This window comes from Pseudomonas sp. H2_A10 (genome assembly GCF_054680085.1).
In genome coordinates, this window is record NZ_CP162821.1 from 2409735 (window position 1) to 2524645 (window position 114911).

98 protein-coding genes, 1 tRNA gene, 1 other RNA gene and 1 pseudogene (1 of these 101 only partly in view) are annotated in these 114911 nt (G+C 60.9%); 50 read left to right on the top strand and 51 right to left on the bottom strand.

All coding sequences use genetic code 11. The annotated features are described in order from the left end of the window. The first annotated feature begins 218 nt into the window (after positions 1 to 218). Both AB4O23_RS11285 and AB4O23_RS11290 read left to right on the top strand, forming a co-directional pair. A tRNA-Ser gene (locus AB4O23_RS11285) sits at positions 219 to 308 on the top strand. 161 nt (positions 309 to 469) lie between these two features. Next, positions 470 to 2029: a sensor domain-containing diguanylate cyclase gene (locus AB4O23_RS11290; RefSeq protein ID WP_460069801.1), complete on the top strand. Its 1560-nt coding sequence runs from the start codon at positions 470 to 472 to the stop codon at positions 2027 to 2029. 77 nt (positions 2030 to 2106) lie between these two features. Here the strand turns inward: AB4O23_RS11290 and AB4O23_RS11295 are convergent, their stop codons facing one another. Both AB4O23_RS11295 and AB4O23_RS11300 read right to left on the bottom strand, forming a co-directional pair. After that, complete coding sequence (locus AB4O23_RS11295; RefSeq protein ID WP_017527429.1) at positions 2107 to 2685, bottom strand: DUF4337 domain-containing protein; 579 nt, start codon at positions 2683 to 2685, stop codon at positions 2107 to 2109. 57 nt (positions 2686 to 2742) lie between these two features. Beyond that, positions 2743 to 2874: pseudogene (locus AB4O23_RS11300) on the bottom strand (DUF2784 domain-containing protein); the annotation flags it as partial. Between the two features lie 144 nt (positions 2875 to 3018). Between AB4O23_RS11300 and AB4O23_RS11305 the strand changes: the two are divergent. Beyond that, positions 3019 to 3705 (top strand): HAD-IA family hydrolase, encoded by a 687-nt coding sequence (locus AB4O23_RS11305; RefSeq protein WP_116079297.1) that lies wholly within the window; start codon positions 3019 to 3021, stop codon positions 3703 to 3705. Positions 3706 to 3827: 122 nt separating this feature from the next. Here the strand turns inward: AB4O23_RS11305 and AB4O23_RS11310 are convergent, their stop codons facing one another. Next, complete coding sequence (locus AB4O23_RS11310; protein WP_460063205.1) at positions 3828 to 4574, bottom strand: 3-oxoacyl-ACP reductase family protein; 747 nt, start codon at positions 4572 to 4574, stop codon at positions 3828 to 3830. A 126-nt stretch (positions 4575 to 4700) separates the two neighbouring features. Here AB4O23_RS11310 and AB4O23_RS11315 point away from each other — a divergent pair, with 126 nt between their 5' ends. Continuing rightward, on the top strand, positions 4701 to 5624 hold the full coding sequence (locus tag AB4O23_RS11315) for a LysR family transcriptional regulator (RefSeq protein WP_065878227.1): 924 nt from the start codon (positions 4701 to 4703) through the stop codon (positions 5622 to 5624). Between the two features lie 110 nt (positions 5625 to 5734). Here the strand turns inward: AB4O23_RS11315 and AB4O23_RS11320 are convergent, their stop codons facing one another. The 3 genes from AB4O23_RS11320 to AB4O23_RS11330 all read right to left on the bottom strand — a co-directional run bounded on the left by AB4O23_RS11320 (position 5735) and on the right by AB4O23_RS11330 (position 9203). Then, complete coding sequence (locus tag AB4O23_RS11320; protein WP_017527434.1) at positions 5735 to 6463, bottom strand: aspartate/glutamate racemase family protein; 729 nt, start codon at positions 6461 to 6463, stop codon at positions 5735 to 5737. Between the two features lie 13 nt (positions 6464 to 6476). Beyond that, complete coding sequence (locus AB4O23_RS11325; protein WP_460063208.1) at positions 6477 to 8000, bottom strand: NCS1 family nucleobase:cation symporter-1; 1524 nt, start codon at positions 7998 to 8000, stop codon at positions 6477 to 6479. Between the two features lie 468 nt (positions 8001 to 8468). After that, positions 8469 to 9203 carry a phosphoadenylyl-sulfate reductase gene (locus AB4O23_RS11330; protein WP_065878221.1) on the bottom strand — a complete coding sequence of 245 codons (735 nt, stop codon included), beginning with the start codon at positions 9201 to 9203 and terminating at the stop codon, positions 8469 to 8471. Positions 9204 to 9352: 149 nt separating this feature from the next. Between AB4O23_RS11330 and thrH the strand changes: the two genes are divergently transcribed. Next, a complete protein-coding gene (thrH, locus tag AB4O23_RS11335; RefSeq protein ID WP_017527437.1) occupies positions 9353 to 9970 on the top strand; it encodes a bifunctional phosphoserine phosphatase/homoserine phosphotransferase ThrH in 618 nt (205 codons plus the stop codon). Positions 9971 to 10008: 38 nt separating this feature from the next. Here the strand turns inward: thrH and pabB are convergent, their stop codons facing one another. The 4 genes from pabB to rloA form a co-directional block, all read right to left on the bottom strand. Next, positions 10009 to 11352 (bottom strand): aminodeoxychorismate synthase component I, encoded by a 1344-nt coding sequence (gene pabB / locus AB4O23_RS11340; protein ID WP_017527438.1) that lies wholly within the window; start codon positions 11350 to 11352, stop codon positions 10009 to 10011. A gap of 98 nt (positions 11353 to 11450) precedes the next feature. Further along, positions 11451 to 12437, bottom strand: a complete 987-nt coding sequence (locus AB4O23_RS11345; RefSeq protein ID WP_017527439.1) for an alpha-L-glutamate ligase-like protein — start codon at positions 12435 to 12437, stop codon at positions 11451 to 11453. Then, entirely contained in the window at positions 12437 to 13969 is a 1533-nt protein-coding gene (gene rloB, locus AB4O23_RS11350) for an osmotic stress tolerance membrane protein RloB (protein WP_017527440.1), read from the bottom strand. The genes AB4O23_RS11345 and rloB overlap by 1 nt, the downstream gene beginning before the upstream one ends. A 5-nt stretch (positions 13970 to 13974) precedes the next feature. Beyond that, positions 13975 to 14508 (bottom strand): retropepsin-like aspartic peptidase RloA, encoded by a 534-nt coding sequence (rloA, locus tag AB4O23_RS11355; protein ID WP_017527441.1) that lies wholly within the window; start codon positions 14506 to 14508, stop codon positions 13975 to 13977. A 272-nt stretch (positions 14509 to 14780) separates the two neighbouring features. Here rloA and AB4O23_RS11360 point away from each other — a divergent pair, with 272 nt between their 5' ends. From AB4O23_RS11360 to prpD, 6 genes are all read left to right on the top strand, one after another. After that, a complete protein-coding gene (locus AB4O23_RS11360; RefSeq protein WP_017527442.1) occupies positions 14781 to 15491 on the top strand; it encodes a GntR family transcriptional regulator in 711 nt (236 codons plus the stop codon). Beyond that, complete coding sequence (prpB, locus tag AB4O23_RS11365) at positions 15488 to 16381, top strand: methylisocitrate lyase (RefSeq protein WP_065878219.1); 894 nt, start codon at positions 15488 to 15490, stop codon at positions 16379 to 16381. The genes AB4O23_RS11360 and prpB overlap by 4 nt, the downstream gene beginning before the upstream one ends. A 39-nt stretch (positions 16382 to 16420) precedes the next feature. Further along, a complete protein-coding gene (gene prpC / locus AB4O23_RS11370; RefSeq protein WP_460150483.1) occupies positions 16421 to 17548 on the top strand; it encodes a bifunctional 2-methylcitrate synthase/citrate synthase in 1128 nt (375 codons plus the stop codon). A 141-nt stretch (positions 17549 to 17689) separates the two neighbouring features. Next, entirely contained in the window at positions 17690 to 20284 is a 2595-nt protein-coding gene (gene acnD, locus AB4O23_RS11375) for a Fe/S-dependent 2-methylisocitrate dehydratase AcnD (protein ID WP_460063213.1), read from the top strand. A 13-nt stretch (positions 20285 to 20297) separates the two neighbouring features. Next, positions 20298 to 21488, top strand: coding sequence for a 2-methylaconitate cis-trans isomerase PrpF (gene prpF / locus AB4O23_RS11380; RefSeq protein ID WP_017527446.1), 1191 nt, complete (start codon positions 20298 to 20300; stop codon positions 21486 to 21488). 130 nt (positions 21489 to 21618) lie between these two features. Further along, entirely contained in the window at positions 21619 to 23103 is a 1485-nt protein-coding gene (prpD, locus tag AB4O23_RS11385) for a 2-methylcitrate dehydratase (protein ID WP_460063217.1), read from the top strand. 60 nt (positions 23104 to 23163) lie between these two features. On the opposite strand, the gene AB4O23_RS11390 is transcribed toward prpD, so the two are convergent. Genes AB4O23_RS11390 through AB4O23_RS11410 form a run of 5 tightly spaced genes read right to left on the bottom strand, consistent with a single transcriptional unit; the run spans position 23164 to position 28636 of the window. Continuing rightward, entirely contained in the window at positions 23164 to 23892 is a 729-nt protein-coding gene (locus AB4O23_RS11390) for an alanyl-tRNA editing protein (RefSeq protein WP_460089299.1), read from the bottom strand. A gap of 2 nt (positions 23893 to 23894) precedes the next feature. Beyond that, a complete protein-coding gene (locus AB4O23_RS11395; protein WP_017527449.1) occupies positions 23895 to 24887 on the bottom strand; it encodes a serine O-acetyltransferase in 993 nt (330 codons plus the stop codon). A 37-nt stretch (positions 24888 to 24924) separates the two neighbouring features. Further along, entirely contained in the window at positions 24925 to 25839 is a 915-nt protein-coding gene (locus AB4O23_RS11400) for a PLP-dependent cysteine synthase family protein (RefSeq protein ID WP_065878211.1), read from the bottom strand. Positions 25840 to 25853: 14 nt separating this feature from the next. After that, on the bottom strand, positions 25854 to 27716 hold the full coding sequence (gene moeB / locus AB4O23_RS11405; protein WP_017527451.1) for a molybdopterin-synthase adenylyltransferase MoeB: 1863 nt from the start codon (positions 27714 to 27716) through the stop codon (positions 25854 to 25856). A 26-nt stretch (positions 27717 to 27742) separates the two neighbouring features. After that, positions 27743 to 28636: a DMT family transporter gene (locus AB4O23_RS11410; protein ID WP_161979888.1), complete on the bottom strand. Its 894-nt coding sequence runs from the start codon at positions 28634 to 28636 to the stop codon at positions 27743 to 27745. A gap of 160 nt (positions 28637 to 28796) precedes the next feature. Between AB4O23_RS11410 and AB4O23_RS11415 the strand changes: the two genes are divergently transcribed. After that, entirely contained in the window at positions 28797 to 30221 is a 1425-nt protein-coding gene (locus AB4O23_RS11415; RefSeq protein WP_460063223.1) for an aminotransferase-like domain-containing protein, read from the top strand. A gap of 53 nt (positions 30222 to 30274) precedes the next feature. Here the strand turns inward: AB4O23_RS11415 and ppsR are convergent, their stop codons facing one another. After that, positions 30275 to 31093 (bottom strand): posphoenolpyruvate synthetase regulatory kinase/phosphorylase PpsR, encoded by an 819-nt coding sequence (ppsR, locus tag AB4O23_RS11420; RefSeq protein ID WP_003193298.1) that lies wholly within the window; start codon positions 31091 to 31093, stop codon positions 30275 to 30277. Between the two features lie 178 nt (positions 31094 to 31271). Between ppsR and ppsA the strand changes: the two genes are divergently transcribed. The 8 genes from ppsA to AB4O23_RS11460 all read left to right on the top strand — a co-directional run bounded on the left by ppsA (position 31272) and on the right by AB4O23_RS11460 (position 39369). After that, the gene (ppsA, locus tag AB4O23_RS11425) at positions 31272 to 33647 is read left to right on the top strand and encodes a phosphoenolpyruvate synthase (RefSeq protein WP_017527454.1); all 2376 of its coding nucleotides are present in this window, start codon (positions 31272 to 31274) and stop codon (positions 33645 to 33647) included. A 106-nt stretch (positions 33648 to 33753) separates the two neighbouring features. Then, positions 33754 to 34743 (top strand): alpha/beta fold hydrolase, encoded by a 990-nt coding sequence (locus tag AB4O23_RS11430; protein ID WP_065878210.1) that lies wholly within the window; start codon positions 33754 to 33756, stop codon positions 34741 to 34743. A gap of 187 nt (positions 34744 to 34930) precedes the next feature. Beyond that, on the top strand, positions 34931 to 35422 hold the full coding sequence (gene rraA / locus AB4O23_RS11435; protein WP_068932263.1) for a ribonuclease E activity regulator RraA: 492 nt from the start codon (positions 34931 to 34933) through the stop codon (positions 35420 to 35422). 25 nt (positions 35423 to 35447) lie between these two features. Further along, complete coding sequence (locus tag AB4O23_RS11440; protein ID WP_460150485.1) at positions 35448 to 36443, top strand: zinc transporter ZntB; 996 nt, start codon at positions 35448 to 35450, stop codon at positions 36441 to 36443. A gap of 87 nt (positions 36444 to 36530) precedes the next feature. Next, positions 36531 to 36776 (top strand): hypothetical protein, encoded by a 246-nt coding sequence (locus AB4O23_RS11445; RefSeq protein WP_017527458.1) that lies wholly within the window; start codon positions 36531 to 36533, stop codon positions 36774 to 36776. A gap of 2 nt (positions 36777 to 36778) precedes the next feature. After that, positions 36779 to 37603: a mechanosensitive ion channel family protein gene (locus AB4O23_RS11450; RefSeq protein ID WP_460063230.1), complete on the top strand. Its 825-nt coding sequence runs from the start codon at positions 36779 to 36781 to the stop codon at positions 37601 to 37603. Between the two features lie 87 nt (positions 37604 to 37690). After that, on the top strand, positions 37691 to 38281 hold the full coding sequence (gene sigX / locus AB4O23_RS11455) for an RNA polymerase sigma factor SigX (protein WP_003175518.1): 591 nt from the start codon (positions 37691 to 37693) through the stop codon (positions 38279 to 38281). Positions 38282 to 38388: 107 nt separating this feature from the next. Further along, the gene (locus AB4O23_RS11460) at positions 38389 to 39369 is read left to right on the top strand and encodes an OmpA family protein (RefSeq protein WP_017527460.1); all 981 of its coding nucleotides are present in this window, start codon (positions 38389 to 38391) and stop codon (positions 39367 to 39369) included. Between the two features lie 59 nt (positions 39370 to 39428). Here AB4O23_RS11460 and cobA read toward each other — a convergent pair whose 3' ends face one another. From cobA to AB4O23_RS11485, 5 genes are all read right to left on the bottom strand, one after another. Continuing rightward, positions 39429 to 40172, bottom strand: a complete 744-nt coding sequence (cobA, locus tag AB4O23_RS11465) for a uroporphyrinogen-III C-methyltransferase (protein ID WP_065878206.1) — start codon at positions 40170 to 40172, stop codon at positions 39429 to 39431. 24 nt (positions 40173 to 40196) lie between these two features. Continuing rightward, on the bottom strand, positions 40197 to 41867 hold the full coding sequence (locus tag AB4O23_RS11470) for a protein kinase domain-containing protein (protein ID WP_460063233.1): 1671 nt from the start codon (positions 41865 to 41867) through the stop codon (positions 40197 to 40199). Continuing rightward, positions 41867 to 43078, bottom strand: coding sequence for a nitrate/nitrite transporter (locus AB4O23_RS11475; RefSeq protein WP_017527463.1), 1212 nt, complete (start codon positions 43076 to 43078; stop codon positions 41867 to 41869). Before AB4O23_RS11475 ends, AB4O23_RS11470 begins: the two co-directional genes overlap by 1 nt. Before the next feature lie 211 nt (positions 43079 to 43289). After that, the gene (locus AB4O23_RS11480) at positions 43290 to 43865 is read right to left on the bottom strand and encodes an ANTAR domain-containing response regulator (RefSeq protein WP_017527464.1); all 576 of its coding nucleotides are present in this window, start codon (positions 43863 to 43865) and stop codon (positions 43290 to 43292) included. 13 nt (positions 43866 to 43878) lie between these two features. Then, positions 43879 to 45105, bottom strand: coding sequence for a CmpA/NrtA family ABC transporter substrate-binding protein (locus AB4O23_RS11485; protein ID WP_017527465.1), 1227 nt, complete (start codon positions 45103 to 45105; stop codon positions 43879 to 43881). 249 nt (positions 45106 to 45354) lie between these two features. On the opposite strand from AB4O23_RS11485, the gene sctC reads away from it, so the two are divergent. From sctC to AB4O23_RS11510, 5 genes are all read left to right on the top strand, one after another. Beyond that, on the top strand, positions 45355 to 46818 hold the full coding sequence (gene sctC / locus AB4O23_RS11490) for a type III secretion system outer membrane ring subunit SctC (protein ID WP_083221658.1): 1464 nt from the start codon (positions 45355 to 45357) through the stop codon (positions 46816 to 46818). Between the two features lie 15 nt (positions 46819 to 46833). After that, positions 46834 to 47052, top strand: coding sequence for a FliM/FliN family flagellar motor switch protein (locus AB4O23_RS11495; protein WP_017527467.1), 219 nt, complete (start codon positions 46834 to 46836; stop codon positions 47050 to 47052). 155 nt (positions 47053 to 47207) lie between these two features. Continuing rightward, complete coding sequence (locus AB4O23_RS11500; protein WP_065878199.1) at positions 47208 to 47594, top strand: winged helix-turn-helix domain-containing protein; 387 nt, start codon at positions 47208 to 47210, stop codon at positions 47592 to 47594. Next, positions 47587 to 48039: a transglycosylase SLT domain-containing protein gene (locus AB4O23_RS11505; protein ID WP_116079307.1), complete on the top strand. Its 453-nt coding sequence runs from the start codon at positions 47587 to 47589 to the stop codon at positions 48037 to 48039. The genes AB4O23_RS11500 and AB4O23_RS11505 overlap by 8 nt, the downstream gene beginning before the upstream one ends. An 89-nt stretch (positions 48040 to 48128) precedes the next feature. Further along, on the top strand, positions 48129 to 49157 hold the full coding sequence (locus tag AB4O23_RS11510) for a quinone-dependent dihydroorotate dehydrogenase (protein ID WP_017527470.1): 1029 nt from the start codon (positions 48129 to 48131) through the stop codon (positions 49155 to 49157). 124 nt (positions 49158 to 49281) lie between these two features. Here the strand turns inward: AB4O23_RS11510 and rmf are convergent, their stop codons facing one another. Continuing rightward, positions 49282 to 49497: a ribosome modulation factor gene (gene rmf / locus AB4O23_RS11515; protein WP_002553055.1), complete on the bottom strand. Its 216-nt coding sequence runs from the start codon at positions 49495 to 49497 to the stop codon at positions 49282 to 49284. 531 nt (positions 49498 to 50028) lie between these two features. Between rmf and rlmKL the strand changes: the two genes are divergently transcribed. Both rlmKL and AB4O23_RS11525 read left to right on the top strand, forming a co-directional pair. After that, positions 50029 to 52293 (top strand): bifunctional 23S rRNA (guanine(2069)-N(7))-methyltransferase RlmK/23S rRNA (guanine(2445)-N(2))-methyltransferase RlmL, encoded by a 2265-nt coding sequence (gene rlmKL, locus AB4O23_RS11520; RefSeq protein ID WP_017527471.1) that lies wholly within the window; start codon positions 50029 to 50031, stop codon positions 52291 to 52293. Positions 52294 to 52431: 138 nt separating this feature from the next. Beyond that, on the top strand, positions 52432 to 54819 hold the full coding sequence (locus AB4O23_RS11525) for a sensor domain-containing diguanylate cyclase (protein WP_065878197.1): 2388 nt from the start codon (positions 52432 to 52434) through the stop codon (positions 54817 to 54819). 34 nt (positions 54820 to 54853) lie between these two features. Here the strand turns inward: AB4O23_RS11525 and dacB are convergent, their stop codons facing one another. Then, on the bottom strand, positions 54854 to 56329 hold the full coding sequence (dacB, locus tag AB4O23_RS11530; RefSeq protein ID WP_017527473.1) for a D-alanyl-D-alanine carboxypeptidase/D-alanyl-D-alanine endopeptidase: 1476 nt from the start codon (positions 56327 to 56329) through the stop codon (positions 54854 to 54856). Positions 56330 to 56566: 237 nt separating this feature from the next. Between dacB and AB4O23_RS11535 the strand changes: the two genes are divergently transcribed. Next, positions 56567 to 56911 carry a YggL family protein gene (locus tag AB4O23_RS11535; RefSeq protein WP_003193255.1) on the top strand — a complete coding sequence of 115 codons (345 nt, stop codon included), beginning with the start codon at positions 56567 to 56569 and terminating at the stop codon, positions 56909 to 56911. A 37-nt stretch (positions 56912 to 56948) separates the two neighbouring features. On the opposite strand, the gene AB4O23_RS11540 is transcribed toward AB4O23_RS11535, so the two are convergent. After that, on the bottom strand, positions 56949 to 58139 hold the full coding sequence (locus tag AB4O23_RS11540; protein ID WP_017527474.1) for a benzoate/H(+) symporter BenE family transporter: 1191 nt from the start codon (positions 58137 to 58139) through the stop codon (positions 56949 to 56951). A 233-nt stretch (positions 58140 to 58372) separates the two neighbouring features. On the opposite strand from AB4O23_RS11540, the gene AB4O23_RS11545 reads away from it, so the two are divergent. Further along, positions 58373 to 59137, top strand: coding sequence for a GntR family transcriptional regulator (locus AB4O23_RS11545; RefSeq protein ID WP_015885332.1), 765 nt, complete (start codon positions 58373 to 58375; stop codon positions 59135 to 59137). Between the two features lie 126 nt (positions 59138 to 59263). Here AB4O23_RS11545 and guaD read toward each other — a convergent pair whose 3' ends face one another. The 4 genes from guaD to xdhA are packed head-to-tail and all read right to left on the bottom strand — an operon-like array spanning position 59264 to position 65311. After that, complete coding sequence (gene guaD, locus AB4O23_RS11550) at positions 59264 to 60568, bottom strand: guanine deaminase (RefSeq protein ID WP_068933572.1); 1305 nt, start codon at positions 60566 to 60568, stop codon at positions 59264 to 59266. 7 nt (positions 60569 to 60575) lie between these two features. Next, positions 60576 to 61418 carry a xanthine dehydrogenase accessory protein XdhC gene (gene xdhC / locus AB4O23_RS11555; protein ID WP_017527476.1) on the bottom strand — a complete coding sequence of 281 codons (843 nt, stop codon included), beginning with the start codon at positions 61416 to 61418 and terminating at the stop codon, positions 60576 to 60578. 52 nt (positions 61419 to 61470) lie between these two features. Beyond that, positions 61471 to 63870, bottom strand: a complete 2400-nt coding sequence (gene xdhB / locus AB4O23_RS11560; RefSeq protein ID WP_068933570.1) for a xanthine dehydrogenase molybdopterin binding subunit — start codon at positions 63868 to 63870, stop codon at positions 61471 to 61473. Continuing rightward, positions 63863 to 65311, bottom strand: a complete 1449-nt coding sequence (xdhA, locus tag AB4O23_RS11565; RefSeq protein WP_460063248.1) for a xanthine dehydrogenase small subunit — start codon at positions 65309 to 65311, stop codon at positions 63863 to 63865. Before xdhA ends, xdhB begins: the two co-directional genes overlap by 8 nt. Positions 65312 to 65591: 280 nt before the next feature. Here xdhA and AB4O23_RS11570 point away from each other — a divergent pair, with 280 nt between their 5' ends. From AB4O23_RS11570 to AB4O23_RS11610, 9 genes are all read left to right on the top strand, one after another. Then, a complete protein-coding gene (locus AB4O23_RS11570) occupies positions 65592 to 66251 on the top strand; it encodes a GntR family transcriptional regulator (protein ID WP_017527479.1) in 660 nt (219 codons plus the stop codon). Between the two features lie 2 nt (positions 66252 to 66253). Further along, positions 66254 to 69742 carry a chromosome segregation protein SMC gene (gene smc / locus AB4O23_RS11575; RefSeq protein ID WP_065878189.1) on the top strand — a complete coding sequence of 1163 codons (3489 nt, stop codon included), beginning with the start codon at positions 66254 to 66256 and terminating at the stop codon, positions 69740 to 69742. Between the two features lie 259 nt (positions 69743 to 70001). Then, positions 70002 to 70871: a cell division protein ZipA gene (gene zipA / locus AB4O23_RS11580; RefSeq protein WP_017527481.1), complete on the top strand. Its 870-nt coding sequence runs from the start codon at positions 70002 to 70004 to the stop codon at positions 70869 to 70871. An 87-nt stretch (positions 70872 to 70958) separates the two neighbouring features. Then, positions 70959 to 73325 carry an NAD-dependent DNA ligase LigA gene (ligA, locus tag AB4O23_RS11585; protein ID WP_460063251.1) on the top strand — a complete coding sequence of 789 codons (2367 nt, stop codon included), beginning with the start codon at positions 70959 to 70961 and terminating at the stop codon, positions 73323 to 73325. A gap of 116 nt (positions 73326 to 73441) precedes the next feature. Beyond that, positions 73442 to 74605 (top strand): zinc-binding metallopeptidase family protein, encoded by a 1164-nt coding sequence (locus tag AB4O23_RS11590; protein WP_017527483.1) that lies wholly within the window; start codon positions 73442 to 73444, stop codon positions 74603 to 74605. A gap of 115 nt (positions 74606 to 74720) precedes the next feature. Next, positions 74721 to 74817: signal recognition particle sRNA small type (ffs, locus tag AB4O23_RS11595), an RNA gene on the top strand. Positions 74818 to 75025: 208 nt separating this feature from the next. After that, a complete protein-coding gene (locus AB4O23_RS11600; protein WP_460150487.1) occupies positions 75026 to 75967 on the top strand; it encodes an N-acetylmuramidase family protein in 942 nt (313 codons plus the stop codon). A gap of 156 nt (positions 75968 to 76123) precedes the next feature. Then, the gene (locus AB4O23_RS11605; RefSeq protein WP_017527485.1) at positions 76124 to 77170 is read left to right on the top strand and encodes an N-acetylmuramidase family protein; all 1047 of its coding nucleotides are present in this window, start codon (positions 76124 to 76126) and stop codon (positions 77168 to 77170) included. A gap of 1 nt (position 77171) precedes the next feature. Beyond that, positions 77172 to 77768 carry a hypothetical protein gene (locus AB4O23_RS11610; protein ID WP_065878182.1) on the top strand — a complete coding sequence of 199 codons (597 nt, stop codon included), beginning with the start codon at positions 77172 to 77174 and terminating at the stop codon, positions 77766 to 77768. A 57-nt stretch (positions 77769 to 77825) separates the two neighbouring features. Here the strand turns inward: AB4O23_RS11610 and AB4O23_RS11615 are convergent, their stop codons facing one another. Further along, positions 77826 to 78731 carry a DUF2167 domain-containing protein gene (locus AB4O23_RS11615; protein ID WP_116079341.1) on the bottom strand — a complete coding sequence of 302 codons (906 nt, stop codon included), beginning with the start codon at positions 78729 to 78731 and terminating at the stop codon, positions 77826 to 77828. A 61-nt stretch (positions 78732 to 78792) separates the two neighbouring features. Next, the gene (locus AB4O23_RS11620; RefSeq protein WP_065878174.1) at positions 78793 to 79656 is read right to left on the bottom strand and encodes a LysR family transcriptional regulator; all 864 of its coding nucleotides are present in this window, start codon (positions 79654 to 79656) and stop codon (positions 78793 to 78795) included. Between the two features lie 102 nt (positions 79657 to 79758). Here AB4O23_RS11620 and AB4O23_RS11625 point away from each other — a divergent pair, with 102 nt between their 5' ends. Then, complete coding sequence (locus AB4O23_RS11625) at positions 79759 to 80718, top strand: DMT family transporter (protein WP_460063255.1); 960 nt, start codon at positions 79759 to 79761, stop codon at positions 80716 to 80718. Here the strand turns inward: AB4O23_RS11625 and AB4O23_RS11630 are convergent. Then, positions 80632 to 81003, bottom strand: a complete 372-nt coding sequence (locus AB4O23_RS11630; RefSeq protein ID WP_017527490.1) for a VOC family protein — start codon at positions 81001 to 81003, stop codon at positions 80632 to 80634. The two genes, AB4O23_RS11625 and AB4O23_RS11630, sit on opposite strands and share 87 nt — an antisense overlap. Positions 81004 to 81058: 55 nt before the next feature. Beyond that, a complete protein-coding gene (locus AB4O23_RS11635) occupies positions 81059 to 81820 on the bottom strand; it encodes a substrate-binding periplasmic protein (protein WP_017527491.1) in 762 nt (253 codons plus the stop codon). A gap of 132 nt (positions 81821 to 81952) precedes the next feature. On the opposite strand from AB4O23_RS11635, the gene dnaX reads away from it, so the two are divergent. From dnaX to recR, 4 genes are all read left to right on the top strand, one after another. After that, positions 81953 to 84007 carry a DNA polymerase III subunit gamma/tau gene (gene dnaX, locus AB4O23_RS11640; protein WP_460063258.1) on the top strand — a complete coding sequence of 685 codons (2055 nt, stop codon included), beginning with the start codon at positions 81953 to 81955 and terminating at the stop codon, positions 84005 to 84007. 43 nt (positions 84008 to 84050) lie between these two features. Beyond that, positions 84051 to 84389, top strand: coding sequence for a YbaB/EbfC family nucleoid-associated protein (locus AB4O23_RS11645; RefSeq protein WP_017527493.1), 339 nt, complete (start codon positions 84051 to 84053; stop codon positions 84387 to 84389). Positions 84390 to 84543: 154 nt separating this feature from the next. Continuing rightward, a complete protein-coding gene (locus AB4O23_RS11650; protein ID WP_116079346.1) occupies positions 84544 to 85578 on the top strand; it encodes an NADP-dependent oxidoreductase in 1035 nt (344 codons plus the stop codon). 66 nt (positions 85579 to 85644) lie between these two features. Next, the gene (gene recR, locus AB4O23_RS11655; protein WP_017527495.1) at positions 85645 to 86247 is read left to right on the top strand and encodes a recombination mediator RecR; all 603 of its coding nucleotides are present in this window, start codon (positions 85645 to 85647) and stop codon (positions 86245 to 86247) included. A gap of 171 nt (positions 86248 to 86418) precedes the next feature. Here recR and AB4O23_RS11660 read toward each other — a convergent pair whose 3' ends face one another. Both AB4O23_RS11660 and fnr read right to left on the bottom strand, forming a co-directional pair. Next, on the bottom strand, positions 86419 to 86967 hold the full coding sequence (locus AB4O23_RS11660) for an adenine phosphoribosyltransferase (RefSeq protein ID WP_017527496.1): 549 nt from the start codon (positions 86965 to 86967) through the stop codon (positions 86419 to 86421). Between the two features lie 79 nt (positions 86968 to 87046). After that, positions 87047 to 87781 (bottom strand): fumarate/nitrate reduction transcriptional regulator Fnr, encoded by a 735-nt coding sequence (fnr, locus tag AB4O23_RS11665; protein WP_017527497.1) that lies wholly within the window; start codon positions 87779 to 87781, stop codon positions 87047 to 87049. Positions 87782 to 87935: 154 nt separating this feature from the next. Here fnr and AB4O23_RS11670 point away from each other — a divergent pair, with 154 nt between their 5' ends. Further along, entirely contained in the window at positions 87936 to 88400 is a 465-nt protein-coding gene (locus AB4O23_RS11670; RefSeq protein WP_026067235.1) for a hypothetical protein, read from the top strand. A gap of 6 nt (positions 88401 to 88406) precedes the next feature. Here AB4O23_RS11670 and hemN read toward each other — a convergent pair whose 3' ends face one another. The 14 genes from hemN to ccoN (AB4O23_RS11740) all read right to left on the bottom strand — a co-directional run bounded on the left by hemN (position 88407) and on the right by ccoN (AB4O23_RS11740) (position 102465). Continuing rightward, complete coding sequence (gene hemN / locus AB4O23_RS11675; protein ID WP_460150489.1) at positions 88407 to 89789, bottom strand: oxygen-independent coproporphyrinogen III oxidase; 1383 nt, start codon at positions 89787 to 89789, stop codon at positions 88407 to 88409. Positions 89790 to 89891: 102 nt separating this feature from the next. Beyond that, on the bottom strand, positions 89892 to 90575 hold the full coding sequence (locus AB4O23_RS11680; protein WP_017527500.1) for a sulfite exporter TauE/SafE family protein: 684 nt from the start codon (positions 90573 to 90575) through the stop codon (positions 89892 to 89894). Beyond that, complete coding sequence (gene ccoS, locus AB4O23_RS11685; protein WP_017527501.1) at positions 90568 to 90786, bottom strand: cbb3-type cytochrome oxidase assembly protein CcoS; 219 nt, start codon at positions 90784 to 90786, stop codon at positions 90568 to 90570. The genes AB4O23_RS11680 and ccoS overlap by 8 nt, the downstream gene beginning before the upstream one ends. A gap of 22 nt (positions 90787 to 90808) precedes the next feature. After that, the gene (locus AB4O23_RS11690) at positions 90809 to 93259 is read right to left on the bottom strand and encodes a heavy metal translocating P-type ATPase (RefSeq protein ID WP_017527502.1); all 2451 of its coding nucleotides are present in this window, start codon (positions 93257 to 93259) and stop codon (positions 90809 to 90811) included. 113 nt (positions 93260 to 93372) lie between these two features. After that, complete coding sequence (locus tag AB4O23_RS11695) at positions 93373 to 93912, bottom strand: FixH family protein (protein ID WP_017527503.1); 540 nt, start codon at positions 93910 to 93912, stop codon at positions 93373 to 93375. 15 nt (positions 93913 to 93927) lie between these two features. Further along, positions 93928 to 95343 carry a cytochrome c oxidase accessory protein CcoG gene (gene ccoG / locus AB4O23_RS11700; protein ID WP_135196186.1) on the bottom strand — a complete coding sequence of 472 codons (1416 nt, stop codon included), beginning with the start codon at positions 95341 to 95343 and terminating at the stop codon, positions 93928 to 93930. Between the two features lie 290 nt (positions 95344 to 95633). Further along, complete coding sequence (gene ccoP / locus AB4O23_RS11705; RefSeq protein ID WP_460084947.1) at positions 95634 to 96611, bottom strand: cytochrome-c oxidase, cbb3-type subunit III; 978 nt, start codon at positions 96609 to 96611, stop codon at positions 95634 to 95636. Continuing rightward, positions 96608 to 96793: a CcoQ/FixQ family Cbb3-type cytochrome c oxidase assembly chaperone gene (locus AB4O23_RS11710; RefSeq protein WP_003175465.1), complete on the bottom strand. Its 186-nt coding sequence runs from the start codon at positions 96791 to 96793 to the stop codon at positions 96608 to 96610. Before AB4O23_RS11710 ends, ccoP (AB4O23_RS11705) begins: the two co-directional genes overlap by 4 nt. A gap of 6 nt (positions 96794 to 96799) precedes the next feature. Next, complete coding sequence (gene ccoO, locus AB4O23_RS11715) at positions 96800 to 97408, bottom strand: cytochrome-c oxidase, cbb3-type subunit II (RefSeq protein ID WP_003193167.1); 609 nt, start codon at positions 97406 to 97408, stop codon at positions 96800 to 96802. Beyond that, positions 97408 to 98850: a cytochrome-c oxidase, cbb3-type subunit I gene (gene ccoN, locus AB4O23_RS11720; RefSeq protein WP_065878162.1), complete on the bottom strand. Its 1443-nt coding sequence runs from the start codon at positions 98848 to 98850 to the stop codon at positions 97408 to 97410. Before ccoN (AB4O23_RS11720) ends, ccoO (AB4O23_RS11715) begins: the two co-directional genes overlap by 1 nt. A gap of 423 nt (positions 98851 to 99273) precedes the next feature. Next, positions 99274 to 100221 carry a cytochrome-c oxidase, cbb3-type subunit III gene (gene ccoP / locus AB4O23_RS11725; RefSeq protein WP_017527507.1) on the bottom strand — a complete coding sequence of 316 codons (948 nt, stop codon included), beginning with the start codon at positions 100219 to 100221 and terminating at the stop codon, positions 99274 to 99276. After that, a complete protein-coding gene (locus AB4O23_RS11730; protein WP_010208563.1) occupies positions 100218 to 100418 on the bottom strand; it encodes a cbb3-type cytochrome oxidase subunit 3 in 201 nt (66 codons plus the stop codon). The genes ccoP (AB4O23_RS11725) and AB4O23_RS11730 overlap by 4 nt, the downstream gene beginning before the upstream one ends. Positions 100419 to 100421: 3 nt before the next feature. Beyond that, complete coding sequence (gene ccoO / locus AB4O23_RS11735) at positions 100422 to 101030, bottom strand: cytochrome-c oxidase, cbb3-type subunit II (RefSeq protein ID WP_017527509.1); 609 nt, start codon at positions 101028 to 101030, stop codon at positions 100422 to 100424. A 10-nt stretch (positions 101031 to 101040) separates the two neighbouring features. Beyond that, positions 101041 to 102465 (bottom strand): cytochrome-c oxidase, cbb3-type subunit I, encoded by a 1425-nt coding sequence (gene ccoN / locus AB4O23_RS11740; RefSeq protein ID WP_116079354.1) that lies wholly within the window; start codon positions 102463 to 102465, stop codon positions 101041 to 101043. A gap of 79 nt (positions 102466 to 102544) precedes the next feature. On the opposite strand from ccoN (AB4O23_RS11740), the gene AB4O23_RS11745 reads away from it, so the two are divergent. After that, entirely contained in the window at positions 102545 to 103237 is a 693-nt protein-coding gene (locus tag AB4O23_RS11745; protein ID WP_116079355.1) for an alpha/beta family hydrolase, read from the top strand. Between the two features lie 32 nt (positions 103238 to 103269). Here the strand turns inward: AB4O23_RS11745 and AB4O23_RS11750 are convergent, their stop codons facing one another. After that, complete coding sequence (locus tag AB4O23_RS11750; RefSeq protein WP_017527512.1) at positions 103270 to 104835, bottom strand: methyl-accepting chemotaxis protein; 1566 nt, start codon at positions 104833 to 104835, stop codon at positions 103270 to 103272. A 451-nt stretch (positions 104836 to 105286) separates the two neighbouring features. On the opposite strand from AB4O23_RS11750, the gene AB4O23_RS11755 reads away from it, so the two are divergent. The 3 genes from AB4O23_RS11755 (at position 105287) to AB4O23_RS11765 (ending at position 109253) form a co-directional block, all read left to right on the top strand. Next, positions 105287 to 106729 (top strand): mannose-1-phosphate guanylyltransferase/mannose-6-phosphate isomerase, encoded by a 1443-nt coding sequence (locus AB4O23_RS11755; RefSeq protein ID WP_460063274.1) that lies wholly within the window; start codon positions 105287 to 105289, stop codon positions 106727 to 106729. 443 nt (positions 106730 to 107172) lie between these two features. Beyond that, positions 107173 to 108207, top strand: coding sequence for a GDP-mannose 4,6-dehydratase (gene gmd, locus AB4O23_RS11760; RefSeq protein WP_017527514.1), 1035 nt, complete (start codon positions 107173 to 107175; stop codon positions 108205 to 108207). A 95-nt stretch (positions 108208 to 108302) separates the two neighbouring features. Continuing rightward, positions 108303 to 109253, top strand: a complete 951-nt coding sequence (locus tag AB4O23_RS11765) for a GDP-mannose 4,6-dehydratase (protein ID WP_083221657.1) — start codon at positions 108303 to 108305, stop codon at positions 109251 to 109253. A 27-nt stretch (positions 109254 to 109280) separates the two neighbouring features. Here AB4O23_RS11765 and AB4O23_RS11770 read toward each other — a convergent pair whose 3' ends face one another. Together AB4O23_RS11770 and AB4O23_RS11775 are read right to left on the bottom strand one after the other, a co-directional pair. Beyond that, positions 109281 to 110165, bottom strand: coding sequence for a DMT family transporter (locus tag AB4O23_RS11770; protein ID WP_065878159.1), 885 nt, complete (start codon positions 110163 to 110165; stop codon positions 109281 to 109283). 52 nt (positions 110166 to 110217) lie between these two features. Then, the gene (locus tag AB4O23_RS11775; protein WP_116079362.1) at positions 110218 to 111843 is read right to left on the bottom strand and encodes a HAMP domain-containing methyl-accepting chemotaxis protein; all 1626 of its coding nucleotides are present in this window, start codon (positions 111841 to 111843) and stop codon (positions 110218 to 110220) included. 389 nt (positions 111844 to 112232) lie between these two features. Here AB4O23_RS11775 and aceK point away from each other — a divergent pair, with 389 nt between their 5' ends. Next, the gene (gene aceK, locus AB4O23_RS11780) at positions 112233 to 113942 is read left to right on the top strand and encodes a bifunctional isocitrate dehydrogenase kinase/phosphatase (RefSeq protein WP_065878156.1); all 1710 of its coding nucleotides are present in this window, start codon (positions 112233 to 112235) and stop codon (positions 113940 to 113942) included. A 118-nt stretch (positions 113943 to 114060) separates the two neighbouring features. Then, positions 114061 to 114911, top strand: the 5' end (the start) of a protein-coding gene (gene hrpA / locus AB4O23_RS11785) for an ATP-dependent RNA helicase HrpA (protein ID WP_068938073.1). Its footprint extends 3061 nt past the window's final position; the window shows 851 of its 3912 coding nt (coding positions 1-851); its start codon is at positions 114061 to 114063; the stop codon falls past the right edge of the window.

Below are 114911 nucleotides of genomic sequence, written 5' to 3' on the forward strand. Positions count from 1 at the left end.
TCACTCAACCCCGCCCGCAAAAGGCCTGCCGCAGGGCGTAGTACCCAGCCTAGACCCTCTTTAACCTGCCCGAGATTGGCACAATCACCACCCCGTACCGGGGCGAATCCGGCATACCCGCCTAAGCGCATGAAAATTCTGAAAAAAACCTTTGCCATCAGCAAGGCTTTCGACTACATTAGCGCGCCTCGACAGACTGAACTGGTTTGACGAGATACGGTGAAGTGTCCGAGTGGCTTAAGGAGCACGCCTGGAAAGTGTGTATACAAGAAATTGTATCGAGAGTTCGAATCTCTCCTTCACCGCCACATTAAGTAAACACAAACCCCCGGTTTTCTAGCGAAAGCCGGGGGTTTGTGGTTTCTGGCGTTTGTAAAAAACAGGCACGACCCCTGCGGGCTGGCTCTCAGGACAGTGCATACTTGTTCGAAATCTTTGGTAACTCTCCCGCCCCAGCCGGACTGCGTAAATGACCACCCGACCGGAGCCCAAGCTCAACCTTCGCACTCTGATCCTTATTTTTGTCCTGCTCTCTGCGGTCGCAACCCTGGCCAACAGTTTCTGGGTGATGTTCAAGATTCGTAAGCAGGAATTGATTGAGAACGCGCTGGAGGTCAACAAAGCCTATGCCTATAGAATCGCCACGAGTGTCGAGCAGGTATTGCGCTCCGACCTCGATAAGTTGAAGTACGCTTCAGCCGCCATTGGCAAAACGTTTGACGACAAGCGCTATCTGACAGAAGAAACTCAGCGCCTGCTTGGGCAGGATGCCAGTTTCAACTCCGTACTTATCGCCGATGCCACCGGAACCATTATCGCGTCAGCCCCCGAGAGCCTCGCGCTCAATGGCCGTACCCTGCAACACAAGGAACCGCTCAGCCTTCGCGCGCCGATCATCAGCAATGCCTTTGAGTCCATCGCGGGTAATCTGGTGGTGTTTATCTCCCAGCCCGTGTTCGATGGGAAAGGTCAGTATCTGGGCGTTATAGGGGGCAGTGTCCGACTTGAGCAGAGGAATACACTCCAGGCATTGATGGACACCAATGTGCGCCGGGATGGCGCGCATGTTTACTTGATCGATAGCTCACGCCGGGTGCTTTATCACAACGATCCCGAGCAAATCGGCAACATTGTCGCAAAGGGTTCGATCGCCGACGCCGCGCTCAGTCAAGACGCGGGTACGTTGCAGGCAGCGGATGAAAATGGCGTGGAAATGCTCGCGGGGTTCGCCAAGGTAGCCAGCAGCGGTTGGGGAGTGATTTCGCAGCAGCCACTCGACAACATACACGCGCTCCTGCGCCAGACCATGGTCAAGGTTGCACAAGGGATAGCGCCCCTTGCGCTGTTCGGAATCCTCCTGATCTGGTGGTTGGGGGCAAGGATCTCAGCGCCGCTGTCCAAGCTCGCCGACTGCGCCAAACGGTTGGATACGCCTGACAGCTACGAGCGGATCAGTGCAGTCCCGGCGCACTATTTCGAAAGCTGGCAGATTCGCAGGGCGCTGCTATTGGGTGCCAGCCTGCTACAGGAAAAAATCGGCAAGCTGAACCAGCAAGCCCAAACCGATGCATTGACAGGCTTGGCCAATCGTCGAGCGATGCAGGACATTCTGTCGCGTTGGCAGGACGCCGATAAAATGTTCGCCGTCGTTTCCGTGGACATCGATCACTTCAAGCGCGTCAACGACACGTTTGGCCATGCTGTGGGGGATCACACATTGCGGGCCATCGCGGCGCTCATGCAGCAGAATTCACGCTCCAACGACTTGGCCTGCCGGGTCGGGGGAGAGGAGTTCGTACTGCTATTGCCCAACAGTTCGCTTCAGGCCGCAGCCGACGTCGCCGAGCGACTACGATGCTCGATTGCGGCAGCGGATATCGACACAGTCGGGCACATCACCGTCTCGCTTGGCGTGGCGCTTTGGCACCCCGCAAGTGAACCGATCTCTGCCGTGCTTGAGAGGGCTGACCGGTTGTTGTACCAAGCCAAGCAAGAAGGGCGTAATCGGGTCGTGGTGGAGCAGGCCTGAAGGGGCCTCGCAGCCGAGGTCAAAACCCGGGAAGGGTTGGCCTCGTCATGCTGGGTACGCAGCTGTCCAGCCTCATGCTAAAGATGCAACCACGCCAAACTTCCTAACACCACGGCTACCCCTGCCGCCGTATACGCCAAGCGTTTCAACCACTCCTTTCTTGTCAGCAACGTAATCGCCGCCAGCGAAATTGCGATCTGAATCGCGGTCATTGCCTGGGCCCAGCGGTGATGCTGGTGCAGGGCCTGTTCGGATTTTTCATCCCATTGCCGAGACGTGGCCTCAAGTTTCTCCGCTTGTTTGCGCACGTCTTCCTTCTGGTTTTTGTAGCGTTCGCTCTCGTCCTTGTAATGCGCGGCGTCCACGCCGGGAATATGCATGGCCAGTTCCGCCAGGTTCTGTCGGCTGGATTTGGCCTGGTAGTAATTCCACTGGTTGGCGGCTTCGGTCTTGAAGATGGCGGCGTTGTTCTTATCCATCGCCGCTTCGCTTTCGGTGGAGCCGGCCTGGTAGCTGAGCATGGCGCCGAGGGTGGCCATCAGTGCTGTCATGACGGCAATGCGGCTGGCGAAATTGTCCCCGCGGGCGTGGGCATGTTCGGTGGTGTGTTCGAGATGTTTTTCGTGGGGGCTGGGGACTTCGAAGGCTTCGGACATGGCGGCGGCTATGAAGGGGCTGAGGGACTGTGATTCTTCACCACCGCAGCTGTCTACAGCCTGTCGATAACGTCGGATCAGCCGCGTGTACACCGCGATATTGATCGCCAGCACCACCGCGCCCAGCACCCACTGGATTTGCGGCGTCAGCCCGGCCGGGTAGATCAAGGTGAGGATGTAGTGTTCGACAGCATGAGGCTGTCGGCGGCGAGACGGTAGAGCATGGCGGGCACTTCAGAAAGGCGAGGCGCACAGTCTAAAGGGTTGCTCGCAGGTAAGCGCGGCCGCTATTGTGCTGAATCCATTTAGTCCTTCCTCCCAGGATCTGTTGTGATGAATGCACCGCGTACCGCTGCTCCGATCAAGGCTGTGATTTTCGATATGGACGGGTTGTTGCTGGATACTGAAGGCATCTACACCGAAGTCACGCAGATCATTGCCGAGCGTTATGGTCGTACCTATGACTGGGGGATCAAGCAGCACATCATTGGGCGCGGGGCACAGGACCTGGCGGATTATGTGGTCAAGGCGTTGAATCTACCGATCACCCCGGCGCAGTTTCTGGAAATCCGTGAGCCGCTGATGAGCGAGCGCTTCCCCAAGGCCCTGGGCATGCCCGGTGCCGAGGCGCTGGTGCGGCACTTGAAGGCGCACAATATTCCGATTGCCGTGGGCACCAGTTCGTCGCGCAATTCGTTTGGCCACAAGACCACGCTGCACCGCGAGTGGTTTGGCTTGTTCGACACGATCGTGACCGCTGACGACCCGGAAGTCGGTGCTGCCAAACCTGCGCCGGATATCTTCCTCACCGCTGCCCGCCGCCTGGGCGTGGCGCCCGAAGATTGCCTGGTGTTCGAAGACTCGCCGTTTGGCGTCACCGCTGCCAAGGCGGCCCATATGACCGCCATCGCCGTGCCCGATGAAGCCATGGCCGACAGCAAGTACCAGCATGCCGACCAGATCATCCGCAAACTCGCGGACTTTGACCTGGCTGCGTACGGCCTGCCGCCCCTCTCCTGAACCTGTCGGTCAAAATGTGGGGGCAGGCTCCCGATGGCGGTGTGACAGTTGGTATCGTTATTGACTGAACCACCACCATCGGCAGTACGCCCCACATTGGGTTTTGCATTTCTGCAGAAAACCTATGCGCTGAACCCGCCATCGATGGTCAGGCTGGCGCCAGTGATGTAGCCGGCTTCCGGGCCTGCGAGGTAAGCCACAAAGCTGGCGATTTCCTCTACGTGGCCATAACGCCCCACCGCCATCAAATTCATCAAGCTTGCCGCGAACTCAGTGTTCGCCGGGTTCATATCGGTGTCCACCGGCCCAGGCTGCACGTTATTGATGGTAATACCCCGTGGCCCCAGATCCCGCGCCAAGCCCTTGGTCAATCCCATCAGCGCGGCCTTGCTCATGGCATACGGCCCGCCACCGCCAAACGGCATGCGCTCGGCATTGGTGCTGCCGATATTGATCACCCGGCCACCTTCGCCCATATGCCGGGCCGCTTCCTGGGTGGCGATAAACACGCTGCGTACGTTGATCGCCAGGGTCTGGTCGAAGTCTTCCAGTTTGAAATCTTCCAGCGGGGCGATGGCCAGCACGCCGGCGTTGTTCACCAGGATATCCAGGCGCCCAAAAGCGGCGACGGTGGCGTTGACGGCGTTGCGAATCGCGCTGGCATCGGCGCTGTCGGCCTGAATCGCCAGGGCTTTGCCGCCTTCGTTGATCACGCTGTTCTGCAATTCTTCAGCCTTGGCGGCTGAGCTCACGTAAGTAAAGGCGACGGCTGCGCCTTGTGCTGCAAGACGTTTGACGATGGCGGCGCCGATGCCGCGAGAACCGCCTTGAATCAAGGCGACTTTGCCGCTGAGGTTAGGGGTGGTCATGTCGATCTCCTGGCTGTGCAAGGCCCAATGCCTTGTTGTTGGATCCGAGTATCGACCCCGCCCACCCCAACCGGTAGACCGTGATTGCTATAGTCTGTGTAAACCAAAAGTTTAGAGTATGGTCTTATGGAGAGCTTTGGCAGTATCGAATGCTTCGTACGCAGCGCCGAAGGTGGCAGCTTTGCCGAAGCCGCGCGCCACCTGAGCCTGACGCCGGCGGCGGTGGGCAAAAGCGTGGCCAAGCTGGAAGTGCGCCTGGGTGTGCGGTTGTTCCAGCGCAGCACGCGCCGTCTCGCGCTGACCGAGGCCGGCAAGCTGTTCCTCGAAGAGGTCAGCGCCAGCCTCATCACCATCCAGAATGCCGTGGCCAACCTGGCCAGCGCCGAGGGGCGGCCGGTGGGCACGCTCAAGGTCAGCATGGGCACGGTGTTCGGCAATCGCTATGTGGTGCCTTTGCTTGGCGCGTTCATGCAACGTTTTCCGGATATCCGCCCGGACTGGCATTTCGATAATCGCCAAGTCGACCTGATCGGCCAGGGCTTTGATGCCGCCATCGGCGGTGGTTTCGAACTGCCCCAGGGTGTGGTGGCGCGCAAGTTGACCCCGGCGCACCGGGTGCTGGTGGCCTCGCCGGATTACCTGGCGAAGCGCCCGCCGGTGTCGGTGCCTGAGGATTTGGCACGTTGCACCGGCATCCTCATCCGTTCACCGCAAACCGGCCGTGTGCGTTCCTGGCAATTGACCAGCATCGAGCGCGACCACAGCCCGTTGGTGCTCAAGCCCGGCATGACCATGAGCGACTCCGAAGCCGCCTGCTGCGCCAGCGCCCAGGGCCTGGGCATCGCCCTGGTCAGCATGCCGATGGCCGTGCCGTTCCTCGACAGCGGCGCGGTGGTTCGGGTGTTGCCCGATTGGTATGTGGATGACGGCAATATCTCCATCTACTACGCCGAGCATAAATTGCTGCCCGGCAAGACCCGGGCGTTTGTGGATTTCATCATCGAGCAGTTCGCCGAGCAGAACTTGGGCCAGAGGTTCAGCGCACTCTAAGGCCAGGCTCAGTTCAAAGCGTGTGTGGGGGCGTGCCCCGATAGCAGTGGGTCAGTCATCCATCAGCCAGCTGACACCCTCGCATCGGGAGCAAGCCCCCACATTCGATCTCAACGGCCGAACGTGCCCGGCCAGCCCATGATCTTTTTAGGCCTTGGCGTCGCATAAGTCCGAATTTTGGACGTCGACAGCCCCAACCGCACCAACGATTCGGCAATCGTCACCGCCGCCGTCACCCCATCCACCACCGGCACGCCGGTGCGCTGGCGAATTTTTTCGTCCAACCCGGCCATGCCGCCGCAGCCCAGGCAGATCACTTCGGCCTTGTCTTCCCCAATGGCCAGCTCCGCCTGGCGCACAATGGCTTCCATGGCGGCCAGCGGGTTTTCTTCCAATTCCAGCACAGCCATGCCGCTGGCCCGCACCGAGGCGCAGCGTTGGTACAGGCCGGCGAGCTTCAGGCGGTCTTCAATCAGCGGCACCGTGCGGTCCAGGGTGGTCACCACCGAATAAGCGTGGCCCAGGAACATGGCGGTGCTGGCGGCGGCTTCGGTGATATCCACCACCGGCACGTTCAACAATTCCTGCAAGCCTTCGCGGCCATGTTCGCCGTAGCCGGCCTGGATCACTGCGTCGAATGGCTGGTCGTAAGCCATGACCCGGTCCATCACAGCGATGGCCGCCAGGTAGCTTTCGAAATTGCCCTCCACCGACTCGGCGCCAAAGTACGGGGTGAGCCCGACGATTTCGGTGCCCGGCGCCGCCACGGCCCGCGCTTGCTGGGCGATGGTGTCGGTGATGGAGGCGGTGGTGTTGACGTTGACCACGAGGATACGCATGGAATGTCCTTGATTAATGACTGACGTTATCGACTGCAATGCTTTCGCCGCTGACATCGGCGTAAAACGGTTCGCGCTTGGCGATCAGCAGGTACAGCACCCCTGCAATACCGGCGCCAAACAGCCAGGAAAACGGCGAGACGCTGGCAAAACCCGGCAACAGCGCCAGCAGGATGGCGATCACCGCCGCAGGAATAAACGCCGCGACGGCACGTAAATTGACCCCACGGCTGTAGTGATAAACGCCTTTCGGATCTTCGCTGTACAACTGCGGTACATCCACCTGGCTTTTACGGATCAGCCAGTAATCAACCATGATCACCCCGTACAGCGGCCCCAGCAGCGCGCCCAGGCCGGAGAGGAAATACACAATCACCAAGGGGCTGTTGTAGAGGTTCCACGGCAGGATCAACACCGCCACGGTGGCGCTGATCAACCCGGCACGCCGAAAGTTCAGGTACTTGGGCGCCAGGTTGCTCAGCACAAAGGCCGGGGCGACGAAATTGGCCATGATGTTCACCGCCACGGTGACAATCAGGAACGCCAGGCAACCCAGCACGAGAAAGAAGGTGTTGGGGATGGCCGCGATGATTTCGGTGGGGCTTTCGATCACTCGGCCATTGAGCTGAAATTGCCCGCCGCACAGCAGCACGGTGATGGCGGCGAACACCAGGATGTTCACCGGCAGGCCCCAGAAATTACCGACCTGTATGGTTCTGCGGCACGGTGAAGAGCGGGCGAAATCACAGAAGTTGAGGATCAGCGTGCCGTAGATCGCCAACCACAGCGCGCCGCCGGCAAAGATATTGCGCCACATCTCGCCGCCGCTCAGGGGTTCGCGGATCGACCAGGCAATATTGCCGCCCGCCTGGAAGTACATCCAGCCGGTCAAGGCAGCCATCGTTGCCAGGATCACCGGCCCGGCGAAGCCTTCGTAGCGCCGCACCATCTCCATGCCGTAGGCCAGGATCACCAGTTGCACGAACCAGATCGCCACAAAACACACCCAACCCAGGGTGGATAAGCCCAGGATCGCGTTGTGGTCATACTCGGCAAAGCCTGGATGAATTGCCGTCAGCAGCACGCGGAAAACCACCGATGCCAGGTAGGTCTGGATACCAAACCAGGCAATCGCAATCACCGCACGGATCAGCGCCGGAAGCTGCGCGCCATGAATACCGAAACTGATACGGCTGATCACCGGGAACGGCACCCCGGTCTTCTGGCCCATATACCCCGACAGGTTCATGAAGAAGTACACCAGCGCCGCGCCGATCCCCAGGGACAGCAGGATTTGCCAACCGCCCAGGCCCAGCGCATACAGGCCGATGGCGAACGAATAATTGGCGATGTTGTGCACGTCATTGGTCCACAGCGCAAAAATGCTATAGCGCCCCCAACGCCGGCCTTCCACCTTGGTAGGCGCCAGGTCCTTGTTGTGCAGGCGTGGGCTGAGTACCAGCGGGCCGGCGGCCTCGGGGTTCAAGGCTGAAGAGGGCAGATCCAGTGCGAGGTCATTCGAGAGGCTAGTACGCATTCCGGCAGGCTCCAGCACATCTGCAGCAAAGCGGCGGATGGCAAAGTGTATGTAGGTTTTGTATTTATTGTATACAAAGCACTTTTCACCTTAAGCCACATGCGTGCCAGTTTTGGATCTATGAAAACCCTGGCTAATTTCGTTTTAATAGGGGATCTAAATAACTGGCTGAATTTAAAGATTTATAAATTGACCGATTGAACAGTTATTTATTTTTAAGGTGTAAGCGTGGGGTTCAACGAGACAGACGATAGTCGGGGGCAGGTGTTACGTTATGGTGCGTCTGAATAAGAATTGCACACATAAATGGCACCAATGGTTACATTTGTGTGTACATTTCAAGCCTAAATACAAAACAAATGTGGGAGGGGGCTTGCCTCCGATAGCGGTGTTTCAGTCAAACATACGCTGACTGACAGACCGCTATCGGGGCAAGCCCCCTCCCACATTTTCCAACCGCGTCAACCCTCACGCCTTGCTGATGATGTTCCCCGCGTGCAGCCCGCATTCCTTCTGCGTGGCCTCTTCCCACCACCAGCGGCCTTCGCGCTCATGTTGGTTGGGCAACACCGGCCGGGTGCATGGCTCGCAGCCGATGCTGATAAAGCCGCGCTCATGCAGGCTGTTGTAGGGCAGTTCCAGCATGCGGATATAACCCCAGATCTCTTCGCTGGTCATTTGCGCCAACGGGTTGAACTTGTACAGGGTGCGTTCCGGGGTGGAAAAGGCTGTGTCGATCTCCAGCACCGCCACCTGGCTGCGGGTGCCGGGGCTCTGGTCGCGGCGTTGGCCGGTGGCCCAGGCGCTCACGCCGGACAATTTGCGGCGCAGCGGTTCGATCTTGCGCACGCCGCAGCATTCGCCATGGCCATCCTTGTAGAAGCTGAACAGGCCCTTTTCCTTGACGAACGGCTCCAGCTTGCTCTGGTCCGGCGAGATCAGTTCGATGTCGATTTTGTAGAACTCGCGTACCTGCTCGATAAATCGGTAGGTCTCCGGATGCAGGCGGCCGGTGTCGAGGCTGAACACCTTGACGTTCTTGTTCAGCTTCCAGGCCATGTCCACCAGCACCACGTCCTCGGCACCGCTGAAAGAGATCCACAGGTCATCGCCGAACTGGCTGAACGCCAGCTTGAGAATGTCCTGGGCGGATTTGTTGGCATAGGTCGTGGCGAGTTCAACGACGTCGAAGGCTTGGTTCATCAGGACGGTTCCTACAGGTCAGTGGCGCTGAGCGCTCTCTAGGTGGGCGATGGTAACAAAATCCGCTCTGCGTTGCGGCGGCGAGCTTGAATCGCTAGAGTTCGGCAGTCGTTTTGCCCGCTCAACCAATAAATCCAATGGAGTGTCTTGTGGAAATTGCCTGTCTTGACCTGGAAGGGGTGCTGGTTCCGGAAATCTGGATCGCCTTCGCCGAAAAAACCGGTATCCAATCCCTGCGGGCCACCACCCGCGACATTCCCGACTACGACGTGCTGATGCAGCAACGTCTGCGCATCCTCGACGAACACGGGCTCAAGCTTGCCGACATACAGGCCGTGATCGCCACGCTCAAGCCGCTGGAAGGCGCCATCGAGTTCGTCAATTGGCTGCGCGAGCGCTTCCAGGTGGTGATCCTGTCCGACACGTTCTACGAGTTCTCCCAGCCGCTGATGCGCCAACTGGGCTTCCCGACCTTGCTTTGCCACCGTCTGATCACCGATGAAAATGACCGGGTGATCAGCTACCAACTGCGCCAGAAAGACCCCAAGCGCCAGTCGGTGCTGGCGTTCAAGAGCCTGTACTACCGCGTGATCGCCGCCGGCGATTCCTACAACGACACCACCATGCTGGGCGAAGCCGACCGTGGGATTCTGTTCCACGCGCCGGAGAATGTGATTCGCGAGTTCCCGCAGTTCCCAGCGGTGCATACGTTTGAGGATTTGAAGCGGGAGTTCATCAAGGCTTCGAATCGGACGTTGAGCCTGTAAGTCATTCAGTTGATGCCCAAAGCCACGAGGGTCGTGCGTTACAAACTTTCCAAGGTTTGTAACAGCACCCGTACCTTGGTCAGCGACTCCTGATACTCCGCCTCCCACTGCGAATCCGCCACGATCCCGCCTCCGCCCCAGCAGCACACCTGGCCATCCTTGACCAGCAAAGTGCGGATGGCGATGGAGCTGTCCATCTCGCCGCGCACGTCCAGGTACACCAGGGAGCCGCAATACAAGCCGCGTCGCGTCGGCTCCAGTTCGTCGATGATCTGCATTGCGCGGATCTTCGGCGCACCGGTAATGGACCCGCCGGGGAAGCTGCCGGCGATCAGGTCGAGGGCGTCTTTGTTGTCGGCCAACTCGCCGATAACGCTGCTGACCAGGTGATGCACGTTGGGGTAGCTTTCCAGGCTGAACAACTCCGGCACGCTCACCGAGCCGGTGCGACAGGTGCGGCCGAGGTCGTTGCGCAGCAGGTCGACAATCATCAGGTTTTCGGCGCGATCCTTGGGGCTGGCCAGCAGTTCGGCGGCGTGGGCGGCGTCTTGTTCAGGCGTTGCGCCGCGTGGCCGCGTGCCTTTGATCGGGCGGGTTTCAACCTGGCCCTCGCTGACCCTGACGAAGCGTTCCGGTGACAAGCTCAGCACCGCGCCGGCATCCGGCAGGCTCTGGAAACCGGAAAAAGGCGTTGGGCAGGCTGCGCGCAAGGCGCAATAAGCCGCCCATGGATCACCGATGCACGGCGCGCGAAAACGCTGGGCAAAGTTGACCTGGTAGCAGTCACCGGCCTGGATGTAATCCTGAATGCGCACGATGGCCTGGTGGTAAGCCTCAGGGGTCAGGTCCGACTTCATTGGCCCCTTCAGCGCGAACGGCGCCGTGGTCTCGGCCGTCGGTTGACTGAACAGCGCGATCAAGCGTTGCCGCTCGCTGTCAGCCAGCGCCGGGTGGAACACCAGTTGACTGGTTTGCACCTGGTGATCACTGATCAGCGCCCAGGCATACAAACCGAAGCGCGCGTCCGGCAGGTGCAAGTCATCCACCGCCAGGTGCGGCATTTGCTCCAGGTGTCGGCCAAAGTCATAGCTCAGGTAGCCGATCAAACCACCGACAAACGGCAAGGTGTAACCGTGGGGCAGGCTGGCGTTACCCAACTGAGTCAGGTTTTTACGCAAACGCTGCAGGAAATCGCTGCCGCTTTCGTCGGGCTCCACCGCCAAGGTCGCCTCGGGCCAGGCGCTGAGCAGGTCATAACGCCCGCGCTCGGCCACCGGCCGGCCGCTGTCGAGTAGCACCGCGCCGGGCGCATGGCGAATCGCCGCAAAATACTCGGCGGGGTTGGCCCGGTAGGGCAGCGGGTGTACGGAACAGGTCGACATGCGGGGTGGATCAGCCAAGGCGCGGGGGAGGGGATTGTAGTCCCCCGTAGGATTTGCTCCTAGAGGGGATGTCGGGGATAGACAGTTCGAAGGCCGGATCAACCTTCGACGGGCGGAATATGCCCAAACATTTCCTGTACGAACTTCACTCGTTCTTCCACCGTTTCCGTCACGCCGGCAGCTTTCAGCGCTTCCAATCGGGCCTCCACCGCATGGGTGCGCAGGGTCAGCCCACAGTCGTTGGCGATCTGGATATTCAGCCCCGGCCGTGCATTCAGCTCCAGGATCAGCGGGCCTTTTTCCTGGTCCAGCACCATGTCCACGCCGATATAGCCCAACCCGCACAGCTCGTAGCAGCCCGCGGCGAGCTTCATGAAACCGTCCCAGTTGGGCAACTGCACGCCGTCCACCGCGTTGGTGGTGTCGGGGTGCTTGGTAATGATGTTATTCAGCCAGGTGCCACGCAGGGTCAGGCCGGTGGCCAGGTCCACGCCCACGCCGATCGCGCCCTGGTGCAGGTTGGCCTTGCCGCCGGACTGGCGGGTCGGCAAGCGCAGCATGGCCATCACCGGGTAGCCCATCAGCACAATGATGCGGATATCCGGTACGCCTTCGTAACTGATGCTTTTGAAGATCTGGTCGGGCACCACGCGGTATTCGATCAGCGCACGGTCACGGTGGCCGCCCAGGGAGTACAGGCCGGTGAGGATGCTGGAGATCTGATGTTCGATCTCTTCATGGCTGATGATTTTGCCGGACACCGTGCGATAGCGCCCTTCAAAGCGGTCGGCCACGACGAGGATGCCATCCCCGCCGGCACCCTGGGCCGGCTTGATCACGAAGTCGCTGCGCCCGGCGATAATTTCGTCGAGCTTGTCGATTTCCTTTTCGGTGGAGATCACCCCGTACATTTGCGGCACATGGATGCCGGCGGCGATCGCGCGTTCCTTGGTGATGATTTTGTCATCCACGATCGGGTACAGGCTGCGCTTGTTGTACTTGAGCACGTAGTCGGCGTTACGCCGGTTGATGCCCATAATCCCCCGCGCTTCGAGGGCTTTCCAGGTCTTCCAGAAGCCGAACATTACGAGTCAGCCTTGAGGAAGGCCTTGAAGCGCACCAGTTCGGTCAGGCGATAGCCGCGATAACGCCCCATGGCCAGCATGAAGCCCACCAGGATCAGCAGGATCGCCGGGAAGGTGAACACGAAGTAGATCAACTCCGGCACGCTCATGATGATGTGCGCCAGGGACGCGGCGAACAGCGTACCAATCGCCACCTTCATCGCATGGCCACCGCCGCGTTCTTCCCAGGTAATCGACAGGCGTTCGATGGTCATGGTCAGGATCACCATCGGGAACAGTGCCACGGAGAGGCCGCGTTCCAGGCCCAGCTTATGGCTGAACAGGCTGATGGCCGCGATCAGTACCACCACGAACGTCAGCACCACCGACAGCCTCGGCAGCATCTGCAGCTTCAAATGTTCAAGGTACGACCTGAGCGACAGCCCCAGCGCGGTGATCACCGTAAACAGCATGATCCCGAAGCCCAACTGCGTTTCGCGGAACGCCAGGGCGATCAACACCGGGGTGAACGTGCCCAGGGTCTGCAGGCCGATCAGGTTACGCAGGATCAGAATCACCAGCACGCCGATCGGGATCATCACCATGATCATGAAGGTCTGCTGGGTTTGCAGCGGCAAGCCATACAGCGAGTATTCGAGGAAATTGGCGTCGGTGTTTTCGTCGGTCAGCTTGGCCAGGCGAATGGCGTTCATTTCGCTGTTGTTGAGGCTGAAGGTGACCATGGCTTTCTTGCCGCCATCGACGGTGATCAGGTTTTCATCGCCGGTCCACCACAGCAGGCGGTCGGCGGGCAGGCCCTGTTCGCCGGTTTCCGGGTTGAAATACAGCCAGTCATTGCCATTGAAGCTGCGCAGCCACAGTTCCGGGGTTTGCGGTTGGTCGGCGACCAGGCGGATGGTGTGCACCTTTTCCACCGGCACATGGGCGATGGACAACAGCAACTCGACGATCTTGGCCTTGTGCGGCGTCGACGGGTCGCCCGCCAGCAACAACTTCACATTGTCGTCATTGAGGTTGTTGGTGCGCTTGATCGCTTCGGTAATGAAGGTCTCGACGTCGGCCGAATGCTGGCGGATCGGTGCCAGCAGGGCTTCGGCGGCGATTTTTTCCGGGCCTTCCACGGCGATGCTGTCGCGGAAGGTCGGGCCTTTGATCTTGGCTTTTTCGCCGCTGTAACGCTTGGTCAGCACCAGGCGGTAATACAGGGTCTGGTTGCCCTTGGCCCGGCGTGCCGACCAGGTGACCTTGCGGTTACCGTCGATGCGGTTGACGCTGACCCCGTAGTTATTGGAAATGAAACTCTCATTAAGGCTGACGAAGTCGCGGCTCAAGGGGGGCACGAACATCTGGATTTTCACCGGGTCTTTCGGGCTGGCGACGAACTCGACTTTGGCGTCGATGTTCCACAAGTCGTCGGTGGCGTCCTCGGTGACGGGAATGCCCAGCACGAAAATCTGATAGGCGGTGACCGAAATACCCAGCACCACCAGGATGGCGATCAGGATTTTCAGGTGCAGGGTAAGAGAGCGCATTCGGTTTACTCGGCGGTATGAGCGTCGGCGGCGCAGGCGGGTTTGCCTGCTGCGTATTTAAGACTGGGGTCGATCAGCGCATCAAAGCGTTTCAACGCTTCGGAGCCGATCAGCAGCGGGTATTGGAAAGCGCTGCGGTCAGTCAAGTTCACTTCGATGCTGCGTAAAGCGCTGCCCATGCAGATATCCAGGGAAATCACCGGGCGGGCGGTGTAGTTCTTGTCTTCATCGGGGTCGTAGTCGCCAGCGCGGCGCTTGATCTTGCTGACGCGGGCCAGGGGGCGCTCGATGGGGTGGGAATGGGCGGCGTCGATGGCCAGGTAGAATCGCACCCAGGATTCGCCGTTGCGCTTGAAACGCTTGATATCGCGGGCGCTGAGGGACGCGGTCTTGGCACCGGTGTCCAGCTTGGCGGCGACCTCCAGGTCGATATCAGCCAATTGGGCATATTCGTTGAGGCCATACACGGTCTTCTCGGCGGCAACGCCAAGGCTCGGTAGGCACAGTAGGCAAAACAGGGGGAAGGGCTTGAGTCTCATAGATCCTGAGGCGGTGCAGTGCGATGTTCAATTCAAGGCGACTGGCATTGCTGCGCAAACTCCCTCGTGCGCCGTTTCATCCAATGATGTCAGGCAAAAGCGGCGGGCATTCTAACATGATGCTTTTTTGGCGCCAGCGCTGGCAGGCGGCCATGCTCTCGGTGAATACGTTGAGGGTTATTAGACGATTGTCGACAATGTGGATTTATTCTTTGACTAATGCAGGCTGATTGGCTAGTTTTTGCGGCATTGCTTTTAAAGGTGTCGACAATATGTGGGTTCAATCGGAATCTCCGGTCGCTGCTTCCGACGAGTCCCAGACAATGTCGGAGAACGTCTTCCGGCGTATCCAGGCCGCCATCGTCAAGGGCGAGATCGCCCCCGGCAGCAAGATCTCCGAGCCGGAACTGGCGCGCACCTACGGCATCAGCCGCGGCCCGCTGCGCGAAGCGATCCATCGTCTGGAAGGCCAGCGCCTGCTGGTGCGCGTGCCCCATGTGGGCGCCCGCGTTGTGTCGTTGAGCCATGCCGAGCTGGTCGAGCTCTATGAGATCCGCGAGTCCCTGGAAGGCATGGCCTGCCGCTTGGCCGCCGAGCGCATGACCGACGCCGAAATCGAAGAACTGCGCCAAGTGCTGCATACCCATGAACGGGATGCGGCATTCCAGGCCGGCGTCGGTTACTACCAGCAGGAAGGCGACTTCGACTTTCATTACCGGATAATTCAAGGCGCGGGCAACCGCACCCTCACTCAAATGCTCTGCGGCGAGCTGTACCAGTTGGTGCGCATGTACCGCATCCAGTTCTCCGCCACGCCGAATCGTCCACGCCAGGCTTTTGCCGAGCATCACCGCATTCTGGACGCGATTGCCGATCGCGACGGTGAATTGGCCGAATTGTTGATGCGCCGGCATATCGGCGCTTCCAAACGCAATATTGCCCGTCACTTTCCGGACGGCGCCCCTGATAGAGGTGAGTCATGAGTTCGAATAATAAAAGCACACCCGGCCAGCGTTTCCGTGACGCGGTCGCCAGCGAGCATCCGTTGCAGGTGGTCGGCACGATCAACGCCAACCACGCCCTGTTGGCCAAGCGCGCCGGCTTCAAGGCGATTTATCTGTCAGGCGGCGGCGTGGCTGCCGGCTCCCTGGGCGTGCCGGACCTGGGCATCACCGGCCTGGACGACGTGCTCACCGACGTGCGTCGTATCACCGATGTATGCGACCTGCCGCTGCTGGTGGACGTGGACACCGGGTTCGGTTCCTCGGCGTTCAACGTGGCGCGCACCGTCAAGTCGATGATCAAGTTCGGCGCGGCCGCCATCCACATCGAAGACCAGGTCGGCGCCAAACGCTGCGGGCATCGCCCGAACAAAGAAATCGTCTCCCAGCAGGAGATGGTCGACCGCATCAAGGCCGCCGTGGATGCGCGCACCGATGACAGCTTTGTGATCATGGCGCGTACCGATGCCCTGGCCGTCGAAGGCCTGGAATCCGCCCTGGAGCGTGCCGCCGCCTGTATCGAGGCCGGTGCCGACATGGTCTTCCCGGAAGCCATCACTGAACTGGAGATGTACAAACTGTTCGCTGCCCGGGTGAAAGCGCCAATTCTGGCCAATATCACCGAATTCGGTGCGACGCCGCTGTACACCACCGAACAGTTGAAATCTGCCGATGTTTCCCTGGTGCTGTACCCGCTCTCGGCCTTTCGCGCCATGAACAAGGCCGCCGAAAACGTCTACACCGCGATCCGTCGCGACGGCACCCAGCAGAACGTGATCGACACCATGCAAACCCGCATGGAGCTTTACGACCGCATCGACTACCACACCTTCGAGCAGAAGCTCGACGCGCTGTTCGCCGCGAAAAAGTAACGAACGCGCCTCCCATAACTACAAAATTGGAGAACGAACATGGCTGAAGCAAAAGTATTGAGTGGCGCCGACCTGCGTGGCCAGGTCGCCGGGCAGACCGCTCTGTCCACCGTGGGCCAAGCCGGTGCCGGCCTGACCTATCGCGGCTACGACGTACGCGAACTGGCCGCCGACGCGCAGTTTGAAGAAGTCGCCTACCTGCTGTTGTACGGCGAACTGCCGACCCAGGCCCAACTGACCGACTATCGCCACAAGCTGAGCAAGCTGCGCGACCTGCCCCAGGCACTGAAAGAAGTGCTGGAACGCATCCCCGCCGACGCCCATCCGATGGACGTGATGCGCACCGGTTGTTCGTTCCTGGGCAATATCGAACCCGAGAAAGACTTCAGTGTGCAACGGGATGTCACCGACCGCCTGCTCGCCGCGTTTCCGGCGATCATGTGTTACTGGTACCGCTTCAGCCATGACGGCAAGCGCATCGACTGCGTGACTGACGAGCCAGGCATCGGCGGCCACTTCCTGCACCTGCTGCACGGCAAGAAGCCGAGCGAGCTGCATGAGAAAGTCATGAATGTGTCGCTGATCCTCTACGCCGAGCACGAGTTCAACGCGTCGACCTTCACCGCACGAGTGTGCGCTTCGACCCTGTCGGACCTGTATTCCTGCGTCACCGCTGCCATCGGCTCGCTGCGCGGCCCGCTGCATGGCGGCGCCAACGAAGCGGCGATGGAGATGATCGAACGTTTCGGCTCTGCCGCAGAAGCGGTGGAAGGCACCCTCGGCATGCTGGCGCGCAAAGACAAGATCATGGGCTTCGGCCACGCGATCTACAAAGACAACGACCCGCGCAATGAAGTGATCAAGGGCTGGTCGAAAAAACTCGCCGACGAAGTGGGCGACACCGTGTTGTTCCCGGTCTCCGAAGCCATCGACAAAACCATGTGGGAGCAGAAAAAACTCTTCCCCAACGCCGACTTCTACCATGCCTCGGCGTACCACTTCATGGGCATCCCGACCAAGCTGTTCACGCCGATCTTTGTCTGCTCGCGCCTGACCGGCTGGGCCGCGCATGTGTTTGAGCAGCGTGCCAACAACCGCATCATCCGTCCAAGCGCCGAGTACACCGGCGTCGAACAGCGCAAGTTCGTGCCAATCGAACGTCGCTGAAGACCGGCGATCCTGAAGTGGAATGAGATCAAATGTGGGAGGGCGGTGCGACGACTCGACTTGCCCCCTTCCACATTTAAATCGCATGTCAAATCTGGATCAGTGGGTCCCTCTTGCAACCACCGTGACCGAGTCCTGACGATGAACACTGAATTTCGCAAACCGCTGCCCGGCAGCCGCCTGGATTACTTCGACGCCCGCGCGGCAGTCGAAGCCATCACCCCCGGCGCCTACGCGACGTTGCCCTATACCTCCCGCGTGCTCGCTGAAAACCTGGTGCGCCGTTGCGACCCGGCCACCCTTGAGGCGTCCCTGAGCCAACTGATCGAACGCAAACGCGACCTCGACTTTCCCTGGTTCCCGGCGCGCGTGGTGTGCCACGACATCCTTGGCCAGACCGCGCTGGTCGACCTCGCCGGCCTGCGCGACGCCATCGCCCTGCAAGGCGGTGACCCGGCGCAGGTCAACCCGGTGGTGCCGACCCAGTTGATTGTCGACCACTCCCTGGCCGTCGAGGCCGGTGGTTTCGATCCGGATGCGTTCCAGAAGAACCGCGCCATCGAGGACCGCCGCAACGAAGACCGTTTTCACTTTATCGAATGGACCAAAAAAGCCTTCAAGAACGTCGACGTGATCCCGCCGGGTAACGGCATCATGCACCAGATCAACCTGGAGAAAATGTCCCCGGTGATCCAGGTGCGCGACGGCGTGGCCTTCCCCGACACCTGTGTCGGCACCGACAGCCACACCCCGCATGTGGACGCCTTGGGCGTGATCGCCATCGGCGTCGGTGGCCTGGAAGCCGAGAGCGTGATGCTCGGCCGCGCCTCGTGGATGCGCCTGCCCGAAAGCGTGGGCGTCGAGCTCACCGGCAAGCTGCAGCCGGGCATCACGGCCACCGATATGGTGCTGGCGCTGACCGAGTTCCTGCGCAAGCAAAAAGTCGTCGGCGCGTGGCTGGAGTTCTTTGGTGAAGGTGCGTCGGCGCTCACCCTGGGCGACCGCGCGACCATCTCCAACATGGCCCCGGAATACGGTGCCACGGCGGCGATGTTCTACATCGACCAGCAAACCATTGCCTACCTCAAGCTCACCGGCCGCGAAGACGAACAAGTCGCGCTGGTCGAGCAGTACGCACGCCACACCGGGCTGTGGGCCGATGACCTCAAGGGGGCGCAATACGAGCGTGGCCTGAGCTTCGACCTGTCCAGCGTCGTGCGCAACATGGCCGGCCCGAGCAACCCCCACGCCCGCGTCGCCACGCGTGACCTGGCTGCTCAAGGCATTTGCGGCCAGTGGGACGACGTACCGGGGCAGATGCCGGACGGCGCGGTGATCATCGCCGCCATCACCAGTTGCACCAACACCAGCAACCCGCGCAACGTGATCGCCGCCGACCTGCTGGCGCGCAATGCCAACCGGCTGGGGCTGACGCGCAAGCCGTGGGTCAAATCGTCCCTGGCGCCCGGCTCGAAAACCGTGGCGATGTACCTGGAAGAAGCCGGCCTGGGCCATGAGCTGGAAAAACTCGGCTTTGGCGTAGTGGCCTTCGCCTGCACCACCTGCAATGGCATGTCCGGCGCGCTGGACCCGGTGATCCAGCAAGAGATCATCGACCGCGACCTGTACGCCACCGCCGTGCTTTCGGGCAACCGCAACTTCGACGGGCGGATTCACCCGTACGCCAAGCAAGCGTTCCTGGCGTCGCCGCCGCTGGTGGTGGCCTATGCGATTGCCGGCACCATCCGGTTCGACATCGAAAAGGACGTGCTTGGCCTGGATGCCGACGGCAAGGAGATCCGCCTGCAGGACATCTGGCCGAGCGACGAAGAAATCGACGCGGTGGTCAAGGCCTCGGTCAAGCCCGAGCAGTTCCGCGCGGTATACATTCCGATGTTCGCGATCCACGAAGACACCGGCCCCAAGGTCACGCCGCTGTACGACTGGCGCCCGCAAAGCACCTATATCCGCCGCCCGCCGTACTGGGAAGGCGCATTGGCCGGTGCGCGCCCGCTCAAGGGCATGCGCCCGCTGGCGGTGCTGCCGGACAACATCACCACCGACCACCTGTCGCCTTCGAACGCGATCATGCTCGACAGCGCCGCCGGCGAATACCTGGCGAAAATGGGCCTGCCGGAAGTCGACTTCAACTCTTACGCGACCCACCGTGGCGACCACCTGACCGCGCAACGCGCCACCTTCGCCAACCCGAAACTGTTCAACGAAATGGTGCAGGAAAACGGCAAGGTCAAGCAGGGCTCCCTGGCGCGCATCGAGCCCGAAGGCAAGGTTACGCGCATGTGGGAAGCCATCGAAACCTACATGGAACGCAAGCAGCCGCTGATCATCATCGCCGGTGCCGACTACGGCCAAGGCTCCTCCCGCGACTGGGCCGCCAAGGGCGTACGCCTGGCCGGTGTGGAAGCGATTGCCGCCGAAGGGTTCGAACGTATCCACCGCACCAACCTGGTGGGCATGGGCGTGTTGCCGCTGGAGTTTCTGCCGGGCACCGACCGCCACACCTTGCACATCGACGGCAGTGAAACCTATGACGTGGTCGGCGAACGCACACCGCGTGCGCAGTTGACCCTGGTGATCAACCGCAAGAACGGCGAACGTGTCGAGGTGCCGGTGACCTGCCGCCTGGACACTGCCGAAGAAGTGTCGATCTACGAGGCGGGCGGCGTGTTGCAACGTTTCGCCCAGGACTTCCTGGAATCGGCGGCGACCGCCTGAGAAGAGGATGCATATGGCACCTGTAGCGCAAATCAAGATCCCCGCCACCTATATGCGTGGCGGCACCAGCAAGGGCGTATTTTTCCGCCTCCAGGACCTGCCCGCTTCGGCGCAGGTCCCGGGGAAGGCCCGCGATGCCTTGTTGCTGCGAGTGATCGGCAGCCCCGATCCCTACGACAAGCAAATCGATGGCATGGGCGGCGCCACGTCCAGCACCAGCAAAACCGTGATTCTTTCCAAGAGCACCCGTGCCGATCACGACGTGGACTACCTGTTTGGCCAGGTCTCCATCGATAAGCCCTTTGTCGACTGGAGCGGCAACTGCGGCAACCTGTCGGCGGCGGTGGGTTCGTTCGCGATCAGTGCGGGTTTGGTCGAGCCGGCTCGAATCCCACACAACGGCGTGGCCGTGGTGCGCGTCTGGCAGGCCAATATCGGCAAGACCATCATCGCCCGCGTGCCGATCACCGACGGCGCGGTACAGGAAACCGGCGACTTCGAACTGGACGGCGTGACGTTTCCGGCTGCCGAAGTGCAGCTGGAATTCATGGACCCGGCGGCGGAAGAAGAGGGCGGCGGTGGCTCGATGTTCCCCACCGGCAACCTGGTCGACGATCTGGAAGTACCTGGTATCGGCACCTTCAAGGCCACGCTGATCAACGCCGGTATCCCGACGATTTTCATCAACGCCCAAGACTTGGGTTATACCGGCACCGAGCTGCAAGGTGCGATCAACGGCGACCCCAAGGCCCTGGCCATGTTCGAGACCGTGCGTGCCCACGGCGCGCTGCGCATGGGCTTGATCAAGCACCTGGACGAAGCGGCCCAGCGCCAGCACACGCCGAAGGTCGCGTTTGTGGCCAAGCCTTCCGATTACGTGGCCTCCAGCGGCAAGGCGATCAAGGCCGGGGATGTGGATTTGCTGGTGCGTGCGCTGTCCATGGGCAAGCTGCACCACGCGATGATGGGCACGGCGGCGGTGGCAATTGGCACGGCGGCGGCGATTTCCGGGACCTTGGTCAACCTCGCGGCCGGTGGCATTGAACGTAACGCCGTGCGCTTCGGGCATCCGTCCGGCACCTTGCGCGTGGGTGCTGAAGCCACCCAGGTGAACGGCGAATGGGTCGTGAAAAAAGCCATCATGAGCCGCAGTGCGCGGGTGTTGATGGAAGGTTGCGTGCGCGTCCCCGGCGACTCTTTCTAAAGCCCAACACCAATTCCCTGTGGGAGGAAGCAAGCCTCCCCCCACAAGGGACATAAGCAGGCATACAGACCTGCGACACGATCAACCCTGACCCTGAGGATGGAACAACCCTAACTTTTGGAGCACTGCCATGAGCACCAACGTCGACCAGAACAATCGCCCCGACTACGACCAGGTCCTGCAGGACATCGCCGACTACGTCCTCAGTTACCGAATCGACTCGCCGCTCGCACTGGACACCGCGCGCAACTGCCTGATGGACACGCTCGGCTGTGGCCTGCTGGCCCTGCGTTTCCCCGAATGCACCAAGCACCTCGGGCCGCTCGTCGAAGGCAGCGTGGTGCCGTTCGGCGCACGCGTGCCGGGCACGTCATTTCGGCTGGACCCGGTCAAGGCGGCGTGGGACATCGGCTGCATCGTGCGCTGGCTCGACTACAACGACACCTGGCTCGCCGCCGAATGGGGCCACCCTTCCGACAACCTCGGCGGCATCCTCGCCGTGGCCGATCACCTGTCGCAAAAACGCCTGGCCAATGGCGACGCGCCGCTGACCGTGCGCGTGGTGCTGGAAGCGATGATCATGGCTCACGAAATCCAGGGCGTGATCGCGCTGGAAAACTCGTTCAACCGCGTCGGCCTCGACCATGTGCTGTTGGTGAAAGTCGCCTCCACCGCCGTCACCGCCAAACTGATGGGGGCCAATCGTGAGCAATTGCTGGCGGCCTTGTCCCACGCGTTTGTCGACGGGCAGGCGCTGCGGACTTACCGACATGCGCCGAACGCCGGTTCGCGTAAATCCTGGGCGGCGGGTGATGCGTCGAGTCGTGGCGTACGCCTGGCGGATATCGCGCTGCGGGGCGAGATGGGCATCCCTGGTGTATTGAGTGCGCCGCAGTGGGGGTTCTATGACGTGCTGTTCAGCCACACCAACAAGGATCTGGCCCTCAAGCCCGAAGACAAACGTGCGTTCAGCCTGTCCCAAGCCTATGGCACCTACGTGATGGAAAACGTGCTGTTCAAGATCAGCTTCCCCGCCGAGTTCCACGCGCAAACGGCTTGCGAAGCGGCGGTGACCTTGCACCCGCAAGTCAAACATCGCCTGCATGAAATCGAGCGTATCGTGATCACCACCCACGAGTCGGCGATCCGCATCATCTCCAAGGTCGGCCCACTGGCCAATGCCGCCGACCGCGACCACTGCCTGCAATACATGACCGTCGTGCCCCTGGCGTTCGGCACGCTGGTGGCCGAGCACTACGAGGATGCGTTCCACGCCGCGCACCCGATCATCGACGTGTTGCGCGACAAGATGGAAATCGTCGAGGAACCGCGCTACAGCCGTGAGTACCTGGAAGCCGACAAGCGTTCCATCGCCAATGCGGTGCAAGTGTTCTTCGTCGATGGCACCTTTACCGAGCAGGTGGCGGTGGAGTATCCGATTGGCCATCGTCGCCGTCGTGCGCAGGGCATTTCGTTGCTGGAAGACAAGTTCAAGGCCAACCTGTGCACGCGGTTTACCGGCCAGCGCAGTGCCGAAATTTTTGCCTTGTGCAAGGATCAGGCGCAGCTTGAGGCCACGCCGGTCAACCGCTTCATGGACCTGTTCGTGATCTGAAAAACGGTGCAGGACTAAATTGTGGGAGGGGCGGTGCCCCTCCCACATTCATGATCGCGTTTACTCAAATCGCAGTATCACCCTGCGGTTGTGCTTGCTCTTTTTCTCGATTTTTTCGCAGAACACCCGGCCGATTTCCTCGGTGTTGAGCACGTGGGTGCCGCCGCAGGGCTGGATATCGATGCCGGCGATTTCAATCACCCGTACCGAGCCCTGGATCACCGGCGGCGCCACCGCCTGGGTGCGGGTGATCTGCAGCAGGGTGGCGTATTCCGTGGCGGCCATCGACAGGGTTTTAACCGGGTGGGCCTGTTCTATCAGCGTATTGAGGTCGCGAGTGATGCTGTCTTTGTCGAGGGTCATTTCCGGTAAATCGAAATCCAGGCGGCCCTTGTCGGCGCTGATGCTGCAACCGGTCACGGGGGCGTCAATGATCGAGCACAACAGATGCAGGCAGGTGTGCATTTTCATGTGTTGGTAGCGCCGCTCCCAATCCAGGTCGGCGTCTACCTGCACGCCGGCGGCCAGTTGCTGCGGGCAGTGTTCCACCTGGTGCCAGATGATCGAACGCAATACCGGATCGCGCACCGTGCCTGTCACGGCTACCTGGGTGCCATCGGGCAGGCTCAAATGCCCGGTGTCGCCCGGCTGGCCGCCACCGGTGGGGTAAAACAGCGTGTGCTCCAGGGCAACGCCGTGTTCGCTGACGGCAATCACCCGTGCGCTGAAGGCGTTCTGGTAGGGCGCGCTGTCGAACAGCGCCAGGGTTTCCATGGTGTGCACGGACATGTTCAACCTCCGACGATCAGTGGGCTGGCTTGCAACAGGTGACGCACCATTGCGCTCAAGCCAGGGGGAGAGAGCAGGGTGATTTCAAATTCGGGGCCGCAGACTTTCAGGTTCAGCGGCAGGCGCGGCAGGTGGTCGCCAGTTGCCACGCGGTGCAGGCGAAATTGCAGGTGGTGGCGTTCCTTGACCGTGGGTTCGAGCATCAGCCCCGGCAAAGGGTGGAAATCGGCGTCGAGCACCGTGACCTTGTGGCTGGCATTGATCTCGCCGACCACGTGCAGGCGCTCATCCAGGGCGAAGGCTCCGAGGTAGTTGCTGTGGTCCGATTCATCGTTTTTTTGCAGTTGGATCTGGTTGACCACCTTGACCTTGGTTCCGGCGGGCACGTCCTGGGTGATCACGCACGAAGGGCTGATAAACACGTTATCGCCGATCAGTACATAGCCCAGCACGCGAGCCCCGGAGCCGACTTCGACATTGTTGCCCAGGCGCGGGTGGCGCTTGCCGTCGGGGTTGTTGGCGATACCGCGAGCTCCCAGGGTCACGCCGCAGAGGATGTAGCAGTCGTTGCCGATCTCACAGGTTTCACCGATCACCGTGCCGTAGCCGTGGTCCAGCACAAAGCGCCTGCCGATGCGCGCTGCGGGGTGAATCTCGGCCCCCGACAACACCTTGCCCTGATTGCTCAGCTTGAGGGCGATGCGTGAGAACACGCCGTTGGTCTGGTCGGGGAAGTTCCACACCAAGTGTGCAAGCCGGTAATACAGAACGGCTTTGAACGAAGCATAGGACTCCAGGATCAGTTCACCGCGCCCACGGGACGCCGGGTCGCGGTAGGCATAGGCGATCAGGTCTTCGGCCACCGCCTGCGCAGCGTTTTGCACCAGCGGCGCCAGATGCGGTTCGAGCTGTTTCATCTGCATGGGCGTGAGGGTTCTGATGAGGTGGGTGAGCAACTCATCGTGCAGTTGTTGCATGTCGATAAAGCCGCCCATGGAGGCACCCCCGCAGTCTGGATGGTTGGAAACCCGGTTATTCGAAGTTGGGCAGGTAGCTGTCGGCATTGTCGTAGACCATGGTCAACACCACCGTTTCGGGCGGTAGTTCGGGGGCGAGCCTGGCGATGGCCACCATGTTGGCGGCGGAGGACAGTCCCAGGCTGATGGCGTCGGTGCGCATGATGCGTTTCATCATGTCGAGGCAGTCCTGGCGCGAGACCTTGAGCATGCCGTCGATGACATCGAGGTTGAGGATGCTCGGGATCAGGCCAATCGACAGGCCTTGGATATGATGCGGCGCGTGCTGGTTTTTCAGCAGGTCACATTCCTCAGGTTCCACGCCCATTACGCGAAGCCCGGGCCAGGCGGCTTTGAGGGTTTCGCCGATGCCGGTGATATGGCCGCCGGTGCCGATGCCGCTGATGAAGTAATCCACGTGACGGTCACCAAAGGCGCGCAGGATTTCCGGTGCGGTGGTGTCGCGGTGGGTCTGCGGGTTGGCGCCGTTGCGTTGCTGGTTGAGCATCACGTAGCTGGGGTTTTCCAGCTGCAGTTCCATGCACTTTTCACCGTGGGAGTTGTTACCGAGACGGCTGTCCGACAGCACCACCTTGGCCCCGTACAGGCGCAGTAGCTTCTGTTTTTCGGGGCTGTAGTTGTCGGGAATCACCAGCACCACCTTGTAGCCCAGCACATTGCCGGCCATTACCAGACCAATGCCGGTATTGCCGCCGCTGGGCTCGATAATGGTTTGCCCGGCATCACGGATCAGCACGCCGCGGCGTTCGGCGTCGAGGATCATGCCCAGGGCGATGCGCGCCTTGTGGCTGCCGCCGGGGTTCAGGGATTCCAGTTTGGCGTAGACCTCGATACCGAGGTCTTCGGAAAACTGCGCCAGGCGCACGATCGGCGTATGGCCGATGGCGTCGAGAATTGAGTTATGCAGCATCGTTCAGCCCCTGCTCAGTACAACGGCATGTCGGGTTCGACGTCGCGAACCCAGTGTTTCATGCCGCCTTGCAGGACTTTGGTGTTGGCGAAGCCGGCGGCAATCAGTGTGCTGGCGGCTTGCTCGGCGCGGGTGCCGGCGTAGCAGATCAGATAATGGGTGTTATCGCGGCTGAGGCGGTCGAGTTGCCCGTCCAGCTCGGCCAGGGGGATATGCACCACGCCCGGCAACTTGCACACCTCCAGTTCGCTGGCGTCACGCACATCCAGCAGTACGTCGGCGCTGCGAGGGTGTTCGAGCAGTTGCTTGAGTACCCGTGGTTTGATGTAGCGCTCTTGGGCCAGTGACGGCGCGCTGGGTACGGCGTCGGCGCACACGGCCGGCGCCACCGATTCGCTGTGGCGCAGCTGCGAACAGCACGGGCAGTCGGCGCGGCGCTTGAAGCGGATCTCGCTGAACTTCATCGCCAGCGCATCGAAGCGCATCAGGCGCCCGGACAGAGGCTCGCCAATGCCGATCAGCAATTTGATCGCCTCGGTGGCCTGGATCATCCCGACCACGCCAGGCAGCACGCCGATCACCCCGCCCGCGCTGCAATTGGGGGCCAGTTCCGCCGGCGGTGCCTGGGGGAACAGGCAGCGATAGCACGGCCCGCCTTTATAGTTGAGCACGCTGATCTGGCCGTCGAAGCGATAGATGGCGCCATACACCAACGGCTTGCCCAATTGCACACAGGCGTCGTTGACCAAGTAGCGCGTGTCGAAATTATCGGTGCCGTCGATCACCAGGTCATAGGCCCCCACCAGCTCCAGGGCGTTGTCGGCATTCAGGGCGGTGTTGTGGGCGTTGATCTGGATATGGCGGTTGAGGTCCTGCAGGCGCTGCTTGGCGGACTCGACTTTGGGCATGCCCAGCGTGCCGTTGCCGTGGACGATCTGGCGTTGCAGGTTGCTGCTTTCCACCACGTCGAAATCCACCAGGCCCAGGGTGCCGATACCGGCTGCCGCCAGGTACAGGCTGATGGGCGAGCCCAGGCCGCCGGTGCCGATGATCAGTACCTTGGCTTTCTTGAGGTTCAGTTGGCCTTCGCGGCCGACGCCCGGCAGGGTGATGTGGCGCACATAACGCTGTACCTCTTCGTTGCTCAGGGTGTCGACGTCGATGCCGCCGGACGTCGCGAGCAACACTTCGATCCGGGCTTTTTCCGGCAAGGGTTCATCGGCTTCAATCAACGCTTCCTCCGCGGTAAACAGGAAGTGTTCCTTGAGCTGGTTGTTCTTGTCGTGAAACAGATGCTGGCGCAACTGCGGGTGGTTGGTGCAGAGGTTTTCAATGACTTCGCGCAATGTCGATCCGGGGCCCACGAGGGTCGATTCCGGCAGCTTGGCCACGCGAACCAGAATGTCGGGGAAAGAGACAGCGTTCATGGACAACTCCGTGTGCAGGTCGTTGAAAGGTTTAAGTGCGAAATGTTTGCCATCCCAGGCAAACAATTTGGAACCCAGGGCCTGGCCCCGGCGAACGTCGACCACCAGGTAGCTGACGGGGTAGATCGGTTCGCCCATGAACAGGGCCTTGTCCTGGTCTTCATCGCTGAAATAGGCGCCCACGTCCGGGTGGGAGTGATAGATCACTACCACCGGGTTGTCGCTGCGAAACGCCTTGTTCATCAGCAGGGTGTCGGCGACCGAAAAGGTGTAGCCGTTGGCCGCGCTGCGTGGGTACATCTCGGGGTTCTTGCGGTGCAGCTCATTCTGGATATTGCTGCCCAGGTACACGCTGCCGTCGGCGAAGACGAAGCCACAGCATTCCTCGGGATAGCTGCGGCTGGCGTGGGCGTAGATCTGTTCCAGGGCGGTGGGGCGGAGGACTTCCATGTTTCTCTCGCGTAGTTGTGGGAGGGTCAATTTTTCTTGGCCAGGAGTTTTTCAACGGGCAACTTGGTGATTGCGAAGCCGGCCAGCAGGATGGCCGAGTACAGCATCAGGTCGCGGGAAATCGACACGCCTTCGTACCAGGCGCCGATGATCACCGCGAACACCGGGAAGATGATGAATACGAACGACAGGATGATCGGGCTCAAGCGCTTGAGCAGCATGAAGTACACGATGAACCCGCCCACCGAGGCCACCAGCCCAAGGTAGAACAGCGCGCTCCAGGAGCGCAGGGTGATGTTTTCGAAGGTGGGCGTTTCAAACCACAGGCCGGCCACGAACAGCATCAGCCCGGCAATGCCGATGGGCAGGGTGTTGTAGGTGATGACGCTGATCGCGCTGCCTTTTTGCTTGGTGATGACATAGCACAAGGCATGCATGATCGCGGCAGTGAGAATCGCCAGTACCCCTAGGAACTCGGCGTGGTCCAAATGCAGGCCCTGGCTCTTGATGATCATGTACAGGCTGCCGAAGCCGATACCGATACCGACCACCTGGGAAAAGTAGATGCGCTCGCGCAGGAACAACGCGGAGAAGATCAGGATGAAGACGGGCATGCAACTGAACAGCAGGGCAGTGAGGCCGGACGAGACATGCATCTCGCCATAGTTGAGCAGGTAGTAGGGCACGCTGAAGTAGGACAGGGTCACGAATACGAAGAACCATCGGCTTTCCCTGGGAAACAGGATCGGCTCGCGGCGCACCATGGCAAAACACAGGAACAGCGGAAACGCGATAAGAAAGCGCAGGCCGGCGGAGGTGAGGGGTGGCACGCTCTCCACGGCGATTTTGATCCCCAGCCAGGTAGTACCCCAACTCAGGCAAACGATAAGAAACATCACACTGGTCACCAGCCCGGCCAACCACTGTTTTTGGGTTTTGGTTTTGGCGGTGTTTTCGATAACGGCGGACATTGGCATCGTTTATTGCTTCCCTGAGCCGGAATTGAACTCTATATTGAGCTTGTAATGAGTTGTAAAAATCGGCGATTGAACCCGTAAAAGCACACTATTAGGGCGAAAGATGGCTGTCAAAACAAATATTGACATGGTGTCAATTATGCGTGAGGGCTTGTCCAACGGGCAGGGCGTGAAGTACAAGCGCCTGTCTGATGTCATGGAGCGGGGCATCCTCGAAGGCTTGATTGAACCCGGACGAAAACTGCCGCCCCATCGGGTGCTTTCCGACAATTTGGGGGTGACCATCGGCACCATCAGCCGGGCCTACGGCGAACTGGAGCGCCTTGGGTTGGTGGTGGCGCGAGTCGGTGACGGTACTTTCGTACGCAAGCGTGGGATGGAACGCCAGCGCGATGAAGGCTTTCGCAACGTCAGCGAGGAGCCGCGCCAGTATTTTGATATGAGTCGCAACATGCACATCCCTGGGCAGGAAACGACCTTCCTGGCCCAGAGCTTCCAGACCCTGTCGACTAATGCCAAATTCCTCCAGGACATCAGCGCCTACACCCCCGATGCCGGGCTGCCGCGTTATCGCGATGCCGGCGCGCAGTGGCTGGTGCAGCGTGATTTTCATCCGATTCCCGAGCAGGTTATCTGCGTCAATGGCGGCCAGCATGGTCTGCTCTGCTCGATGATGGCGCTGTTGCGTGCCGGCGACACGGTGGTCACCGAACAGTTGACGTACCCAGGGCTGATCACTGCCGCGCGCATGCTCGGCATACGCCTGATCGGCCTGGAAATGGACGAAGAAGGCGTGTTGCCGAGCGCGCTGGATGAAGTGTGTCGTAACCATCGGATTTCGGCGTTGTACTGCACGCCGACGATCCAGAACCCCACCACCGCGGTGCTTTCGGTGGCGCGCCGCGAAGCGTTGGTCAAGGTATGCCGCGAACACAATCTGCTGATTCTTGAGGACGAAGCCCACGGCGTGCTGGTGGAAGACCGGCCGCCCCCCCTGAGCCATTTCGCGCCCGAACGGACGATTTTGATCAGCAGCCTGAGCAAGGCGGTGTCCGCGGGCTTGCGGGTGGGTTACGTGCATGCGCCGCCGGCGCTGGTCAGCCGGATTTCGGCCGCGCTACGTTCAACCTGCTGGATGGCCACGCCGGTGACCCTGGAGTTGGCCACGCAGTGGATCGAGAATGGTACGGCCGAATACCTGCTGCGCCAGCAGATCACTGAGATCAGTCGGCGCAAAGCCCTGGTGCGTGACCTGTTGGCCGGCCTGGCGTACCGCACCCACCTCAACAGCCCGCACTTTTGGATTGAGGTACCGGAGCCGTGGCGTGCATCGGAAATCGACGCGGAGCTCAAGCAGCACAATTACCTGATCGCCACCGCCGAGGCCTTCGCCGTGGGGCAGACGGCGGTGCCGCAGTTTATACGGGCGAGTATCTGCAATACGTCAGGGAATGATCAGTTGTTGCGGGCAGGGTTTGATGCGTTGGCGACGGCGTTGGGGCAGGGTGGGGGCAGGTTTCATCTGTAGATCCGAATGTACACCGACCCACCTTTGGGAGGGGCTGCTGCCCCTCCCACAGGTTATTTGAAGCGCCGCTCCACGCCTTTCTCCACCAGAATCTTCGCCGAAATCTCTTCCACCGAAAAATGTGTGGAATTGATGTGCGCAATATTCTCGCGCCGGAACAAATTTTCTACTTCGCGCACTTCGAACTCGCACTGGGCGTAGCTGGAGTAGCGGCTGTTGGGCTTGCGCTCGTTGCGGATGGCCGTGAGGCGGTCCGGGTCGATGGTCAGGCCGAACAGCTTGTGCGAGTGCGCGCGCAGGGCGGCCGGGAGCGTCAAGTGCTCCATGTCGTCCTCGGTGAGCGGGTAGTTGGCCGCGCGAATACCGAATTGCATGGCCATGTACAGGCAGGTGGGCGTTTTGCCGCAGCGCGACACGCCGACCAGGATCAGGTCGGCCTTGTCGTAGTAGTGGGTACGTGCACCGTCGTCGTTGTCGAGCGCGAAGTTAACCGCCTCGATACGCTCCATATAATTGGAGTTATGCCCAATGGAATGGGACTTTCCGACAGAGTATGAGGAATGTTCACTCAGCTCCTGCTCCAGTGGCGCCAGGAACGTCGAGAAAATGTCGATCATGAAACCATTCGACGTTGCGAGAATCTCACGAATGTCCTGGTTGACGATGGTGTCGAAAATGATCGGCCGAAAGCCGTCTTTTTCAGCCGCCAGATTGATTTGTTGTACCATGGCCCGCGCTTTATCCACGCTGTCGATGTAGGGGCGCGTGAATTTGGCGAAGGTAATGTTTTCGAACTGCGCGAGCAGGCTTTGACCCAGTGTCTCGGCTGTGATGCCGGTGCCGTCGGAAATAAAGAAAGCAGATCGTTTCATTTGAGCCCTGGGCCTTAAGCTGATGGCGAATCTTGGATATGATAGGCGCGATTTTGCCGTCCCGCAGTGGGCCGCATTCTCACTTATTTTCCAGGTCCAGGCCACAAGCGCTGGCGAACGCTCCTACTGAGCAGCCGGCGTCCTGAGCTTTTCCAACACAGAAAGTGGAGAGATCACCTTGGTAGAGTACGTAGTTTCCCTCGATAAGCTCGGCGTCCATGATGTAGAGCACGTAGGGGGCAAGAACGCATCCCTCGGCGAGATGATCAGTAATCTTGCAGGCGCAGGTGTGTCGGTGCCCGGTGGTTTCGCCACCACGGCCCAGGCTTACCGCGATTTCCTCGAACTGAGCGGCCTGAACGCTCAGATCCACGCCGCGCTGGATGCCCTGGACGTCGATGACGTCAACGCCCTGGCCAAGACCGGCGCCCAGATCCGCCAATGGATCATGGAAGCCGAGTTCCCTGAAAAGCTCAACGAAGAAATTCGCACCGCCTTCGCCACATTGTCTGCGGGCAACCCGGACATGGCCGTTGCAGTGCGCTCCTCGGCCACCGCCGAAGACTTGCCGGACGCCTCTTTCGCCGGCCAGCAAGAGACCTTCCTGAACATCCGCGGCGTGGAAAACGTGATCCGCGCAGCCAAGGAAGTATTTGCCTCGCTGTTCAATGACCGCGCTATTTCCTACCGCGTACACCAGGGCTTCGACCACAAGCTGGTGGCCCTGTCTGCCGGCGTGCAGCGCATGGTGCGTTCGGAAACCGGCACCGCCGGCGTGATGTTCACCCTCGATACCGAATCCGGTTTCCGTGACGTGGTGTTTATCACCGGCGCCTACGGCCTGGGCGAAACCGTCGTACAAGGCGCGGTGAACCCGGACGAATTCTACGTACACAAGCAAACCCTCGAGGCCGGCCGTCCGGCCATCCTGCGCCGCAACCTGGGCAGCAAGGCCATCAAGATGATCTACGGCGACGAGGCCAAGGCCGGTCGCTCGGTGAAAACCGTTGAAGTCGACAAGGCCGAGCGCGCGCGTTTCTGCCTGACCGACGCTGAAGTCAGCGAATTGGCCAAGCAAGCGATGATCATCGAGAAGCACTACAAGTGCCCGATGGACATCGAGTGGGCCAAGGACGGCGACGACGGCAAGCTCTACATCGTGCAGGCTCGCCCGGAAACCGTGAAAAGTCGTACCTCGGCCAATGTCATGGAACGCTACCTGCTCAAAGAGACCGGCACCGTGCTGGTTGAAGGCCGCGCCATCGGCCAGCGTATCGGCGCCGGCAAGGTGCGGATCATCAAGGACGTGTCCGAAATGGACAAGGTCCAGCCAGGCGACGTACTGGTCTCGGACATGACCGACCCGGACTGGGAACCGGTCATGAAGCGCGCCAGCGCCATCGTCACCAACCGTGGCGGGCGTACCTGCCACGCGGCGATTATTGCCCGTGAGCTGGGGATTCCAGCCGTGGTCGGGTGTGGCAATGCAACCCAACTGCTCAAGGATGGCCAGGGCGTAACCGTTTCCTGCGCCGAAGGCGATACCGGTTTCATCTTCGAAGGTGAGCTGGGCTTCGACATCAAGCAGAACTCCATTGATGCCATGCCGGACCTGCCGTTCAAGATCATGATGAACGTCGGTAACCCGGACCGCGCCTTCGACTTCGCGCAACTGCCGAACGCCGGCGTGGGCCTGGCCCGCCTGGAATTCATCATCAACCGCATGATCGGCGTGCACCCCAAGGCACTGCTCAATTACGACGGCCTGCCGCCAGAGATCAAAGACAGCGTCGACAAGCGCATCGCCGGCTACAACGACCCGGTGGGCTTCTACGTCGAGAAGCTGGTGGAAGGCATCAGCACCCTGGCAGCGGCGTTCTACCCGAAAAAGGTCATCGTGCGCCTGTCGGACTTCAAGTCCAACGAGTACGCCAACCTGATCGGCGGCAAGCTCTACGAGCCGGAAGAAGAAAACCCGATGCTGGGCTTCCGTGGCGCCTCGCGTTACATCAGCGAAGCGTTCCGTGACTGCTTCGAGCTTGAGTGTCGCGCACTGAAGCGCGTGCGTAATGAGATGGGCCTGACCAACGTCGAGATCATGGTGCCGTTCGTGCGCACCCTGGGCGAAGCGAGCCAGGTGGTGGACCTGCTGGCTGAAAATGGCCTGTCCCGTGGCGAAAACGGCCTGCGCGTCATCATGATGTGCGAACTGCCGTCCAACGCCATCCTGGCCGAAGAGTTCCTGGAGTTCTTCGACGGCTTCTCCATCGGCTCCAACGACCTGACCCAATTGACCCTGGGCCTGGACCGCGACTCGGGGATCATCGCCCACTTGTTCGACGAGCGTAACCCCGCGGTCAAGAAGCTGCTGGCCAACGCCATTCAGGCCTGTAACAAGGCCGGCAAGTACATCGGTATTTGCGGCCAAGGCCCGTCCGATCACCCTGACCTGGCCAAGTGGCTGATGGAACAGGGCATCGAAAGCGTCTCGCTGAACCCCGATTCGGTGCTGGAAACCTGGTTCTTCCTGGCCGAGGGCCAGGCGTCCGCCTAAGGTCGCTACGTCAAAAGTGCCGGTCACTCGTTGAGGGTGACCGGCATTCTTATCTGTACAGGGCGGGAATCCTTGCGGACGCCGCCCTTTTTTGTGCAAGAGCATTATGCAAAGCAGCAGCAATTTGTTTCCTGTCGCCTTGATCAGCGCTGAACGTCGTGGCGACTTGAGTGAAGACGTGTACCGCCTCAAACCCGGTAACAGCCCCGACGGCACCGTCGAGCTGGCGGTTACCCGGTTGGGCCTGGCCGATGTCGCGCAAACCCGCGGCACCCCGGTTATTTTGTTGCATGGCAGTTTTTCCAATCGGCGCTTCTGGTACTCGCCTAAGGGCATCGGCCTGGGCGCCTACCTGGCGCGGCAGGGGTTTGATGTGTGGATCCCGGAAATGCGCGGTCATGGCCTGTCCAAACGCAACCACGACTACGTCAAAAATCGTATCGCCGATTACGCGCGTTACGATTTACCGGCCATCGGTGCGTTTGTGCGTGAGCAAAGCGCGCAAATTCCGCACTGGATCGGCCACTCCCTTGGCGGTATTACCCTGGCGGCCGCCCTTGGTGGGCAGTTTCTGGGGGCGCCGGCGGTGGCGTCGGTGGCGTTGTTCGGCTGTCAGGTAAGCCGTACCCACTGGCCGTTGAAAATTCCACCGGTGGAGTGGGGCGGCCGTTTCATTCTCAAGCGTCTTGCCCAACTGTCCGGCCCGCGATTCAAACGGGGCCCCGAGGATGAACCGGCCGGGGTGATGATCGAGGCCATGCGCTGGAACGGCCTGTTCGGGCGGTTCGGCGACCGCGAGCGTGACTGGTGGAAGGGCCTGGCGGACGTCGATGTGCCGCTGCTGGCAGTCAGTGCCGTGGGCGACCAACAGGACCCGGACTGGGCTTGTCGCAAGCTGTTCGAGCAGGTCGGCGCCGAGCATCGGCAGTACCTGTGCCTGGGGCGCCAGCAGGGTTTTAGCGGAGATTTCGGCCACGTGGAGATGCTGGTCAGTAAAGCCGCCCAGGTCGAAGTGTGGCCGTTGGTCGAGCGCTGGTTGAAAGACCCGCTCACACCTTTATTTGCGGCGCCGGCCGAGGCTTTGGCGCCGGTCTGATGCAGGGCTCTGCCATGGGCGTTTCGCTCCTGCAAGGTTGCGGCTAAGATATGACGCGTTAAACGCTTCTGGTCATATTCAGTCGCTTCGCCGCTATTGCGTTGCGGTGAAGCGGGTGGGATGTTGCGCGCCGGCCTCGCTGGCGCCTCTTTCGAAAGACACTTCTTTGGCAGAAAGGAATTTTTCAATGAACCATTACGTGACCCCAGACCTGTGCGACGCCTACCCGGAACTGGTGCAGGTGGTCGAGCCGATGTTCAGCAATTTCGGCGGCCGTGATTCCTTTGGTGGTGAAATTGTCACCATCAAGTGCTTCGAAGATAACTCGCTGGTCAAGGAACAAGCTGACCAGCCGGGTGCCGGCAAGGTATTGGTAGTCGACGGTGGTGGTTCTCTGCGCCGCGCGTTGCTGGGCGACATGATCGCCGAAAAAGCCGCAAAAAATGGCTGGGAAGGCCTGGTGATCTACGGTTGCATCCGTGATGTCGATGTCATTGCCCAGACCGATCTGGGTGTGCAGGCCCTGGCCAGCCATCCAATGAAGACCGACAAGCGCGGTATTGGCGACCTGAACGTGGTGGTCACCTTTGCGGGTGTGACGTTCCGCCCGGGCGAGTACATCTACGCCGACAATAACGGTGTGATCGTCTCGCCAAGACCGCTGAAAATGCCTGAATAAACAGCAATAGCCGACAGGGGTGAGGATGTTCGAGGAAGAAAACGCGCAATGGGGGCTGGTGCATGCCCTGGTGCTGGACGGTAAAGGCGGTGCGCGTTCGATTGCCCGGACTGAGCTCGACGACCTGCAACTGCAGCCCCAGGAAAGCCTGTGGTTGCACTGGGATCGCAGCCACCCCCAAACCCAGACCTGGCTGCGCAAATCCAGTGGGCTGAGCGAGTTCGCCTGCGACCTTTTGCTGGAGGAAAACACCCGCCCGCGCTTGTTGCCGTTGCCGGAGGCCGAACTGCTGTTGTTTCTGCGCGGGGTTAACCTCAACCCAGGGACCGAGCCGGAAGACATGGTCTCGGTGCGCATTTTCGCTGCCGCCAGCCGCGTGATCTCCCTGCGCTTGCGCCCGCTGCGCGCCACCGATGAGCTACTGGTGGAGCTGGCGGACGGCAAAGGCCCCAAAACCGCGTCTGAACTCATCCTTTATATGGCGCAGTACCTGACCAATAAAGTGCAGGATCTGGTCACGGACCTGTCGGAAGTCGTGGATACCGAGGAAGAAAAACTCGATACCGACGAACGGTATACGCCGGAGCACGGCAGCATTTTGCAGATCCGTCGGCGCGCGGCCGGGCTCAAGCGTTTCCTGGCGCCGCAACGGGATATTTTTGCCCAGCTCACACGCATCAAGTTGCCATGGTTTTGTGACGACGATGCCGACTACTGGAACGAATTGAACAACAGCCTGACGCGTTACCTCGAGGAGCTCGAACTGACCCGAGAGCGCGTGGGGCTTGTGCTTGAGGCCGAAGACCGGCGCTTGAGCGTGCGCATGAATCGCACCATGTACCGCTTCGGGATCATCACCGGAATTTTCCTGCCGATGAGTTTTTTGACCGGCTTGCTGGGGATCAATGTGGGCGGCATACCGTTATCGACGAGTCCTTATGGATTCATGGTTGCTTGCCTGTTGATGGTGTCGGTCGCCCTGGGACAATGGTGGCTATTTCGACGATTACGCTGGGTTTGAGCTGAATATGACCTGAACGTAGGAAGGGTCTCATGTGACCCGACGAATTTTACCCTCGTCTTTTAAAACACTTGCGAGAGGTCTTTTATGCACGATCCGTTCGAACAGTCTTTGCGTGACATGCTCAATGCCTCGCCGTCCAACCGCGACGACGATGCTTGCCTTGGCCGCGTGTTGAAAACCGCCAACCGGCAGGTGGGGGCGGGTGATCTGTTCGGTCTGCTCGGTCGCTGGCTGCCTGCGTTGATGATGGCCCTGAACAACGGTTCGGCCCACGTATCGCCGGTTTCCCGTCATAAACCTCTTGCTCGCACTGCTGATAAGGCTGATTGAATATGGAACTTGATCTCTGGACCCAGAGCCTGGTCACCGCGATGACCGCATTGTGGACCAAGGTGGCGAACTTCATTCCCAACCTGTTTGGTGCGTTGGTGCTGGTATTGCTGGGCTTTGTCGTGGCCAAGCTGCTCGACACCCTGCTATCGAAGTTGCTTGCGAAACTAGGCCTTGACCGCCTGATGGCGGGTACCGGCCTGACCAAGCTGCTGGGGCGCGCCGGGTTGCAAGTGCCGATCTCCACATTGATCGGCAAGATCGTTTATTGGTTTGTGCTGCTGATTTTCCTGGTTTCTGCCGCTCAATCCCTTGGACTCGAGCGAGTTTCAGCTACGCTCGACATGCTGGCGCTGTATTTGCCGAAGGTTTTCGGCGGCGCGCTGGTGCTGCTGGTAGGCGTTCTGCTGGCGCAACTGGCCAATGGGCTGGTGCGCGGCGCCGCCGAAGGCGTTGGGCTGGACTATGCCGCCGACCTGGGGCGAATCGCCCAAGGGCTGGTGATCATCATCAGTATTTCGGTCGCGATCAGCCAATTGGAAGTCAAGACTGACCTGCTGAACCACGTGATCGTGATCGTTTTGATTACCGTTGGTCTGGCTGTTGCGCTAGCCATGGGCTTGGGAAGTCGGGAAATTGCCGGTCAGATCCTGGCTGGAATCTATGTGCGTGAGTTGTATCAGGTGGGGCAACACGTACGTGTGGGCGAGGTCGAAGGGCAAATCGAGGAGATCGGTACAGTCAAGACGACGGTGCTGACCGACGACGGCGACCTGGTGTCGCTGTCCAATCGGATTCTCCTGGAGCAGCAGGTCAATAGCCGCTAATCCGGCAAACCCTGCTAATGTACGCCGCCGCAAACCCGGCTGACCGGGCTGTAGCGGACATTGACCTGACTGTCGGCACGACTTGTTTTGAATAAAGCCCAAACGCTGTCCACGCGCTATGACCCCCGTGAGCTCTCTGATGAGGAGTTGGTCGCGCGCGCGCACACGGAGCTGTTTCACGTAACTCGCGCGTACGAAGAATTGATGCGCAGATATCAACGCACTCTGTTCAACGTTTGTTCAAGGTATTTAGGGAACGATAGAGATGCGGATGATGTCTGTCAGGAAGTGATGCTCAAGGTGTTGTACGGCCTGAAGAACTTCGAGGGCAAATCGAAGTTCAAGACCTGGCTATACAGCATCACGTACAACGAGTGCATCACGCAGTATCGCAAGGAACGGCGAAAGCGTCGCTTGATGGACGCGTTGAGTCTTGACCCCCTTGAGGAGGCGTCTGAAGAAAAGGCGCCGGCACCCGAGGAGAAGGGCGGACTTGATCGCTGGTTGGTGTATGTGAACCCGATTGACCGGGAAATTCTGGTGCTACGTTTTGTCGCAGAGCTGGAATTCCAGGAAATCGCTGACATCATGCACATGGGTTTGAGTGCTACAAAAATGCGTTACAAGCGTGCTCTAGATAAATTACGTGAGAAATTTGCGGGCGAGACTGAAACTTAGTGCGTGGCAAATATCTCTTACGTGTAGGCAAGTTCTGTTAGACTTGTCGCCGAGTTGTCCCCCGGTTTGTGGGACTGCTTTACAATCACCAGATGGGGATTTAACGGATGAAACTGAAAAACACCTTGGGCTTGGCCATTGGTTCTCTTATTGCCGCTACTTCTTTCGGCGTTCTGGCACAAGGCCAAGGCGCAGTTGAAGGCGAGCTGTTCTACAAGAAGCAGTACAACGATAGCGTCAAGCACATCGAAGACGGCTTCAACCCTGGCGCTCGCATCGGTTACTTCCTGACCGACGACCTGTCCTTGAACCTGTCCTACGACAAGACCAACCACACCCGTTCGAACGACGGTACTGGCAACCAGAAGATCAAAGGTGATACCGGCAGCCTCGTTGCCCAATATCACTTCGGTCAAGCTGGCGTAGACAGCCTGCGTCCATACGTAGAAGGCGGTTTCGGTCACCAGAGCCGTACCAACGTACTGGCTGACGGCCACAGCGGTCGCGACCAGACCACTTTCGCTACCGTTGGTACCGGTGTGAAGTACTACTTCACCAACAACCTGTACGCTCGTGCCGGTGTTGAAGCTGACTACGGTCTGGACAACGGCAAGTGGGACTACTCCGCACTGGTCGGCCTGGGCGTGAACTTCGGCGGTAACGCTGGCGCAGCTGCTCCAGCTCCTACCCCAGCACCAGCTCCAGAGCCAACTCCAGAGCCAGAAGCTCCAGTTGCTCAGGTTGTTCGTGTTGAGCTGGACGTTAAGTTCGACTTCGACAAGGCCGTTGTTAAGCCTAACAGCTACGGCGACGTGAAAAACCTGGCCGACTTCATGGCTCAGTACCCAGCTACCAACGTAGAAGTTGCTGGTCACACTGACTCCGTAGGTCCAGACGCTTACAACCAGAAGCTGTCCCAGCGTCGTGCTGACGCTGTTAAGCAAGTCCTGGTTAAAGACGGCGTGGCTCCTAGCCGTGTAACTGCTGTAGGTTACGGCGAATCCCGCCCAGTTGCCGACAACGCAACTGAAGCTGGTCGTGCTGTTAACCGTCGCGTAGAAGCGTCGGTTGAAGCTACCGCTCAGTAATCACTGAGATGTAGAAAAAAACCCGGCTCCGGCCGGGTTTTTTTTGCGTGAAATTTGTCTCAGGCACTTATCGCAGTTGCGACATAAGCCGCCTGTTCGGCGGCGGCGACACGGCCTATCACCAGGATGGCCGGGCTCTTCAAGGCAAATTCGTGTGCATCTTCCTGCATTCTCGATAGATCGCTGCGGCATTCGCGCTGCTGGGGCAGCGACGCATTTTCTATCATCGCGACAGGCATATCCGCGGCCATCCCGCCTTCCAGCAACTGCTGACGGATCTCTTCCAGCTTGGCCACGCCCATATAAATCACCAGCGTTGTGCCGCCTTCAGCCAAGGCACGCCAATTGAGTTGGCTGTCGTCCTGAGTGTGCGCCGTAACCAGGGTCACGCCGCGGCTGACACCACGCAATGTCAGTGGAATGGCGCAGTTGGTCGCGCCCGCCAACCCGGCGGTAATCCCGTTGACCAGCTCCACTTCGACGCCGCGCTCGCGCAGCCACATGGCTTCTTCGCCTCCGCGCCCGAAGATGCACGGGTCGCCGCCCTTAAGCCGCACCACACACTTGCCCTGGCGTGCGTAACGGAGTATCAGGCGGTGGATAAAGTCCTGCGGGGTTGAGCGGCAGCCGCCACGTTTACCCACAGTAACTACCCGCGCCCCGGTGCAGTGCTGCAGTACCACTGGGTTGACCAGGTCATCGATCAACACCACATCGGCTTCGTTCATTGCCCGTACCGCCTTGAGGGTCAACAACTCCGGGTCGCCGGGGCCAGCGCCCACCAGCCAGACTTTTGCATTCATGAGGGTTCCCTCGTGTAGATGAATTCAGCTATGAAAGAGTGAATACAGCAGTATCAGGTTGATCAGCAGCGACAGCAGCGCCAGGGTTCGCCAGACCTTCAACGGTTCGCGCTCCAGCAGTGACTCGGGGCGAATGCTCAGCTCGCGTCGATCGGCTTGCTCCAGCACCAGCAACCATTCTTCGGCGGTTTCGTAGCGTTGTGCAGGTTGTGCCGCCACGGCTCGCTCCAGGCTGAGCGGTAGCCAGTCCGGCAGGTCGGGGCGATAGCGGCTGGCGCTGAACGGCTGAGTGAACCTGGGCCGCTGGAAGGCTTCGATTTCGCCGTAGGGGTAGTGCCCGGTCAGCAGGTAATACAGCGTGACGCCAACACTGTATAAATCCTGCTGAGGCGTAGGACGCTCGCCATTGAAGGCCTCGGGTGCGATAAAGCTTGGGGTCCCGGGCAGCGCATGGGCTTGATCCTCTGAAAGGCCCGGGCAATATGCCAGCCCAAAATCCAGCACACGCAACTCACCGTCGTCTCCCAGCAGCAGGTTTTCCGGCTTGATGTCGCGGTGCAGGATCTGGCGGCGATGCAACATGCCCACCGCTCGCAGCAAGCGCTCTGCCACGCACTGCCACTGCGCCAGGGGTAACGGGCCCTGGCGCTGGAAAAGTTCGGCGAGGGTCTGTCCCCGATATTCGCGCATCACGTAATACAAATGCTGACGCGCGCTGGCCGCATGAACTTCGGGAAACGCCCGACCGGCCACGCGTCGCAAGAACCATTCTTCCGCGAGCAGGGCCTGGCCGGCGTCGCTGTCGTTGTCGCGGTTCAGCGGCAGGGTTTTCAGGAGCCAGGGTTGCTGCTGGGCATCGCGTACTCGGTATAACAATGACTGGCGGCTTTGCGCCAGCAGGGCGTCTACCTGCCAGCCCTCGAAGTGTTGGCCGGGTTTCAAGGTCGGCGGCACGGGCCACTGCTGCAAGTGCACCAGGGCATCGCCCAGCGTGGCTTCGCCGAGGGTATCGATGCGCACCAGCAGGGCGCTTGCATTGTCCTGGCTACCGGCCAGGTGCGCCGCGTTGACCAGCGTGTTTACCGCCAGGTCCAGGTCAGTCTGCTCGCGCAGGATCGCGCGGATGCTGTGATCGCCCAGGGTGGCCCAAACGCCATCGCTGAGCAGCAGGAAGCATTCGCCCTCACGCAATTGGCCGTCGAGAAAATCCAGCACCAGGTGTTGATCCAGGCCAAGCGCACGCTTGAGCACATGCTGCATGCCCGGCTGCTCCCACACGTGATCTTCGCTGATGCGCTGCAACTCGCCGTCTAGCCAGCGATACGCCCGACAATCGCCCACATGCGCCAGGGTGAAACGTTGCCCGCGAAATACCAGGGCGCTGAGCGTGGTCAGCAACGGCTGGCCACCGCCATTGGCCTGCAGCCAGCGGTTTTGCGCCAGCAGCAAGCGTTCCAGTGCCTGTGCCACGCCCCAGGTTTGCGGCGTGGCGTAGTAGTCCATGGCCAGGGCCTGTAAGGTCGAGCGGGCAGCCAGGCCACCGTCGGCGCATTGGCTGACACCGTCGGCCATGGCGCACAGGTAACCTTTGCTTGCGGCCAGTTCCGCCACGGGCGTGACCACCCGCAGCGCGTCCTGGTTTTCTGCCCGGGGGCCGATGGCGCTGGCCTGGGCGACGCTCAGTTGCAGGCTCATCAGACGCGCGCAGCAGTCACGGCCGCCGAGCCCCAGGTGGTTCTCCAGCGACGCTTGACGCCATGCAGGCCGAACCAGGCCAGCACGCCCAGGCTGGCGAACAACCACAGGGCCAATTGATAGCTGCCGGTGCTTTGCTTGATGGCGCCCATCCCGGCGGCGAGGGCGAAGCCGCCGATGCCGCCGGCCATGCCGATCAGGCCGGTCATTACGCCGATTTCACGCCGGAAACGCTGTGGCACCAATTGGAATACCGCGCCGTTGCCTGCGCCCAGGCCGAGCATCGTGCAGACGAAAAGTGCCAGCGCCGCGTAGGAACTGGGCAGGTTGAAACCCACCGCCGCAATGCAGATTGCCGCCACGCTGTACATGCCGAGCAGGGTACGGATCCCGCCGAAGCGGTCGGCCAGGGCACCGCCCAGGGGGCGCATCAGGCTGCCACCGAACACGCAGGCGGCGGTGTAGTAGCCTGCGGTCACCGGGCTCAGGCCGTACTGGTCGTTGAAGTAACCGGGAAGGGCACTGGCCAGGCCGATAAAGCCGCCGAAGGTTACGCTGTAGAAAAACATGAACCACCAACTGTCGCGGTCACCCAGGGCCTTGAAGTAGTCAGCCATGGATTTCGCTTTAGGGCGCTCAGGCGCATTTTGCGCCAGCCAGGCGAACACGATCAGGGTCAGGATCAGCGGAATCAGTGCGAAACCGAATACATTGCTCCAGCCAAACGCCGCCGCCAGCACGGGCGCCAGCAAGGCCGCGAACACGGTGCCCGAGTTACCGGCACCGGCAATGCCCATGGCCTTGCCCTGGTGTTCCGCCGGGTACCACTGCGAGGCCAGGGGCAATGCCACCGCGAAGGAAGCGCCGGCCATGCCGAGGAACAGTCCCAGCAGCAACGCTTGCTCGTAAGTGTGAATCCCCAGTTTCCAGGCGCCGAACAACGCGACGATCACGATGACCTGACCCATCATCCCGGCGGTCTTGGGCGACAGCTTGTCGGCCAGCATGCCCATTAAAAAGCGCAGCACCGCACCCGCCAGGATCGGAGTGGCCACCATCAGGCCGCGTTGCTGGGTGGTCAGGTGCAGGTCGGCGGCAATCTGCACCGCCAGCGGGCCCAACAAATACCAGACCATGAAGCTCAGGTCGAAATACAGGAACGCGGCAAACAGGGTCGGGGTGTGCCCGGATTTCCAGAAGCTTGATTTCATCACGCACCTCAACGGTTGGGAGTCTTGTAAGAAGGCCTGGTGATGGAGTCGCCGGCTGAGGCCACCCCACCGGCCCCCATGACGGGGGCCAAAAACGAAAAAACGCCGCCACCGGGTTCGCGTGGGCAAACCGGATGTGCGACGTCTTTGTCGTGGAGGGGCAACCGCCGTTGGTTACCTGTGTTGATTGTTTAGCAAGAGATGAGCCAAATCAGCCGAGCAACTCGCTCATGGCGATAATCTGCTCAGCCACCTGGATCAGTTTCTGCTGGCGGCTCATGGCCTGGCGGCGCATCAGGGTGTAGGCCTCTTCCTCATTGCAGTCTTTCATTTTCATCAACATGCCCTTGGCCAGTTCGATGCGTTTGCGCTCGGCCAACTGTTGGTCCCGGGCCTGAAGCTGGGCGCGCAGGGCCTGGTCGCTTTCGAAGCGGGCCATTGCCACGTCGAGAATCGGCTGCAGGCGCTGGGCCTGGATACCTTCGACGATGTAGGCGCTGACGCCAGACTTGATTGCCTGGCGCATCACATCCGGGTCATGTTCATCGGTAAACATCACGATCGGCCGGGGTTGGTCGCGGCTGACCAGCACCACCTGTTCCATCACATCGCGGCCCGGTGACTCGGTATCGATCAGGATCACGTCCGGGCGCACCGTTTCGACGCGTGCCGGCAGGTCGATGGTCAGGCCCGACTCATCGATCACCTCAAAACCGGCTTCGATCAGTGCGGTTCTGAGGCGTCCGACCTTGCGCGGGGTGTCATTGATCAACAGGATTCGCAGCATGGAAGTACTCCTGTCAGCGCAAGGCTTGGCGGCTGGCGTGATCGGCCAGCGCATGCAGGCGAAAGCTGCGGGCGTAGTCGGCCGGGTCAGAGCCATCCCACACCTTGCCGTCGATCAACTGGCTGCTGCGCATGTCGCGTTGCGCTGCACTGATGCCCAACGCCTCGGCCGCCTGGCGATACAGCGCCAGTTGCTGCACCTGGCGCGCAACGCCCAGGTAGTCGGGGTCGTCGCGCAGCAGGCCCCAGCGGCGAAACTGGGTCATGAACCACATGCCGTCTGAGAGGTACGGCAGGTTTACCTCGCCGTCAGCAAAAAAGCGCAGCGCGTGGGGGTCTTGCCACTGGTTGCCCAGGCCGTCGTCATAAGTGCCCAGCAGGCGCGGTTCGATGCAATTGAGCGGGGCATCCAGATAGTCACGGCCGCTGAGCAACTGCGCGGTGGAACGGCGGTTTTCGGTGCTCTCTTCTATAAACCGGCTGGCTTCGAGGATGGCCATCACCAATACCCGGGCGGTATTGGGGTATTGGTCGACGAATGCCTGGGTGCAGCCGAGCACTTTTTCCGGATGATTGGGCCAGATCGCCTGGGTGGTCGCCAGGGTAAAGCCCTGGCTTTGCGCGACTGCGCTGGCGCTCCAGGGTTCGCCGACGCAAAAGCCGTCGATACGCCCGGCCTGCAGGTGTGCAACCATTTGCGGGGGCGGGACCACGACGCTGTCCACGTCCTGCAACGGATGAATGCCTTGGCTTGCGAGCCAGTAATACAACCACATGGCGTGCGTGCCTGTGGGAAAGGTCTGGGCAAAGGTCAGTTTTGTTCGGCTTTGGTGCACGTGGCGGTCCAGTGCCTCAGGAGTGACCACCCCCTGCTGCTGCAGGCCGTGGGAGAGGTTGATGCTCTGGCCGTTCTGATTGAGCCCCATCAATACCGCCATCTCGGTGGGCGCGACGCCGCCGATACCCAGGTGCACGGCATAGATCAACCCGTACAGGCTGTGGGCGGCGTGCAGTTCGCCGCTGACCAGTTTATCCCGCAGGTTGGCCCATGAGGATTGGCGCTTGAGGTTCAGGGTCAGGCCATAGGGCTGGGCGAAACCCTGGGTCGCGGCCACCACCAGGGACGCGCAATCGCTCAAGGCCATGAAGCCCAGGTCGAGGCTGCTCTTTTCCGGGGCATCACTGCCGTTGACCCATGCCAGCGGGTCGTTTATCGGGCTGTTGCCAACCGAATCGCTCATCAACACCTACCTTTTCTTTCAAAAAAAAGCGCCGTTCCCGCAGATGACGGTGCACGTCATGGCGGGTAACGACGCCTTTGTCCATCAGCCCGCTCCGCCGTTGGTGCGCGCTTTGATACGGAGTGCATAGCAAGGCACATGCCACGGGCCGGCAGGGGCAATCGCTCGTCAACTTTCCATCAAGATTGAAATCGGGCTGGCTCTCAGTATGGCCGCTTCTTAAACCCAGGCCGCCCCAGGAACCCCACGGTGTACGCTGATTTCACTGCATTGATGTCTCGCCTGCGGCGTTGTCGCGGGCTGCTGTTTGCCGCGCTGATGCTGGGGAACATGCTCGCCAGGGGCGCCACCTATGAAGCGCGGGACGAGAGCCTGCACACTGTTTTCAGCGCTTTGTCGGTGCCCTTGGGCGTGCCCGTGGTTGTGAGCCGGGAAGTGGCGCGTCAACGTTTCAGTGGGGTGCTGGCGCTCGACGCATCGCAACAGACGCTGGAGTCCCTGGCGCTGCAGCACGGCTTGATCTGGTATGGCGATGGGCAAGCGATTTTTGTCTATGACGCCAGTGAGGCGAAAAGCTCGGTGGTGGCGCTGCGGCATCTTTCCATCGACCGGTTTCGCAGCCTCATGCGTCGTTCGGGGCTCGATGAGACGCGCTACCCCTTGCGCGTCAGCGAGGGGCGCACCTTCTATGTGTCGGGGCCGCCCAACTACGTCGACCAGGTGTTGCGCCTGGCTCAATTGATGGACCGCCAGCGCGCCGGGCTGCGCGTGGGTAGCCAGGCCTTTGGCGTGGCTCACGTGCTGAATACCCCTGTGGCCGACCGCGAGTACGCCATGGGCGACCAGAAGGTGACCGTGCCGGGCATGGCGTCGACGATCCAGGCCCTGCTGGCGAGTGAGCACAAGGGGCCGCTGGCTGACCGGAGCCTTGGGGTGACCGCTTATGCCGATACCAACAGCCTGCTGATCAAGGGTAAACCTGCACAGGTGAAGTTTATCGAGCAACTGGTGGCGGAACTGGACACGCCCAGGCGAGCCGTCGAAGTCTCGTTGTGGCTGGTGGACATGAACCGTGACGACATGAAAAAGCTGAACCTCGTCCCGGACAATCAAACCAGCGCATCAAACGCGCACGTTCCGGCGCCGCTGGAAGACCGGCAGTTGATGGAGCAGATCGCCGCGCTTGAACGTCGACGCCGTGCAAGGGTGGTGACGTTACCGGTGGTGCTTACCCAGGAGAACGTACCGGCCGTGTTCGAAGACAACCATACCTTTTACCTGCCGGCTCCCGGAAACGACACGGCTGACTGGAAACCTGTGCCCTATGGTTCTCAGGTCAGTGTGCTGCCGCGCATTGTTGAAGCGAATCAAATCGAGATGTTGCTCAATGTGCAGGATGGCCGCCAGGTCAGTGAGGTGGGGCGGCGTAGTAAACCCACAGCCGTTGGGCGTGTGAGTGTGAGCACGGTGGTGCGCGTGCCCCAGGGCCGGCGCCTGTGGCTGGGAGCGTTCCGGCGTGACGCGCGCGAGCCGGCGTACGGCGTGGCGCGAAGCGATCCTGCCGAGGTTCGTCTGTTTGTGGTTCAGGCCCGGGTGGTCAGCAGCGAAGGGCAGGGCATGTCTGCAGGCTTGGGGCCTCCGCCCTTGACTGCGGCGCAGTACGAGCGGGTGCAACGCGCGTTTGTACGACCGGGCAGTGATCTCTCTCCGTGAATAAGGCGTTAACCCATGCATCTGGAAATTCTTCTGCAGGAACAACTGATCAGTCGCAGGCGCCTGGCCGCCTTTGCGCCTGGGAAGGTGTTGCCGTTGGCGCCCACGGTCATCCATAGCGTTGAGGTGCGGGTCAACGGCCAGCTGTTTGCCTTGGGTGAGCTGGTGCAGTTGGAGGATCGACTTGGGGTTGAGCTGTACGAGGTCTATCAACAATGGGCGCCAGATGGTTGAAGAAAATTCCGACAGGGCAGTTCTTGAAGTCGCCGGATCTATGGCTTTTTTCCTAGCGTGGCTTGCGAAGCAGGTTTCTATAGTCGTGGCGTGGGCGCTGGAGCCCGTATGGAAAATAAGGATTTCAATGTCATTAGTTGGATGCCGAGGTAGCTATGGCCGTCGTGGATGAACGTATGCCGACGACTTCACTGGTCTTTGCCCATTGGACGTTGCATGGCGATGGCCGCCTGACCGGCAGGACCACGGACGTTCAACTGCCGCCCAAGGAGTTGCAGGTTCTGCGGTTGCTGTTGGGGTCTGGCGGGGTGCTGATGACCAAGGATCATCTGTTGGAGCAGGCGTGGCCCCAGGGGGAAGTTGCCGAGGAGTCGCTGACACGTTGTATCTATTCGCTGCGCAAACACCTTGGCGCCGACAAGACATTTATCAAGACGATCTATGGCAGAGGGTATCGCTTTACATGCCCAGTGGAGACCGAGACGCGCATGAGAGCGGCTGGGCAGGTGTGCTTGACCTGCGGCCGAGTCAGCCATGGGTAGGTTCTGGCGCAGGGCCTTCCTGTTTATGGCGGTGATGAGCAGTGAGCAGGCGCTGGCCTTTTGCTGGGAGGAAACGGCCCGTCGCTACGATATCGAGCCGGAATTGCTGCAGGCCATCGCTGCCGTGGAGTCGGATAATCGGCCAGAGGCGGTCAACCCTGCCAACCGCAACGGCAGCCGGGATATCGGCCTGATGCAAATCAACAGCATCCATTTGCCCCGCCTGCTCCAGTCGGGCATTACCGAGGAGCGGCTATTGCGTGAGCCCTGCCTGTCGGTGGAGGTGGCGGCTTCGATTCTGGCCGAATTCATCCAGCGGTTTGGCTACAACTGGACGGCGGTGGGGGCCTACAACGCGGGCACCGGGCCCGAGCGTGAGGCACTGCGCATGCGCTATGCAGAAAAGATCTGGTCGCGTTATGAGGCGCTGGTGCAGCAGCGTTAGTAAGGTTTGGCCGGCACGCCTCGCGTGCATGGTGTGACCCCGGCTATAATCGGCGCCACCTTTCGCTGCCATCCGAGTCTAGCCCGCCCATGTATACCCTGGCCCGCCAGCTGTTGTTCAAACTCTCCCCGGAAACCTCCCACGATCTGTCCCTGGACCTGATCGGCGCGGGCGGCCGCCTGGGGCTCAATGGCCTGGTATGCAAGGCACCGGCAAAAATGCCGGTGTCGGTGATGGGGCTCGATTTTCCCAATCCGGTCGGGCTGGCTGCGGGCCTGGACAAGAATGGCTCGGCCATCGACGGCTTCGCGCAATTGGGTTTTGGCTTTGTCGAGATCGGCACCGTGACGCCGAGACCGCAACCGGGTAACCCCAAGCCGCGTATTTTCCGCCTGCCGGAAGCGCAGGCGATCATCAACCGCATGGGCTTCAACAACTTGGGCGTTGATCATCTGCTGTCGCGGGTTCAGGCCGCCAAGTACAAAGGCATCCTGGGCATCAACATCGGCAAGAACGTTGACACCCCGGTCGAGCGTGCGGTGGATGATTACCTGATCTGCCTAGACAAGGTCTACGCCCACGCCAGCTACGTCACCGTCAACGTCAGCTCGCCCAACACCCCGGGTCTGCGCAGCCTGCAATTTGGCGACTCGCTCAAGCAACTGCTCGAAGCCTTGCGCCAGCGCCAGGAAGACCTGGCCGTGCGCCACGGCAAACGCGTGCCCCTGGCCATCAAGATTGCCCCGGACATGAGCGATGAAGAAACCGTGCTGGTAGCCCAGGCGCTGGTGGATGCCGGTATGGATGCGGTGATTGCAACCAACACTACCCTGAGCCGGGTCGGCGTCGAAGGCCTGGCCCATGGCGATGAAGCCGGTGGCCTGTCGGGCGCGCCGGTACGGGACAAGAGCACCCATATCGTCAAGGTGCTGGCTGCCGAGCTGGCCGGTCGTTTGCCGATTATCGCGGTAGGCGGTATTACCGAAGGTAAGCATGCGGCCGAGAAGATCGCCGCGGGCGCCAGCCTGGTGCAGTTGTACTCCGGTTTTATCTATAAGGGCCCTGAACTGATCCGCCAGTCGGTGGATGCGATTGCGGCATTGCCCAAAAAAGCCTGAGCCACAGCCCATAAAAAGGGCTCCATAAAGGAGCCCCCTGGGCCGAAGCCCGCCGCCCGGATAGGACGTGCGTGGTTAAGTCGTTACATATTCAAAGGTGGTGTGTCGGAATTAAGTGCCCTGATTAGCCGACGGCGTGAAGTTCGTTGAGTCTGTGGATTCCCGCAGTGCCAGTCATACCGTCCCAGTTGTCGCCGCGTCCTTCTCGCCAGCCGTTGATCCAGGCTTGGCGTACCGACGGTAGAGTAAATGGGCAAAGCTCACGGGATTTGCCATGAACGCCATATTGATATCCGCGTAAAAAAGCTCTTTCCAACGGATCACGCTTAAGTCTTCTCATAGGGTGTTTCCCTCACTTGTTGACTGTCTTGATATCCTTCGGCCTCGTCTGAGGCCGGGCAGAGTTTTTCTGCCGTTGGTGGGCTCGCTGCCGGCGTGGCGAGCCAAGTGTCGGCGTCGTTACGGCGCCAACCTGTGTTGAGTTCTAACCAATAGGTCACATGGATTCAATGATCGTTTTGTCATAAGCACGTAACGATAACGATGCTATAGCCATAAGCTGGGCTGGCTTTTCGCCCCATTTGTGTGGCAAAGCCAGCTATGATGCAGCCTGCATAGAGGACGGGTTGAGTCCTTAAGTGAGAATGTCCTCCTGTTGCAGTCGGTTTTTATTCGACGAAGGGTCGGAATATTTCTTTTTGTTGCTTAAAAAATTCATCCTGCCCCGTCACTAAAGGCTCAAGGGCCCGGCAGACGGGGTGGAACGGCACATTCGTGCCACGCGAGCACTCTTCAAGAAAAGTGCTCGATTGAAAATCGAACCGGCGATGCGTCGCCCGTTCACTTATCGCTGAAAAGCCTGGAATGCCCCATGTCGGACCGTTTTGAACTCTTCCTCACTTGCCCCAAAGGCCTCGAAGGCCTGCTGATCGAGGAAGCCGTCGGGCTTGGCCTTGAGGACGCGCGCGAGCACACCTCGGCCGTGCGCGGCATGGCCGACATGGAAACCGCCTATCGCCTGTGCCTCTGGTCGCGCCTGGCCAACCGTGTGCTGCTGGTGCTCAAGCGCTTCCCGATGAAGGACGCCGAAGACCTCTACCACGGCGTGCTGGATATCGAGTGGGCCGATCACATGGTGTCTGACGGCACCCTGGCGGTGGAATTCAGCGGTCACGGTTCGGGCATCGACAACACCCACTTCGGCGCGCTGAAGGTCAAGGATGCAATCGTCGACAAATTGCGCACCCCGACCGGCGAACGGCCCTCCATCGACAAGATCAACCCGGACCTGCGTATCCACCTGCGCCTGGACCGTGGTGAAGCCATCCTGTCCCTCGACCTCTCCGGCCACAGCCTGCACCAACGCGGTTATCGCTTGCAGCAAGGCGCGGCGCCGCTGAAGGAAAACCTGGCGGCCGCGATCCTTATCCGCGCTGGCTGGCCGCGTATTGCCGCTGAAGGCGGCGCGCTGACCGACCCGATGTGCGGCGTCGGTACGTTCCTGGTCGAAGGCGCGATGATTGCCGCCGACATGGCGCCCAACCTCAATCGCGAACTGTGGGGCTTTACGACCTGGCTGGGTCACGTTCCGGCGCTGTGGAAGAAACTGCACGCAGAGGCCACTGAACGCGCGGCCATCGGCATGAACAAAACCCCGCTGTGGGTACGTGGCTACGAGGCGGACCCGCGGTTGATCCAGCCCGCGCGCAACAACATCGAGCGCGCCGGCCTGAGCCACTGGATCAAGGTGTATCAGGGCGAAGTGGGCACCTTCGAGCCGCGCCCGGACCAGAACCAGAAAGGCCTGGTGATCTGCAACCCACCCTACGGCGAACGCCTGGGTGACGAAGCCAGCCTGTTGTACCTCTACCAGAACCTTGGCGAGCGTCTGCGCCAGGCGTGCATGGGTTGGGAAGCGGCGGTATTCACCGGCGCGCCGGACCTGGGCAAGCGCATGGGCATCCGCAGCCACAAGCAGTACTCGTTCTGGAACGGCGCGTTGCCGTGCAAATTGCTGCTGATCAACGTCAACCCGGACCAGTTCGTCACAGGCGAGCGCCGCACCCCGGAGCAGCGCCAGGCCGAACGTGAGCAGGCCGCTTACGATCAGGCCCCGGTCGAGCCGCAAGAGCGTCAGTACAACAAGAACGGTAACCCGATCAAGCCGGCCCCGGCCCCGGTGGTGGAGCAGGCGCGCTTGAGCGAAGGCGGGCAGATGTTCGCCAATCGCCTGCAAAAGAACCTTAAGTTGCTGGGCAAGTGGGCCAAGCGCGAAGGCGTGGACTGCTACCGTGTGTACGACGCCGATATGCCGGAATACTCCATGGCCATCGACCTGTACCACGATTGGGTCCACGTACAGGAATACGCCGCGCCCAAGTCCATCGACCCGGAAAAAGCCTCCGCGCGCATGTTCGATGCCCTGGCCGCCATCCCCCAGGCACTGAACATCGACAAGAGCCGCGTCGTGGTCAAGCGTCGCGAGCGCCAGAGCGGCACCAAGCAGTACGAGCGCCAGAGCGCCCAGGGCAAGTTCACCGAGGTCAGCGAAGGCGGCGTGAAGTTGCTGGTCAACCTCACCGATTACCTGGACACCGGCCTGTTCCTGGACCACCGCCCGATGCGCATGCGCATTCAGAAAGAGGCGGCCGGCAAGCGTTTCCTCAACCTGTATTGCTACACCGCCACCGCCAGTGTGCACGCGGCCAAGGGCGGCGCGCGCAGCACCACCAGCGTCGACCTGTCCAAGACCTACCTGGACTGGGCCCGTCGCAACTTCTCGCTCAACGGTTTCTCTGACAAGAACCGTCTGGAGCAGGGTGATGTGATGGCGTGGCTGGAGGCCAGCCGCGATGAGTTCGACATGATCTTCATCGACCCGCCGACCTTCTCCAACTCCAAGCGCATGGAAGGCATCTTCGACGTGCAGCGTGACCACGTGCAGTTGCTCGACTTGGCCATGGCCCGCCTGGCACCGGGCGGCGTGCTGTACTTCTCGAACAACTTCCGCAAGTTCCAGCTCGAGGACAACCTCAGCGCACGCTATGCGGTCGAGGAAATCAGCGACAAAACCATCGACCCGGATTTTGCGCGTAATGCCAAGATCCACCGGGCCTGGAAAATCACCGCTCGCTGATCGCCGTAGCCAACAGCCGCACGCCTGGTTTATTCCGCGCTTGCGGCTTTTTTGCGCTGGTCAAACCCTGGGTCGGTAGCTATAACTAAGGCCTAGCCAAAGTGACACCCCCGCACGCTGGCGTTGTGAGTGTTGCCTATGCCGTTGCAAGCTGTCCGCCCGAAAATCCTAGGCTTTATCAGTGAACAGGCGTCGGCTTGGCTGGTGGCATTGGTGGTGTTTCTGTCAGGGTGTGCCCTGGCACTCGTCGTCGCCTGGGCCGCCTCCGATCTCTATCAGCAACAGGTGCGCCAGCGCTTCCAGTTGCTGGTCAACGAGCGGTATACCCGCTTGCAGGAACGCTTCGATGATCAGGAACAACGCCTGAACAGCCTGCGAAGGTTCTTCGTTAACTCCAATGATGTGTCCCGCGAAGAGTTCGATGGTTTCGCCCAGCCTTTATTGCTGCGCGCCCGTGCCTATGCCTGGGCGCCGCGGGTATTTCATGAGCAGCGCAGCCAGTTTGAGCAAGAAGCGTCGCGCTTGCGCGGTGAGCCTTTTACGATCCGTGAATTGAACTCGGCCGGTGAGTTGGCCCCGGCGCCGGAGCGCAATGAGTACGTGCCGGTACTCTACATCCAGACACAAAGCCAGCTGGGGTCGCCCCTGGGCTTTGACCTGCTGGCCCAGCCCCTGCGGCGCTCAACCCTTGAGCGCGCACAAAAGAGCGGCCGGTTGGCGGTGTCCCAACCTATGCAATTGGTGGGCGTGGAGCCCGCCTACGCCACCGGGGTATTGCTGGTGGCGCCAGTCGCTTCGGAGCAGTCCGCGACTGAGTTTCGTGGCTATGTGATGGCCGTCATCAGCATGCGCCAACTGATGGCCGACGGTTTGCCCAAGCCGGAGCGGGACAACCTGGTGATGCAGATCATCGATACCTCCGACCAGCAAAGCCGCGTGCTGTATGCCTCCGACACTACGTTGGGCGACAGCGGGCTGGTGGGCGCGCGCCGTCTTACCCTGGGTGACCATGTTTACGCGCTCACCCTGCGCCCGAGCCGGGTGTTCGACCAGTCCAACCATTCTTCGCTGACCGCCATCCTGACCATGGGTGGGTTGCTCAGCCTATTGCTCAGCGCCTTGCTCTATGTGCTGGTCAGCCAGCGCCAGCGCGCCTTGAAACTGGTGGAGCAACGCACCGTACAGTTGCGCCTGCGCGAGCAGGAATTGCGCGACGCCCACGGCCAATTGCGCAGTGTGCTGAATGCCGCCACCCAGGTCGCGATCATCGCCACTGACCTGCGGGGCGTCATCAATACGTTCAATGCCGGTGCCGAACAGATGCTCGGGTTCACGGCCGAGCAGGTGGTGGGCAAGTTGACCCTGGAGAGCCTGCACCTGCCGCAAGAGCTGGAAACGCGCTCCGCCAGCCTGAGCGTGACCCTGGGCAAGCGCATTCCCGCCAGCCAGGCGATGCTGGGAGAAAATACCGACAACCTGCATGAAGCCCACGAATGGACCTTGGTGCGCCGCGATGGCAGCCAGTTGACGGTGAACATGCTCGCCACGGTGTTACTCGATGATCATGGTTTGTGGATCGGGCACTTGGCGATCTACCTGGATGTTACCGAGCAGAAGCGCGCCTACGAGGCCTTGGCGGCGCGCGACCGCCTGTTGAAGAAACTCAGCGCCCACGTGCCCGGCGGGATTTTCCAGTTCACCCTGGAACCCCAGGAGAACTGGCGCTTTATCTATGCCAGTGATGGCATGCGCGACATTTATGAAATCGAAACGGGGGTGTTGCAGCAGGACGCGAAGAAGGCCTTCGAACGTATCCATCCGCTGGATGTGGAACGTGTGCGCGACTCGATACGGCTGTCGGCGTTGCAGTTGAGTCACTGGCGCGAAGAGTACCGGGTGATGCTGCCGCAACGCGGCCTGCGCTGGATTCGTGGCGAGGCTACCCCCGAAGAGTTACCCGGTGGCGGTACGTTATGGCACGGCTATGTGTCGGACATTTCCGATCTCAAACGGGTGGAAGAAGAGCTGCGGGCGCTGTCCATTACCGACTCCCTCACCGGTATTCATAACCGTCGTTATTTCCAGGATCGTCTGAAGGCCGAGATGGTTCGGGTCAACCGGACTTGCGGGGCGCTGTCGGTGATCATGCTGGACATCGATCATTTCAAACGGATCAACGACAAGCATGGGCATGCCGTCGGCGATGGCGTGTTGCAGGAGTTATGCAAACGCATCAGCCAGCGCCTGCGGCGCACCGACGTGTTCTGCCGCTTGGGGGGCGAGGAGTTCATGGTGCTGTGCCCCAACACTGACGGTGAGCAGGCCTATAACCTGGCAATGGATCTGTGGCAGTCGCTGCGCAACGAGCCGATGGCCCCGGTGGGTATCGTCACCGCCAGCTTTGGTGTGGCCAGTTGGCGGGTCGACGAAGGCATCGATGGCTTGTTGCTGCGCGCGGACTCGGCGGTTTACTTGGCCAAGCAGACGGGCAGGGACCGGGTGGAAACCGAACTCTTGCGGGTCTGATGGCCGACGCAGGGCAACAGGTGTGCGGTGTCTGTCAGAGTACGGGAGCCGCGGCCGCCAGTTTAGGCTGGCGATACAGGTCCAGCAGCACCTGATCCAACACCGACGAAGCGCCCCATGGCTTCGGATCATTCAGAATCGCTACCACTGCCCAGGTGTTGCCGTTGTTATCACGGCTGAACCCGGCGATGGCGCGCACGGTGTTCAAGGTGCCGGTCTTGACGTGGGCTTCGCCGCGCATGGCGGTGGTCTTCAGGCGTTTGCGCATGGTGCCGTCAGTGCCGGCAATCGGCATCGAGCTGATGTATTCCGCGGCATAGGGACTTTTCCAGGCGGCTTGCAGCATGGCGGCCATCTCGCGGGCGCTGACCCGTTCGGCACGGGACAGGCCGGAGCCGTTCTCCATCACCAGGTGCGGCGCGGTGATGCCTTTCTTCGCCAGCCACTGGCGCACCACGCGTTGCGCGGCCTTGGCATCGTCGCCATCGGCGTCGTTGCGAAACTGCGCGCCGAGGCTCAGGAACAGTTGCTGGGCCATGGTGTTGTTACTGTATTTGTTGATGTCGCGGATGATTTCCGCCAGGTCCGGCGAGAATGCACGGGCCAGCACCTTGGCATCCTTGGGGACCGGTGCCTGGATATCACGGCCCTGGATGCTGCCGCCCAGTTCCTTCCAGATCGCACGCACGGCGCCGGCGGTGTAGGTGGCGTGGTCCAACAGTGACAGGTAGGTCTGCGAACTGCAGCCGTCGGCCAACTGGCCGCTGACGGTGACCGTTACGCTGCCATCGGCGGCGGTGACCGGGTTGTAGCGCACGTCACCGGTGCATTGCTTGGCGTTGGAAACCTTGACCTGATTGTCGATGCGAATACTGGCGATCGGCGGCTCGACCGACACGATCACGCGCCCGGAGTCATTGCGGGTCACGAAGCGCAAGGCCTTGAGGTTAACCAGCAACGCGTCGGGCTTGACCAGGAACGGTTTGTTCTCGTCATTGCCATCGTCGTTGAACTCGGGCAACTGCGGCTGGATAAAGAAGCCGCGGTCCAGCACCAGGTCGCCGGTGACTTGCTGCACGCCGTTGGCGCGCAGGTCGCGCATCAGCAGCCAGAGCTTTTCCATGTTCAGCTTGGGATCGCCGCCGCCCTTGAGGTACAGGTTGCCCTGCAACACGCCACCGCTGAGGGTGCCGTCGGTGTAGAACTCGGTTTTCCACTGATGGTTGGGCCCGAGCATTTCCAGGGCCGCGTAGGTGGTGACCAACTTCATGGTGGACGCGGGGTTCACCGAGACGTCGGCATTGAAGACGGTGGGGGTGCCTGGCCCGTTGAGGGGGATCATCACCAGGGACAGCGCGGTATTTTGCAGCTTGGCCTTCTGAAGGGCCTGCGCAACGTTGGGTGGCAGGGTGTTATTGACTGGGGCGGCCTTGGCGCAGAAGGCCAGTGGCAGAAGAAAACCGGCAAACAGAACTGAACGCAACGAGGGGGAACGCAACGATTTGATCATAAAGAATAAAACCCTACTGCTGAGGAGGGTGAAAAAAGGCGAGGGGTATGGATGAAAATCCCTCAATGGTCATGAAAGTGTCGGCATTATGCCCCAAGGTAGGCGCACTTGTAGCTGAACCATAGCTGGAAATCGGCGTTTTTTTGCCCGCATCGCACCGCCTGTCCCAGAGAGTCGGGCAATCGCCGCCTTAAACTGCTAAAGTGCCGCCCGTTATTACTTAAGAGGATTGTTCCAATGGCGACTAACCGTTCCCAGCGTCTGCGCAAAAAACTGTGCGTTGATGAATTTCAAGAGCTGGGTTTCGAACTGAACCTGGACTTCAACGAAGGCCTGAGTGAAGAAGCTATCGACGCTTTCCTCGAAGCATTCATCAAAGAAGCCATGGAAGCCAATGGCCTGGGCTACGTCGGCGGCGATGACTACGGTCTGGTTTGCCTGCAGAAGCGTGGCTCGGTATCCGAAGAGCAGCGCGCTGCTGTCGAAGCCTGGCTGAAAACCCGTTCCGAGCTGACCAAGGCTGAAGTCAGCCCGCTGCTGGACGTGTGGTATCCGGAAAAGCCGATCAACGCGGCCAAGTGATACTGAAAAAAACGGCGACCTGAGGGTCGCCGTTTTTTTATGCCTTGCGCCAGTTCAGAATCAGCAGTGTCAACACCCCCGCGACAATTCCCCAGAACGCCGACCCGATGGAAAACAACGTCAAGCCTGACGCGGTGACCATAAAGGTGATCAGCGCCGCTTCCCGTTCCTTCGGCTCGTTCATGGCGATGCTCAGGCCATTGATGATCGAGCCAAACAACGCCAAGGCCGCAATGGACAGCACCAGTTCCTTGGGCAACGCGGCGAACAGTGCCGCCAACGTCGCGCCGAACACCCCGGCAATCCCGTAGAACACACCGCACCACACGGCTGCCGTATAGCGCTTGTTACGGTCTTCATGGGCATGGGGCCCGGTGCAGATAGCCGCGCTGATGGCCGCCAGGTTGATGCCATGGGAGCCGAACGGTGCCAGCACCAACGAGGCCAGGCCTGTGGCGGTGATCAGCGGCGAGGCCGGCACGTTGTAGCCATCGGCCCGCAGCACGGCGACGCCCGGCATGTTCTGTGAGGTCATCGCCACCACGAACAGCGGAATGCCGATGCTGATGGTCGCCGCCACTGAAAAATGCGGCGTGGTCCATACCGGCGTTGCCACTTCCAGGTGAAAGCCGCTGAAATCCAGCAACCCCATCAGACCCGACAGTGCAGTGCCGATCACCAGCGCGGCCAGCACCGCATAGCGCGGCGACAGGCGCTTGATGATCAAGTAAGTGAAAAACATTCCCAGCACCAGGCCGGTGCGATGTTGCGCGGCGACGAAAATCTCGCTGCCGATCTTGAACAGAATGCCGGCGAGCAAGGCCGCCGCCAGCGACGCCGGAATGCGCTTGACCAGTTTTTCAAAGCTGCCGGTCAGCCCGCAGATGGTTACCAGCACCGCACAGGTGATGTAGGCACCGATGGCTTCGCCATAAGTCACGCCGCCCAGGCTGGTGATCAATAGCGCGGCACCCGGCGTGGACCAGGCGATGGTAATGGGCGTGCGATAACGCAGGGACAGGCCGATGCTGCACACCGCCATACCGATGGAAATCGCCCAGATCCACGACGAAATCTGCGCCGTGGTCAAGCCGGCGGCCTGGCCGGCCTGGAACATCAGCACCAGAGAGCTGGTGTAGCCGGTCATCATGGCGATAAAGCCTGCGACGATGGCCGAGGGGGACGTGTCGGCCAGCGGGCGCAAGGGCGCTTGAGCGGCGTCGGTCATGGTGAGGTGTTCCTTTTACCGGAGAAATTACAGATTCAAGCCTAAACTCAAACATGACCGCCCCTTGCAATACAGCCGAGGCCGCAAACAGCCGTACAGTGTGTTGGCGCATTGGGTTGTGTACAATGTGCCACGTTTTTAGGTGATACTTGCCAGCGACCCGTTGTTGCCGTATTACCCTAAAGTTGCCGTATTACCGTTAATTCGCCGCCGTTCTCCCTACCCGAGTGCCCATGAACGAACAGTTGCAACCTCTCAAGAAACAACCGCGAGCCGGCAAGGCCGGACGCAGCGGAACCCAGGACGATATCGTCTACGCACATATCTTCGAGGCCATCCTCGAACAACGCCTGGCGCCCGGAACCAAATTGAGCGAAGAGGCACTGGGCGAAATCTTCGGCGTGAGCCGCACCATTATTCGCCGCGCCCTGTCGCGCCTGGCCCATGAGGGCGTGGTGCTGCTGCGGCCCAATCGCGGTGCGGTGGTTGCCAGCCCCAGTGTCGAAGAAGCGCGCCAGGTGTTCCTCGCGCGGCGGCTGGTGGAGCGGGCGATCACTGAATTGGCGGTGCAACACGCCACGGCCGAGCAGTTGGCCGAGTTGCGCCAGATGGTCAATGACGAACGCGACAGTTTCTCCCGTGGGGACCGTGGTGCGGGTATCCGCCTCTCCGGCGAGTTCCACCTCAAGCTGGCCGAGGCGGCCAAGAACGCCCCGCTGATCAGCTTCCAGCGCAGCCTGGTGTCCCAGACATCGTTGATCATCGCCCAGTACGAAAGCGGCAACCGCTCGCACTGTTCCTACGATGAGCACACCCAATTGATCGATGCGATCGAAGCCCGCGACGCGGCGCTGGCGGTGAACCTGATGATGCATCACATGGATCACATCGACAGCAAGCTCAACCTCGATGAAGAGAGCGCGTCGGATGATTTGCATGCGGTGTTTTCGCATTTGTTGCAGACCAAGAAGCCGGGGCGCTCTTCTATAAAGTTGTAAACCCGATCAGAAATGTGGGAGAGGGCTTGCTCCCGATAGTGCTGTATCAGTCACCTCATTCAGTGACTGACACCCTGCTATCGGGAGCAAGCCCCCTCCCACATTTGTTTTGTGTTGTGGCTGAAACTAGCGTTGATGCACGAGTTGGCCGGCGGCATAGGTCTGCAACACCGTCCGATCATCCCCCAGCGTCATGAGTACAAACAACGTCTCGGCGATGTTGTTGGCCTGCTTCAGGCGATAGCTCAGCAGCGGCGTGGCGTTATAATCCAGCACCAGAAAATCCGCATCGGTGCCCGGCTGCAAGGTGCCGATCTTGTCTTCCAGGCGCAGCGCCCGCGCGCCGCCCAGCGTCGCCAGGTACAGCGATTTGAACGGGCTCAAGCGCGCGCCCTGCAACTGCATGACCTTGTAGGCTTCGTTGAGAGTTTGCAGCAGCGAAAAGCTGGTGCCGCCGCCCACGTCCGTGCCCAGGCCGACATTCAATTTGTGTTTCTCTGCCATCGGCAGGTTGAACAAGCCACTGCCGAGGAAGAAGTTCGACGTCGGGCAGAACGCCACCGCCGAGCCGGTCTCCGCCAGCCGCGCGCATTCGTCATCGCACAGGTGTACGCCGTGGGCAAACACCGAACGCTCGCCCAGCAGGTTGTAGTGGTCATACACATCCAGATAGCCGCTGCGCTCGGGGAACAACGCTTTCACCCATTCGACTTCCTGTTTGTTCTCACTGATGTGGGTCTGCATGTACAGATCCGGGTATTCCCCCAGCAGTTGCCCGGCCAATGCCAATTGTTCCGGCGTGCTGGTCGGCGCGAACCGCGGCGTGACCGCATAGTGCAGGCGGCCCTTGCCGTGCCAGCGCTCGATCAGTGCCTTGCTTTGCTGGTAGCCGGATTCGGCGGTGTCGGTGAGGTAGTCCGGCGCGTTGCGGTCCATCATCACCTTGCCGGCGATCATGCGCAGGTCGAGCTTCTCGGCCGCTTCAAAAAATGCACTCACCGATTGCGGGTGCACGCTGCCGAATACCAGCGCGGTGGTGGTGCCGTTGCGCAGCAGTTCCTTGATAAAAATGTCCGCCACTTCTTCGGCATGGGCCTTGTCGGCGAACTGGCTTTCACACGGGAACGTGTAGGTGTTGAGCCAATCCAGCAACTGTTCGCCATAGGCGCCGACCATGCCGGTTTGCGGCAGGTGGATATGGGTGTCGATCAGGCCTGGGGTGATCAGTGCGTCCTGGTAATGGGTGATGTCGATATCGGCCGGCAGGGTCGGCAGCAGGTCGCTGGCGTGGCCGATGGCGCTGATCTGGCCGTTATCGATTACCAGCAGGCCGTCTTCGAAATATTCGTAGGACGCTTCGATGCCCACTTCGGCGGGGTCGGCGAGGCTGTGCAGGATGGCGGCGCGGTAGGCTTTGCGAGTCAAAGGCATGCTGTTCTCAATTGATAGCTTGGCTGCGACGCGAAGCCGGCAGCAGTTTGGCAATGGGTTCGGCGTTCGCGGTGTGCTGGCCGAAATGGGCGTTGTAGGTGGCGATGATTTCCCCGGCGATGGAGATGGCAATCTCCACCGGCAATTTGCCCTTCACCTCGGTGAGGCCCATGGGGCAACGCATGCGTTGCAATTGCGCGGCGTCGAAGCCGCGATCACGCAGGCGGTGTTCGAACTTCACACGTTTGGTCTTCGAACCGATCAGGCCGAAGTAGGCAAAGTCATTGCGTTTGAGCAGGGCGGCGGTGAGTTCCAGGTCCAGCGCGTGATTGTGCGTCATGACGATGCAGTAACTGCCCATGGGCAAGTCGGCAATTTCGTCCACCGGCTCGTCGCTAACGATTTTACGTACGCCCGGAGGAATATTTTCCGGAAACTCCTGCTCGCGTGAGTCGATCCAGCGCACTCGGCACGGCAGGCTTGCCAGCAAAGGCACCAGCGCACGGCCGACATGGCCGGCGCCAAACACCGCGATCTGCGCCTGCACCCGGCCCATGGGTTCGAACAGCAGCACGGTCGCGCCGCCGCAGCATTGGCCCAGGCTGGCGCCGAGGCTGAAGCGCTCCAGATGGGTGGTCTGCCGGCCGTGCGCGAGCATATCGCGGGCGAGCTGCATGGCTTTGTATTCCAGGTGCCCGCCGCCGATGGTGTCGAAGGTCTGCGTGGCGCTGATCACCATCTTGGAGCCGGCGTTGCGCGGCGTGGAGCCGAGTTCTTCGATGATGGTCACGAGTACGCAGGGTTCGCCACGGTGTTGCAGGTCGGCGAGGGCGCTGATCCAGTTGTTCATAGTCACCTCTTGTGGTGTCTGCCAGGCCGCTATCGGGGGCAGCGCCTCGGTCCTAAAGCGAAGCCGATTCGGTTTCAGTCTCTACAGGCACAACCGCCTGCAACCGCCGCATCTGCTCGCACCCCCACAACACCCGCTCCGGCGTCGCCGGCGCATCGATCTGGGGCTGCTGGCGATAGTCAGCCAGGCTCGCCACGGCATCCTTGATCGCGCACCACGACGCAATCCCGAGCATGAACGGCGGTTCGCCCACAGCCTTGGAATGGAACACCGTGTCTTCCGGGTTCTTGCGGTTTTCCACCAGCTTCACGCGCAGGTCCAGCGGCATGTCGGCCACGGCCGGGATCTTGTAGCTGGCGGGGCCATTCGTCATCAGCTTGCCCTTGTCGTTCCACACCAACTCTTCCATGGTCAGCCAGCCCATGCCCTGGATGAAGCCGCCTTCCACCTGGCCGATGTCGATGGCCGGGTTCAACGAGGCGCCGACGTCGTGGAGGATATCGGTGCGCAGCATTTTGTATTCACCGGTCAGGGTGTCGACGATCACTTCGCAGCAGGCCGCGCCAAAGGCGTAGTAATAGAACGGACGCCCACGGGACTGGCTGCGGTCGTAGAAGATTTTCGGGGTCTTGTAGAAACCGGTGCTCGACAGCGACACCTGGGCGAAATACGCCTGCTGGATCAACGTCTCGAAGGTCAGGATCTGCTCGCGCACGCGCACATGCCCGTTATGGAATTGCACGTCGGCTTCGCTCACGTCGTACTTGCGCGCGGCAAATTCCACCAGGCGCTGCTTGATGGTTTCGGCGGCGTTCTGCGCGGCCTTGCCGTTCAGGTCTGCACCGCTGGAGGCGGCGGTCGGCGAGGTGTTGGGAACCTTGTCGGTGTTGGTGGCGGTGATCTGCACGCGGTCGATGTCGACCTGGAACACCTCGGCCACCACCTGGGCGACCTTGGTATTCAGGCCCTGGCCCATTTCGGTGCCGCCGTGGTTCAGGTGGATGCTGCCGTCAGTGTAGATATGGATCAGCGCGCCGGCCTGGTTGAGGAAGCTGGCGGTGAACGAGATCCCGAATTTCACCGGGGTCAGCGCCAGGCCTTTCTTGAGGATCGGGCTGTGCGCGTTGTACAGGCGAACCGCTTCGCGGCGCTCGGCGTACTGGCTGCTGGCCTCAAGCTCGGCGGTCATTTCTTCGAGCATGTTGTGCTCGACGGTCTGGTAGTAGTGGGTGACGTTACGCTCGGTCTTGCCGTAGTAGTTGGCCTTGCGCACTGCCAGCGGGTCCAGCGCCAGATGCCGGGCGATGGCGTCCATCACTTCCTCGATGGCGACCATGCCTTGCGGGCCACCGAAGCCACGGTAGGCGGTGTTGGACGCGGTGTTGGTCTTGCAGCGGTGGCCGTTGACGGTGGCGTCGCCCAGGTAATACGCATTATCGGCGTGGAACATGGCCCGGTCGACAATCGAGTTGGACAGGTCCGGCGAGCAGCCGCAGTTGCCCGCCAACTCCAGGTTGATGCCGTGCAGGCGCCCGTTGTCGTCAAAACCCACGTCGTATTCGATGTAGAAGGGATGGCGCTTGCCGGTCATCAGCATGTCTTCCACGCGTGGCAGGCGCATTTTGGTCGGTTGGCCGGTCAGGCGCGCGACCACCGCGCACAGGCATGCCGGGCTGGCCGCTTGGGTTTCCTTGCCGCCAAAACCACCGCCCATGCGGCGCATGTCGACGACGATCTTGTTCATCGACACGTCGAGTACTTCGGCCACCAGCTTTTGCACTTCGGTGGGGTTTTGCGTGGAGCAGTAGACGATCATGCCGCCGTCTTCGGTAGGCATTACCGAAGAGATCTGGGTTTCCAGGTAGAAGTGTTCCTGGCCGCCGATATGCAGCGTGCCCTGGATACGGTGTTTCGCGGTGGCCAGTGCGCCCGCCGAATCACCGCGTTGGTGGGTGTGGCTGTCGAGCACGAAGTGCTTGTTGCGATAGGCCTCGACCACATCCAGCACCGGCGCCAGGTCTTCATATTCGATCACGGCGGCCATCGCGGCCTTGCGTGCGGTGTCCAGGTCGCGGGCGGCCACCGCCAGCACCACCTGGCCGACGAACTGCACCGTGTCGATGGCCAGCAGCGGGTCGCCGGGCAGCAGCGGGCCGATGTCTTTGAGGCCCGGTACGTCTTCGTGGGTGATGACGATGCGCACGCCGTCAAAGGCGTAGCACGGCGCGGTGTCGATACTGAGGATTTTCGCGTGGGCGCGGTCGGACATGCGCGCATACAGGTGCAATTGGTTGGGGAATTCCAGGCGGTCATCAATGTACTGCGCTTCACCGCTGACGTGCTTGGCGGCGCTGTCATGCTTGACGCTGCGACCTACCCCGGTGGTCAGGTCCTGGGCGAACAATTGGGCGAGTTCGGCCTGGGTTTTTTCCACGGCGTGATGGTTAGACATAAGCGGTCACCCGAGTCTCGATGTGCGGCGTTTGCAGTTCGATGAAGTATTTGCGCAGCAGGTTCTGGGCGCTGAGCAGGCGGTATTCCTTGCTGGCGCGAAAGTCCGACAGCGGGGTGAAATCCTGGGCGAGGGCGGCGCAGGCTTTTTCCACGGTGGCGGCGTTCCAGGTGGCGCCGATCAGTACGCTTTCGCAGTGCTTGGCGCGTTTTGGCGTGGCCGCCATGCCGCCGAACGCCACGCGTGCATCGCTGACCACGCCGTTGTCGAGCTTAAGGTTGAAGGCTGCGCACACCGCTGAAATATCATCGTCCAGACGCTTGGAGACCTTGTAGGCACGGAACAGAGCATGGCCCTTGGGCACGATGATTTTTTCGATAAATTCGCTGTCCTGGCGGGCGGTGACGCGGTAGTCGATAAAGTAGTCTTCCAGCGCCAGCGTACGTCGGGCTTCACCCCTGCACAGCACGATCTGCGCGCCCAGGGCGATCAACAGCGGCGGCGAGTCACCTATCGGCGAGGCGTTGCCGATATTGCCGCCCAGGGTGCCCTGGTTGCGGATTTGCAGGGAGGCGAAGCGGTGCAGCAAATCGCCGAAGTCCGGGTATTCGTGGTGCAGCGCGCCGTAGCAATCGGACAGCGGTGTGGCGGCGCCGATTTCCAGGCGGTCGTCGAACGACTCGATGCGTTTCATCTCTTCGATATTGCCCACGTAGATCATCACCGGCAGCACGCGGTGAAACTGCGTGACTTCCAGCGCCAGGTCGGTACCGCCGGCCAGCAAGCGCGCTTGCGGGTAGGCGTCATAGAGATCGGCTAGGTCGGCCACGGTGAGCGGCACCAGGCAGCGTTTGTCGCCGCTGTTGAGTTCGCCGGTTTGCGTGGGGGCGATGGCCTTGAGGCGGGCAATGGTCTCGGCCTGGCGGCTGTCGAACTGGTCCTGCGGCTTGTTGCAGCAAGCTTGTTCGGCGGCGGCGAGGATCGGCCGGTAACCGGTGCAGCGGCACAGGTTGCCGGCCAGGGCTTCGTGGGCCTTGGCGCTGTCGGGGGTGTCGCTGTTCTTTTGCAGGGCAAACAACGACATCACAAAACCCGGTGTGCAAAAGCCGCACTGTGAGCCGTGGCACTCGACCATGGCCTGCTGCACGCTATGCAGTTGGCCCTGGTGCTTGAGGTCTTCGACGCTGATCAGCTGCTTGCCGTGCAGCGACGAGACAAAGGTCAGGCACGAATTGAGGCTGCGATAACGGATCCGCTCGGCGCCTTGATCGTCGGTATGCAACTCGCCGATCACCACGGTGCACGCGCCGCAATCGCCGCTGGCGCAGCCTTCCTTGGTGCCGGGCTTGCCCACATGCTCACGCAAATAGTTGAGCACGGTCAGGTTGGGGTCCAGGGCGTGCTCGCTACGGAGTTCCTGGTTGAGTAAAAACTGGATCACGGAAGGCCTCGCAGACTCATTATTGTTGTTAACCGCTTTGCGCCGAATCTAGTCATGTCTGACTTTTCGGTCAATGGTTTTCTGACCTAAGGGTCAAGAAATTGCGATCACAACCTGTTCAATTATGGTTCAGTCTTCTGCAACCGTTGTTTTTGGCGGTGTGTGGCGGTTCACGTCTGCTTATTTCATGCCAAATTCGCCCCCGTGGGCGTAGCGCCATCAGCGGGCCAATGCGCTACACTGCCGCGCTTGTACCGATAGAAGATTTTGAAGGGAAAACATGACGTTCAAGGCGCCGGACAGTCTCGCCGAGCAAATCGCTCACCACCTCGCCGAACGCATCATTCGCGGCGATCTCAAGCCTGGGGAACGGATCCAGGAACAGAAAGTCACGCTGGCGCTCAATGTCAGCCGTGGTTCCGTGCGCGAAGCCTTGCTGATCCTCGAGCGGCGCCACCTCATCGCGATCCTGCCGCGCCGGGGCGCGCACGTCACCGAGCTCACCGCGCACAAGGTGCAGAGCCTGTGCACGCTGATGAGTGAGCTGTATATCCTGCTCGGCAATGCGGTTGCCCTGGGCTGGCAGACTCAGGCCGACATGGCGCCGTTCGTGCAGATCCAGCAGCGCCTGGTAAGCAATTTCGAGCGCCAGGACATCCGCGCCTTTGTCGAAGAGTGCTTCAACGTGATGCGCGCCGCGTACCCCTTCGCCAACAACCCGTATCTGCAGGAAACCGTCGAGAACCTGCAACCGGCGATGAACCGCGCTTATTACCTGGCCCTGGATCAGCGCAAAGCGTCCATGAGCGAGTACCTGGCGTTGTTCGAGCAACTGCTCGCCGCCGTGCTGGCCCGCGACCTGCCGCAGATCCGCCTGGTGTTGTCGGCCTACTGCCAGCGCAGCAGTTCCTTGGTTATCGCAGCGTTGGCGGACGCCTAGGCGTGCGGCTCAAGTGCATCAAGTTGGCGGGGTTCAAATCCTTCGTCGACCCGACCACGGTGAACTTCCCCAGTAACATGGCGGCGGTGGTCGGGCCCAATGGTTGCGGCAAGTCGAACATCATCGATGCCGTACGTTGGGTGATGGGCGAGAGCTCGGCGAAAAACCTGCGCGGCGAGTCGATGACCGACGTCATCTTCAACGGCTCCACCAGCCGCAAACCGGTAAGCCAGGCCAGTATCGAACTGGTGTTCGACAACTCCGACGGCACTCTGATCGGCGAATACGCGGCCTACGCGGAAATCTCCATCCGCCGCAAAGTCACGCGCGACAGCCAGAACAGCTACTTCCTCAACGGCACCAAGTGCCGGCGACGCGACATCACCGATATCTTCCTCGGCACGGGGCTTGGGCCACGCAGCTACTCGATCATCGAGCAGGGCATGATCTCCAAGCTGATCGAAGCCAAGCCCGAAGACTTGCGTAACTTTATCGAAGAAGCGGCCGGCATCTCCAAGTACAAGGAGCGCCGCCGCGAGACCGAAAACCGCATCCGCCGTACCCACGAAAACCTCGCTCGCCTGACCGACCTGCGCGAAGAGTTGGAGCGCCAGTTGGAGCGCCTGCATCGCCAGGCCCAGGCGGCCGAGAAATACCAGGAATACAAGGGCGAAGAACGCCAGCTCAAGGCGCAACTGTCGGCCCTGCGCTGGCAGGCCTTGAACGATCAAGTGGGCCAGCGCGAAGCGATCATCGGCACCCAGGAAATCAGCTTCGAAGCGCTGGTGGCCGAGCAGCGCAATGCCGACGCCAGCATCGAACGCCTGCGTGATGGCCACCATGACCTGTCCGAGCGCTTCAATCTGGTGCAGGGCCGCTTCTATTCGGTGGGCGGCGATATTGCTCGCGTGGAGCAGAGCATCCAGCACGGTCAGCAGCGTCTGCGCCAGTTACAGGACGATCTCAAGGAGGCCGAACGCGCGCGCCTGGAGACTGAATCTCACCTGGGCCATGACCGCACCTTGCTGCTGACCCTCGGCGAAGAGCTGGACCTGCTCACCCCCGAGCAGGAAGTCACCAGCGTCGCCGCCGAAGAGGCTGCCGCTGCCCTGGAAGAAGCCGAAACCACCATGCACGGCTGGCAGGAGCAGTGGGACGCCTTCAACCTGCAATCGGCCGAGCCGCGTCGCCAGGCCGAGGTGCAGCAGTCGCGCATCCAGCAACTGGAAACCAGCATGGAGCGCCTGGCCGAGCGCCAGCGTCGCTTGCAGGAAGAGCGCGTATTGCTCGCCGCCGACCCGGAAGACGCGGCGATCATGGCGCTGAGCGAGCAACTGGCCGAAAGCGAAATGACCCTCGAAGAGCTGGAGGCCAGCGAAGAACAGCAAGTGGAGCGCCTGGAGCAATTGCGTCAACAACTGCAACAGGCGACCCAGGCGCAACAGCAGGCCCAAGGCGATTTGCAGCGCCTCAATGGCCGGCTGGCGTCGCTTGAGGCCTTGCAGCAAGCCGCCCTGGACCCTGGCACCGGCACCGCCGAATGGCTGCGCGACCAACACTTGGCCGAGCGCCCGCGCCTGGCCGAAGGTTTGAAGGTGGACGCCGGCTGGGAACTGGCGGTAGAAACCGTGCTGGGCGCTGACCTGCAAGCGGTGCTGGTGGATGATTTTGGCGGCTTCGACCTGGCCGGGTTTGCCCAGGGCGATCTGCGTTTGCTCAGCCCCGCCGCCGATGGCACGCGGATGCCGGGTAGCCTGCTGGACAAGGTCGAGGCCGCGATTGACCTGTCGCCGTGGTTGGGCCAGGTCAAGCCGGTGGACTCCCTGGAGCAGGCCCTGGCCGGGCGCGGTCAACTGGCCGCCGGCGAAAGCTTGATCAGCCGCGACGGTTATTGGGTGGGCCGGCACTTTCTGCGGGTGCGTCGCGCCAGCGAGGCAGAGAGCGGCGTATTGGCCCGAGGCCAGGAAATCGTCAACCTGACCGCCGAGCGTGAAGAGCGCGAAGCCACCCTGCACAGCCTGGAAACCGAATTGCAAACCCTGCGCGCCACCCAGCGCCAGCAAGAGACCGGCCGCGAACACCTGCGCCGCCTGTTGCAGGACGAAGCGCGCCAGCAGGGCGAATTGAAAGCACAACTGTCGGCCAGCAAGGCCAAGGCCGAGCAACTGACCCTGCGCCGCACCCGCCTCGACGAAGAAGTGGCTGAGATGGGTGAGCAGCGCGCCCTGGAGCACGAACAGATCGGCGAAGCACGCCTGCACTTGCAGGAAGCCCTCGACAGCATGGCGCTGGACACCGAGCAGCGCGAATTGCTGCTGGCCCAGCGCGACAGTCTGCGCGAACGCCTCGACCGTGTGCGCCAGGAAGCGCGCCAGCACAAGGACCACGCGCATCAACTGGCGGTGCGCCTCGGCTCGCTGCGCGCCCAGCACGCGTCCACCGCCCAGGCCCTTGAGCGCCTGGAGATGCAGTCCGAGCGCCTCACCGAAAAGCGCGAGCAACTGAGCCTCAACCTGGAGGAGGGCGAAGCGCCGCTGGAAGAACTGCGCCTGAAGCTTGAAGAGTTGCTCGACAAGCGCATGACCGTCGACGAAGAGCTCAAGACTGCACAAATCGCCCTGGAAGATGCCGACCGCGAACTGCGCGATGCGGAAAAACGCCGGACCCAGGCCGAGCAGCAATCCCAATTGATTCGCAGCCAGCTGGAACAGCAGCGCATGGAATGGCAAGCCCTGACCGTGCGCCGCAAAACCCTGCAAGACCAACTGCTCGAAGACGGCTACGACTTGCACGGCGTGCTCAACACGCTGACCGCCCAGGCCAATGAGAAAGACGCCGAAGAAGAACTTGAGCGGATTGCCGCGCGTATCCAGCGCCTGGGCGCGATCAACCTCGCCGCGATTGACGAGTACCAGCAGCAGTCCGAGCGCAAACGTTATCTGGATGCCCAGGACGCCGACCTGGTCGAAGCGCTGGACACCCTGGAAAATGTGATCCGCAAGATCGACAAGGAAACCCGCAACCGCTTCAAAGATACCTTTGATCAGATTAATGGCGGTTTACAGGCGTTATTCCCAAAAGTTTTCGGTGGAGGCAGCGCCTACTTGGAACTGACGGGCGAAGATCTACTCGATACAGGGGTAACGATCATGGCGCGGCCTCCGGGCAAGAAGAACAGCACCATCCATTTGTTGTCCGGCGGCGAGAAAGCCCTGACTGCATTGGCCCTGGTATTTGCCATCTTCAAGTTGAACCCGGCGCCGTTTTGCATGCTCGACGAAGTGGATGCCCCGTTGGATGACGCGAACGTGGGCCGCTATGCGCGACTGGTCAAAGAGATGTCCCAGACCGTGCAGTTCATCTATATCACCCACAACAAGATCGCCATGGAAATGGCCGATCAGTTGATGGGGGTGACGATGCACGAGCCGGGCTGTTCGCGTTTGGTCGCGGTGGATGTCGAAGAGGCGATGGCGATGGTGGAGTCCTGACCCATGCTGACTGAGAATTTTCTTAGCACGGCGTAGGGCGATTTACCGGCTTGGCGAAAGTGGCAAATGGACATATTTGTTCAAGGCATTTTGACAGACGGTGTAAAGTTATCTTTGGTCGTGCTAGTTTAATGTCAATTTTTCGTGTGCGTGGGCAAAACGCCATTCAGAACATAGAGTTGGCGCCACGTTTTAAAGCGGTTTGCACGGTGCTAAACCCCTTATTTTTCAGCATTTTTTATTAGAGGCACGGGATTACATGGAAATCGGTCTGCGCGAGTGGCTGATCGTCATCGGCATTATTGTCATTGCCGGTATTCTTTTTGATGGCTGGCGCCGCATGCGCGGTGGCAAGGGCAAGCTCAAATTCCGTCTGGACCGCAACCTGTCCAACTTGCCCGACGACGACGGCAGCGCCGAGCTGCTGGGGCCGCCCCGTGTGCTGGATACGCATAAAGAGCCGCAGCTGGACGAGCACGACTTGCCGTCGATGAGCGCGCCGTTGCGCGAAGCCCGCGAGCCGTCGTCCAAACGTGGCAAGCGTGGCAATACCGGCGCCGCCGAGCCGCATCAGGGCGACCTGAACCTGGATGTGGACGAAGGCCCGAGCTTCAGCAGCCGCGATGATGATTTCCCGGATGAAAACACCGGCAAGACCTCCAGCGCGCCACGTCAGTCGGTCAACGATCAGCCGGCCGCCGAAGAAGTATTGGTGATCAGCGTAATCTGCCGCGACGCCGCCGGCTTCAAGGGCCCGGCACTGCTGCAGAACATCCTCGAAAGTGGCCTGCGTTTCGGCGAGATGGACATCTTCCACCGTCACGAAAGCATGGCCGGTAACGGTGAAGTGCTGTTCTCCATGGCCAACGCGGTCAAGCCGGGTACCTTCGACCTGGACGATATCGACCTGTTCAGCACGCCCGCGGTGAGTTTCTTCCTTGGCTTGCCAGGCCCGCGTCACCCCAAGCAAGCGTTCGACGTGATGGTGGCCGCTGCCCGCAAGCTGTCGCAGGAACTCAACGGCGAGCTCAAGGACGACCAACGCAGCGTCCTCACCGCCCAGACCATCGAACACTACCGTCAGCGCATCGTCGAATTCGAGCGTCGCGCCCTGACACAGAAACGCTGAGGTTTGGTTTCCAGCGTTGTCGATAGAATTAAGCGCACCAACATTTGAGCAGCTTCGGCTGCTCTTTTGCTTTATGAGAGAACACCCATGACCGCCGCCCATACCCGCATCCTCGAACTGCGCGCTGAACTGGATCAGCACAACTACCGTTACCACGTCCTCGACGAGCCGAGCATTCCGGACGCCGAATACGACCGCCTGTTCCACGAGCTCAAGGCCCTGGAGGCCGAGCACCCGGACCTGGTGACGCGTGATTCACCGACGCAGCGGGTCGGCAGTGCGGCGTTGTCGGCGTTCACCCAGGTCAGGCACGAGATCCCGATGCTCAGCCTGGGCAACGCCTTTGACGAAACCACCATGCTGGAGTTTGACCGCCGGGTCACCGAAGGCCTCGACCTGCCGGTGGGCGATCTGTTTGGTGGTGGCGCGGCGGTGGAATACAGCTGCGAACCCAAGCTGGACGGCCTGGCGGTCAGCCTGCTGTACCAGGACGGCGAGCTGGTGCGCGGCGCCACCCGTGGCGACGGCACCACTGGCGAAGACATCAGCGTCAACGTGCGCACCGTGCGCAATATTCCGTTGAAGCTGCACGGCAGCGGCTGGCCGGCGACCCTGGAAGTGCGCGGCGAAGTGTTCATGTCCAAGGCCGGTTTCGAGCGGCTTAACGCCTCGCAACTGGAGGTGGGCGGCAAGACCTTCGCCAACCCGCGCAACGCCGCCGCCGGCAGCCTGCGCCAGTTGGATTCAAAGATCACCGCCAGCCGCCCGCTGGAATTCTGCTGTTATGGCATCGGCCAGGTGACCGCCGACATCAGCGACACCCATATCGGCAACCTGAAGCAGTTGCAGCAGTGGGGCATGCCCATCAGCCACGAGCTGAAGCTGGCCAAGGGGATCCAGGAGTGCCTGGATTACTACCGCGACATCGGCGAGCGGCGTAACAGCCTGCCCTATGAAATCGACGGCGTGGTGTTCAAGGTCAACAGCATCGCCTCCCAGCGCGAACTGGGCTTCCGTGCGCGGGAGCCGCGTTGGGCCATCGCGCATAAATTCCCGGCCATGGAAGAACTTACCGAGCTGCTCGACGTGGAGTTCCAGGTCGGCCGCACAGGCGCCGTCACCCCGGTGGCGCGCTTGAAGCCGGTCAAGGTCGCCGGGGTAACCGTGTCCAACGCCACCTTGCACAACATGGACGAAGTCGCGCGCCTGGGCCTGATGATCGGCGATACCGTGATCATCCGCCGTGCCGGTGACGTGATCCCGCAGGTGGTGTCGGTGGTCAATGAGCGCCGTCCGCAAGACGCCCGCGCCGTGCAGATCCCGCAGAGCTGCCCGGTATGCGGCTCTCATGTGGAGCGCACGCAACTGGTCAAGCGCAGCAAGGGCAAGGAAACCGTCAGCGAAGGCGCGGTTTACCGCTGCGTCGGCCGGCTGGCCTGCGGTGCGCAGCTCAAGCAGGCGATCATCCATTTTGTCTCGCGCCGGGCCATGGACATCGACGGCCTGGGCGATAAAACCATCGAGCAGCTGGTGGATGAAAAACTCATCGGTTCGCCGGCAGACCTCTACAAACTCAAATACGAGCAGATCATCGACCTGGAAGGCTTTGCCGATATTTCCAGCAAGAAGCTGATCGCGGCCATCGAAAACAGCAAGGCGCCGACCCTGGCGCGGTTTATCTATGCCTTGGGCATTCCCGATGTGGGCGAGGAGACCGCCAAGGTGCTGGCGCGCTCCCTGGCGTCCCTGGAACGCGTGCAGAAGGCCTTGCCCGAAGTGCTGACGTATTTGCCCGACGTGGGCCTGGAAGTGGCGCACGAGATCCACAGCTTCTTTGAAGACAGCCATAACCAACAGGTGATCGGCGCGCTGCTGGCGCCGCACGAATGCGGCCTGCAGTTGCAGGACCAGGGGGAGCTGAGCGCCGAATTTGCCGCCAGCACTACCTTGGGCGGTTTGCTCGATAAATTGCACGTACCCAGCGTGGGCCCGGGCGCCGCGCAGAAACTCGCGGACAAGTTCGGCAGCCTCGAAGGCGTGATCCAGGCCGACTGGCTGGACATGCGCCAGGCGCTGCCCGAGAAGCAGGCCAAGGCCGTACGGGACTTCTTCGACAATGCCGAAAACGCCCGTCATGCCCTGGCCATCGAGCAGCAGCTCAAGGATTTCGGCATGCACTGGCAGAGCGAGAAGAAGGTCGTCGAAGGCTTGCCTGAGGCAGGCCACACCTGGGTGCTCACGGGCTCCCTGGAGCTGATGAGCCGCGACGTGGCCAAGGAAAAACTCGAAAGCCTGGGCGCCAAAGTGGCAGGCTCGGTGTCGGCGAAAACCCATTGCGTGGTCGCCGGGCCGGGTGCCGGTTCAAAGCTGGCCAAGGCCAGCGAACTGGGGTTGAAGGTGCTGGACGAAGAGGCGTTTGTCGCGTTCCTTGCCAAACACAACATTGTGCTCTGACGCGGCGCCTGTGGTAGCGGGCTTGCCCCGCGCCGGGCCGCCAGGCAGCACCAAACAAAGTGGAACGATCCCAACCCCCAGATGATCTAGTCTCAGTCATCCAGGGAGAGATCGCCATGTTCCGCTACTTCGAGCAACTCAGTTCGCGCATCGCCGCACCGTTCATGGCCGACACCTCGCGTGACAGCAAGGTCTGGCAGTGCCGCTGCGGCCAATCGCTGTTCTTTCGCAACAGCCAGTGCCTGGCCTGCCAGGCGCTGTTGGGCTATCAGCCGCAGCAGAGTCGTTTGTCTTCCCTGCAACCCGGCCCTGTCGAAGGCACCTGGCTACAAGACGGCAACCTCGACGCAGGCGCCTTCCGCCGCTGCGCCAACCTTGACACTCCGGCCGCCTGCAACTGGCTGATCCCCGCTCATAGCACCGCAACGCTGTGTGTCGCCTGCAGCCTCAACCGCACCATTCCCGATCTGTCGATGCCGGAAAACCACGAGCGCTGGCTCAAAGTCGAGACCGCCAAGCGCCGCCTGGTAGCGCAACTGATCAGCCTTGGCCTGCAAGTGGTGCCCAAGCGCGTTGACGAAGACACTGGCCTGGCGTTCGATTTCGTCGGCATTGACCTCGAAGGCAACGCGCCCATGACCGGCCACGCGAACGGCCTGATCACCCTGGACATCAAAGAGGCCGACGACGCCCACCGTGAGAAAATCCGCGTGCAGATGCGCGAGCCTTATCGCACGTTGCTCGGCCATTTTCGCCATGAAGTCGGCCATTACTACTGGGATCGGTTGATCGCCACTGCTCACTGGCTGGAGCCATTTCGCCAGTTGTTCGGTGACGAGCGCGCCAGTTATGCCGACGCGCTCGACCAGCATTACCAGAACGGCCCGCGCCCGGATTGGCAGCACACCTGCGTCAGCGCTTACGCCACCATGCACCCTTGGGAAGACTGGGCCGAAACCTGGGCCCATTACCTGCACATGATGGACGCCGTCGACACTGCCCTGGGCTTTGGCATGAGCGCTCGCGAGATGGACCTGGAATATCAGCCGTTTCCGCTCACCACCCTCTACGACCCTCAACACCCCGGCGGCCCGGCGTTTCTGTCGTTCATCAACGCCTGGATCGAACTGGCCGCCATGCTCAACGAACTGTCACGCAGCATGGGCCAGCCGGATTTCTACCCCTTCGTGCTGCCCCCGGCGGTGATCGCCAAGCTGCACTTTATTCACCTGGTGATCCAGCAAGAGGGTGGCAGGGCGGATGAGGCTGTGATTCTGTAGGGCGACAAGTACTTGAACCCCTTGATTTTTTAATCCAAAACCAACGGTTGTAAGTTCCGATCAGATCGGTACAATGGCCCCGCTTGCCGAGAGGCAGGCGTCGTTATGGTGACCCCATCGGTCCCCCCGCAACGATTACCCGTGAACCTGGTCAGAGCCGGAAGGCAGCAGCCACAGCGGGAACATTGTGTGCCGGGGTGTGGCTGGTGGGGTTGCCTCCATAACGCTCTTCCTTGTGGCAACCCTGCCTGTTTCAAACCAAAAAACTTTTTTTTACGCCCATCTGCCGATTTTTATGCAGTGGCGACGACCTATCGCTGGAAAACCCTTAACCACCTGCTAGCTTGAATCGTGTAAGCGACCCCGTGCTGGAGTAGTGAAGAAGTGATGGCACTCCTTTAATCAATAAGGATAAGTGCCATGACGAGTGTTCAAGGTGTTCCCGAATCCCTCAGTGCCTCAGTCGGCACCCCAGGCAAGGCGCGCAATGTGCTTGCCGATGTTCAAGCCGTTCAACGTCTGTTTAATTTGATCACGCCCGCATCCGCTTCGCTGCTGGTGGTCGACGGCAAGTGCGGCCCTTTATTGCTTCAACGCATCAAGGACTATCAATCCAATCGCCTCCAGTTCACGCATCCCGACGGGGTGATTGACCCGGTCGGCCGGACGTTCAACCGCCTGGTCGAAGATGCGCACAAGGCAAGTCGCGGCATGCCGCTCGCGGCGCCAGGTAAATCACCGTTGGTCACCACGCCTGTGTGCGACGGTCATGTAGCGCTGACAGACGCGGACTTTCAAAGCGCCGCCGCTGTATTGGGCAACGGTATTTCGGTGAATATCCTCAAGGCGTTCGCCACGGTGGAGTCCGGTGGGCGTTCCGGGTTCGGGCCAACATTAATGCCGGTGATCGCCTATGAAGGGCACATCTTCCGCAGGTACACACAGCATAGATTCGACAAGGCCTATCCTTTTCTCTCGTACCCTTATGTGGAAAAGGCCGGTGCGCAATGGCGTGCCAATAACAAGACTCAGGTAACGGCTTGGGCCACGCTGGCCGCGGCGTATAACCTGGACGCGGACGCAGCGCTGATGTCGGTGTCTTATGGCATGTTTCAGATCATGGGCTTCAATTACGCCGCGTGTGGTTATAAGTCGGTGGTCGATTTTGTCACGGCGATGAAACTCAATGCCGGCCAGCAATTGATCGCGTTCGTCGGGTTTTGCCGCAAAAGCCCTGCGTTGATCAAGGCCATGAAGAATAAGGATTTTGCCGGCATGGCTCGGTATTACAACGGAGCAGACTATGGCGACTATGACCGGCGTATCCAAAAAGCCTATGACGCGCTGGAAAAGAAAAAATAGCCGAGCATGATGGGTGTTTCACAACGTCTGAGGCGATCACTGGACAACTCAAAACCATCTTGTTAGTTTCCGCCGGCCACTTGTATCAGAGTATGACAATGGCGCCGAATTGATATTGAAGTGCTATCACTTCTTTAACTAACAAGGATGTATGTGATGAAAAGCCTGCAAGGGTTACCCCGTCTTATCAGTGCTTCGGTCGGCGCGCCGGGTAAAGCCCGCAACTTGCCCGCCGATGTTCAGTGCATCCAGTATCTGTTCAATTTGATCATTCCCAAGATGGGTTTTCCGCTGGCCGAAAACGGCAAGTGTGATAGCCAGTTGGTGCAATGCATCAGCCAGTATCAGTTCCGTCATCTCAAGTACGCGCACCCTGACGGTGTGATCGACCCTACCGGTCGCACGTTTAACAGCCTGATCGAAGAAGCGGTGAAAGTGCCGGTCAAAGCCTTTCCAACCATGCGTATCCCGAGCTTTCTCAACGCGTTCGGTAATGGCAACGGCGATGCGGTGCAGGCGACGGTCAATGTGTACCTGGACCGCATGCGCGCAATGATCGAGGCCGAGCGACGTAACCGGCAGCTGATGCTCCAGGCCACGTGCGACGGCGGCATGACCCTCAGCGAAACCGATTTTCAGAACGCCGCCACGCAACTGGGCAGCGGTATCCCGGTGAACATCATCAAGGCTTTCGCCACCGTGGAGTCCGGCGGGCGCTCCGGGTTCGGGCCGGCCAAGTTGCCGGTGATCGCCTTTGAAGGTCATTTGTTTCGCAAGTACACCAAGCACATCTACGACCAGGCGCACCCGCTGCTGTCTTACCCTTACGTGAAAAAAGCCGGACCGCAGTGGCAAACAAACAACAAGGACCAGATCAAAGCCTGGGAAACCATGGCCACTGCGTTTGCCCTGGACCAGGAAGCCGCACTGATGTCGGCCTCGTGGGGCATGTTCCAGATCATGGGCTTCAACTTTGCATCGTGCGGTTACAAGACGGTATTTGAATTTTCGGCGGCGTTGAAAGTGAATGCCGGCAACCAACTCAAGGCATTTCTCGGTTTTTGCAGCAAGAGCCCGGCGTTGATGAAAGCCATGAAGGCCAAGGATTTTACCGGCATGGCGCGCAACTATAACGGCGAGGACTACGGTAACTACGACGTCCTGATGAAAAAAGCCTACGAAAAACTGGAAGGGAAAAAATAGGATGATCCGTTTACTAGCGGTAGGTGTGTTGTCGTTGTGCGCCGTGGCACCCGCCTTGGCCGGTTCGGCCGCGTTGCATTCAGGCAAATACGAAGGGCTGATGTTGGCGGTGACGCCGGACCATCAGGTCGAAGGCTTCTATTCGGAATCAATGGGCGAGGGCGTCAGCCGCGGTTGCACGTTCTACCTGCAAGGCAAGCCTGGCGCGCTGACCACCTGGCTCGACACAACCTACCCCGGCAGCGTGGCGCCTTCAGCGGATGGCGTGACCTTGACTGTGGAAGAGGGGCGCCAGCATCCCGGTTGTCTGAATGTGCTGATGCCGGAGATCGCCACCGGCCTGGACCTGACCCAGACCGCCGACAAAAAATGGATCGGCCTGGTCACCGTGTCGGCCGACAAGGCGTACCTGCTGAAAACTCCCAGCGCCAAGCCCGCCAAGCGTCCCTACATCGTCAAGGGTGATGTAGTGGGCCTGCTGGCACTCAAGGACGGCTGGGCTGAGGTGGAGTTCACCAACGCCGATGATCGTTCGTTCACCGGCTGGATCAGCCAGGATCAATACAGCCGCCTCGCCGCGCCCACTGTCCAGAACTGAGTGACTTCCCCCGCGCCGCTGTGTGCCAGGCACGCAGCGGCGTTTTCATGCCTGGGCTCAGGACTTGTTACGGCCGAACAGCTTGCGTACCCCGGCGAGTAACGCCACTACGCCAATCACCAGAAACTTCTTTGCCGCCAGCAGGAATATGCCGATCTTGGCGAACAGCCCGGCCTTGGCGGCAATCCCGCCGGCCACCAGCGCGGCCAGGCCGTACGTGGCCAGCTTGTCGGTTTTGGGGTTGAAGTCGGTGTAGAGGTTGCCGTCGGTGAAGTTGGTAAAGGCCAGGACCTTGGGCAGTTCTTGCTTGATGGTCGACAGGTCGGCCATGGCCGCGACGGCGTTGAGTTCCAGCACGCCTTCACGACCCAGCACGCGGATGCTGTAGTTGAGTGTGTTCTGCTCGGCGTCGTCGGCTTTCAGTTCCCGTGCCCAATACATCTTGTGCGAGGTTTCGTCGTAGTGTGGCGGTTCGGCCCAGCCCAGCAGGTGCAGGCCGGCGTAGCCTTGTTTCTGGCGTTCTTTGTTGTCGGCTTCGTCTTCTTCTTGCATCTGCTTGAGCAGGTCGGCGTAGTCGATTTTTGCAGCGTCCTCGTCGGAAATATGCCCGTCGGCCTTATAGCTCACGATCACGCCCCAGCCACGCTCGGACAACGGGCTGACCGCTTTGGGCACGATCATGCCCAGGGTCTTGAAGCCCGGCGGGTTGCCCCAGCCATCGGTGAGCAGGCGCTCGGTGTCGGCGGGGTTGAGGTAATAGAATTCGTCGTTGAGCTTGAGGGTGGCAATGCCACTGGGCAGGGTGACCGTGCCGGTTTGTTGTTTGAGCGACGCGAGAAAATGCTCGGCGGTCTCGGCGGGCGCACTGGCTTCAACCGGGGCAGCGGGTGTGGAAGCGGCAAAAGCGGGGGCGACAGGCAGGCTCAGCACGGCCGCCGCCAGCAATAGGCGGAAGTAATTCATGGTAGTCCCTTACATTTTGAATTAATTTCGCGGAAGGATAACCGAAATAACCTGTTACAGGTTAGCTGAAGGTCTCGCGCAGCAGGCCGGCAAACGCATCCCGTGCCAGGTGGCGTTGGGTGTCCTTGTGCCAGAACAGCAGGTTGTCCACGGCCTGCAATTCGTCAAACCGGTACGACGCCAACTGATCGGCCTGCTCATAGCGCGCCAGGATGCCCTCCGGCGCCAGGGCCACGCCAATACCGGCACTCACACAACCAATGATCGTGCCCCAACTGGCATAGCTGGCGACGGTCGGCTTGAAGGCGTGGGGTTTGAGCCAGTTTTCCAGCGCCGCCCGGTAAGGGCAGCCCGGCGGCCACACCAGCAGGGTGCGCCCGGCGAGGTCCTCGGCACTGTGGATCGGCGCGCTGCAGGCGCTGGCGATCAGCACCAGGCGTTCGCTGTAGACCACGCTGTGTTCGAGCTTGGCGCGCGGGTTGCTGGCAGCCACCAGGGCGACATCCAGGCGATGGTGCTGCAGGTCGTCGAGCAACTGGGCCCAGGAGCCGGTCACCAGCTCCAGGCTGACGTCGGGGTAGCGTCGGTGATATTCGGCCAGCAGCGGCGGCAGGCGGCCGCTCGCGCTGGACTCCACCGCGCCGATGCGCAAGGTGCCACGGGGAATCGCGGTGGCGTCCACCGCGCGCTTGGATTCGTCCACCAGCGCGAGGATGCGCTCGCAGTATTCCAGGAAAATTTCACCGGCGGCACTGATGGCCAGCCCGCGTCCGGAGCGGATAAACAGCGGCGTGCCCAACTCGCTTTCCAGCTGCTTGATGCGTGTGGTGATGTTGGAGGGCACGCAGTGCAATTGCTGTGCGGCCTGGGCCACGCTGCCGGTTTGCGCCACGGCTTGCACCATTTTCAGTTGGGCCAGTTCCATTGCTCAGTTCCGCTGATTTCAGAAGTCAGAAACACTTAATTGTCCTACGAGGCGCACGGGCCAAGACTGACGCAATCCCTTCGCAGTTTCTGGACGCCATCGATGAAAACCCCGTCACCCGTGAAGCTTACGCTAGTCATTGCCGGCGTGATCCTCTGTTGGGCTTTTTCGCCGACTGGCGTGCACATGGGCCTGCACAGCTACAGCCCAGGCCAACTGGCGTTGCTGCGGTTTCTGATTGCCTCGGTGTTCATGGGCGGTGTGGCGCTGGTGGTGGGCATCGGCCGGCCGCGCCTGCGGGATGTGCCCTGGTTGCTGGTGTTGGGTTTTTTCGGCGTGTTCCTGCACCACATGAGCCTCAATGCCGGGCAGCAATGGGTGACGGCGGCGGCGTCCAGCGTATTGGCGCAGTCGGTGCCGCTGTTCAGTGTGCTCATTGCGTTTTGCTGCCTGAAGGAACGCGTCAGCGCCTGGCGTTGGGGCTTTGTGCTGCTGGGCTTGCTGGGGGTGCCGGTGGTGATCTGGGGCGACCTGGGCGTGGGCGATCTCGACCCGCGCGGGTTGCTGATCCTGCTGGCGGCGCTGTCATGGAGCGTGTATTTCGCCATCCAAAAACACTATGCCCACCGCTACAGCCCGTTGACCATGGCGTGCTACATGGTGTGGTCGGGCACCCTGATGCTCTGCGTCAACCTGCCGGGCCTGCCAACCGCCGTGATGCGGGCGCCGTTGCAGCAGAACCTGGCGGTGCTGGTGCTGGGTATTTTCCCCAGCGCCTTGGCCTACCTTGCCTGGGGCTATGTGCTCAAGCATGTCGAGGTCAGTCGTGCGTCGGTGGCGATGTATCTGATCCCGCCGGTGGCGATGGTGATGGCCGCGACGCTGCTGGGTGAACGGATCACCCTGCAGGTGGTGCTCGGCGGCGTGATTGTGTTGGCGAGCGTGGCGGCCATCAGCCTGGAGGGGCGTTGGCGCTCAGTCGTTCAGGCTGAACGCGCGCAAGCGGTGACCGTCGGGGTCTTGGGCGACGAAGGTGTAGCCGAAGTCCACGGCGGTCGGTGACTGCAGGATCGGCGCGCCGCGCTCTACCCATTGATCGTGCAGCGCCCTGACGGCGGCAGTGTCAGCCAGGGCAAAGCCCACTTCGCCGCCCCCGCCGGTGGCCGTGGCGGCCGGCTGCACGGTGTGGCGCGACCACAGGCCCAGCTTCACGCCGTTGTCGAGGATGAACAGGGCAAAGGTCGGATTGAGCTCCACGGGCGGCTTGCCCAGCAGGCGGCTGTAGAAATTGGCGCTGGTGGCCGGGCTGTCGACATACAGCAGGAAGTAATGGGCGAGGGTGTTCATGCAGGCTCCTTGGGGTACGAACGTTGAGTGGCGCCGAGTCTATAAGGCAGCCCTGTCAGTTCCTGTCAGGAGTGTGCAGCGGCACCGGATCCTCGCCGGTGTACAGCTTGATGATGTCGTCGATTTCGCCGGACATCTTCATGTGCAGCAGCGCGCGCAGAATTTTTTGCACCGGTACGGTGGGGTCATTGCGCACGACGCAGCCGAGGTCTTGCTCATTAATCACGGCCACCTTGTGCAGCCGTTGGCCGATCGGCATTTTTTGGTTGAAGCGGTCGACGCTCCATTCGTTGCTCGCCGCGTAGGTGTAACGCCCGGCCACCAGTTTGTGCAGCACCTGTTCTTCGCTGCGTGCATCGTCCCGGCTGAGCTGGCCGTTGGCAAACAGCGGATCGAGGATGGCATAGCGATAATTGAGCACCGTGCCGATCGACTGTGGCGCCAGCTTGAGTATCTGTACCGGCTGGCTGCGGGTACTTACCAGTACGTTGCGCTGCACCATCAGCGGCACGCTCCAGATGTAATCGCCCGACAGGTTATCGACCCATGACGGCGTGACGTAACAGCGCACGTCAATTTCACCATGGGCCATGGACGCGGCGATCCGTGCGCGTGCCAGTACCTGGAAGTGCGCCGGATGGCCAACGTGGGTGGCCAGGCTCGACATCAAGTCATACACAATACCCTGGGTTGGCCGGCCATTATCCAGTTGCACCATGGGCATCGCCCAACTGTCGGACACCGAAAAGCGCAGCGGTGCAGGCGCCGCAAGGCTCGCCGTGGTGATCATCCATAAAGCGCCCAGGACTACGCGCATATTCTCTCCGGGTTCAGGCCTTTGCAGGCCACTGCGCAGAGCTTAGTCAGATTAGACGAGCGTGCCGGATGCAATTTCCCCCTTGCTCCGCTAGCATTACGGGCTTCCGCTTCCCAGTTGCGACGGTTTTCGATGAGTTATCAGGTTCTTGCACGTAAATGGCGCCCGCGCTCGTTCCGCGAAATGGTCGGCCAGACCCATGTGCTCAAGGCTCTGATCAATGCCTTGGACAGCCAACGGCTGCACCATGCCTACCTGTTCACCGGCACCCGTGGGGTGGGCAAGACCACTATTGCGCGCATCATCGCCAAGTGCCTGAACTGTGAAACCGGCATCACCTCGACGCCCTGCGGCACCTGTTCGGTGTGCCGGGAAATCGACGAAGGGCGTTTCGTCGACCTGATCGAGATCGACGCTGCGAGCCGCACCAAGGTCGAAGACACCCGCGAACTGCTCGACAACGTGCAGTACGCGCCGAGCCGCGGCCGCTTCAAGGTCTACCTGATCGACGAAGTGCACATGCTGTCCAGCCATTCCTTCAACGCCTTGTTGAAAACCCTGGAAGAGCCGCCGCCCTACGTCAAATTCATCCTGGCCACCACCGACCCGCAGAAGCTTCCTGCAACGATTCTGTCGCGGTGCCTGCAGTTCTCTCTGAAAAACATGACCCCCGAGCGCGTGGTCGAGCATTTGACCCACGTGCTGGGCGTCGAGAACGTGCCGTTCGAAGACGACGCACTGTGGCTGCTCGGCCGCGCCGCCGATGGCTCGATGCGGGATGCCATGAGCCTCACCGACCAAGCCATCGCCTTTGGTGAAGGCAAGGTCATGGCCGCCGATGTGCGCGCGATGCTCGGCACCCTCGACCACGGCCAGGTGTTCGACGTGCTGCACGCGCTGATCGAAGGTGACGCCAAGGCGTTGCTTGAAGCGGTGCGCCACTTGTCGGAACAGGGCCCGGATTGGAACGGCGTGCTGTCGGAAATCCTTAATGTGCTGCACCGCGTTGCCATCGCCCAGGCCCTGCCGGAAGGGGTCGACAACGGTCATGGCGACCGCGACCGCGTATTGGCCCTGGCCCAGGCGCTGCCGGCCGAAGATGTGCAGTTCTACTACCAGATGGGTCTGATCGGTCGCCGCGACCTGCCGCTGGCGCCGGACCCGCGGGGTGGCTTCGAGATGGTGCTGCTGCGGATGCTGGCCTTCCGGCCTGCGGACTCGGCAGACGCACCGAGGCAGCCGCTAAAGCCAGTGGGGATCAGCCAGGCCACAGTTGATTCCGCCAAACCAGTGGCTGGCGCGGCGGTCGTCGCGCCAGTGGTTGCTGCGCCTGCCCCGGCGCCTGCGCCTGTCGCGGCGGCGCCGGTGGCCGAGCCTGCGCCGGTTATCGAAGCCGAGCCCGCGCCTGTCGTCGACCTGCCGTGGAACGACCCGGTAGAACCCGAGCCCGAACCCGGAGTCGAGCTGCAACCCGCCGTGGAGCCCGTGCTGGAAACCACCGGCGAGCAGCCCGAGCTGACGCCAATGCCTGCGCCGACCCCGGACAGCGCAGTGCCGGCCGCGCCGGAGTGGGTGTCGGCGCCGGTGCCCGAGCCGACCGTGGCCCAGGTCGATAGCGCCACGCCGGGCATCGACCTCGATGACGACGAGCCGCCGCTGGACGAAGACTACATCGAGCCGGACATGGATTCGGCCTACAGCTACCTAGACGACCTGGCCAGCGAACACGCCGCCGAGCCTGCGCCCGAGCCCGAGCCTGAACCCGCTGCGGCCCCGGCCACCGGCCTGGCGTTGCAATGGCTGGAACTGTTCCCGAAACTGCCGATCTCCGGCATGACCGGTAGCATCGCCGCCAACTGCACGCTGATCTCCATCGAGGGCGACCACTGGTTGCTGCACCTGGACCCGGCCCATAGCGCCCTGTTCAACGCGACCCAGCAACGCCGGCTCAATGACGCGCTCAACCAGTACCATGGGCGCACGCTGACCATCGCCATCGAGTTGATCAAGCCCGAGCAGGAAACCCCCGCCCAGGCCGCCACACGCCGGCGCCTCAACCGCCAGCGCGAGGCTGAAGAGTCGATCCACGGCGATCCGCTCATCCAACAAATGATGCAACAGTTCGGTGCGGTCGTCCGCCACGATACTATTGAACCTGTCGAAGCCCCGGTGCCCCAGGCGTCATAACACCGGGCTATTAACTGATCCACGAACGTTTGAGGTGATTCCCATGATGAAAGGTGGCATGGCCGGCCTGATGAAGCAGGCGCAGCAGATGCAGGAAAAAATGGCCAAGATGCAGGAAGAACTGGCCAACGCCGAAGTCACCGGTAAAGCCGGTGGCGATATGGTCAGCGTGGTGATGACCGGTCGTCACGACATCAAGCGCGTGAGCATCGACCCAAGCCTGCTCGAAGGCGTCAGCGATGACGACCGTGAAGTGCTGGAAGACTTGTTCGCCGCCGCCGTCAACGACGCCGTGCGCAAGATCGAAGCCAACAGCCAGGACAAAATGTCCGGTGTGACCGCTGGCATGCAGCTGCCACCGGGCATGAAGCTGCCGTTCTGATCGGCAGTCTGCGCTAAGCTCCAATGCCAGGCCTCGTGCCTGGCATTTTTTTTGTCTGCCGGTGATCGCTCCAGCAGGTGGGAACGATCTGAACCCCAACCACCTGATGATGGTCTGCACCCTGTACCGATGAATTCGATAAAGGAGCCCCTTCATGCCTCAAGAACCGACACTCAACCAGCGCATCGTCCTGGTCTCGCGCCCTCACGGCGCGCCCACCCCGGAAAACTTCCGCCTGGAGCGCGTGAGCCTGCCGGAGTTGGCGGACGGCCAGGTACTGCTCAAAACGCTGTACCTGTCCCTCGATCCCTACATGCGTGGGCGTATGAGCGATGCCCCGTCCTACGCCGCACCGGTGGAAATCGACGAGGTAATGACCGGGGGCGCTGTCAGCCGTATCGAACAGTCGCGTCATCCTGAATTCGAGGTGGGCGACCTGGTGGTCGGCGCCACCGGCTGGCAGAGCCACAGTATTTCCGACGGCCGCAACCTGATGCCGGTGCCCAAAGGCCTGCCCAGTCCGTCAATGGCCCTGGGTGTGCTGGGCATGCCTGGCATGACTGCCTACATGGGCCTGATGGACATCGGTCAACCCAAGGCCGGCGAAACCCTGGTGGTCGCCGCGGCATCCGGCGCGGTGGGCTCAGTGGTGGGCCAGGTGGCCAAGCTCAAGGGCTTGCGTGTGGTCGGCGTCGCGGGCGGCGCCGACAAGTGCCGTTATGTGGTGGATGAGCTTGGCTTTGATGCCTGTATCGACCACAAGAGCGCGGAGTTTGCCGATGAGTTGGCCCAAGCCTGCTTCAACGGTGTGGACATCTACTTCGAGAACGTCGGTGGCAAAGTATTCGACGCCATAGTGCCCTTGCTCAACTCCAAGGCTCGCATTCCCCTGTGCGGGCTCATCGCCGGCTACAACGCCCATGAGGCGCCCAGCGGGCCTGATCGCTTGCCGGCCTTGCAACGTACCCTGTTGACCAAGCGTGTGCGGATCCAGGGCTTTATCGTATTCGACGACTACGGCGACCGTCAGCCCGAGTTCCTCAGCGCCATGGCGCCTTGGGTACGCGACGCTAAGATCAAGTTCCGCGAAGACGTGGTCGAGGGCCTGGAGCGCGCGCCCGAAGCCTTTATCGGTTTGCTCGAGGGGCGCAACTTCGGCAAGTTGGTGGTGCGCGTCGCCCAGGATTGAGGATTTGACGCTAATCCGGGGCGCGGGTATAAACCGCGTCTCGTTGTTTTGTCGGACCATTGCCCCATGAGCTTCAGCCCCCTGATTCGCCAACTGATCGACGCCCTGCGCACGTTGCCCGGCGTCGGCCAGAAAACCGCCCAGCGCATGGCGCTGCAACTACTGGAGCGCGATCGCAGCGGCGGTTCCCGGTTGGCCCAGGCCCTGAGCCAGGCCATGGAAGGTGTGGGCCACTGCCGCCAGTGCCGCACCCTCACCGAAGAAGAACTCTGCCCGCAATGCGCCGACCCGCGCCGCGACGACACGCTGTTGTGCGTGGTGGAAGGGCCGATGGACGTGTACGCGGTGGAGCAGACCGGTTATCGCGGGCGCTACTTTGTGCTCAAGGGCCATCTGTCACCCCTGGACGGCCTGGGCCCGGAGGCTATCGGCATTCCGCAACTGGTGGCGCGGATCGAAGAGCAGGGCACCTTTACCGAAGTGATCCTGGCCACCAACCCGACCGTGGAAGGTGAAGCCACTGCGCATTACATCGCCCAACTGCTGAGCAACAAAGGCCTGATCACGTCGCGCATCGCCCATGGCGTGCCGTTGGGCGGAGAGTTGGAGTTGGTGGACGGCGGCACCCTGGCGCACTCGTTCGCCGGTCGCAAGCCGATCGCGCTCTAGCGGACACTGCAGGGCTAAAAATGTGGGAGGGGGCTTGCTCCCGATAGCAGTGGGTCAGTCAATGAATGTGTTAACTGATACACCGCCATCGGGAGCAAGCCCCCTCCCACAATGGTTTTGCAGTGTTAGTGAGATATATGTTGTCCGCGATGTCCTCAGCCCGGCCACTCGTTAACGTTCAGTCAACGCAAACTGCGTCAGGCAAAAAGTCGGAATCCCCATATCTTCCAAGCGCTGCGAGCCGCCCAGTTCCGGCAGGTCAATAATCGCCGCCGCTTCAAAGACCTTGGCGCCCATGCGCCGCACCAGGTTCGCCGCTGCGATCAAGGTTCCGCCGGTGGCGATCAGGTCATCGAAGATCAGCACCGAGTCACCTTCGCACAGGCTGTCGGCGTGCACTTCCAGGAAGGCTTCGCCGTACTCGGTCTGGTAACCCTCGGCCAGCACATCGGCCGGCAGCTTGCCCTGCTTGCGGAACAGAATCAGCGGCTTGTTCAGTTGGTAGGCGATGATCGACCCGATCAGGAAACCACGCGCATCCATGGCGCCGATATGGCTGAAATCGGCTTCGACATAACGGTGGGCAAAGGTGTCGGCCACCAGGCGCAGGGCCTTGGGCGATTGGAACAACGGCGTGATGTCACGGAAGATCACCCCAGGCTTGGGGAAGTCGATGACAGGGCGGATCAGGGATTTGATGTCGAACGAATCGAAGGTCATCGTCGAAGAGTCCTGGGAGGAAAACGGACTCGGAGTATACCTGCGGCCTCGCTGCTTGGCGCGGCCGCAGATGTCTGGCTCAGCCTTCCAGAGAGCCGCCGGCCAGCGCGCACAGCTGGATCGGATCGAGGATGTGCACTTCCTTGCCTTCGGCGGCCAGCAGTTCGTTCTGCTGGAAACGGGTAAATACGCGGGACACGGTTTCCACCGCGAGGCCCAGGTAGTTGCCGATTTCGTTGCGCGACATGCTCAGGCGGAACTGGTTGGCCGAGAAGCCACGGGCACGGAAGCGCGCCGATAGGTTGACCAGGAAGGTGGCAATGCGCTCATCGGCGGTTTTCTTCGACAGCAACAACATCATTTGCTGGTCGTCACGAATTTCGCGGCTCATCACGCGCATCAACTGGCGGCGCAGTTGTGGCAGTTGCAGGGCCAGTTCGTCGAGGCGTTCGAAGGGAATTTCGCATACCGATGTGGTCTCCAGCGCCTGGGCCGACACCGGGTGAATCTCGGTGTCCATGCCCGACAGCCCGACCAGCTCGCTGGGCAGGTGAAAACCGGTGATCTGTTCTTCGCCGCTGTCGCTGAGGCTGAAGGTTTTCAAGGCGCCCGAACGTACTGCATAGACGGAATCGAATTTGTCGCCCTGGCGAAACAGAAACTCGCCTTTTTTCAGCGGGCGACCACGTTTTACGATGTCGTCCAGCGCGTCCATGTCTTCCAGATTCAATGAAAGTGGCAAGCAGAGCGGGGCCAGGCTGCAATCCTTGCAGTGGGCCTGGCCGTGAGCGCGCAGTTTGGCTGGCTCGGACATTTCTTAAATCCTTGTGGGAAAACACACATAAGACGTAAGGGTAACGCACAGTGAGGGGGTGAGGCCAGCCTGTACAAAAAAACGCGGTCGGTATAAAGATCCGCAAAAAACGGCCGATAGTCTGCTATCGACTCTTCATTCACGGGCTAAATTGATGCTTTCTTTCAATACTAATCTCGCAGCCAGCGTCAGCATCCCAGCGGCTCAGGCCACTAAAGACGACGCTGTGAAAGAGAAGGATGACGTGACGGGTGTGGCGGAAGTAGCCAAGCCTGGCGTTTCGGTAACGATTTCCGGTGCCGCAATGAAAGCCGCGGCGGCGCAGAAAACCTCCAACAACGATATTGATGACAGTGGCCTGGCAGACAACGTCAAGCAACTGCTGAAGATGATTCGCGACATCAAAAAGCAGATCGCCGAGAAACAAGCCGAAATGGCGGCCGTGATGGCCGACAAGAACCTCAGCCCTGAACAGGCCAGGGCCAGGCTCGCCGGCCTGCAATCGGCCTTGAGCGGCTTGCAGGCCGGCTTGACCAGTGCTCAGGCATCCTTGGCCAAGGCGATGAAGGATATGAGCGCCGGCGATGCGATCAAGGCCTCCGGCCTGGCGATGAAATAGCCGCGCTTAGATCACCCGCGAAAACCGCTGCCGGTTCTGGTGTTCCAGGTACGTATCGAACACCATGCACACCGACCGCACCAGCAAGCGCCCGGCAGGCAATACGCGAATGCCCTGGGCGTCGAGCTCGATCAGGCCGTCGGTGGCCATGGTCTCCAGTTGCGGCCAGATCTCGTCGAAGTACCCGCGAAAATCAATGTTGAAGGCCTGTTCGATGCGTTCGAATGCCAGGCTGAAATTACAGATCAACTGCTGAATCACCTCCCGCCGCAACCGATCGTCCGTGGTGCAGACCAAGCCACGGCTGGTGGCCAGTTGCGCGCCGGTCAAGGTGTTCTGGTAGCCGTTGAGGTCGCTGCTGTTCTGGCAGTACAGGTCGCCGATCTGGCTGATTGCCGACACGCCGAGCCCGATCAGGTCGCAGTGACCGTGAGTGGTATAGCCCTGGAAGTTGCGTTGCAGGGTGCCTTCTTCCTGGGCGATGGCCAATTCGTCATCGGGCAGGGCGAAATGGTCCATGCCGATGTAACGATAGCCGGCCAGGGTCAGTTGCTCGATGGTGGTGTGCAGCATCAGCAGTTTTTCGGCGGGCGACGGCAGGTCGTCGGTGTTGATGCGCCGCTGGGGCATGAAACGCTCCGGCAGATGCGCGTAGTTGAACACCGACAGGCGGTCCGGTTGCAGCTTGATCACTTCTTCCACGGTGCGCGCGAAGTTGATCGGCGTTTGCTTGGGCAGGCCGTAGATCAAGTCGATGTTGATCGAGCGAAATTGCAGGGTGCGCGCCGCGTCGATCACCGCGCGGGTTTCCTCCAGGCTTTGCAGGCGATTGACCGCCCGTTGTACCTCGGGGTCGAGGTCTTGCAGGCCCACGCTGATACGGTTGAAACCCAGCTCGCGCAGCAGGCCCATGGTGGCCCAGTCGGCTTCGCGCGGGTCGATCTCGATGCCGTAGTCGCCGGAATCATCCTCAAGCAAATTGAAGTGCTGGCGCAGGCAGGCCATGACCTGGCGCAATTCGTCGTGGCTGAGAAAGGTGGGGGTGCCGCCGCCGAAATGCAGCTGTTCAACCGGCTGTTTCGGGTCGAGGTGGCAGGCCACCAGTTGAATCTCCTGCTCAAGGCGTTGCAGGTAGGCGTGGGCGCGACCACGGTCCTTGGTGATCACCTTGTTGCAGGCGCAGTAGTAGCAGATGTTCGCGCAGAACGGCACATGCACATACAGCGACAATGGTCGCACGGCCTTGCGGCTTTCGCGCAGGGCATGGAGCAGGTCGAAGGTGCCGACCTGGCTGTCGAATTGTACGGCGGTGGGGTAGGACGTGTAGCGCGGTCCTGCCAGGTCGTAGCGATGAATCAGATCGGTATCCCAACGAATGGCGTCGAGCATGCGGGCGTCCCCCGGATAGGCTAGTGGGCCGAGTCTAGGGGCTGTGCGGGGCAGGCACCTTGATTTGCATCAACAGGGAGCGGCGCTATGCCACATGGCCCTTTAGTGGCCCATTAGCCAGTGCTGATGCGGCCCCGGCAAGGTCCATATGCCAAACACCATCACCAGCAAGCCACCGGCCATACGCACACTGCGTTTACGCAAGAGTGCGGTCACGCGTTCGGCCGCGAGCCCTGTCGCCAGCAACACCGGCCAGGTGCCCAGGCCGAACGCCAGCATCAGCAGTGCACTGTTCAGCGCATTGCCCTGGCTCGCGGCCCACAGCAGGGTGCTGTAGACCAACCCGCACGGCAACCAGCCCCACAGCGCACCCAGCAGCAAGGCGCGGGGCAGGCTCGACACCGGCAGCAAACGGTTGGCGACGGGCTGGATATGCCGCCACAGGCCGCGCCCGAGGCTTTCGATGCGGGTCAGCCCGCTCCACCAACCGGCCAGGTACAGGCCCATGCAAATCAGCAACAGGCCGGCCAGCACGCGCATGAACATCGCCGCCGGGCTATTGGCCACGGCCCAGCCGGCCAGGCCGATCAACAGCCCGGCGGTGGCATAACTGAAGATGCGCCCCAGGTTGTACGCCAGCAGCAGGCGAAACCTGCGGCGTCGTTGCTCCTTGGGAATGGCCAGGGTCAGCGCGCCCATCAGCCCGCCGCACATGCCCAGGCAATGGCCGCCGCCCAGCAAGCCCAGGATCAGCGCGGAGACCAGCAAGGGGGCCAATTCAAGCATGGGGCGGGTCTTGGGGCTTGGGCGGTTGTTCGGCGCTATTGGCTTCGTCGACGGCGGCCAGGTGGTTAGGGTCCTGGTCATCGAACAGCACGCTGTGGGCCGGGCCGTCGAGGTCGTCGTACTGGCCGCTGTCCACGGCCCAGAAAAAGATGTAAATGGCGATCGCCACGATCAGCAGCGCCGCTGGAATCATCACGTATAAAGCTGGCATCTGCACTCCATGCCCGCGCGGCTCACGCCGGCAGCGGGCGGGTGATTGAGGGGGCGCCGCCTGCTGGCGCGCTCGGCAGGCGAGTCAGGCGCAGGGCGTTGAGCACCACGGTCAATGAACTGATGGACATGCCGACCGCCGCCCAGATGGGGGTGATCCAGCCGAGGGCGGCGAACGGCAGCATCAGGCCATTGTATAGACCCGCCCACAGCAGGTTTTCAAGAATCACTCGTCGGGTGCGCCGCGCCAGGCTGAAGGCCTGCACCAGGGCGTCGAGGCGGTTGGACAGCAGCACCGCGTCGGCGCTGGTCTTGGCCAGGTCGGTGGCCGAGCCCATGGCCACGCTGATATCGGCGGCGGCGAGTACCGGTACGTCATTGACGCCGTCGCCGAGCATCAGCACCTTGCGGCCTTCCTTGTGCAGTTGTTGCAGCACCTGCAACTTGTCATCGGGGCGCAGGCCACCGTGGGCCTCGTCGATACCCAGCTCAAGGGCGACGCTGGCGACCATCGGCGAGCTGTCCCCCGACAGCAGCAGCGTGCGCCAACCGCGCGCCTTGCACGCGGCGAGCAGGGCGGGGGCGTCGCTGCGCAGGCGGTCGTCCAGCACGAACCAGGCGAGGGCACCGTCGCGGTCGCCCAGCAGCAGCCATTGCCCGGCGTCGTCCGGTGAAGCAGGGGCCGGGCAACCACTGAGTTCACACACAAAACCCGGCTGGCCGATGCGCAATAAGCGCCCGCCCACACAACCCTCCAGGCCCAGGCCCGGGGAGCTGAGTACCTCATCGGCGGCCAGCGGCGCGCGGCCAAAGGCTCGGGCAATCGGGTGTTCCGAGCGGTTTTCCAGGGCGGCCGCAAGGCTCAGGCAGCGGTCGCTGCTCAGTTCGCCCAACGGCCGAATCGCCCGCAGTGCCAAGCGGCCCTCGGTGAGGGTGCCGGTCTTGTCGAAAATCACCGTGTCGATCTGGTTCAGGCCTTCCAGCACATGACCGCGAGTCAGCAGCAGCCCGAGTTTATGCAGGGTCCCGGTGGCGGCGGTGAGGGCCGTCGGCGTGGCCAGGGACAAGGCGCACGGGCAAGTCGCGACCAGCATGGCCAGTACGATCCAGAATGCTCGCGATGCATCCAGTTCCCACCACAGCAGGCCGATCAGCGCGGCGGCGATCAGCGAACACAGCAAGAACCACTGCGCGGCGCGGTCGGCGATTTGCGCCAGGCGCGGCTTCTCGGCCTGGGCCCGTTCCAGCAGGCGCACGATGGCCGAGAGGCGCGTTTCGTGGCCCAGGGCGCGCACTTGGACGGTCAACGGGCCCTCGACATTCAGGGTGCCGGCCGTGACCGCATCACCGACCTGACGCGGTTGCGGCAGGTACTCGCCAGTGAGCAGCGATTCATCGATGCTGGACTGGCCGTCGAGGATTACACCATCCGCCGGCAGCACCGCGCCCGGATGCACCAGTACACGGTCGCCCAGGGCCAGTTCGCTCAACAGGATGCGCTCGCTCTGGCCATCGGCCTGCACGCGCAGGCACGAGGCGGGCAACAGGTTGACCAACTGCGCAGTGGCCGCCGCCGTGCGCTCGCGGGCACGCCGTTCCAGGTAGCGCCCCGCCAGCAGGAACAGCGCAAACATGCCCACCGCATCGAAGTAGAGTTCGCCGACACCGGTGATCGCGGTCCAGATTCCCGCCAGATAAGCCCCGCCAATGGCCAGGGAGACCGACACGTCCATGGTCAGGTGGCGCGTGCGCAAGTCGCGCATGGCGCCCTTGAAGAACGGCGCGCAGCTGTAGAACACGATGGGCGTGGTCAGAAACATCGCAACCCAACGCAAGATGACGTGCAGTTCCGGGCTCAGGTCGATATTGAATTCGGGCCAGGTGGCCATGGTCGCCATCATCGCCTGGAACCAGAGCAGCCCGGCCACTCCGAGTTGACGCAGGGCCAGGCGGTTTTCGCCGGCCAGTTGCTCGGCGGCGCGGTCGGCTTGATACGGGTGAGCGGCGTAGCCGATATGGCGCAGTTCACTGAGCACCTGGCTCAGTGGCAGTTGCCCGTCGGCCCAACGCACTTGCAGGCGATGGTTGGACAGGTTCAGCCGCGCCTCGGCCACGGCGGGCAGGCTGCGCAGGTGTTTTTCGATCAACCAGCCACAGGCGGCGCAGCTGATGCCTTCCATCAGCAGGGTGGTTTCAGCCAGTTCGCCCTGGTGGCGCACGAACGGTTTTTGCACGTCGGCGCGGTCGTACAGCGCCAGTTCGTCCACCAGTTGCACCGGCAGCGTTTCGGGGTTGGCCGAGGCTTCGCTGCGGTGCTGGTAATAGCTTTCCAGGCCGCCGGCGACGATGGCTTCGGCGACTGCCTGGCAGCCCGGGCAGCAGAGCTCACGGCGCTCGCCGAGGATATCGGCGGTGAACCGGCTGCCCGGCGGAACGGGCAGGGCGCAGTGGTAGCAGGGAGTTGGGCTGGTCATTGGTTTGGATCTTGGTTGGCTGGGAGGGCCTCATCGGGGGCAAGCCCCCTCTTACAGGGGAACGCATTCCAACTGTGGAGGGGGCTTGCCCCGGATGCGCGAAGCGCGGGCTTTTACTTCTTGAGGTCTTCGGCCCCTTGCAGCGGCTCGTCGCCCAGCAGCAAGTCCTTGTCGTGGCTGACCTCTTCTTCTTCGAACAGGCGCCAGGTCTTGTCGCCTTCCACCCCCAGCAGTTCCACGAAGCGGCGGCCTTCGACCTTGTCGGTGACCTGGCCGATGTAGCGGCCGGGTTCGCTGTCGCTGCGGGCCAGGTTGATCTTGCGATCCTTCTCCGGCTGGGTCGGGGAAATCAGATTGAGTTCCAGGGTGGTCGGGTTGCTGTAGCCGGTGAGGTTCAGCTCGACTTCACCGGTCAGTTCATCCAGATGCAGCTTGGCGCGCAATTGCAGGGTCTGGCCCAGGCGTTCGCGGTCCAGGGAACGGTTGATGCCCTTGCCAGCCTCGTAGTAATTGTCGTTGACCAGGTTGTCCGGGTTGTTCACCGCGATGGTTACCATGGACAAGGTCAAGGTCACCGAGCAGGCGAGGATTCCAATGATGATCCAGGGCCAGAGGTGCTTGTACCAAGGGCTTGCGGCAGTGGTTGCGGGCATTCTCGTGTTCCCTGTTTAACGAACTTGTGGGCCGATGAACCGGCTCTTGGCTTCAATACGGACGCTGGTGTCATCGGCATCCTTGAGGATGAAGGTCACCTCGTTGGTACTCGACGGCAGTTGTTCCGGCGCGCTCGACAGCTCCACCGGCATGCTCACGATATCCCCGGCGGCCACTTTGATTTCGCGTCGGCCTTGCAGCTTGAGGTCCGGCAGGCCGGCGGCGTCGAGCACGTAGGTGTGGTCGCGCTGGTCTTTGTTCATGATCTTCAGGCTGTAGACGTTTTCGATACGGCCTTCGGCGTTTTCGCGGTACAGCACGCGGTCTTTGCTCACGTCGAAACCCACCAGTGAACGCATGAAAAACGCGGCGGCCAACAGGCTCATCATCGCCAGCAGCACCAGGGCGTAACCGATCAGGCGTGGGCGCAATTTGTGGGTCTTTTGCCCCGACAGGTTGTGTTCGGTGGTGTAGCTGATCAGGCCGCGCGGGTAGTCCATCTTGTCCATGATGTTGTCGCAGGCGTCGATGCACGCGGCGCAACCGATGCACTCGATCTGCAGGCCGTCGCGGATGTCGATCCCGGTGGGGCACACCTGTACGCACATCGTGCAATCGATGCAGTCGCCCAGGCCCTGGGCCTGGTAGTCGCTACCTTTTTTACGCGGGCCGCGCAGTTCGCCACGGCGCGGGTCGTAGGACACGATCAGGGTGTCTTTGTCGAACATCACGCTCTGGAAACGGGCGTATGGGCACATGTAGATGCACACCTGTTCGCGCAGCCAGCCGGCGTTGCCGTAGGTGGCGAGGGTGAAGAAACCCACCCAGAAATACGACCAGCCGTCGGCCTGGCCGGTGAAGAAGTCGAACACCAGTTCGCGGATCGGCGAGAAGTAGCCGACAAAGGTCATGCCGGTGACAAAACCGATCAATAGCCACAGGGTGTGCTTGCTGAATTTGCGCAGGAACTTGTTGGCGCCCATCGGCGCCTTGTCCAGCTTGATGCGCTGGTTGCGGTCGCCTTCGGTGACTTTTTCGCACCACATGAAGATCCATGTCCACACGCTTTGCGGGCAGGTATAGCCGCACCACACGCGGCCGGCGTAGACCGTGATAAAGAACAGGCCAAACGCCGCCACGATCAGGATGCCCGACAGCAGAATGAAGTCCTGAGGCCAGAAGGTCGCGCCGAAAATGAAGAACTTACGCTCCGGCAGGTTCCACCATACGGCCTGGTGGCCACCCCAGTTCAGCCACACCGTGCCGAAGTAGAGCAGGAACAGCCCGGCACCGCCGAGCATGCGCAGGTTGCGGAACAGGCCGGTGAACGCGCGGGTGTAGATCTTCTCGCGCGCGGCGTAGAGATCGACCGTTTTAGTGTCGGTTTTGGCAGGCGGGGTAACGTCATGTACCGGTATCTGGTCTCTCATCATTGCATCCCACGGCGGTGGAGATTTGCCTCGGTCAGTACGTGCCGGCCGCGGTCAAATTAAGGGTCTTGCAGTGGCTTAATGATACGCCCCCGATGGTACGCCAAGGGTGCGACCTTTGGTCGCGTTGGGGGAAATCAATTGATGGTGTACGTGATCTGGATCAATTGACTTGGGAAGTATGGACGGTTTTGGCGGGGCAAGCCTTCAAAACACCAAGGATCCAATGTGAGAGGGGGCTTGCTCCCTCCCACATTTGTCTTTCTGTATTTCTTAAGTAATGGTCAGCCTTACTGGCCCTCAGCCTTCTTGTCCCCATGGGACAAGCTGTACACATACGCCGCCAACAAATGCACTTTGTCGTTGCCTTGCAGTTGCTCCTGCGCCGGCATCTGGCCCTGGCGGCCATAACGGATGGTCTGTTGCAGTTGGGCGAAGCTTGAGCCGTAGATGAACGCACCGGGGTGGGTCAGGTCGGGCGCGCCCATGGCGGGGGTGCCTTTACCGGCCGGGCCGTGACAGGCCACGCAGTTGGCGGCGAAGAGTTTTTCGCCGTTGGCCACGTCAGCCTTGGCGCCTTCCGGCAAGGTGCGACCGTCGAGCTTGGTCACCACAAAGCCCGCTACGTCGGCCACGCCTTGCTCGCCGATGACTGCGGCCCAGCCCGGCATCACCGCGTGGCGGCCTTTCATGATGGTTTCCTTGATGGTGTTCGCCTCGCCACCCCAGCGCCAATCGGCGTCGGTCAGGTTGGGGAAACCGTAGGCACCCTTGGCGTCGGAACCGTGGCACACCGAGCAGTTGGAGGCGAAAAGGCGGCCGCCCATCTTCAAGGCTTGCGGGTCCTTGGCCACCTCTTCAATGGGCATCGACGCGAATTTGGCGAAGATCGGCCCGAACTTGGCGTCCGACCTGGCCATTTCCTTTTCCCACTCGTGGACGCCGGTCCAGCCGGTCTGGCCATTGGCGAAGGGCGTTTGTTTTTCAGTGTCGAGGTAGTTGTAGCCCGGCAGCAGGCCTTTCCAGTTGCCCAGGTCGGGGTAGAGCACCAGGTAACCGAGGGCAAACACGATGGTGCCAACGAACAGCATGAACCACCACTTGGGCAGTGGGTTGTCGTACTCCTCGATGCCGTCGAACGAGTGGCCGACGGTTTCGTCGGTTTGTTCGGCGCGCTGGCCCTTGCGGGTCGACAGCAGCAGCCAGGTCAGGGCGAAGATGGTGCCCAGGCTGAGGACTGTGACGTACAGACTCCAGAACGTAGTCATTCTTTGTTACTCCTAGAAGCTTGCTCGACGTGCTTGATGGCTTCGGGGTCATCCGCAAAGGGCAGCAAGGTCGCGTCTTCAAACTCCGACTTGCGCTTGGGGCTGAACACCCACAACGCCAGACCGATAAAAGCCACCATCACGACAACGGTGCCCAGGCCACGAATCATCCCGATATCCATGAAGAATCACCGTTTGCTTTTGATGATGGTGCCCAGGCCCTGCAGGTAGGCCACCAGTGCGTCCATTTCGGTCTTGCCCTTCACGGCTGCGGCTGCACCGGCGATATCTTCGTCGGTGTAGGGCACGCCCAGGGTGCGCAAGACTTCCATCTTCTTCGCGGTGTCCTTGCCGTCGAGCTTGTTTTCCACGAGGAACGGGTACGCCGGCATTTTCGACTCGGGCACAACGTTGCGCGGGTTGTACAAGTGCGCACGCTGCCAGTCATCGGAGTAACGCCCGCCCACACGGGCCAGGTCCGGGCCGGTACGCTTGGAACCCCACAGGAACGGGTGGTCCCATACGCTTTCACCGGCCACCGAATAGTGGCCATAGCGTTCGGTTTCGGCACGGAACGGCCGGATCATCTGCGAGTGGCAGCCGACACAACCGTTGGCGATGTAGACGTCGCGGCCTTCCAGTTCAAGGGCGGTGCGTGGCTTCATGCCTTCGACCGGCTTGTTGGTGACATCCTGGAAAAACAGCGGAACGATCTGGGTCAGGCCGCCGATGCTCACGGCGATGACCATGAAGAAGGCCAGCAGGCCGATATTCTTCTCGACTACTTCATGCTTCATCAGTGGGCTCCCACAACGGCGATCTTGGCGGCGGCTTCGGCTTGTGCAGGGTCCGAGGCACGCACGGTGCGCCAGACGTTGTAGGCCATGAACAGCATGCCGGCGGCAAAGAACGCACCGCCCAGGGCACGGACAATGTAGCCAGGGTGGCTGGCTTGCAGCGCTTCGACGAAGGAGTAGGTGAGGGTGCCGTCATCGTTGATCGCACGCCACATCAGGCCTTGGGTGATGCCGTTGACCCACATCGAGGCGATGTAGAGCACGGTACCGATGGTCGCCAGCCAGAAGTGCGTGTTGATCAGCCCGACGCTGTGCATCTGCGCGCGGCCGAACAGCTTGGGAATCATGTGGTACAGCGCGCCGATGGAGATCATTGCCACCCAACCGAGGGCACCGGCGTGTACGTGGCCGATGGTCCAGTCGGTGTAGTGGGACAGCGAGTTGACGGTCTTGATCGCCATCATCGGCCCTTCGAAGGTCGACATGCCGTAGAACGCCAGGGACACCACGAGAAAGCGCAGGATCGGGTCGGTGCGCAATTTATGCCAGGCGCCCGACAGGGTCATCATGCCGTTGATCATGCCGCCCCAGCTCGGGGCCAGCAGGATGATCGACATCGCCATGCCCAGGGACTGCGCCCAGTCCGGCAGGGCGGTGTAGTGCAAATGGTGCGGACCGGCCCAGATGTACAGGGTGATCAGTGCCCAGAAGTGCACGATGGACAGGCGATACGAGTAAATGGGACGTTCGGCCTGTTTGGGCACGAAGTAGTACATCATCCCCAGGAAACCGGTGGTGAGGAAGAACCCCACGGCGTTGTGGCCGTACCACCACTGGATCATCGCGTCCGTCGCGCCGGCGTAGGCCGAGTAGGACTTGAACAGGCTGACCGGCAACGACGCGTGGTTGACGATGTGCAGCATCGCCGTGACCACGATGAAGGCACCGTAGAACCAGTTGCCTACGTAGATATGTTTGGTCTTGCGCTTGACGATGGTGCCGAAGAACACCGCACCGTAGGTCACCCAGACAATGGCCAGCAAAATGGCGATCGGCCATTCCAGCTCGGCGTATTCCTTGGTGGTGGTGTAGCCCAGCGGCAGGCTGACGATGGCGCCAATGATGACCGCTTGCCAACCCCAGAAGGTAAAGGCGGCGAGGCCGTCGGAGATCAGCCGCGTTTGACAGGTGCGCTGCACGACATAGTAAGAGGTGGCAAACAGCGCGCATCCGCCGAAAGCGAAAATCACCAGGTTGGTGTGCAGTGGGCGCAGACGGCCGAAGGTCGTCCAGGGCAAGTCGAAATTCAATTCCGGCCAGACCAGTTGCGAGGCGATGAACACCCCGAGCCCCATGCCAAGGATCCCCCAGACCACCGTCATGATGGCGAACTGGCGGACTACCTTATAGTTATAAGCAGTCGGACTGATTGCTGTGCTCATTCTAAGGTTCCACGGTTTAGGTTTTTTTATAGGTAAAATCGGCCGCAAGTATGGAGAAAGCGAGGGGCCATTGCAACGCAACGGCTGACCTGGATCAATGCGTTCCACGCCAGATTCTGCGCCCTTTCCATGTTTGGCGTAAGGACAAATCCGAAATGGAAAGCTGATCAAGTGGACAGGAAAATTGCGGGGTCACAACGGGTGTCGTTGGGCGTACCGCAATCGCTGCGCTTGAAAGCAAGCGTAGACCCGAATGGCAGGAGGGGAAAGGTGTGCTTTGGAAGGGTGCGACACTTGGTCGCGCCAAAAGATGCCGCACGGTAGCGAGCGAACAAAAAACCTGTGGCAAGGGATCTTGCTGGGGTAAGGGAGCAAGCTCCCCGCAAAAAGTGACCGCCCCAGGGTCGGGGCGGTCGTCAACGCTTACTGCGGTTGGGCTTGCGGCGTTGCGCCGTTGGCGTTATGGGACAGGCTGTACACGTAAGCCGCCAGCAAATGCACCTTGTCATTGCCTTGCAGCACGTCCTGCGCCGGCATCTGGCCCTGGCGGCCGTGGCGGATAGTCTGCTGCAACTGCGCCAGGCCGGTGCCGTAGATATAACCGCCGGGCAGCGTCAGGTTCGGCGCGCCCATGGCTTCCATGCCGTGGCCTTGTGGGCCATGGCAGGCTACGCAGGTGGTGTTGAACGCAGCTTGACCGGCGGCCAGGTCAGCAGTGCTGTCGGCCGGCAGTGGCAGTTTGGCCAAGTCGTGACGCACATAGGCGGCGACGTTTCTTACACCATCATCACCCAATATCTCACCCCAGGCCGGCATCGCCGCGTGGCGACCGTTCAGGATGGTGGTCTTGATCGCTTCGGCCGAACCGCCCCAGCGCCAGATAGTGTCTGCCAGGTTAGGGAAACCGTACGCGCCCTTGGCATCCGAACCGTGGCACACCGCGCAGTTGGAGGCGAACAAACGCCCGCCCATTTTCAGCGCTTGCGGGTCCTTGGCCACTTCTTCCACGGGCATGGCCGAGAATTTGGCGAAGATCGGCCCGAACTTGGCGTCGGCCTTGGCCATTTCCTTGTCCCACTCCTTGGCCTGGGTCCAGCCGCCTTCATAACCGGGCAATATGCCTTTCCAGTTGCCCAGGCCCGGGTAGAGCACCAGGTAGCCGACGGCAAACACCAGGGTGCCGGCGAACAGCATGAACCACCACTGCGGCAGGGGGTTGTCGTATTCCTCGATACCGTCGAAGGCGTGGCCCATGGTCTGGTCGACGCTGCCCTTGGTCTCGCCCTTGCGGGTGCCGATCAACAGCCAGGTCAGGCCGATCAGGCTGCCGATGGTCAGTACACAGATCCATGTACTCCAGAATAGGGTCATGGCCGGGTGCTCCTTATTGCAGGCTCTTCTTGAGCGTCGGATGGAGAAGGTTCATCGGCGAAGGGCAGCAGGCGCGCCTGCTCGAATTCCGCATTGCGCCGGTTGTTGAACACCCACAGTGACAGGCCGATAAAGGCGATGGCGACGACCAGCGTGCCAAGGCCGCGGATGGTGCCCGCATCGAATTCAAATCCCATGGCTCACCTCTTGCTCTTGATGGCGGTGCCGAGCACTTGCAGGTATGAAACCAGCGCGTCCATTTCGGTCTTGCCCTTGAGGCTGGCGACGGCGCCACTGATGTCGTCGTCGGTGTACGGCACGCCGAGGGTGCGCATCACCTTCAACTTGCTCTCGGTGTGGCTGCTGTCGACCTGGGCCGTGACCAGCCATGGATAGGCCGGCATTTTCGACTCCGGTACCACGTTGCGCGGGTTGTACAAGTGCGCGCGATGCCAGTCGTCCGAGTAGCGTGCGCCGACGCGTGCCAGGTCCGGCCCGGTGCGCTTGGAACCCCACAGGAAGGGGTGGTCCCACACGCTTTCACCGGCGACCGAGTAGTGGCCGTAACGTTCGGTTTCGGCGCGGAACGGACGGATCATCTGCGAGTGGCACTGTACGCAGCCTTCGCGGATGTAAATGTCGCGGCCTTCCAGTTGCAGCGCGGTGTAGGGCTTCATGCCTTCGACCGGCTTGTTGGTCACGTCCTGGAAGAACAGCGGGACGATCTGGGTCAGGCCGCCGATACTCACGGCGAGTACCATCAGCAACATCAGCAGGCCGACGTTTTTTTCAATCGTTTCGTGTTTCATCACGGACTCCTCAGGCCAACTGCGCAGTGGCAGTGGCTTCGACAGGCTGCGGCGAACGCACGGTGCGCCACGTGTTGTAAGCCATCAGCAGCATGCCGCTGAGGAACACCGCGCCGCCCACCAGCCGCACGATGAAGCCTGGGTGGCTGGCCACCAGGGTTTCGACGAAGGAGTAGGTCAAGGTGCCGTCTTCATTGACCGCACGCCACATCAGGCCCTGGGCGATGCCGTTGACCCACATCGAAGCGATGTAGAGCACGGTGCCGATGGTGGCCAGCCAGAAGTGCGCGTTGATCAGGCCGAGGCTGTACATCTGCTCGCGACCGAAGATTTTCGGGATCATGTGGTACAGCGCGCCGATGGAGATCATCGCCACCCAACCCAGCGCCCCGGCGTGTACGTGGCCGATGGTCCAGTCGGTGTAGTGGGAGAGGGCGTTGACGGTCTTGATCGCCATCATCGGACCTTCGAAGGTCGACATGCCGTAGAAGGCCAGGGAGACAACAAGGAAGCGCAGGATCGGGTCGCTGCGCAACTTATGCCAAGCCCCCGAGAGCGTCATCATGCCGTTGATCATGCCGCCCCAGCTTGGCGCCAGCAGCACCAGCGACATCACCATGCCCAACGACTGCGCCCAGTCCGGCAGCGCGGTGTAGTGCAAGTGGTGCGGGCCGGCCCAGATGTACAGGGTGATCAGCGCCCAGAAGTGCACGATGGACAAGCGATAGGAATACACCGGGCGCTCGGCCTGCTTGGGTACGAAGTAGTACATCATCCCCAGGAAACCGGCGGTGAGGAAAAAGCCTACCGCGTTGTGCCCATACCACCACTGCACCATGGCATCCGTCGCACCGCCGTAGAGGGAGTAGGACTTGGTCAGGCTGACCGGGATTTCCAGGTTGTTGACGATATGCAAAATCGCCACGGTGATGATGAACGCACCGAAGAACCAGTTACCGACGTAAATGTGCTTGGTGTTGCGCTTCATCACCGTGCCGAAGAACACGATGGCGTAGGCCACCCAGACAATGGTGATCAGGATGTCGATCGGCCATTCCAGCTCGGCGTATTCCTTGGAACTGGTGTAGCCCAGCGGCAAGGTGATCGCGGCCAAGAGGATGACCAACTGCCAGCCCCAGAAGCAGAACGCGGCGATTTTCGGCGCGAACAGCTGAGTCTGGCAGGTGCGCTGCACCGAGTAGAACGAGCTGGCAAACAGCGCGCAGCCACCGAAGGCGAAGATCACCGCGTTGGTGTGCAGCGGGCGCAAGCGGCCGAAGCTGGTCCAGGGCAAATCGAAGTTGAGCGCGGGCCAAACCAATTGGGCGGCGAGAAAAACCCCGAGCCCCATGCCGACGATGCCCCACACCACCGTCATAATGGCGAATTGGCGGACCACCTTGTAGTTATAGGCGGTACTTAAAGTAGTGTTCATGGTTCCCCATCCACGGTTCAACCCAAGCAAGTGCGGCACTTGGGCTGGAGTTATAGGCAGACTAAATAGCGAGGCAAGCATGGGCAAAGAGCACAAGGCCAGTATTGACGGGGATCAATGGGCGCAGTGTGCGCGGGAACATGGGTGGTTATGGGATGTCGCATCGGGCCCGGCGGCGGGTACCGCGCCGACGCTGATCCTGGCCCACGGCGCCGGCGCCCCGATGGACTCGTCTTTCATGAGCGACATGGCTGCACGCCTTGCCGGGCATGGCGTGAACGTGTTGCGCTTCGAGTTTCCCTATATGGCCCAGCGTCGGCTGGACGGCGGCAAACGCCCACCGAACCCGGCGCCGAAACTGCTGGGTGCCTGGCGTGAGGTGCATACCGTAGTGCGACGCCATGTCGCTGGGAAGCTGGCCATCGGTGGCAAGTCGATGGGTGGGCGCATGGCCAGTTTGTTGGCCGATGAAGTCGGCGCCGATGGCCTGGTGTGCCTGGGGTATCCCTTCTATGCGGTGGGTAAGCCTGAGAAACCACGGGTCGAGCACCTGGCGGGCTTGAAAACACCGACGCTGATTGTGCAGGGCGAGCGCGATGCCTTGGGCAATCGGGCGGCGGTAGAAGGCTATGATTTGTCGCCGAGCATCGAGGTGATGTGGCTGGAGGCGGGGGATCATGACTTGAAGCCGTTGAAGGCTTCCGGGTTTAGCCATGAGCAGCATGTGGAGGCTGCGGCAGTGAGGGTGGCCGGGTTTCTCGGCGCCCTCTAGGGCCCTATCGGGGGCAAGCCCCCGATAGCGGTTTACCGGTTAAACCGCTCCACCAGCGAGTACTGGGTATTAGCGGTATGCGTCAGCTCTTCACTCAACTGCGCCGAGTTCAACGCCTGCTCCGAGGTCTGGTCCGCCAGCAACGCAATGGTGCTGATATTGCGACTGATCTCCTCGGCCACCGAGCTTTGTTCCTCGGTCGCCGCGGCGATTTGGGTTGTCATGTCGGTGATATGCGCCACCGCCTCACTGATGCCCACCAGCGCCTGGTCTGCTTCCATCACCCGCGCCACGCCTTCTTCGGCCTGGCGATGCCCGGCGTCCATGGTCTGTACGGCGGCGGAGGCGGTTTGCTGCAGCTTGGCGATCAGGGCATGGATCTGCCCGGTCGATTCAGCCGTGCGTTGCGCCAGTTGGCGAACCTCGTCAGCCACTACCGCAAAACCACGGCCCATTTCGCCGGCACGTGCCGCTTCGATGGCTGCGTTCAATGCCAGCAAGTTGGTCTGGTCGGCAATGCCTTTGATCACGTCAACCACGCCACCGATCTCGTCGCTGTCCTTGGCCAACTGCGTGACGGTCACCCCCGTTTCCCCGACGGCCAGCGACAAGCGCTGAATCGCCTCGCGGGTTTCCCCGGCGATATCGCGACCGCGACCGGTCAGGCGGTTGGCCTCCTGGGTCGCATCGGCGGTGCGCTGCACGTGGCTGGCCACTTCCTGGGTCGTCGCCGCCATCTGGTTGACCGCCGTGGCCACCTGTTCGGTTTCGACGCGCTGGCGTTCCAGGCCGCTGGAGCTGTTGTGCGCCAGGGTGTTGGACTGCGCGGCTTGGTCGTTGAGGTGTTCGGCGGTGTCCTGCAAGCGCGTAAGACAGGTCTTCAGACGTGCCTCCTGGCTGAGGATCGACATCTCCAGGCGCGCCTGGGCGCCACGGCTGTCGGTGTACATCTGCGCGATCAGCGGGTCGGACGTGGTTTGCTCGGCCAGGCGCAACAGGCGCTTGAGCCCGCGCTGCTGCCAGCTCAGGCCCAGCAGGCCCAACGGTACCGACAAGCCCGCCGCCAGGGCAAAGCCCCAGTGGGAATTGAGCGACGCGCCGATCATGAAACTTAACTGGCTGATCAGGATAAATGGCACCCAGTCCTGCAACACCGGCAGCCACTTGTCCCGCTGGGGAACGGCCGACTTGCCCTGGTTGATGCGTTGGTAGAGCGCTTCGGCCCGGCGGATCTGCTCGGTGGTGGGCTTGATGCGTACCGATTCGTAGCCGACCACCTGATTGCCTTCGAAGACCGGCGTCACATAGGCGTTAACCCAGTAATGATCGCCCGTCTTGCAGCGGTTCTTGACAATGCCCATCCATGGCAAGCCTTGTTTGAGCGTTGACCACATATGCCCGAACACTGCAGCCGGCACATCCGGGTGACGTACCAGGTTGTGCGGCGCACGCAGCAGTTCTTCACGGGAGAACCCACTGATCTCGACGAACGCGTCGTTGCAGTAAGTGATCACGCCTTTGGCATCTGTGGTGGAGATCAACCGTTGCTGAGCGGGGAAGGTACGTTCGCGCTGGGTAACGGGTTGGTTATTACGCATGGTTTTTTTATCCGCAAGGCTTTGAAGGGTTGTCGGCCGTGATCTGTGATTGTTGAGTGGATTTTCCGATAAGCAGTGTAGACACAGTCCCGGCGCAAGGGCGCGAGCATTCATGTGGCGTACACCGATGGGCTGCAGAGCGTGGGGTGTTTTTGCGGGCGTTCGGTTGTTTGAGGCGCAAAATCGACACGTCCCTTGGCAGGCTTTTTTCCTGGGCCATAAAAAATAGTTTTTGTCTGTCGGATGACGGGTCTTTTCCTAGACATAAATGACCATTTAAATAAGAATGTTCGGGGTAATTTGTAAGAGAAACGCCATAACCTCCTCCAAACGCTCCGGCGATTTGATTTTTTAGCTCAAAGACTCTAGTCGCTTTGCTTTCGAGTCTGTTCGTCGCGAGGAGGCGAGGGCGACGGCCGAAATAAAATGACATTGCGTAAAGGAGTACAGTGTGGCACTCGTTCCAGTCATTATTTGCGGCGGTGCGGGTAGCCGTCTGTGGCCTGTTTCCCGTTCAGCGCATCCCAAACCGTTTATTGAATTGCCAGATGGTGGCAATTTAATTCGGAAGACTTATGCTCGTGCCTTGGCTTTGGAGTCGGTCAGCGAAGTATTGACCATCACCAATCGTGATCTTTATTTCAAGACGCTCGATGAGTACGGCGCGCAGGCTCCGGAATTCACCAATTTAAGTTTCGTTCTGGAGCCATTCGGACGTAATACGGCTGCCGCAGTCGCACTCGCGGCCCAGGAAGTTGCACGAACTCATGGGCAAGATGCCATCATGTTAGTGCTGCCTGCCGATCACTTAATAGATAATCACGCTGCATTTGCCCAGGCCGTTTGCTCTGCTTCGGAACTGGCAAAAGACGGCTGGCTGGTGACGTTCGGTGTAAAACCGGAGTTTGCGGAAACCGGTTACGGCTATATCCAAAAAGATAATGACGGCCCCCTTGGTAATGGGTTCAAGGTCAAACGTTTCGTCGAGAAACCGGACCTGGAAACGGCTCAAGGGTATGTGGTGTCGGGCGATTATTTTTGGAACTCCGGCATGTTCTGCTTCCGCGCGGGTACGCTGATCCAAGAAATGCAACTGTGCGCGCCGGATGTATCCAGCGCCGTGGACGCGTGCCTCGCAGGTTCCGGCACGATGACGGGTCACAGCCACCGCAGCCTGCACTTGGAGCCGGGCAGCTTTGCCAGGGTGCCGGACATCTCCATCGACTTCGCACTGATGGAGCGCTCAAGCAAAGTGGCGACGGTGCCTTGTGACATCGGTTGGAGCGATATCGGTTCGTGGAACGCCATGAGTGAACTGTCCCCGGCGGATGAGCACGGCAATCGCATTGACGGCGAGGCTATTTGTCATAACTCCAACAACAACTATGTGCGCAGCCATCGCCGACTGGCGGCTTTGGTCGGCGTTCAAGACCTGATCATTGTCGACACGACCGATGCCCTGCTGGTTGCACACAAAGATCACGCGCAAGACATCAAGGCTATCACTGCTCAGTTGAAGAAAAATGGGCATCAGTCCCATCTGGACCACACCACCGTGCGTCGTCCGTGGGGGGCCTACACCACCTTGGAAGACGGGCAGCGCTTCAAGATCAAGCGCATTGTCGTCAAGCCCCAAGGTTCGTTGTCGCTGCAGATGCACCATCACCGCAGCGAGCACTGGATTGTGGTCAGCGGTATGGCACGCGTGGTCAATAATGACCGCGAATTTCTACTCAATACCAATGAATCAACCTTCATTCCTGCCGGGCACACCCATCGGCTGGAGAATCCGGGGGTCATTGACTTGGTATTGATCGAAGTGCAGAGCGGTGATTACTTGGGTGAAGACGATATCGTGCGGTTCGAGGATATTTACGGTCGGGCCGGCATCTGAGTCATGCGCCGTTGGAAACACGTTTGAGGGCTCGCGGTTTGCCCGGCATCGCTTGGGTTGGGGTAGAGGATTATTCACCCATTGGCGCAGGTTGCGATTTAAGTGCTGATGTTGCCCAGCGTGCCGCCTGCGAAGTTGCAGGGTATTGAAGTAAATGCACTGTCGGGATTGTTTGCGACGCAGAGATTTTGATGAGGTTCACACCGCCGTATTTACAGTTGAGCCGAATGTAAAGTGAAACTCCATTGCGCATGCCCAAGAGCATTCATGGGGCAATTGTGCCGCTGGTTTTTTGCTGGTGTAACAAGATCAATTTTTGGTAAGCGCGTCGCTTGGGCGTGCTCATGTTTTCGGATAGAACGGGTAATGGACTGTACTCTTCATTACGATCTGAGTAGGTCAGCCTCGTTCGTTATAGGATTTATTTTCGAAGGGGATTTTTCATGAAAAAAGCAATTATCACCGGTGTTACTGGCCAAGACGGTGCGTACCTTGCTCAGCTCTTGCTGGAAAAAGGCTACACCGTATATGGCACCTATCGCCGTACCAGTTCGGTCAATTTCTGGCGGATGGATGAGCTAGGTGTCACCCAGCACCCAAACCTGCACCTGGTCGAATACGATCTGACGGATCTGTCCTCCAGCATTCGTCTGCTGCAGACCACGCAGGCCACTGAAGTCTACAACCTGGCTGCCCAGAGCTTCGTCGGTGTGTCCTTCGACCAGCCGGTGACCACCGGTGAAATCACGGGCTTAGGCGCGGTCAATTTGCTGGAAGCCATCCGCATCGTTAACCCGAAGGTGCGCTTCTACCAGGCCTCTACTTCGGAAATGTTCGGCAAGGTTCAAGCGATTCCACAGGTCGAATCCACGCCCTTTTATCCGCGCAGCCCATACGGCGTTGCCAAGTTGTACGCGCACTGGATGACCATCAACTACCGCGAGTCCTACGGGATATTCGGGACCAGCGGTATCTTGTTCAATCACGAGTCGCCACTGCGCGGCCGTGAGTTTGTTACCCGTAAGATCACTGACTCCGTCGCCAAGATCACCCAAGGCAAACTGAGCGTCCTGGAGCTGGGCAACATGGACGCCAAGCGCGATTGGGGTTTTGCCAAAGAGTACGTGGAAGGTATGTGGCGCATGCTGCAAGTCGATGAGCCAGACACCTTCGTGCTGGCGACCAATCGCACTGAAACAGTACGTGACTTTGTATCGCTGGCATTCAAAGCGGTTGAGATCGACCTGGAATGGAAAGACAAGGGTGACCAGGAGCACGCGATTGACGCACGCACCGGCAACACCGTGGTGCGGGTCAACCCGAAGTTCTACCGACCTACCGAGGTGGAGTTGTTGATCGGCGATCCAGCAAAAGCCAAGGCGGTCCTGGGTTGGGAACCAAAAACCAGCCTGGAGGAACTGTGCCGGATGATGGTTCAAGAAGACTTGCGTCGTAACGAACAAGGCTTTTCGTTCTAAGGCCAGAAGGGCGCAGTCACTTGCGTTGCAGTGGGCGGGTTCTATTTGAACCCGTTCGGTCCTACTTATGTTGTTCAGGCCAAAGGTGAATAGCGGTGAAACATGTTCTGGTGACTGGAGCCAACGGCTTTGTCGGTAAAGTCCTGCTCGGGCAACTATTGGCGGCAGGCTATCGAGTAAGTTGTGCTTGCACTACGCCCAACCCGTCACCTCGTGAAGGCGTGGAGCAGGCCATACTGGATATCCGTGATCCAAGTGCCTGTGCGGCGACGCTTGAACGGTTAAAGCCAACCCATATTATTCACCTGGCGGCCATTTCCCACGTGCCAACCAGTTTTCAAGACCCTCTGCTGACGTGGAATACCAATGTCATGGGCAGCCTGAATCTGCTGGAAGCCGTGAAACAGAAGGCTCCGGATGCCTTTGTTGTGTTCGCCAGTTCCTCTGAAGTGTATGGCGAGGCGTTCAAGGCTGGCGTAGCGCTGGACGAAAGCAGCCCGTGCTTGCCGATGAACCCTTATGCGGCCAGTAAATTGGCTGCGGAGTTGGCACTCGAGCAGTATTTCAAGCAGGGTATGCGAGGCGTGATTGCGCGCCCTTTCAACCATATTGGCAGCGGCCAGTCTCCTGACTTCGTGACGGCATCGTTTGCCCGACAGATCGCACGCATCGAAAGCGCAGAACAAGCGCCGGTCATGCAAGTCGGCAATCTGGAGGCATGCCGCGATTTCCTCGATGTGCAGGATGTGTGTGCCGCTTACGTGCAGTTGCTCAAGCTGAGCGATCGTCACGATTATCCCCGTTTGTTCAATATCGCATCGGGGCAGTCGCGAAAAATTCGCGACATTCTTGACGAGATGATCAGCCAAAGTACCGTGGATATTTCTGTTGAGCTTGACCCTCAACGCTTGCGGCCGTCCGATATCCCGGTCGCGGTGGGTAACTGTGACCGCATCCGCGACGTGCTCGGCTGGCAGCCAACTATCCCGCTGGAAGACACCCTGGCTTCGTTGTTGGCTGACTGGCGGTCGCGCACAGACGCATAAAACGTGTCCTCACCGAGCAACTCGCGCCTACAATTTTTGCGGGCGCAACACCAACCCCAACGCCCCCCCAATCAACACCCCTCCATACACGTGCGCCATCGACAACGGCTCCCCCAATAGCAAAGCCCCCCACAACACTCCAAACGGTGGGATCAAAAACGTCGTGGTCATCGATTTCACCGGTCCGATGGATGTCAGCAGCCGGAAGTACAAAACATACGCGAACGCTGTACACACCAAGCCCAACCCCAGCAGCGACATCCACACCTGCCACCCACCCCAGCTCGCGGGCGGATGGCTGATGGCGCTGTAGGCAAACAACGGCAGCAGGAACAACGTGGCGCCGAGCATGCTGCCCAACGCCGACAGGCGGCTGTCCAAGCCGCCGCGTTGGTCCAACCAGCGCCGCGCCAGGAACCCGGCAAAGCCATAACAGGTGGTGGCCAGCAGGCAGGCCAGCGCGCCTATCAATAATTCCAGGTCAAACGCCACTGGCCCCGCGCGGGTCAGTACGCCCACGCCGAACAAGCCCAGGCACACGCCGGCGAGTTTCGAGGGGGTGAGGCGCTCGCTGAAGAACAGCCCGCCGATCAGTACGCCCATCAGTGGCGTGGTCGCGTTGAAAATCGCCGAATAGCCCGCCGGCAGCACTTGGGCCGCCAGCGAATACAGGGTTGCGGGGATGCCGGAGTTGATCACGCCCAGCAGCAGCACGGTCTTGAACTTGCCCTGGAAGTCCCAGCTCACCCGCATCACTGTCAACATCACCAGCAGCCCGGCGGCGGCAATCGATACGCGGAAAAACGCGGTGGGCACGGTGCCGATTTCCGGCGCAATAATGCGCATGAACAGGAAGCTCGCGCCCCAGATGGCAGCCAGCCCCAGCAGGTAGAGGGTGTCGACAGGTCTCACGCAACGCTCCTACATCAATCAGGCGGCGAGTGTTGCACGCCGCTTTCATTGATTACAGAACAAACCGCGTCACCAGCCCATTCAGGTCCACCGCCAGGCGCGACAGTTCCTGGCTGGCGGCGCAGGTTTGGGTGGCGCCGGCGGCGGTCTGGGTGGACAGGTCGCGAATATTCACCAGGCTGCGGTCCACCTCCCGCGCCACCAGTGCTTGTTGCTCGGCGGCGCTGGCGATCACCAGGTTGCGCTGGCTGATCTGCGAGATGGCGGCGGTGATTTTCTCCAGGGCGCTGCCGGCGCTGTTGGCCCGTTGCAGGGTTTGGCCGGCGTGTTCGGCGCTGCTGTTGAGGGCCTCGACGGTGTTCTGGGTACCTTGCTGGATGCTGGTGATCATCTGCTCGATTTCCTGGGTGGAGTCCTGGGTGCGCTGGGCGAGCGAGCGCACCTCATCGGCGACTACCGCAAACCCGCGCCCGGCTTCACCGGCGCGCGCGGCTTCAATGGCGGCGTTGAGCGCCAGCAGGTTGGTTTGCCCGGCAATGCCACGGATCACCTCCAGCACCTTGCTGATGTCCTGCGCCTGTACGGCCAGGCCTTCGGCCTTGTTCGAGGCGCCGAGCACTTCCTCCACCAGGTTCTGGATCGAACTGATGGTTTCGCTGATCTGGTAGTGGCCGTGCTTGCTGTCTTCGTCCGAGGCCTGGGACGCTTCGGCGCTGGACACCGCGTTACCCGCCACTTCGTCCACCGCTGCGCTCATCTGGTTGACGGCGGTGGCGGCCTGTTCGATTTCATCGTTCTGCGCCTGCAGGCCACGGGTGCTCTGGTCCATCACCGAACTCATTTCCTCGGCCGCCGAGGCCAGTTGCTGGGCCGACTCGCTGATGCCTCGGATGGTGCTCTGCAACTGCGCCTGCATGCTGGCCAGCGCGCTGAGCAGTTGGGCCGGTTCATCGGTGCCACTGACCTTGATCGGCTGGCTCAAGTCGCCGTTGGCGATGGTGCGTGCCACGCTCAGGGCCTGGGCGATTGGGTGGGTGATGCTGCGAGTCAACAACCAGGCCATCAGCAAGGTGGCGATCAGCGCACCCACGATAATCAGGCTGACCACCCACTGCGCGCTCGAATACATCTGTGCCGCCGAATCGGCGGCGGCCTCGACGCCGTTCTGGTTGAACACGATCAGGTTTTCCAGGCTCTGGCTGAGGACCGCACCCTGGGGGGCGAGGCGACTGACGAGCAGGTCGAGGGCGTCCTGCTGCTGATCCTTGTCCACCAGCGCGATCATTTGGCTAGCGATGGCGAGGTAGGTCGCCACATGGGTTCTCAGGGTTTTGAGCAACTCGCGTTCTTCGTCGTTGCTCAGCAAGGTTTCATGCCGGTCGAGCAAGGCTTGCAGCTCGCTGCCGGTGCGGGTGATCAGGCCTCGGCTGGTGTCACGCACCCGCGATTCGTCGGTGCTCACCATGCGCAGGGACTCCAGGCGGACCGTGGCGATCAAGGCGGCGCTGTCGTGGATGTTCTCGATGCTCGGCATCCAATTCTGTTCAATGACCAGCGCACTTTCGCGCAGCTTGACCATCTGGCCCAGCCCAAACAGCCCCACGATCACCAGCAAAGCGGCCAAAACCCCAAAACTCAGGCTGGCGCGTAGCCCGATCCGCATATTCCTCAACGACATCTCAATGCTCCTTGTGCGATTAAAACCTGCTCCCGTAGCGGTCTTTTGACCTTGTCAGGGCGGGAGAGGGCGCGCTGTATATCAAAGTGCCATCAAGCTAGTAATCGGGGTTTCCCTTACTTGGATCCAAAATCATGGCGCATTGCCAGGTTCAAGACCGTTGGCGCTTTTCCAGGGCGGGGTGGCAAGCCACGCGTTTGCGGGGCTAGAGGCGCGGCGGCGGGTGACGTGTGCGCACGTTTATTGACCGATTGGTCGACTTATAAAAAATCAAAATAAATGCATGAAGTGAACGAAGCTGTACAACGCGGCGTAAAAAATCGTCCTTCTCCTGCTCTCCTACACTGGCTAAGCTCAGGGCTTCCAGATGCCCGTTCGAGGTTTCCCGCATGCCGCAGTCCGCCCCCGCCATCGCCCGAATGATCCTCGATGGCTTCGATGATTACCGCGAGCACTTCCGCCAGATCACCGACGGCGCCCGCGAGCGATTCGAAAAGGCCCAGTGGCAACAGGGCCAGGCGGCGTCGGCGGCGCGCATCAACCTGTATGAGGACAAAGTTCTTGAGGTGACCACACGCCTGCGCGCCAGCTTCGATGCCGCGCTGTTGCTGAAGATTGACCTGTGGCCCCTGGTTAAAAGCGCCTACATCGGCCTGATCGACCTGCGCTTCGACGATGAACTGTCGGAGACCTGGTACAACTCGATCTTTTGCGGCCTGTTCAGCCACGACCTGATCAGCGACGGCTGCATGTTCATTCACACCACACGGCCAAGCCTGCGCCGGGCACGCGCGGCGCAAACTCGCACGTACGCACCGGCCGGCAACATTGCGCCGGTGCTGGCGCAAATTTTCACGGACTTCAGCTTCAGCGAACCCTACGCCGACTTGCCCGCCGACCTGCGGCGCCTCCAAGCGCAACTGCGCGAGAACCTGCCGGATTGGGTGTGCAAGGACCCGGACCTCAAGATCGAGCTGTTTGCCTCGGTGCTCTACCGCAACAAAGGCGCCTACCTCGTAGGGCGCATCTACACCCGTGACGAACAATGGCCCTTGGTGATCCCGCTGTTGCACCGCGAGGGGCAGGGGATCCAGATCGATGCGTTGATCACCGACGAAGCCGAGGTGTCGATCATCTTTTCGTTCACCCGCTCCTACTTCATGGTCGACGTGCCGGTACCGGCGGAATTCATCGGCTTTCTCAAGCGCATCCTGCCGGGCAAACACATCGCCGAGTTGTACACCTCCATCGGCTTCTATAAACACGGCAAGTCGGAGTTCTACCGCGCGCTGATCAACCACCTGGCGACCACTGACGATCAATTCATCATGGCTCCCGGTGTGCGCGGCATGGTCATGAGCGTGTTTACCCTGCCGGGCTTCAACACCGTGTTCAAGATCATCAAGGACCGCTTCTCACCGTCGAAAAACGTCAACCGCGCCACAGTGATCGAGAAGTACCGCCTGGTTAAAAGCGTTGATCGTGTCGGGCGCATGGCCGATACCCAGGAGTTCGCCGACTTCCGTTTTCCGCTGAGTAAGTTCGAGCCCGAGTGCCTTGCCGAGCTGTTGGAAGTGGCCGCCGGCACGGTCGAGGTGGAGGGCGACACGGTGCTGATTCGCCACTGTTGGACCGAACGGCGCATGACCCCGCTCAACCTCTATCTCGACAACGCCAACCCCGCCCAGGTGCGTGAAGCCCTGGAAGACTACGGCCTGGCCATCAAGCAACTGGCGGCGGCCAATATCTTCCCCGGCGACATGCTGCTGAAGAATTTCGGTGTCACCCGCCACGGTCGCGTGGTGTTCTACGACTACGACGAGATCTGCTTTCTTACCGAAGCCAACTTCCGCCACATCCCGGCACCGCGTACCCCGGAGGATGAAATGGCCTCCGAGCCCTGGTACTCCATCGGCCCGCTGGACGTGTTCCCGGAAGAGTTCCCACCGTTCCTGTTTGCCGATGCCGGCCAGCGCAAGCTGTTCAATGAACTGCACGGCGAGTTGTACAACGCCGACTATTGGAAGGGCCTGCAAGACGCGATTCGGGCCGGCAAGGTGATCGATGTATTTCCGTATCGCAGAAAAGAGCCGCTGTAAGCGTCAAACGGCAAGTGAAAACCACACGGTGCTTACTGACTGCTTGAAGCTTGCCGCTTGCTGCTGCTTTTCTGCGACAATCCGCCCCCTGCCTATATAGAAGACCCTTGCGTACCTGATGACCGACCAAGCGCCCACTATCGACCAACTGCTCAAAAACCTCGATCACGCCATGCTCGCCGACCGCCACCGCTTGCGTCGGCAGTTGCTTGAGCTGCGCAAGAAACCCGACGAGGAGAAGCTGGCGCAGTGGGTCACGCGCCTGCAGGCTTCCTGCGCCCAGGTCACGGCGCGGCGCGCCAGCCTGCCGGTGATTCGCTACGACGACAGCCTGCCGATCGCGGCCAAGCGCGACGAGATCAAGACGGCGCTGCAAAAGCATCAGGTGCTGATCATTGCCGGCGAAACCGGCTCGGGTAAAACCACCCAGTTACCGAAAATCTGCCTGGAGATCGGCCGCGGCCAGTACGGCCTGATCGGTCACACCCAGCCACGCCGGATCGCCGCGCGCAGCGTCGCCAGCCGCGTGGCCGAAGAGCTGGCCACGCCGCTCGGGGCGTTGGTCGGCTATCAAGTACGCTTCGAAGACCAGAGCGACTCCAATACCCTGGTCAAGCTGATGACCGACGGCATCCTGCTGGCGGAAACCCAGAACGACCGCTACCTGGAACGCTACGACACGATCATTGTCGACGAAGCCCACGAACGCAGCCTGAACATCGACTTCCTGCTGGGTTACCTCAAGACCCTGCTACCGCGGCGCCCGGACCTGAAAGTCATCATCACCTCGGCGACCATCGACCTTGAACGGTTTTCCAAGCACTTCGACGATGCGCCGATTGTCGAGGTCTCGGGCCGCACCTTCCCGGTGGACACCTGGTATCGCCCGCTGACGCTGGAACAGGACGAGGAGGGCAACCGCGTCGAGGACGACTTGACCGTTGACCAGGCGATCCTCGCCACCCTCGA

What these genes read in the sequence shown, in the direction of transcription:
- AB4O23_RS11290 (WP_460069801.1), top strand. Translation starts at nt 470, where the DNA reads ATGACCACCCGACCGGAGCCCAAGCTCAACCTTCGCACTCTGATCCTT.
- AB4O23_RS11295 (WP_017527429.1), bottom strand. Translation starts at nt 2,685, where the DNA reads ATGTCCGAAGCCTTCGAAGTCCCCAGCCCCCACGAAAAACATCTCGAA.
- AB4O23_RS11305 (WP_116079297.1), top strand. Translation starts at nt 3,019, where the DNA reads ATGAATGCACCGCGTACCGCTGCTCCGATCAAGGCTGTGATTTTCGAT.
- AB4O23_RS11310 (WP_460063205.1), bottom strand. Translation starts at nt 4,574, where the DNA reads ATGACCACCCCTAACCTCAGCGGCAAAGTCGCCTTGATTCAAGGCGGT.
- AB4O23_RS11315 (WP_065878227.1), top strand. Translation starts at nt 4,701, where the DNA reads ATGGAGAGCTTTGGCAGTATCGAATGCTTCGTACGCAGCGCCGAAGGT.
- AB4O23_RS11320 (WP_017527434.1), bottom strand. Translation starts at nt 6,463, where the DNA reads ATGCGTATCCTCGTGGTCAACGTCAACACCACCGCCTCCATCACCGAC.
- AB4O23_RS11325 (WP_460063208.1), bottom strand. Translation starts at nt 8,000, where the DNA reads ATGCGTACTAGCCTCTCGAATGACCTCGCACTGGATCTGCCCTCTTCA.
- AB4O23_RS11330 (WP_065878221.1), bottom strand. Translation starts at nt 9,203, where the DNA reads ATGAACCAAGCCTTCGACGTCGTTGAACTCGCCACGACCTATGCCAAC.
- pabB (WP_017527438.1), bottom strand. Translation starts at nt 11,352, where the DNA reads ATGTCGACCTGTTCCGTACACCCGCTGCCCTACCGGGCCAACCCCGCC.
- AB4O23_RS11345 (WP_017527439.1), bottom strand. Translation starts at nt 12,437, where the DNA reads ATGTTCGGCTTCTGGAAGACCTGGAAAGCCCTCGAAGCGCGGGGGATT.
- rloB (WP_017527440.1), bottom strand. Translation starts at nt 13,969, where the DNA reads ATGCGCTCTCTTACCCTGCACCTGAAAATCCTGATCGCCATCCTGGTG.
- rloA (WP_017527441.1), bottom strand. Translation starts at nt 14,508, where the DNA reads ATGAGACTCAAGCCCTTCCCCCTGTTTTGCCTACTGTGCCTACCGAGC.
- AB4O23_RS11360 (WP_017527442.1), top strand. Translation starts at nt 14,781, where the DNA reads ATGTGGGTTCAATCGGAATCTCCGGTCGCTGCTTCCGACGAGTCCCAG.
- prpB (WP_065878219.1), top strand. Translation starts at nt 15,488, where the DNA reads ATGAGTTCGAATAATAAAAGCACACCCGGCCAGCGTTTCCGTGACGCG.
- prpC (WP_460150483.1), top strand. Translation starts at nt 16,421, where the DNA reads ATGGCTGAAGCAAAAGTATTGAGTGGCGCCGACCTGCGTGGCCAGGTC.
- acnD (WP_460063213.1), top strand. Translation starts at nt 17,690, where the DNA reads ATGAACACTGAATTTCGCAAACCGCTGCCCGGCAGCCGCCTGGATTAC.
- prpF (WP_017527446.1), top strand. Translation starts at nt 20,298, where the DNA reads ATGGCACCTGTAGCGCAAATCAAGATCCCCGCCACCTATATGCGTGGC.
- prpD (WP_460063217.1), top strand. Translation starts at nt 21,619, where the DNA reads ATGAGCACCAACGTCGACCAGAACAATCGCCCCGACTACGACCAGGTC.
- AB4O23_RS11390 (WP_460089299.1), bottom strand. Translation starts at nt 23,892, where the DNA reads ATGTCCGTGCACACCATGGAAACCCTGGCGCTGTTCGACAGCGCGCCC.
- AB4O23_RS11395 (WP_017527449.1), bottom strand. Translation starts at nt 24,887, where the DNA reads ATGGGCGGCTTTATCGACATGCAACAACTGCACGATGAGTTGCTCACC.
- AB4O23_RS11400 (WP_065878211.1), bottom strand. Translation starts at nt 25,839, where the DNA reads ATGCTGCATAACTCAATTCTCGACGCCATCGGCCATACGCCGATCGTG.
- moeB (WP_017527451.1), bottom strand. Translation starts at nt 27,716, where the DNA reads ATGGAAGTCCTCCGCCCCACCGCCCTGGAACAGATCTACGCCCACGCC.
- AB4O23_RS11415 (WP_460063223.1), top strand. Translation starts at nt 28,797, where the DNA reads ATGGCTGTCAAAACAAATATTGACATGGTGTCAATTATGCGTGAGGGC.
- ppsR (WP_003193298.1), bottom strand. Translation starts at nt 31,093, where the DNA reads ATGAAACGATCTGCTTTCTTTATTTCCGACGGCACCGGCATCACAGCC.
- AB4O23_RS11430 (WP_065878210.1), top strand. Translation starts at nt 33,754, where the DNA reads ATGCAAAGCAGCAGCAATTTGTTTCCTGTCGCCTTGATCAGCGCTGAA.
- rraA (WP_068932263.1), top strand. Translation starts at nt 34,931, where the DNA reads ATGAACCATTACGTGACCCCAGACCTGTGCGACGCCTACCCGGAACTG.
- AB4O23_RS11440 (WP_460150485.1), top strand. Translation starts at nt 35,448, where the DNA reads ATGTTCGAGGAAGAAAACGCGCAATGGGGGCTGGTGCATGCCCTGGTG.
- AB4O23_RS11445 (WP_017527458.1), top strand. Translation starts at nt 36,531, where the DNA reads ATGCACGATCCGTTCGAACAGTCTTTGCGTGACATGCTCAATGCCTCG.
- AB4O23_RS11450 (WP_460063230.1), top strand. Translation starts at nt 36,779, where the DNA reads ATGGAACTTGATCTCTGGACCCAGAGCCTGGTCACCGCGATGACCGCA.
- AB4O23_RS11460 (WP_017527460.1), top strand. Translation starts at nt 38,389, where the DNA reads ATGAAACTGAAAAACACCTTGGGCTTGGCCATTGGTTCTCTTATTGCC.
- cobA (WP_065878206.1), bottom strand. Translation starts at nt 40,172, where the DNA reads ATGAATGCAAAAGTCTGGCTGGTGGGCGCTGGCCCCGGCGACCCGGAG.
- AB4O23_RS11470 (WP_460063233.1), bottom strand. Translation starts at nt 41,867, where the DNA reads ATGAGCCTGCAACTGAGCGTCGCCCAGGCCAGCGCCATCGGCCCCCGG.
- AB4O23_RS11475 (WP_017527463.1), bottom strand. Translation starts at nt 43,078, where the DNA reads ATGAAATCAAGCTTCTGGAAATCCGGGCACACCCCGACCCTGTTTGCC.
- AB4O23_RS11480 (WP_017527464.1), bottom strand. Translation starts at nt 43,865, where the DNA reads ATGCTGCGAATCCTGTTGATCAATGACACCCCGCGCAAGGTCGGACGC.
- AB4O23_RS11485 (WP_017527465.1), bottom strand. Translation starts at nt 45,105, where the DNA reads ATGAGCGATTCGGTTGGCAACAGCCCGATAAACGACCCGCTGGCATGG.
- AB4O23_RS11495 (WP_017527467.1), top strand. Translation starts at nt 46,834, where the DNA reads ATGCATCTGGAAATTCTTCTGCAGGAACAACTGATCAGTCGCAGGCGC.
- AB4O23_RS11500 (WP_065878199.1), top strand. Translation starts at nt 47,208, where the DNA reads ATGGCCGTCGTGGATGAACGTATGCCGACGACTTCACTGGTCTTTGCC.
- AB4O23_RS11505 (WP_116079307.1), top strand. Translation starts at nt 47,587, where the DNA reads ATGGGTAGGTTCTGGCGCAGGGCCTTCCTGTTTATGGCGGTGATGAGC.
- AB4O23_RS11510 (WP_017527470.1), top strand. Translation starts at nt 48,129, where the DNA reads ATGTATACCCTGGCCCGCCAGCTGTTGTTCAAACTCTCCCCGGAAACC.
- rmf (WP_002553055.1), bottom strand. Translation starts at nt 49,497, where the DNA reads ATGAGAAGACTTAAGCGTGATCCGTTGGAAAGAGCTTTTTTACGCGGA.
- rlmKL (WP_017527471.1), top strand. Translation starts at nt 50,029, where the DNA reads ATGTCGGACCGTTTTGAACTCTTCCTCACTTGCCCCAAAGGCCTCGAA.
- AB4O23_RS11525 (WP_065878197.1), top strand. Translation starts at nt 52,432, where the DNA reads ATGCCGTTGCAAGCTGTCCGCCCGAAAATCCTAGGCTTTATCAGTGAA.
- dacB (WP_017527473.1), bottom strand. Translation starts at nt 56,329, where the DNA reads ATGATCAAATCGTTGCGTTCCCCCTCGTTGCGTTCAGTTCTGTTTGCC.
- AB4O23_RS11535 (WP_003193255.1), top strand. Translation starts at nt 56,567, where the DNA reads ATGGCGACTAACCGTTCCCAGCGTCTGCGCAAAAAACTGTGCGTTGAT.
- AB4O23_RS11540 (WP_017527474.1), bottom strand. Translation starts at nt 58,139, where the DNA reads ATGACCGACGCCGCTCAAGCGCCCTTGCGCCCGCTGGCCGACACGTCC.
- AB4O23_RS11545 (WP_015885332.1), top strand. Translation starts at nt 58,373, where the DNA reads ATGAACGAACAGTTGCAACCTCTCAAGAAACAACCGCGAGCCGGCAAG.
- guaD (WP_068933572.1), bottom strand. Translation starts at nt 60,568, where the DNA reads ATGCCTTTGACTCGCAAAGCCTACCGCGCCGCCATCCTGCACAGCCTC.
- xdhC (WP_017527476.1), bottom strand. Translation starts at nt 61,418, where the DNA reads ATGAACAACTGGATCAGCGCCCTCGCCGACCTGCAACACCGTGGCGAA.
- xdhB (WP_068933570.1), bottom strand. Translation starts at nt 63,870, where the DNA reads ATGTCTAACCATCACGCCGTGGAAAAAACCCAGGCCGAACTCGCCCAA.
- AB4O23_RS11570 (WP_017527479.1), top strand. Translation starts at nt 65,592, where the DNA reads ATGACGTTCAAGGCGCCGGACAGTCTCGCCGAGCAAATCGCTCACCAC.
- zipA (WP_017527481.1), top strand. Translation starts at nt 70,002, where the DNA reads ATGGAAATCGGTCTGCGCGAGTGGCTGATCGTCATCGGCATTATTGTC.
- ligA (WP_460063251.1), top strand. Translation starts at nt 70,959, where the DNA reads ATGACCGCCGCCCATACCCGCATCCTCGAACTGCGCGCTGAACTGGAT.
- AB4O23_RS11590 (WP_017527483.1), top strand. Translation starts at nt 73,442, where the DNA reads ATGTTCCGCTACTTCGAGCAACTCAGTTCGCGCATCGCCGCACCGTTC.
- AB4O23_RS11600 (WP_460150487.1), top strand. Translation starts at nt 75,026, where the DNA reads ATGACGAGTGTTCAAGGTGTTCCCGAATCCCTCAGTGCCTCAGTCGGC.
- AB4O23_RS11605 (WP_017527485.1), top strand. Translation starts at nt 76,124, where the DNA reads ATGAAAAGCCTGCAAGGGTTACCCCGTCTTATCAGTGCTTCGGTCGGC.
- AB4O23_RS11610 (WP_065878182.1), top strand. Translation starts at nt 77,172, where the DNA reads ATGATCCGTTTACTAGCGGTAGGTGTGTTGTCGTTGTGCGCCGTGGCA.
- AB4O23_RS11615 (WP_116079341.1), bottom strand. Translation starts at nt 78,731, where the DNA reads ATGAATTACTTCCGCCTATTGCTGGCGGCGGCCGTGCTGAGCCTGCCT.
- AB4O23_RS11620 (WP_065878174.1), bottom strand. Translation starts at nt 79,656, where the DNA reads ATGGAACTGGCCCAACTGAAAATGGTGCAAGCCGTGGCGCAAACCGGC.
- AB4O23_RS11625 (WP_460063255.1), top strand. Translation starts at nt 79,759, where the DNA reads ATGAAAACCCCGTCACCCGTGAAGCTTACGCTAGTCATTGCCGGCGTG.
- AB4O23_RS11630 (WP_017527490.1), bottom strand. Translation starts at nt 81,003, where the DNA reads ATGAACACCCTCGCCCATTACTTCCTGCTGTATGTCGACAGCCCGGCC.
- AB4O23_RS11635 (WP_017527491.1), bottom strand. Translation starts at nt 81,820, where the DNA reads ATGCGCGTAGTCCTGGGCGCTTTATGGATGATCACCACGGCGAGCCTT.
- dnaX (WP_460063258.1), top strand. Translation starts at nt 81,953, where the DNA reads ATGAGTTATCAGGTTCTTGCACGTAAATGGCGCCCGCGCTCGTTCCGC.
- AB4O23_RS11645 (WP_017527493.1), top strand. Translation starts at nt 84,051, where the DNA reads ATGATGAAAGGTGGCATGGCCGGCCTGATGAAGCAGGCGCAGCAGATG.
- AB4O23_RS11650 (WP_116079346.1), top strand. Translation starts at nt 84,544, where the DNA reads ATGCCTCAAGAACCGACACTCAACCAGCGCATCGTCCTGGTCTCGCGC.
- recR (WP_017527495.1), top strand. Translation starts at nt 85,645, where the DNA reads ATGAGCTTCAGCCCCCTGATTCGCCAACTGATCGACGCCCTGCGCACG.
- AB4O23_RS11660 (WP_017527496.1), bottom strand. Translation starts at nt 86,967, where the DNA reads ATGACCTTCGATTCGTTCGACATCAAATCCCTGATCCGCCCTGTCATC.
- fnr (WP_017527497.1), bottom strand. Translation starts at nt 87,781, where the DNA reads ATGTCCGAGCCAGCCAAACTGCGCGCTCACGGCCAGGCCCACTGCAAG.
- AB4O23_RS11670 (WP_026067235.1), top strand. Translation starts at nt 87,936, where the DNA reads ATGCTTTCTTTCAATACTAATCTCGCAGCCAGCGTCAGCATCCCAGCG.
- hemN (WP_460150489.1), bottom strand. Translation starts at nt 89,789, where the DNA reads ATGCTCGACGCCATTCGTTGGGATACCGATCTGATTCATCGCTACGAC.
- AB4O23_RS11680 (WP_017527500.1), bottom strand. Translation starts at nt 90,575, where the DNA reads ATGCTTGAATTGGCCCCCTTGCTGGTCTCCGCGCTGATCCTGGGCTTG.
- ccoS (WP_017527501.1), bottom strand. Translation starts at nt 90,786, where the DNA reads ATGCCAGCTTTATACGTGATGATTCCAGCGGCGCTGCTGATCGTGGCG.
- AB4O23_RS11690 (WP_017527502.1), bottom strand. Translation starts at nt 93,259, where the DNA reads ATGACCAGCCCAACTCCCTGCTACCACTGCGCCCTGCCCGTTCCGCCG.
- AB4O23_RS11695 (WP_017527503.1), bottom strand. Translation starts at nt 93,912, where the DNA reads ATGCCCGCAACCACTGCCGCAAGCCCTTGGTACAAGCACCTCTGGCCC.
- ccoG (WP_135196186.1), bottom strand. Translation starts at nt 95,343, where the DNA reads ATGAGAGACCAGATACCGGTACATGACGTTACCCCGCCTGCCAAAACC.
- ccoP (WP_460084947.1), bottom strand. Translation starts at nt 96,611, where the DNA reads ATGACTACGTTCTGGAGTCTGTACGTCACAGTCCTCAGCCTGGGCACC.
- AB4O23_RS11710 (WP_003175465.1), bottom strand. Translation starts at nt 96,793, where the DNA reads ATGGATATCGGGATGATTCGTGGCCTGGGCACCGTTGTCGTGATGGTG.
- ccoO (WP_003193167.1), bottom strand. Translation starts at nt 97,408, where the DNA reads ATGAAGCATGAAGTAGTCGAGAAGAATATCGGCCTGCTGGCCTTCTTC.
- ccoN (WP_065878162.1), bottom strand. Translation starts at nt 98,850, where the DNA reads ATGAGCACAGCAATCAGTCCGACTGCTTATAACTATAAGGTAGTCCGC.
- ccoP (WP_017527507.1), bottom strand. Translation starts at nt 100,221, where the DNA reads ATGACCCTATTCTGGAGTACATGGATCTGTGTACTGACCATCGGCAGC.
- AB4O23_RS11730 (WP_010208563.1), bottom strand. Translation starts at nt 100,418, where the DNA reads ATGGGATTTGAATTCGATGCGGGCACCATCCGCGGCCTTGGCACGCTG.
- ccoO (WP_017527509.1), bottom strand. Translation starts at nt 101,030, where the DNA reads ATGAAACACGAAACGATTGAAAAAAACGTCGGCCTGCTGATGTTGCTG.
- ccoN (WP_116079354.1), bottom strand. Translation starts at nt 102,465, where the DNA reads ATGAACACTACTTTAAGTACCGCCTATAACTACAAGGTGGTCCGCCAA.
- AB4O23_RS11745 (WP_116079355.1), top strand. Translation starts at nt 102,545, where the DNA reads ATGGGCAAAGAGCACAAGGCCAGTATTGACGGGGATCAATGGGCGCAG.
- AB4O23_RS11750 (WP_017527512.1), bottom strand. Translation starts at nt 104,835, where the DNA reads ATGCGTAATAACCAACCCGTTACCCAGCGCGAACGTACCTTCCCCGCT.
- gmd (WP_017527514.1), top strand. Translation starts at nt 107,173, where the DNA reads ATGAAAAAAGCAATTATCACCGGTGTTACTGGCCAAGACGGTGCGTAC.
- AB4O23_RS11775 (WP_116079362.1), bottom strand. Translation starts at nt 111,843, where the DNA reads ATGTCGTTGAGGAATATGCGGATCGGGCTACGCGCCAGCCTGAGTTTT.
- aceK (WP_065878156.1), top strand. Translation starts at nt 112,233, where the DNA reads ATGCCGCAGTCCGCCCCCGCCATCGCCCGAATGATCCTCGATGGCTTC.